Consider the following 84919-nt stretch of genomic DNA (forward strand, 5'->3'; position numbering starts at 1 on the left):
ATCGGGCGCACCAAAGGCGGCATGAACACGAAGCTGCATGCCGTCACCGACGCTTCGGGACGCCCGATCCGGTTCTTCATCACCGCTGGTCAAGTCAGCGATTACACAGGCGCCAGGGCGCTGGTGAGTAGCCTGCCATCGGCGGACTGGCTACTGGGAGACCGAGGATATGATGCGGATTGGTTCCGCGAAGCCTTGGTAGAAAAGGGGATCAAGCCTTGCATCCCCGGACGAAAGTCACGGGACAAACCTGTCAAATACGACAAGCGGCGATACAAGCGACGGAACCGGATCGAGATCATGTTCGGGCGACTGAAGGACTGGCGTCGCGTTGCCACCCGCTACGACAGATCGGTATCCGGGTGAAGAGCGGATCGGGCCCGAGCTGAATCACCTTTGCTCCAGCATCGGAACCTCCCCTTCCGGCAAACCGACCCACGGTCGGGAACGGGGGCGGCCTATGTCGGCAAAGACCCGTTACCAAGATCGGCTTCCGATATTTTCCGGCCATGACGGGGTGATTTCATTCCAGTACGCGGACCTGTCGGGACAGCGAAGAGCGACCGCCGAAGAAGCGTTCCGTGGGTCGTTTTACGATATCGCGGCGTCGCCGCCGTGACTGCCGTGCGGTCAGGTCAATTCACATGACGATGGCGAGGATGGACTTCACAACTTGCTCTCGCAATTCCGCTTGGGCTTGTTCCGAAAACAGGCCGTCGCCGAAATTCATCGAGAAGGTCGACCGGTTCGCGACATTGAAGAAACTCAGCGCGGATATCTGCCAGTGCAGCGCCAGTGGCGAGATATCGTCGCGAAACAAGCCGGCGGCCTTGCCGGCTTCGCAAATCTCTCTCAGCTGGTCGATCGCGGCATTGCTTGTGCCGCTCAGTGACTCGATCTTGCGCATATGCCGGGCGTCGTGAATGTTCTCGATCATGACTAGGCGGATAAAATCGGCATGGTCGCGGTGATGATCGAAGGTGAATTCGACAAGGCGCCGGAGAGCGTCCACGGGGGACAGGCCCTTCAGGTCCAATTCGGCTTCGCGCTGCCGGACGCTCCGGTAGGCCTGTTCGAGCACTGCCCGGTAAAGCCCATCCTTGTCGCCGAAATAGTAGAAGATCATGCGTTTGGAGGTCTGGATCCGGTCAGCGATGTCCTGAACCCGCGCGCCATCGAGCCCGTTCTGGGCAAATTCGGCCGTGGCTGCGTTCAGAATATCGGCGCGGACGGCTTCCGGATCCTGTTTCCAGGTCCTCACACGTCTGACCGCTTCTTTTTTTCCTCCAGCCATGACAGACTTTTATTCGTCTCAGCCGATCAATGTCCAGCACTCAAGCTATCGGCTGGCAATATATTTAACCGACTGGTACATTTGGCTTGACCAAATTAACCCATCGGTTCAATATCAGGGATAACGAATCGTGTTCTCGGCTTTGGGAGGGGCATCGGATGAACGAAGGAGAGCCTGAGAAGGTCGTTGATTTCGACGTGATTGTTGGCCTGATCGGGCGTGGGATCAAGCTGTCCCGTACGCCCTCAATGCACATAGCCGAGGCCCGCGCACAGGGTGGGCGCTGCGATTATCGCATTCTGGATATGGATGATCCCGAGCGGAGCGGCGTTTCCCTCGAAGCGATGCTGCACGAGGTGGAAGCGGCCGGTTATGCTGGCGTCAACGTCACCTATCCCTACAAGATCGAAGTCATGCCGTTTCTCGACGAGTTGTCGGCCAATGCCACGGCTGTGGGCGCGGTCAACACTGTCATCTTTCGAGATGGCCGCCGCACGGGCCACAACACTGACCTTTGGGGCTTTGCCGAAAGCTTTCGGCGCGGGTTGAGCGATGTGAATCGGGACCACGCGCTGCTGATTGGCGCTGGCGGGGCCGGCGTGGCGGTGGCGCATGGGCTGGCGGATTGCTGCAAGGTGGGGCGGCTGTCGATTCACGACATGGACCCCGCTCGTGCAAGAGCCCTGGCGGAACATGTGTCGGAACGCTGGGGCACCGAAGTGAACGCCGTGTCCGACCTGGCTGCGCTGGTGGCGACGGACCGGCCCGACGGCGTCGTCAACGCCACACCGATGGGCATGGAAAAACTGCCCGGCTCCGCTTTCCCGACGAACCTGCTCCATCCGGAAATGTGGATCGCCGATGTTGTCTATTTTCCGTTGGAAACCGAGCTTCTAAAGGCGGCGCGTGCCGTCGGTTGCCGAACCCTGTCAGGCGCCGGAATGGCCGTTTTCCAGGCTGTGCGCGCCTTCGAGCTGTTTGCGGGTCGGCCCGCAGACTCGGACCGGATGAGGGCGACTTTCGACGCCTTCGACCAGTAACAAAACAAATTTGCGGGCCTTGGTTCAAGATTGGTAGGAAAGATCGTGACGTTTGAAGATACCAAGCTGATCATCCCCTCCTTCGTGCCCCAGACCGTCATCTGGCTGCCGCGAGCGATGAGGTTCTGATGGTTTCCGTGTCGTTGCCTTGTCCGCTTTTCCCTTGGAGAAACCCATGTACGACATGACCGGAGATGTCCTGATCGAAGACGAGTTTCTTCGTGACGGACTTCAGAACGAGAAACGGCTGTTCTCCATCGAGGAGAAACTGGGCTTTCTCGCCACTTTGGAGGCCGCCGGTGTCCGGCGTATCCAGGTTGGCTCCTTCGTACATCCGAAATGGGTGCCGCAAATGGCCGATACCGATGCGCTATTCGAGCGGATCGCGCCGAAACCCGGCGTGACCTACACCGCGCTTGTTCTCAACAAAGCCGGGCTGGAGCGAGCGCTGGCAGTAGGGGTGAAGCACCTCTCGATCTCTGTCTCCGCCTCCGAGACCCATTCGAAGAAGAACACCAATCGCTCCGTCGACGAGGCCCGCGCCGCCATCGTGCCCACCATCGAGAAGGCGCTCGGTGAAGGGGTCGCGGTGCGTGCGGGAATCCAGTCTGCGCTTGGCTGCGGCTTCGAAGGGCGGATCGACCCCGATCGCGTGGTCGAGATCGCGCGCGAGTTCTCTGCCCTTGGTGTCGGTGAGATCAATATCGCGGATACCGCCGGCCTCTCGAACCCGCGCGATGTCTACGCGCTCTGCACCCGCCTGCGGGACGAGATCGCGCCGGACGTCCGCTTGTCGCTGCATCTGCACGACACGCGCGGCCTCGGCCTGGCCAACATGGTGGCGGGGCTGCAGGCAGGGGTTCGGATCTTCGACGCCGCGCTTGGCGGTTTGGGCGGATGCCCCTTCGTGCCGAAGGCCACCGGAAATATCGCGACGGAAGATGCCGCCTTTGCCTGCGAGCAAATGGGGTTGAATACTGGGGTTGACTGGCGGGCGCTCACAGCCCCCGTGGCAACGGCCGAGGCGCTCCTGGAACGTCAACTTCCGGCGCGCGTCAGCCATGTGCCGGCCCCGCCCTGGGATCAACAGAAGGAGACTGCGGAATGAGTCACAAATATTCGCTGTCCTACCTGACCGTGCCCGGCGTCACACCGCCGGAACAGACTTATATCGCCGCCCGGACAGGCTATGAGTGTGTCAGTTATAGGCTTTACCATCTGGGCGTGGCGGGTGAACCGGACATCGATCCGACCTCGCCGCAGGTCATCCGGGAGACGAAACAGGCGCTGGCCGAGACCGGGTTGGAATGTTTCGACATCGAGCTGATGCGGATCGTCCGCGGGCTCGACCCGAAACAGTTCCTGCCGGCCTTTGAGGCCGGGGGCGAGCTCGGGGCCAAGCACGTCATCTGCTCGGCCTGGACCGATGTGCGCAACGACCGGAAATTCATCGTCGAGACCTTCGCCGAGATCTGCGACCTTGCCGCGCCCTTCGGCCTGACGGTCAATCTCGAATTCCCCGCCTTTTCGCGGCTGACGACGCTGGAAGAGGTGATCGACATTCTCGACCGCACCGGCCGGCGCAACCAGGGCGTGCTGGTCGATACGCTCTACATGCACTTCAACAAGGAACCGCTGCTGACGCTGGAACGCGTGCCGGCGGAATGGATCAACTTCCTGCATATCTGCGATTGCGAGAACCTCGCCTTCACCAAGGAAGACATGATCCACATTGCCCGCGATGCCCGCCTCTACCCGGGCGAAGGCGCGATCGACTTCTGGTCGGTCAACTACCTCTTTCCCGATCTTCCGCTCTCCATCGAACTGCCGCACGCAGCCCGGATGGCGGAATTCGGAGCCGAACAACACGCGAAAAACTGCATCGACGCCGCCCGTTCCGTCTTTGACGACCAAGGGTCGGACACGAAACCGGCCTGAGGCCGCGTACAACATCCCGGAGGACGCTTATGGCTAGAGATATTACCCCCGAAGAAATCGCTGTCATCGACGAGATGATTGCCCGCGCCCGCAAGGCGATGGACGAAGTCGCCGATTACGACCAGAAGCAGGTCGACCGTCTTGCCCGTGCGCTCGGATGGCACTGCGGCAACGAGACGACCTTCCTGCGCATCGCGCAGATGGGCGTGGATGAAAGCGGCATTGGCGACCGCGCCGGCCGTGCCGGTAAGCGCTTCAAGGTGCAGGGTGTGCTGCGCGACGCGCTGCGGCAGAAATCCGTCGGCGTGATCGAGGAGGATCCGGAAAAGGGCCTGACCAAGATCGGCAAGCCCGCCGGCGTGATCGCCTCTCTGATCCCGACCACCAACCCGGAGCTGACCCCGCCGGTGACCGGCATTTACGCGGCCAAGTGCCGGGACGCGGTGATCTTCTCGCCGCATCCGCGCGCCAAGGAGACCACCAACGAGATGGTCGAGGTGATGCGCTATGCCTGCCGCCTCGTCGGCGCGCCGGAGGACCTGTTCCAATGCGTCCGCAAGCCGTCGATCCCGGGCACCAATTACCTGATGTCGCAATGCGACCTGACGATGGCCACTGGCGGCAAGCCGATGGTGCAGGCCGCCTACAGCTCCGGCAAGCCGGCCTATGGCGTTGGCGCCGGCAACTCGACGATGGTGATCGACGAGACAGCGGACATCAAGGAAGCGGCGATGAACTCGCGCATCTCCAAGATGTCCGATTTCGGCTCGGGCTGCTCGGCGGATGGCAACCTGATCATCGTCGATGCGGTCTATGAGCAGATGAAGGAAGCTCTGATCGCGGAGGGCGGCTACCTCTGCTCGCCGGAAGAAAAGGAGCTTCTGGCAAAGGCGCTCTGGAAGGAGGACGGCAGCCGCCGGATCGAAACCGTCGCGGTTTCTGCGAAGACCATCGCCGATTTCGCCGGATTCGAACTGCCGGAAGGCGCGAAATTCCTGATGGTCGAACAAGGCGAAATCGGCAAGGAGCACCCCTTCAGCCGCGAAAAGCTGTCGGTCACGATGGCGCTCTATCGGGCAAGGGATTTCGACGACACGCTGCGCTTGGTGCGCGAGATCTACGAGGTGGGCGGCAAGGGCCATTCCTGCGGCATCTACTCCTTCGACGAAGCGCATATCCTGGCCCACGCAGCCAATGCGCCGGTCTCCCGCGTTATGGTGCGCCAACCGCAATCCAAGGCGAATGCGGGCAGCTTCGAGAACGGCATGCCGATGACGTCGAGCCTCGGCTGCGGCATCTGGGGCGGCAACATCACCAACGAGAACGTCTCGCTGAAGCACTACATGAATATCACCTGGGTGGCCCGTCCGATCCCGATCGACCGCCCCTCCGAAGAGGAACTCTTCGGTGAATTCTTCAACACGGAGGTGCTGTGATGCCCCGCGACCATATCGAGCCTGGCAAGGACCTGATTGCCAACCAGCTCGTCCGCTACCTCGAAGGGCGCGGCATCGAGCATATCTTCGGGCTGTGCGGCCACACCAATATCGCCGTTCTCTCGGCGCTGGCCAATTCCAAGATCCGCTTCGTGAATGTCCGGCACGAGCAGATCTCGGCCCATGCTGCCGATGGCTACGCCCGGGTGACGGGCAAGGCCTCGGTGCTCCTGTCGCACCTGTCGCCGGGTCTGACCAACGCTGCGACCGGCGTGGCCAATGCCGCGCTGGACTGTATCCCGATGGTGGTGATCGCGGGTGACATTCCCTCCTACTATTACGGCAAGCACCCGCATCAGGAGGTGAACCTGCATGCCGATGGCAGCCAGTACGAGATCTACCGTCCTTTCGTGAAGCGCGCCTGGCGGGTGGATACCCCGGAGCTGCTGCCGGAGATCCTGGAGAAGGCCTTCCAGCTGGCCGAGAGCGGCCAGCCCGGCCCGGTGCTGGTCAATGTCCCGATGGATATCTTCTCCGCGCCGATTGATCTGGCGCTCTGGGACAGGCTGCGCGCCAATACCAAGACGCTGGCGAAGCCGTCCATGGACGAGGATACCGCGCGCGAGATTGTCTCGAACCTGGCGGGGGCGGAACGACCCGTGCTGTATGTCGGTGGCGGTGTCGCGCTGGCGCGCGCCTATGACGAACTGCGCGATTTCGTCGACCACATGCAAATCCCTGTCTCGCATTCGCTGATGGGCAAGGGCGTGTTGCCGGATGACCACCCGTTGGTGCTCGGCATGACCGGTTTCTGGGGGATGAAATTCACCAATGAGCAGACGCTGGCCGCCGACTGGATCCTCGGCCTCGGCACCCGCTTCAAGGAGGCGGATTGCTCGTCTTGGTATACCGAATACACCTTCAATATCGGTGCAAACGGGTCGAAACTGATCCATATCGATATCGAGCCGCAGGAGATCGGGCGCAATTACCCGACCGAGATCGGCGTGGTGGCCGACCTCAAGGCAGCGCTGAAGGTGCTCAACAAGGTTGCCCGCGAGATGCTTCCCAAGGGCCGCAAGGTGCCCGGCCTCGCCGAGAAGATCGCCGAGGAACGCCGCGCCTTCGCGGCGCAAAACACCGAGATGCAGCAATCCGATGCCTTCCCGATGATGCCCGAACGGATCCTCGCGGATCTGCGCGCAGCAATGCCGAGGAACGCGATCCTGACCTCCGATGTCGGCTGGAACAAGAACGGGGTTGCCCAGCAGTTCGACATCTACGAGCCCGGTTCGATCCTGATCCCGGGCGGCTTTGCCACCATGGGCTTCGGCCCGCCGGCGGCCATAGGCGCCAAGATCGCCGCGCCCGAACGGGTGGTGATCAGCCTCGTTGGCGATGGTGGTTTCGGGCAGAACCCCGCCATGCTGGCCACAGCTGCCGCCGAGAACGCGCCTGTCATTTGGATCATCATGAACAACAATGCCTATGGCACGATCGCCGGGCTGCAAAAGGCCAATTACGGACTCACCCACGGCACGACCTTCCCCAAGGCGGCGAGTCCCGTGGAGCAGATGCCCGATTACGCCGTCATTGCCCGTGCATATGGCTGCGACGGGGTGCGCATCACTTCGGCGGACGGCTTCAAGCCCGCGCTCGAAGCGGCCATTGCCAGCGGGCGGCCGACGGTGATCGACGTTGCCATGATCAACAACCCGACGCCCACCTCCGGGCATTGGAACATCCTCGACATCTATTCCCCCGACGGTAACGTCGGGCACGTGTCGACGGATTGACCGCAACGGGCGGCGCCCCAGGGGCGCCGTCCAATTCCACTTGGAAAGGACGAAACGATGCGGACCTCCATTGCCACCGTGTCCATCGCCGGAGAATTGCGGGACAAGCTGGCGGCCATTGCCGGCGCCGGGTTCGATGGGATCGAGATCTTCGAGCAGGACTTCATCGCCCATAGCGGCACGCCGGCGGAGATCGGCGAGATGGTGCGGGACCACGGATTGCGGATCGACCTGATGCAACCGGTGCGGGATGTCGAAGGCCTGCCGGAGCCCCTGCGCCGCAAGGCTTTCGACCGGGTGGAGCGGCGCTTCGACCTGATGGAGCAACTGGGAACCGACCTGTTGCTGGTCAGTTCCGGCACACATCCCGCAAGCCTTGGCGGTATCGACCGCATGGCTGCGGATTTCGCCGAACTGGGCGCCCGTGCGGCCGCGCGGGGTTTGCGCATCGGCTACGAGGCTCGCGCCTGGGGCCGGCATGTCTCCGATTATCGCGACGCTTGGGAGGTCGTGCGCCGCGCGAACCACCCGAATGTCGGCCTGATCCTCGACAGTTTCCACACCCTGGCCAAGAAGGTCAGCCCGGAAGCCATCCGATCCATTCCCGGCGACCGCATCTTCCATGTTCAGCTCGCCGATGCGCCACTCATCGAAATGGATCTCGAATACATGTCGCGCCATTTCCGGCGGATGCCGGGCGAAGGCGACCTGCCGCTGCTGGATTTCATGCGTTCCGTTGCCGCCACCGGCTATGATGACGCCTTCAGCCTTGAGATCCTCAACGATCAGTTGCGTGGCGGGGCCGCGCGGATCGCCGCGCTGGACGGACGTCGCTCGCTGATTTACCTCGCCGACCAGTTGCGTCGGGCCGAACCGGACCTGTCGCTGGATCTGCCGGAGATGCCGGAGAGAGGCCGGATGGAAGGCATCGAGTTCGTCGAATTCACCGCCAACGAATCCGAGGCGAAGATACTGGGCGGTATGCTGTCCGCGCTCGGTTTCTCGCGGGTTGCTCGGCACATTTCCAAGGCGGTGACTCTTTGGCGGCAGGGCGATATCAACATCGTCGTGAATACCGAACAGGAGGGCTTCGCCCATTCGGCCTATGTGATGCACGGAACCTCGGTCTGCGACATCGGCCTGCTGGTCGAAGATGCCAGCGCCACGGTCGAGCGTGCGCGTGTTCTGGGCGCGAACCTGTTCTCGCAGAAGATTGGCGCGGGTGAGTTGAAGATCCCCGCCGTTCGCGGCGTCGGCGGCACCGTTCTCCATTTCCTCGACCGCCATTCCGAGCTTGGCGAGGTTTGGGAGCGCGAGTTCCAGCCGTTGGAGGGCGAGACCGGTGTCGCTTCGGCGGGCCTGAGCCGTATCGACCATATCGCGCAGGTCATGAAGCACGACGAAATGCTGACCTGGACGCTGTTCTACACCTCTGTGTTCGACATCGCGGCGCAACCGGAAGTGGACGTGGCCGATCCCAGTGGCATCGTGCATTCCCGTGCATTGCAGAGCAGCGACGGCGCTGTTCGCCTGACGCTCAACGGGGTGGATACGCACCACACTTTTGCCGGGCGCTTTGTCTCCGACAGTTACGGCTCCTCGGTCCAGCACCTCGCCTTTGCGACCGACGACATCTTCGCGACAGCCGAAAGCCTCGCTGCCAACGGCTTTGACAGCCTGCCCATCCCCGAGGATTATTTCTTTGAGATCCGCTCCCGCTTCAGCCTGCCCGAGGAGATGATCGCCGCGCTGAAGCGCGCGAACATCTTCTATGACGAAGACGGGGCCGGTGGGAGCTACTTCCAGTTCTACTCGCAGCCCTATGGCGACGGGATGTTCTTCGAGATCGTGGAACGGCGCGGCGGGTACGATGGCTACGGTGCCCGGAACGCACCCTATCGCACAGCGGCCCTGAAACGCGTCCGTCGGAAGGCGAGCATCCAGCCGCGGTAGAATCGTTCGTTTTTCTATCTAAAAACAGTACCGGTTTCGAAACGCGGGCTGGCCGGCCTTGAATGGCCGGCCAGCCGACCGGGTCAGCTTTCGCTGGGTTTGGGGGTGGCCTTCAGCAGAGTCTTCCCCGCGGAGGTCAACGCGTTCGCCGCCAGCGCAATTCCATCCATGATGGAGAGGATCGCGTTGGCTGTTCGCTCGGCCTGAATAATTTCCGCTTTCATGCTCGGCGAAAGCACGACGTTGCGCTCTTGCAGGTCCTTGATCAGATCGAGAGACATATCACTTGGCCTGCGCGGCGGACGGGCTGGCGCCAAGGGATACGAGAGTCCCGATCTTGCGCTTCAGATAGCTAGAGAAATCCCGCGCGGTTTCGCGGATCAATTCGTTCCGCAGCCGATAGGCTTCGTGTTCAATCTCGGTGAGTGTTTTTTCCATGACAATATCTCCTGCGACAAGAAGTAACATGCAAAAGATGGCTGATATCAAATGTGACCGATAGCGTTAACGCCGCAGAGCAGCAACTCGTTGGCTGCGATACACGTCCGGGTGAGCCGGGCCTTCGGCTTGCTCCAGGAGACGCGAAGCGTGCCCGTCGGTGGCCAGAATTCGACCGGTCGGATCAGCCATCGGTGAATTCGAAGCTCAACCATGCAGCAGATGGCGCCGAATGCCGACCAATTCGTCGGCATCCCCGTATTCGTCGGCTCAAAAAGGCTCGGGACGCTTGTTTCGAATCCGTCTCAGAGTGTGACCTTGAGGGGCAGGGTACTTAGGGTTCCGTTCGGTTTTCACCGAGGCCTGGTCCGAGAAGTGCCGCCGCGGGGGCAAATTTTCCCGTGGTACACGGCGGGCCAAAATCCCGGGAGAGTACTGCGTCGGTTCGCCCGCGCCTCACCTCCTTGTTCCGCCAGCGCACCGGCAAACCTTAACATCGGCGGAACGACAGGGAGCTGAAACATGCTGAAGTCGACGATTCTGTCTGCAACGATACTTGCCGCCGCGCTTGGTGCGCCCGCCGCGATGGCCGAGGAAAAAACCGAGTTCAAGGTCGCCTGGTCGATCTATGTGGGCTGGATGCCCTGGGGGTATCTGGAGACCTCCGGCATCATGGACAAATGGGCCGAGAAATACGGCATCGATGTCGAGATCGTGCAGATCAACGACTACATCGAGTCGATCAACCAATACACTGCCGGTGCCTTCGATGGCGTTTCGGCGACCAATATGGACACGCTTTCCATCCCCGCCGGTGGTGGCGTGGACACTACGGCGCTGATCGTGGGCGACTATTCCAACGGCAATGATGCGGTGATCTTGAAGGGCGAAGGTGACCTGATGAGCCTAAAGGGCAAGCCGGTGAACCTCGTCGAACTCTCGGTCTCGCACTACCTTCTGGCGCGCGGGCTCGACAGCGTGGGACTGTCCGAGGCCGATCTCGGCGGGGTGATCAACACCTCCGATGCCGACATGATCGCCGCTTTCGCCACCGATGACGTGGAAGCGGTCGTCACCTGGAACCCGCTGGTCTCGACCATCATGGAAGAGCCCGGCGCCAACAAGCTCTTCGACAGCTCGGACATTCCCGGCGAGATCATCGACATAATGTTCGTGAACACCGAGACGCTGGCCGACAACCCGGCCTTCGGCAAGGCGCTTACGGGGGCGTGGTACGAGCTGATGGCGCTGATGGCGGCGGGCGACGAAGAGGCGCTGACCGCGATGGCCGAGGAGTCCGGCACCGACCTGGCGGGCTACAAGTCGCAGTTGGCCTCCACCGAGATGTTCTATGACCCGGCTGACGCGGTCGCCTTTACCGAGAGCGCCGAGCTGCCCAAGACCATGGTGAACGTGGCCGAATTCCTGTTCGACAAGGGCATCCTCGGTGAAGGCGCGCCCTCGGCGGATTTCGTCGGTGTCGCCTATCCCGACGGATCGACCACGGGCGACGCGAACAACGCCACCTTCCGCTACGACACGACCTACATGAAAATGGCGGCCGACGGCAGCCTGTGACCTCCATCAGGCTCCGCGTTTCCCGCGCGGGGCCAATCCGGGATCTCCCATGCGCTTGATAAACCGAACGCCCGGCCCCGTGCTGGCCACCTTCCTCGCGCTCCTGCCTTTCGTGCTGGTGCTTGTGGCCTATGTGATCGGCTCCGAGATCCGGCTGGCCGAGAACCCGGCCGACAAGCTCCTGCCCGCGCTCTCGAGTATCGCCGATACCGCCGAGCGACTTTTCACCCAGCCGGACAAGCGCACGGGCCGGATCCTGCTCTGGCATGACACCGCGATCAGCCTTCAGCGGTTGGGCATCGGCGTGGCCATCTCGGCCTCCATCGGCCTCGGCGCTGGGCTGCTGATCGGGCTGTTCCCGCATGTGCGCGCGGGGCTGGCGGGCTTCATCGCTGTTGTCTCCATGGTGCCGCCACTGGCGCTGCTGCCGATCCTCTTCATCACCTTCGGGCTCGGAGAATTGTCCAAGGTCGTGTTGATAATCATCGGAATCACGCCCTTCCTGATCCGCGACCTGTCGCAGCGTGTCATCGAGATCCCGCGCGAGCAGATTGTGAAAGCCGAGACGCTGGGTGCTGGCTCCGGCGTGATCGCGTTACGCGTGGCACTTCCTCAGGTCTTGCCACGGTTGATCCAGGCGGTCCGCCTCTCCCTCGGACCGGCCTGGCTCTTCCTGATCGCGGCCGAGGCCATCGCCTCCGATCTCGGCCTCGGCTACCGCATCTTCCTCGTGCGCCGCTACCTGGCGATGGACGTGATCCTGACCTACGTGATCTGGATCACCTTCCTCGCCTTCGTGATCGATTTCCTGCTGAAGAAGCTGTCGAAGCGCGCCTTTCCATGGATGGAGGAAGGGCTGTGAAGATGGAAAACGGAAACATCCGAGCCGTGCATGTAAGACAACGCCGGGCCGGGCTCTGCTTCGAAGCGCCGTTCTCCAATCGGGGGGATACGGAATGAGTTTCGTCTCCGTTCGCGATGTCTTCCAATCCTACGGGCGTCGCCCGATCCTCGAACGTGTCAATGTCGACGTGGAGCAGGGAGAGTTCATCTCCATTGTCGGCGCTTCCGGCTGTGGCAAATCCACCTTCCTGCGCCTGCTGCTTGCGCAGGAGACCCCGACCCGTGGCACGATCTCCATCGACGGCAACCCGCCCGCCGTGGAGCCCAACCCCGAGCGCGGTGTGGTCTTCCAGCGCTACTCGGTCTTCCCGCATATGACGATCCGGCAGAACATCATCGCCGGCGAGAGCCTCGCCCAGCCATTTGGCCGCTTCTTCGGCAAGGCGCAGCGCGCGGCCCGGGAACGCGCCGACACTGTGCTGGAACGCATCGGCCTTGCCCATGTCGCCGACCAATACCCGGCGACCCTTTCGGGCGGCATGCAGCAACGCCTCGCCATCGGACAGGCGCTCACCGCCAAGCCGCGCATCCTGCTGCTCGACGAGCCCTTCGGCGCCCTCGACCCGGGCACGCGTTTGCAGATGCACGACTTCCTGATGGAGCTGCGCGCGGAGACCAATATGACCGTCTTCATGGTCACCCATGACCTGACCGAGGGCTTCAAGCTCGGCGACCGGGTGCTCGTCTTTGACAAGCCACGCTGGGATCCGACCGACCCAGAGGCCTTCGGCGCCACCATCACCTACGATTTCGATGCCCGCGATGGCGGCATCCCCTACCAGAGATTGACGGAGGAAACCCATGTTCCCATCACCGCGTGACCGTTCGCGCCCGCACAACCCGCGGCACATGCGCCGCGAGGAGAAGCGCTTCCACCACCCGGACCTGACCAAGCTCCTCGGCTGGAAGGCGATGCAGAAGGAGGGCGAGCTGCCCGAAGGCCGCTGGGACGAGGAGCGCCGTTGGGCGCTGCGCATGGGCCTGACCGGAGCCGACAGCATCGAGGACAAGTCCATCCCCACCTTTGCCCGTGGAGAGCTGCCGCATTACGCCGGCATCAACACCTTTCTAAAGGCGCCCTATGCCGAAGACGTGCTGGAAGTGGCCAACTACGATGCCACCGTGCTCGGCATCCCATTCGATGGCGGCACCACTTACCGCCCGGGAACCCGTTTCGGCCCGCAGGGCGTGCGCAAGATCTCGGCGCTCTACACGCCCTACAATTACGAGATCGGGGTGGACCTGCGCGAGCAGATGACACTCTGCGACGCGGGCGATGTCTTCACCATCCCGGCCAATATCGAAAAGAGCTTCGACCAGATCAGCCGCGCTGTCTCCCACGTCTTCTCCTCCGGTTCGCTCCCGATCATGATCGGCGGCGACCATTCCATCGGCTTCCCCTGCGTGCGCGGCATCGCCGAATGCACCTCCAAGAAGATCGGCATCGTGCATTTCGACCGCCATGCCGACATCCAGGAAAAGGATCTCGACGAGCGGATGCACACAACGCCGTGGTTCCACTCCACCAACCTTCCCAATGTACCGGCCAAGAACCTCGTGCAGGTCGGCATCGGCGGCTGGCAGGTCCCGCGCGAGGCGGTGAAGGTCGCCCGCGAGCGGCAGACCAACATCATCACCATGTCCGACATGGAGCGCATGGGCGTCGACAAGACCGCCGAGATGGCGCTGGAGATGGCCTGGGAAGGGGTGGACATGGTCTACATGTCCTTCGACATCGACAGCATCGATTGCGGCTTCGTCCCTGGCACCGGCTGGCCGGAACCGGGCGGTTTCCTGCCGCGTGAGGCGCTGGCGCTGGCCTCGAAGGTCGCCGCGCAAGGGATCTGTGGCATGGAGTTGGTCGAGGTCTCTCCGCCTTATGACACCTCGGACATCACCGCCCTCATGGGAACCCGCGTGATTGTGGACGTGTTCGGCGCGATGGTCTCCAACGGCACGCTGGGCAAGCACAAGCGCCATATCGACAGGCCGGTCGCAATCCCGCATGGCGAGTTCGTAGGCAAGAGGTGGTCCAATGCCACATGATCACCCGCACCATCACCACCACCATGACCACACCCCCCACGGGGCGGGGCACAACCACGCCCAGGCCGACCACCTGCATTCGCACATGCATGACGAGGATGCGGCGGCGGATCTTCAGGTGCTTACCACCCAGTTCATCGACGGTTTCGTGAAGGCGGCGGACAAATCCGCCTATCTCCGGCTCGCCGGTGTTCCGTTCGAAAAAACCGGGGTGGGGGGCGCGACCGCACTGAAGCTGGTCGATGTGGAGCTGAAGACCGAATGGCAGGTTGGCACCGCCTCGCCCTCTTTCGGCTCGCGCGAGTTGAGCTATCTGCCCTATCCGGGCAGTATGGTCAGCGAACGGACCAATATGGCGTTGATTTACGTGTCGATAGACGAGAAAACCTCCACCGACATCAAGGATTTCCTCGCAGACAAAAGACAGGAGCTTTCCAAATGAAAAAACTCACCGCACTGCTGCCCTTCATGGCGGCGCTTCCGGCGCATGCGCATGAGACCGGGCCGATTGCGCATCTGCACCCGCATGGTCCCGATATCGCGGCCCTCACAGCTATCGGTGTAGTGGCGCTCGCCTACGTGGTCTGGAAAGTTCGGCAACGCCGCTAACGCGCCTTTTCCCTGCGCGCGCGAGGCTCGGGCCTATTGCGTGCGCAGGAAAACCGGCCGTTCCTCGGTGGATGCGGCGGCGTCGAACATGTAGCCGCCGGTGCGGAACTCCGTGAGGTCCTCGGGCTGTGAAGCGCCGGTCTCCAGCACCCAGCGGGCCATGGCGCCCCGCGCCCGCTTGGCGGCCACCGCGATCACCCGGCGCAAACCGCCGCGTTCTTCCTCGAAGCGCGGGCTGACGAGACGCAAGCTCATCAGCGCGGCACGGTCGACAGCCTTGCCATATTCCTCGGAGGCGAGGTTCAGAACGGTATCGGTGCCGAGCGCCGCAGCGTCCTCCGTGACGGCTTCCGCGATCCGGCTACCCCAGAAGCGATAGAGATTTCCAGCGGAATGGCCGGGAATCCGGCGGCCCATTTCGAGCCGGTAGGGACGAATGGCATCTGTGGGCCGCAGCAGCCCGTAGAGTCCCGAAAGGATGCGTAGCCGACGCGCCGCCTCGGTCCGTGCAGCCTCGTCCAGCGTCGCGAATTCCAGCTCCCGGTAGACATCGCCGTCGAAAAGCTCGCCCGCCGCGAAAGCCGGCCCGGCCTCTCGCGTCCAATCCGCGAAGCGCCCGCCATTCAGCTTTGCAATCGCGGCGGAGACTTTCATGATCTCGGCAATCTCCGCGTCCGACCAGCCGCGCGCGACGGAAACGAGCTGTTCGGCCTCGTCGAGAAAGCGCGGCGTCGTGCTGGCATGGCCGCGTGCCCTGTCTTCGTTCAGGCTCTTGGCGGGCGACAGCAAGATCAGCATACGTTCTTCTCCCGGTGGACTGGTGTGGTTTGGAGCGCGTTCCGCGCGAAACGGTTGGATACACTACGAGAGCTATCTATGCCACCGCCGCCGGCAGGCAAGGGGCAGTCAGGAGGCCTCGCCCAGAACCTTGAGGAAGGCATGGCCGAAACGCTCCACCTTCTGCGCGCCCATGCCGGGAACGCGGGCCATGTCGTCGAGCGAGTCCGGCCGCCGTTCCGCGATTTTCTTCAGCGTCGAATGGGGGCAGGAGAGGTACTTGCCGGAGCCATCCTCGCCGCGAGCCAAGTCGATCTGGATCTCCTGCAACCGGTCGAACACATCGCCGCTTTCGCGCCCGGCGAGTTGCCGTCGGGCGGGGTGCATCTGCTCGACAGCGCCGGTTATCACCGCAAGGAAGCCCGCCCCGTAGCGCTCCAGCTTGATCGCGCCGACGCCGCCGACCCGGGCCATTTCATCCAGCGTCAGGGGCCGGGTCTCGGCCATCTCGATCAGCGTCCGGTCGGTGAAGACGATATAGGGCGGCACGCCCGCCGCCTCCGCCAGCGCGCGCCGCTTCGCCTTGAGTGCCGAGAGCAGCGGTGCGTCTTCCTCGCTCACCAGCTCGCGGACCTTTGGCCGGTCCTTGGCCTTGACGATGGTGTCCTTGCGCAGCGTGATCTCCTGCTCGCCACGCAGGATTGGCCGCGCCGGGTCTGTCATGCGCAGCGCGCCGTGGCGTTCCGGGTCCGGACGGACGAGGTCGTGGCCCATCATCTGGCGAAAGATCGCCTGCCATTCCTTGCGCCCGTATTCGATACCCACACCGAAGGTCGGCAGGCTTTCATGCCCGCGCTGGCGTATCTTGTCCGTCTCTTCGCCGCGCAGGATGTCGATCAGGTGTCCGCTGCCGAAGCTCTCGCCGGTGCGCAGGATTGCCGAGAGCGCCTTGCGCACTGCAGTCGTGCCGTCGAAGGTTTCCGGCGGGCGTTCGCAGAGGTCGCAATGCCCGCAAGGTTCCGCCGTTTCACCGAAGTAGCCCAGCAGGAGCTGCCGCCGGCAGCCAAGGGATTCCGCAAGTCCCAGCAGCGCGTTGAGCCGCGCGTGATCCGCCGATTTGCGTTCGGGCGGCGCCAGCCCCTCGTCGATCTGTGACCGGCGCAGGCGAATGTCTTCCGGGCCATAGAGCGTCAGCGTTTCCGCCGGCGCCCCGTCGCGGCCCGCCCGCCCGATCTCCTGGTAATAGGCCTCGATGGATTTCGGCAAATCTGCATGGGCCACCCAGCGGATATCGGGTTTGTCCACGCCCATGCCGAAGGCGACCGTCGCAACGACGATCAGGCCGTCCTCCGTCTGGAAGCGGTGTTCCACGTCGCGGCGCGCCTCCGCGTCCATGCCGCCGTGGTAATGGCAGGCCGCGTGACGCGCCTCTCGCAGAGCGTGGGACAGGCTCTCGGTCTTGGCCCGGGTGCCGCAATAGACGATGCCGGAGCGGCCCTTGCGCGCGGCGGCGAAGTTCAGGATCTGGCTGCGCGGGGAATTCTTTGCCTCGAAGGCAAGGTGCAGGTTGGGCCGGTCGAACCCGTGCAGGAAGCTGCGCGGCGGCACCCCGTCGAAGAGCCGGGTGACGATTTCTTCGCGGGTTTCCTCGTCCGCCGTTGCGGTGAAGGCGGCCAGCGGCACCTGCAACGCCCGGCGCAATTCGCCTATGCGCAGGTAGTCGGGCCGGAAATCATGCCCCCATTGGCTCACGCAATGGGCTTCGTCCACGGCGATGAGCGACACGCCGGCTTGCCGCAACATGTTCGCCGCCGCTCCCGAGGCCAGCCTCTCGGGGGCCATGTAGAGCAGCTTCAATTCGCCGCGATGGAGCGCGTCGAAGACGGCATCGTTTTCCTCAAGCGTGTTGCCCGAAGTGAGCGCCCCGGCGGCAACGCCGGCCTCGCGCAGCGCCCGCACCTGGTCACGCATCAGCGCTATGAGCGGCGAGATGACCACCGTCACCCCCTCGCGGCAGAGTGCTGGAAGCTGGAAGCAAAGCGACTTGCCCCCGCCCGTCGGCATGATCGCCAGCGTGTTTTCGCCTGCCGTCACGGCTTCCACGATTTCGGCCTGTCCGGGCCGAAAGGCATCGAATCCGAAAACGGAGGACAGAAGGTCTGTCGGGGAGGGCGCGGCCATCGCCGATCCTGCCTGTGTTTGGTTAGCTGCTCTTTGTTGGATGCAGCATCCCACACCAAGAATCGGTTAACAAGGCCGCGAGGCCCGGCTTACCGGAAACCGAACAGCGTCGGCAGCAGGATGTCGCGCAGGATGATGATGCAGATGAAGACAGCCAGCGGCGCAAGGTCGAGCGGCCGTGTGTCCGGCAGGATCCGCCGCACCGGGGTGTAAACCGGCTCCAGCAAGCGGTTCAGCCCGTCCCAGATACCGCGAACCGTCGGTTGGCCGTAATTTAGCACGCCAAAATTTAGCAGCCAGCTCATGATGATATGCACTATCATGATGAAAAAGGCGACGTCGAGGAGCAGTTGCAGAATTTGATAGATCGCCATCATCATCGGTCTCCGTCATAGGCAATTCGGCACAGGATGTAAGCTGCGCGGGGGGCGCGTGCAACCGTTCGTGCCGTGAGGTTGATATTGATGCAAAGGTAAAGATTAGATTGAGGGGAGTTTGAAAGGACCCGCCTATGTACCCATTCTTTCGCCTGATCCGGGAGGTTGCCCGAAACCGCAAGACCGCGCCGCTGCCGCTTCTGGGCATGCATGTCGCGAGCCATATCTGCTGGCCCTGGGATATCGACCCCTGGATGGAGCTGAACAACGGCCGCACGCTGACGCTTTACGATATGGGCCGGGTCGGGCTGTTTCTGCGCGCCGGGATCGTGTCGGTGATGAAGGCGAACCGCTGGGCGGGCACCATCGCCGGGTCCTCCTTCCGTTATCGGAAGCGGGTTCGGGCATTCGATCGCTACGAGTTGCGCACGCGTATGCTCGGATGGGACGAACGTTTTTTCTATGCGGAACAGTCGATGTGGCGAAAGGGCGAGTGCACCTCACACGGGCTTCTTCGCATGGCGATCACCGATGCGAAGGGGCTGGTCGAGACAGCGCGGGTGGCCGAAGCCTTCGGACATGACGGAAAGAGTCCGGAGTTGCCCGACTGGGTTCGCGCCTGGATCGACGCAGAAGCCGCGCGTCCCTGGCCGCCGATGCAGGACGACGCCCCTGACACCAGGATTGCGGCCTGAGGACAAAGCGGCTAGGCCATCGGGGCCTTTCGCCAGGAGTTCACATGACCGATCCCGTCGCGCTCACCGCCGATCTTGTCCGCTGCCCCTCCGTGACGCCCGCGGAGGGCGGTGCCCTCGCGCTGCTGGAGCAGATTTTGTCCGAGGCCGGGTTCGACTGCGCGCGCGTCGATCGCAACGGTACGCCGAACCTTTTTGCCCGCTGGGGCGCGAAGGGGCACGCGAAGAGCTTCGGTTTCAATGGCCATACGGACGTGGTGCCGGTGGGTGATCCGGCAGATTGGAGCGTCGACCCCTTCGGCGCCGAGCAGAAGGACGGCTTTCTCTGGGGCCGCGGCGCGACCGACATGAAATCCGGGGTGGCGGCCTTCGTGGCAGCGGCGGTGGATCTCGTCCGGGACACGCCGCCCGATGGCGCGATCCTCATCACCGTGACCGGCGACGAGGAAGGCCCGGCGACAGATGGAACCACGGCTTTGCTGGATTGGATGGCTGAGAAGGGCGAGGCGATGTCGGTCTGTCTCGTGGGCGAGCCGACCTGCCCGGAGCAGATGGGCGACATGATCAAGATCGGACGCCGTGGCTCGGTATCGGCCTTCTTCACCGCGACGGGGGTGCAAGGCCATGTCGCCTATCCGCATCGCGCGAAGAACCCGGTTGCAGCTATCGCCACTCTTATCGCCCGGCTCTCGGCCAGTCCGCTGGACGAAGGTACGTCGCATTTCGACCCCTCGACGCTGGCGGTGACGACGATCGACACCGGGAACCCCGCGACCAATGTCATCCCGACGACGTGTCGCGCCACGGTCAATATCCGCTTCAACGATTTGCATACAGGTGCAAGCCTGTCAGACTGGATGCGGGGCGAGGCGGCGGCGATTGCGGCACAGACCGGGGTCACCATCTCCACCGAGACGCGCAGCTCGGGAGAGGCGTTCCTGACCCCGCCGGGGGCATTTTCCGAAAGTATCGCGACGGCGGTCGAGGCCGAAACCGGGTTGAAGCCGGCGCTATCGACCTCGGGTGGAACCTCGGACGCCCGTTTCATCCGCGAACATTGCCCGGTCGTGGAGTTCGGCCTTGTCGGCAAGAGCATGCACCAGGTCGACGAGCATGTTTCCGTCGAGCAGATCCATCTGCTCAAGGCGATATATTCGCGGATCCTGAAGAATTACTTCGCCTGAGACATGCACCGGCAACTCTTCATCATGCTCAAGGAGCCGCGCCCGGGCCGGGTCAAGACCCGCCTTGGCCGTGACATCGGCATGGTTCCGGCCGCCTGGTGGTTTCGTCATCAAAGCGCTCGCCTGATCCGGCGACTCGAAGACCCGCGTTGGCAACTGACACTCGCGGTTTCCCCGGATACCGAAGGTTTGTCGTCGCGCGTCTGGCCAGAGCATCTGCATCGTGTTCCACAGGGCGCTGGCGATCTCGGCGACAGAATGGCACGGATCTTCCGCAGCGCGCTGCCCGGGCCGGTCCTGATCATCGGCGCCGATATTCCTGGGATCGGGAAAACTCATATTGCCCGCGGTTTTCGTGCTTTGGGGGCGCATGACGCCGTGTTTGGACCGGCGCCGGATGGCGGCTACTGGGCGGTCGGTCTGAAACGGTCCTCGGCACAGCCGCCCGGATTATTCAAGCAAGTGCGCTGGTCGAGCGAATATGCGCTCGCCGATACCATGTCTGCATTCGGTTCTGCGCGCTTGGCCCGCGTAGATACGCTCGCGGATATCGATACAGAAGCTGATCTGAAGTCGGAAAAGCACGGCTAAGGAAATACGCCGCTTGCGGAAGAGTGTGTCGCCGCACCCTGCCGGTTCATTGGGAGCTTGATGCGGAGATTGGGGGCGCTGCCCCCAAGCCCCCGGGATATTTCCAGTCAGAAGAAGACAGAGCGACCCTGACATTTTCTTCTGACTGAAAATATCCCCGCCGGAGGCACGATCCGTAGGATCGTACATGCGCGGAGGCGAATGACAGCCTCGTCCGCTTCTCGAACCAGAGGGGTTTCGAGCCATGAAGGGCCGTGCAGCGCCACCGCCGCCACTCGGCCACCGGCAGCCCCTCTTTCCACAGGTGACAGCCCACGGCCCCCATGCTACGCCGCGCTTATGGCAGAGCTTCCCACCAAGGCCCAGCTTCTCGACTGGATCGCCGACAACCCGACGCAGAACTCCAAGCGTGACATCGCCAAGGCCTTCGGGGTCAAGGGCGCCGCGCGGATAGATCTCAAGCGTGTGCTCAAGGAACTTGAAGCCGAAGGTCACTTGCAGAAAGCCCGGCGGCATTACCGCGACCCCGACAAGCTGCCACCGGTGAGCGTGCTCAACATCCTTGCGCCCGATGCCAACGGGGACCTCTACGCCAAGCCTCTGGAATGGCATGGCGAGGGCCCCGAACCGCGGGTGCTCTACATTCCGCGCGAGAGCGACCCGGCGCTGGGCGAGGGCGACCGCATTCTCGGACGGCTGACCGAGATCCGCACCGACGATTACCAGTACGAGGCCCGGCTTATCCGCCGGATTGGGCACAACCCGATAAAGATCCTCGGCGTCTATCGCAAACGCACGGAGGGCGGCCGCATCACGCCCATCGACAAGGGCGCTGACCGCGAATGGCAGGTGCCTGCCGGCGCCACACATGGCGCCAAGGATGGCGAACTGGTCGAAGCGGAACAGTCCAGCCCGCGCGGCAAGCTCGGCTTGCCGACAGCACGGATCATCGAGCGGCTGGGAGACCCGTCCGCGCCCAAGGCGGTCTCATTGATTGCCATTCACCAGCATGGTATTCCCGACGATTTCCCGGACAAGGTGATCGAGGAAGCGGACCACATGAAACCCTCTGGCCTTTCGGGCCGCGAGGATCTCCGTGACCTGCCGCTCATCACCATCGACCCGTCGGACGCGCGTGATCACGACGACGCGGTTTATGCACACGCCGATGATGACCCGAAGAACGAGGGCGGTCATGTCGTCTGGGTCGCCATTGCCGACGTGGCCCATTACGTCACCCCCGGCTCCGCGCTCGACGCCGAGGCGCGTACGCGCGGCAATTCCACCTATTTCCCGGACCGTGTCGTGCCGATGCTGCCGGACCGCCTGTCGGGCGATCTGTGCTCGCTGCACGAGGGCGTCCCGCGCGCCTGTATCGCCGTGCGCATGCGGCTCAACGCCAGCGGCCAGAAGATCGACCATTCCTTCCACCGGGGCCTGATGCGCTCGGAAGCCTCGCTGAATTACGAGGAAGTTCAGCAGGCGCTCGACGGCGCGCCGAATGACAAATGCGGCCCGCTGCTGGAGGAGGTTCTCAAGCCGCTCCAGGCCGCCTATCTCGCCGCCGCTCATGCGCGCGACATCCGCCAGCCGCTGGATCTCGATATTCCCGAGCGCCGGATCATGCTCTCCGACAAGGGCGAGGTGAAATCGGTGAATTTCAAGGAGCGGCTGGAGGCGCACCGGCTGATCGAGGAATTCATGGTGCTTGCTAATGTCTGTGCCGGTGAGACGCTGACAGTGAAGCGGACCCCGCTGCTCTTCCGCGTGCACGAGGAACCGACGCCGGAAAAGATGGAGGCGCTGCGCGAGACGGCGCAGGCGAGCGGCTTCACGCTGGCCAAGGGGCAAGTGCTGCATACGAGCCATCTCAACAAGCTCCTGCATGACAGCGCCGGCAGCGAGCTCTCTGAGCTGATCAACATGGCCACGCTGCGTTCGATGACGCAGGCCTATTACTCGCCCGAGAATTTCGGCCATTTCGGTCTGGCGTTGAAAACCTACGCCCATTTCACATCGCCGATCCGCCGCTATTCCGACCTGGTCGTGCATCGCGGCCTCATCTCGGCGCATAAATGGGGCAAGGACGGGCTGTCGCCCGACGATATCGATCGGCTTGCACCCACGGCGGAGCATATCTCGGAGACCGAGCGGCGCTCCATGGCGGCCGAGCGGGACACCACCGATCGCTACCTCGCGGCGTATCTGTCGGAGCGGGTGGGCAACGAGTTCACGGGTCGGATCGCCGGGATCGCGCGGTTCGGGTTGTTCGTGAAGCTGGACGAAACCGGTGCCGACGGGCTGGTGCCGATCCGCTCGCTCGGCAACGAGTTCTTTCATTACGACAAGGACGCGCAGACGCTGATGGGCGCGGATTCGGGCCGTGTGATCGGGCTCGGCCAACGCGTTGTCGCGCGGTTGACGGAGGCGGTTCCGGTCACAGGCGGCTTGATGCTCGAGCTGCTTGAAATCGAGGGCGAAAAGGCGGGCGGCGGTTCTGGCCGTGGCGCTGGCGGCGGACGCGGGGGGAGTAAGCCCGTGCGCCGCAAGCAGGGCAAGGCGCGGGCGAGCGCGGCGGCGAAGTCCAAGTCCGATCGCCGTAAGGTGACCCGCAAGCGGCGTTGAGCGAAGGCAGGGCAACTCCATGACCCGTCCTGCATTCGATGCCTGGATCGCCGAGTTTCGACAGCGGGCTCTTCGGGCCGGGCTCTTGGAAGACGTGCTCGACAGCGCCTTGGCCGGACTGGAACCGAACGCTTCGGCAATCGAGAAGGACAGCAACCAGGCCGAATTCACGCGCCCGGTTTGGGATTATCTCGACATGGCCGTTTCGGCGGATCGGGTTTGTACCGGTCGGGTGGCGATGACAGCTAATGCCGCGCTGTTCGCCGGAATCAAGGCGCGTTTTGCCGTCCCTTCGGAGATCGTCGCCGCGATATGGGGTGTCGAGACGCGTTTCGGAGCGATACGGGGGGCGGAACCGGTCCTTCCGGCGCTGGCGACATTGGCTTGGGAAGGGCGTCGGGCGGCGTTTTTCGAAAGTGAATTGCTGGCTGCGCTGGAGATCCTTCAGGCCGGAGATGTCGGCTCTGAAAGGATGCTGGGAAGCTGGGCCGGGGCCATGGGCCACACGCAATTCATGCCCTCGACCTATCTGCAACATGCCGTGGATTTTGACGAGGACGGGCGCCGGGACATCTGGGGAGACGACCCGAGCGACGCGCTTGCCTCCGCGGCGTCCTACCTGTCGAAATCGGGTTGGGCCGATAGTCTGCGTTGGGGCGCGGAGGTTCGATTGCCGGATGGGTTCGACCTGTCCCTGACCGGCCGGCAGACATGGAAGCCCGTGCGGGAATGGCAGGCACTTGGCGTGGCGATATTCGAAACCGGCGCGCTGGCACAAACCGAACCGGCGGCGCTCTTGCTGCCTGCCGGCCATGCCGGCCCGGCCTTCTGCCTGTCCCGGAATTTCGAGGTTCTGCGCCGTTACAATGCATCGGATGCCTATGCGCTGGCCGTTTCCTTGCTGGCGGACCGTCTTGCGGGCCGTGGCGCCTTGCATCGGGAATGGCCGCGCGGGCTGCGCTTGCCCGACCGGGCGCAGCTTGCCGAGCTGCAGCGCCTTCTGACCGGGATGGGGTTCGATACGCAGGGTGCCGATGGTCTGGCCGGCCCCAATACGGCGGCGGCGATCCGCGCCTATCAGCGTGTCCATGCGCTGCCCGCCGACGGGTTCGCCACGCTGGACCTGCTGGACAGGATGCGAAGGAGCTAACCTATCTTCGGGGCGTTCTTGCTCTCCACGGGCCTCGACTCGTCGTTCCAGGTGATGCGCAGGTCCACACGGTTGGAGCCATCGGCCCGTTCGGCTCGAATGCGCAGGTTCAACAGCCCGTCCGGCTCCAGGGCAATCTCGCCATCCTCGTCGCTCAGAACCAGCTCGCCCTTGCCGATCCCCTTGGTCAGCGCTTCGAGCAGGGCCTTCACGGTCTTGCGTGTCTGCAAGGAGTCGTGGCGAAACTTGCCATCTGTCTTCATGCGATCTCCGCCTCCCAGTCGTGGCGCTCGGGATAGAAGTGCCTGGCCTTCGCATCGTCCGAACGCAGCCCGACCACATCCCCGCCCGGAAAGACAAGCGTCGCGCCACATCCCACCACCGTCAACCCCGCGCGCCGTCGCGAGACGCGGTCGGGCGTCGCATCGGCCTCGATCTGCGTCACCGTCATGTCTCGGCGAAAAGGGCCTGTCCGGCGTCGAAGAGCGCGTCGAAATCGAGCTTGCCCCGGATCTCGAAGATGTCCACGCCTTCCAGCGCATCGAGATAGCCCTGCGGGTCGGGCCGCTCGCCATCGGTCAGAAAGGCGCCCGTTGGTTTCTGATAGAACGGGCCGGGGCTTTTCATGATCGCGGCGAGCAGGTCCGGCCGGTCGGCAAGCATGACCGGTTCGACCGCCATCGGCGTATCGGAGTCGCGATGCCAGTTGAGCACCCAGAAATGGGTGAGAGGCCCTTCGAAACACACCCGTCCGGTGCCGTAGACCTGCCCGACATGCAGGTCGTGCTTCTCTTCCAGTTTCCACAATGCTTCCCCCGGCATGGCCGCCAGTTCGGCCCGCCGGACATTGTCCAGCATGCCGTGCAGTCGTGGATTGCCGTGGATCGTGCCGGGGTTGATCCTCGGCAGCTTGGGAATGCCGAGCGCATCGGGCGGGGTGCCCTTGCGCACCAGCAGCCTGTCGCCGGTGATATAGGCAAGCCCGTCTATATCCATCAGCCGCAGCACCGAGGTCGATTTTCCGCCGCCCGACAGCCCGGCAATGCCCAGCGAGCGGCGGCCATTGCCGAGGGCTGCGGCATGGCAGATCTGCCAGCCCTGCCGCTGGCAAATATTGAGAAACTGCGTGTTGACGAAGTTGATCACCTGGTTGGGGTGCTCGGCGGCCGGGCCGAAGGCGACCAGCCGCTCCGGGGATTGCACGAAGCTCACCCCGGTGCGGACCTTGTGGACCAACCGCCCGTCTTCAAGATCGAAGATCGCGTCCTTGCGCCCGGTCTTGCCCGGTTCGCGCGCCCAGTCGACCCAATCGGGCGCCGGGGTGAGGGTCTGGCCGTCAAGCACCTCGACAGTGGCATCCGGATTCCCCGGCGCGTCGAGTGCGTCGGAGAAATAATCCGCCAGTATACTGCGCAGCGGTTCGGCGCAGATGAGCGCCAGCCGCAGATGTCCCACCGCGAGGTGGATCGGCTCGGAACCGTCCAGCGCGGAAAAGTCCAGCCGGTCCAGAACCTCGTCCGTCCTCATCCGCGGATCTTTCCGATCACGTGATCGGCCACCAGTCCGGGCGCGTCGATGCCGCAGGCATATTTCGCGCCGCCATAGCCTCCGAAGGCGGAGACCTCGAAGACGATTGGCCCCTGCGGGGTAAGGGCGATATCCACCGTGGTAAAGGTTAGGCCAAACGGCTCTTGTGCCTTGCGGGCCATCTCGATCAGCTCCGCATCCGGCTCGAAGGGCTCGTATTTGCCGCCCGAGTCGATGGTCGTGTTCCAGGTGTTGCCCTGAGAAGCCCGCGCATAGGTGCCCAGGTACTCCCCGTCCAGGAAGATCAGGCCCAGATCCTTGCCCGACAAGTCCAGCTTCTTCTGGATATACATCACCGGGTTGTTCGAGGCGAAAGAGGCGATCTGGTTGATGGCGCGGAAGGAGTCTCCCTCGATCAGCGCCATTCCGCGCGCTTTGGTCGAGAAGAGCGGCTTGAACACGGCGGTGCCGAATTCGGCCGCTGTTTCAAGGGCGACCTCCGGGTCCTCGGTGATCACCGTCGGCGGGATCGGCACGCCGGTCGCGGCGAGCGTGACGGTGCAGGCCAACCGGTCGATCAGGCGGATGATGGCCTCCGGATCGCTGAAGACCTGCACGCCCCGGGCCTGCGCGTATCGCAGGATCTCCATCCGGTCGAGCACGTCCGGTTTGTAGATCTCGGAAATCTTCTTGATGATCAGCCCGTCGAGCTTGCACAGGTCGATATTGTCGTAGAGCATCGTGCCCCGCTCGAGGTCCAGCGTGACATGGCCCATGTCGATCACCAGCCGGAAACCGGTGCGTTCCTCGACCGCGTCGGCAAGCGCCTCGGTCGACCATTTTCCGGGGATACCTACGACCCCGATTCTCAAATCAGTCACTGAACAACTCCCTGATCGGCAATTTGAATCTGTTTTCCTTGCCTTCTGGACAGCTCAATACCCGTTCCAGAAGGAAACGCCCACGCAGGAACATCCGTCTTGCATGGGCCTTGTCGTAAATGAAGCGTGTAGAGGTCACGAAACTGCGGGCCAGCCCAAGCGCCAGGCGAAATTCGAAGCTCGTATCTTTCTGGCTGCGCGCGAATCTTGCCGCTATGGCGTGAAAATCCTCTGCCACGCGGGTGATGCGGTCGCGAACCGGCCCGTCCTGGATCTGCAGCCGGTAGTTCGAAACCATGAAGACCGACACGTCCTGAACGTAATCGGTATAGCGGGAGCGGTGCAGGTCGATGAAGCGGATTCTCTGTTCCGCGGGGTCGTAGATCACGTTGTCGATGTTGAAATCGCCATGGATATAGACCGAGAACGGCGCGGGCAGTGCCTTTTCCCGCGCGGCGGCTTGCCGCACCAACGCATCGAAGCCGGGCAGGGAGAGCCCGCCGAGCCGCACGGGGTGGGTTGCGAAATCGGGATGCACGCGGCGCACATCGTGCAAGCGGCCGGCAAGTTGGCGCATGGAGGCCATCTCGGCCGGCTCGTCCGTGCGGGTGCTCTTCCAGATATCGCGCAGGGTTTTCGCCAGCGCTTTCTGCGCCTCGGCAAGCCGCGTTTCGCTTTCGCCCAGCAGGATCTGCTCGAAGGTCTGGCCCGAGAGATGTTCGATCAGAAGCGCCGCCGACTGCCCGCGCTTCTCGTAGGACAGGATCCGCGGCGCGAGGCCAGGATAGATCGAATGCCAGGATTTCACCCCGGCGCGCTCTTCCCGGACCTTGCTCAACGCGCCATCCTTGAAAACGGCGTCGACATCGCCATCGCGCGAGCGCACCGAGGAAATGGCGCTGCCGGAGCGTGTCTCGGCCAGCGGTTCCAGCTCGACTGCTTCCTCCCGCGCATCATTGCCCGACAGGATCGAACGCAGGGTGAAATAGCGTTCGAACTGCACCGACTGTCCGATATTGACCGACAGGATCGCCTCGCTCACCGCTTGCAGCGCATCACCCATGCGGTGGATCTCGTTGGCGGCCAGCAGGCTGTTGGAGAGATCCTCGGTATGTTTGGAGCCGCGCATGTCGCGCGTATAAGTGCGGAACATCTGGTCGTAATGATCGTCCAGGCGGGTCTTGATCTGACCGATGGCGATGGCCTGCCGGCTGTCGCGCGCGTCGATCGCATCGGGTACGTCCGAGACGCCGCCACGCACCCGCTTGATCATCTTGGGATAGGCCTCGGGGCGCAGCAGAGACTTGCGACGCACCTGCTCGGCGTGAAACAGGCTGCGCCGGGCAAGCCGGCTCAACAGCTCCAGGTTGCGCGCGACCATGTCCATGTTCTGCAGCAGCAGCCGCTGCGACGGCCCCAGCTTGCGCGCGCCAAGCCCCTTCTGGGACGCGCTATGCACCCGGGTGCGCAGGTTGTCGGCATAGCCCGCGCGCAGCATGACCTTCTGTGCGCTGGCCGCGTCGGGGCGTTGGAAATAGTCCTGCACCGCCGAGAGCTGCCCATTGAGCTCGGCGCACAGGAAATGCAGGTTCTCGCGGATCGCCCGCGGAAGCTCAGCCATGGAAGCTCCCGAGATAGAAGGGCGCGTCCGGGTCGAGCAGGTAGGAGGCGAAACTCGGCCGGAACAGTTCCGCCTGTTCGATCGGATCGGCCCAGACCGTGTCTATCTGCGAGCGGTCCGGCTTGGGGCCGAGCCGGGGCGTGTAATCGGCCGGCAGTTCACAGGAGAACAGCGCCTCGATCTGGTGGCGCAGCCCGCCTTGCGTGGGTTTGTAGACTTCGGCCATGTGCAGCAGCGGCCCGACAGTCACCTCGGCGCCGATCTCCTCGAAACACTCGCGGGCAATACCCTGCGGCATCGTTTCGCCCATTTCCTGCGCACCGCCCGGCAGGGTCAGGAAATCCGGCTTGCCGGGGTGGCGTTTGACCTGCACCAGCAGTTTGCCCTGGCGGAAGATCACGGCGCGGACGGTTGCCCGGATCGGGGGAAGAAAGACGGTCGATGTCATCATCATTCGTCCATATAAATGTAACCGAACAGCTTCATGACAGAGCTTAACAGCCGCGGGGACCGACAGTGTCAGACCTGACCATTTCTCGCAATGCCGAATTCCCGGACCCGTTGCGCATTGCCCGCGCGAAGGCCTCGCCCAATCTCGGCCCGCGGCTGCTGTTCTTTACCGGGGGCAGCGCGCTCAACGACATCTCCCGCAGCCTCAAGCGCTATACTCATAATTCGGTGCACCTGATCACACCGTTCGACTCCGGCGGTTCCTCGCGGGTTCTGCGCGACGCCTTCGACATGCCGGCGGTCGGCGATCTGCGTTCGCGCCTCATGGCGCTGGCGGATGAGACCGATCTGGGCCAGCCCGATATCTTCGCGCTCTTCTCACACCGCTTGCCGGTCGACGTGCCGCGACAACAGGCGGCCGCAGAATTCGAGGCGATCCTGCGGGCTGAACATCCGCTCATGCAGGCGATCTCGCTGCCGATGCAGACGCTGATCCTGCAGCAGTTGGAGAGCTTCGTCGAACACGCGACCGGCGATTTCGACTTTCGCCGCGCCAGTATCGGCAACCTGATCCTGGCGGGCGGGTATTTCTCCTCCGGGCGCGAGCTGGAACCGGCGCTGTTCTTGATGTCGAAAATGGTCCACGCACTCGGAACCGTGCAGGCGGTGGCGGATGTGAACCTGCATATCGGCGCCGAGTTACAGGACGGAGGCAGGATTATCGGCCAGAAGGAACTCACCGGGAAGGAAGCCGCGCCTCTCAGCCAGCCCATCCGCCGGATGTTCCTCTCCGATGGCAGGAACGAACTTCCCGCCGAGGCCGTGCGCCTGCCCGAGCGGAACCGTCTGCTGATCGAGCGGGCAGATCTGATCTGCTATCCTCCGGGCAGTCTATATTCCAGCGTCATCGCCAACCTGCTGCCGGCCGGTGTCGGGCAGGCCGTGGCCGCGCGTGGCGTGCCCAAGATCTATGTTCCCAGCCTCGGTGTGGACCCGGAATGCAACGGCTCGGGCCTCGGCGATCAGGTGGGGGTGTTGCTGTCCGCATTGCGGGCCGATGCCGGGGCTGATTGCCCATCGGAGCGGTTGATGAGCGCGGTGATCTGCGATCGAGGCCGGCTTGGAGCGCAGGAAGCGCAGGAGATCGAGGCCCGTCACGGGGTGCCCTGCATCGCCGCCGATCTGGCGCAGGAAGAGCGGGCCGATCGCTACGATCCGGTCCGGCTCTGTGATGCACTGATTTCGCTGTGCTGACCCCGGGGGCTGCCGATGACCCGTGAACTCCTGCTGCTGCGAAACGGAAAGGCCGAGGCCACCCCACCCCGTGAGCTAAAGGATGGCGGCAAGCGGCAGGTTCAGCGCGTGGGCGTCTGGCTGCAGTCGCAGGGGTTGTTGCCGGATCATGTCCGTGCGGCCCCGAGTGAGCGCGCGAAGGTTTCGGCACAGAAGGCTCTCAAGGCGGGTGGGGCCAGCGCGGGGATCATCGCAAAGGACGCCCGCCTGAAGAGCCGTGCGCTCACGGATGTGCTTGCCTGCCTCGCCGATATTCCGGTGGAGGCAAGGCGTCCGATGATCGTGGCGCATCGGAAGCTGCTGGAGCGGCTCGCCCGCCACCTGAGCGGCGATGCGCGCCTGTGTCTGCCAACCGGAACGCTGCTGCGGCTGGCCCTGCCCGACGACTGGACGTCGCTTCCGGCCGGATGTGCCGAGATCCTGGAACTGCTGCACCCCGAGAGCCTGCCCGAACGGTTTCCCTTTCCCGGGCCGGGTGGTCCGGAATGGCGCGACAGGCCGGCCTATTACTATCGGCAATCGGCCGTGATCCCGTGGAGGCTGGAAGGGGACGCGCTGCGGATTCTCGTCATCACGTCGAGCAAGCGCAGTCATTGGGTCGTGCCCAAGGGTATCCACGAGCCCGGCCTGAGCGCGCAGGCTTCCGCCGCGCATGAGGCCGAGGAAGAAGCGGGCGTTTTGGGCGAGGTCGGCGAGGCGCCGCTGGGGGAATTCACGGTGGAAAAATGGGGCGGGGTCTGCCGGGTGTCCGTCTACCCGATGCGCGTGACGGAAATATTCGATCAGGAGACGTGGGAGGAAAGCCATCGCAGCCGCCTCTGGGTCTCGCCCGAAGAAGCCTTGCAGCATCTCAAACATGATGGTCTGAAGGAGATCGTCAGGCGTTTCGCGGATGCGTTTTCCGCGCGGTGACGGGCACCCTGCGGCACGGCGGAACCTGTTGGAATCGCGCCATTGGGTCCATGTTCGGACCGGCGGCCAGAGGAGGTGGAAGATGGCAACGATGCGTCATGGCGGACAGATCCTGATCGACCAGCTCAAGCTGCGCGGTGTGCGCCGCGTGTTCTCCGTGCCGGGTGAGAGTTTTCTTGCCGCACTGGACGGGCTGCATGAGAGCGGGATCGAGAACATCGTCTGCCGGCACGAGGGCGGCGCTGCGATGATGGCCGAGGCGCATGGAAAGATGACCGGCACGCCCGGGATCCTCTTTGCGACCCGCGGCCCGGGCGCTACGAACGCCTCCGCCGGTCTGCACGTCGCGCAGCAGGACTCGACACCGATGATTGCTTTCATTGGCCAGATCGCGCGCGGACACAAGGATCGCGAAGCCTTCCAGGAAGTCGATTTCCCGGCCTTCTTCTCGCCGCTGGTCAAATGGGCGGCGGAGATCCGGGATACCGAACGCCTGCCGGAATATATCGCCCGCGCGTGGAACGTTGCCTGTTCGGGGCGTCCCGGCCCGGTGGTGCTGAGCCTGCCCGAGGACATGCTCTCCGCGTCTGCCGAGGTGCCGGACCTTGCGCCGCCGCAACCCGCGCCGCGCGCCGACTACACCGCGTTTGCCGAAACCGTTCTCAAGCGCCTGCGCGGGGCGCTCCGGCCGCTGGTCGTGGTGGGCGGCTCCGGCTGGTCGCGGCAGGCCGCGCAGGATCTTCTGACCTTCGCCGAGACCGCGGACCTGCCCGTCGCCGCCACCTTCCGCCGGCAGGATTACATGGACAACCGGCATGACAATTACGTGGGCGATCTCGGCGTGGGCATGAACCCGGCGCTCGGGCAGCGGTTGAAGAATGCCGATCTGGTCCTGGCCCTGGGAACCCGCCTCAGCGAAACCGCGACGGCGGGCTATACCCTGCTCGACCCGGTATCTCCCAGCCCGCGCCAGCGCCTGATCCATGTCCACCCGGACCCCGACGAGCTAGGCCGGGTACACCGCGCCGATATGGTTCTGGCGGCGCCGGTCGCCGATGTCTTGGAACACCTGGCCGCCAATGCGGTGCCGCTTGCCAATAGCCGTATCTGGACGTCCGAGGCTCGCGCCGACTATGAGATCTGGCAGAAGCCGCAGCCAAGCCCCGGCGCGTTGCAACAGGAACACATCGTCTCCTGGCTGTCCGCGAACCTTCCCCCGAATGCGATCCTGACCAATGGTGCCGGCAACTACGCCGCCTGGCTGCATCGCTATTTCCGCTTCAAGCGGTTCGGAACCCAACTCGCCCCCACTTCCGGTTCCATGGGCTACGGGCTGCCGGCGGCGATCTCGGCCAAGCTGGAACACCCTGACCGCACCGTCATCTGCATGGCGGGCGATGGCTGCCTGCAAATGACGGTCAATGAGCTGTCCACGGCGGCCCAATATGGCGCGGCGGTGATCGTGCTCGCGTTCAACAATGGCCGTTACGGAACGATCCGCGCCCATCAGGAGCGCAAATATCCCGGCCGGGTCAGCGGGACGGAGTTGTTCGTGCCTGAGCTTCCGGCATTGGCGCGGGCCTATGGCGGCTGGGGCGCCACGTTGACCCGCAACGAGGAATTCCCCGAAGCCTTCGCCGAGGCGCAGGCCGCCGGCACGCTCGCCATTCTAGACCTGCGTCTCGACCCGCAGGCCCTCTCGCCCTCGATGACCCTCGACCGGGCCCGCGCACTCGGTCAGGAGCGCAATGCTGGCTGAGCTGGTTCAGCCGCAGGAGATCTGCGTGATCCGGCCATTCCCGTCCGTGTAGAAATTCACCCGCATGGGGTTGTATTCCTGCGTAACGATATCGGTTATCGCGACGACCCGGTGGGGCACCGACAGGCCGGCCGCCGAAACATCGGTCGCGGTCAGCCCGCGATATTGCTGGTAGTTCTCCAGCTTGCAGGTATCGGGCAGCCGCTCGGTCAGCCCATCGGCGCCACCTTCGATAGTCTGATCGTAGGGATCTTCCTCGATCGCCTCGACTCCGGCACCGAAGGTCGGGCTCGTCGCGCTTTCGTTGAGCGGTGTCGCCGTCACGGGATCGGACATGAACATGTCTTCGCTGATCGGATCGTTCGTGCTGCTTTCGCAACCTGCCAGCGCCGCCAGCGAAATTGCCATGACCAGAATTCTCGTCTTCATAACTTCCTCGCAGTTGCAAATCGAAGGCGCATCGCCCACGGTTTGGTCGCAGTCTAACGAGAGGAAACGGCAATGAAAACGCGCGCCGCTGTGGCAATTGAAGCGGGAAAACCCCTCGAAATCATGGAAGTCAACCTGGAAGGGCCAAAAACCGGCGAGGTTTTGGTGGAAATCAAGGCCACGGGCATTTGCCACACGGACGAATTCACCTTGTCAGGGGCCGATCCGGAAGGCCTGTTTCCGGCGATTCTCGGCCATGAAGGCGCGGGCGTGGTTCTCGAATGCGGCCCCGGGGTGACCTCGCTCAAACCCGGCGACCACGTGATCCCGCTTTACACGCCCGAATGCCGGGAATGCGAGTACTGCCTCAACCCCAAGACCAATCTCTGCCAGTCAATCCGCGCGACCCAGGGCCAGGGACTGATGCCCGACGGCACCTCGCGTTTCTCCACCCTCGATGGCGATCCGATCCTGCATTACATGGGTTGCTCGACCTTCTCGAACCACACCGTCCTGCCGGAGATCGCGCTGGCCAAGGTCAACCCGGACGCGCCTTTCGACAAGATCTGCTATATTGGCTGCGGCGTGACCACCGGCATCGGGGCGGTAATCAACACGGCAAAGGCCGAAATCGGTTGCCGGGCTATCGTATTCGGCTTGGGCGGCATCGGCCTGAACGTCATCCAGGGGCTTCGTCTGGCCGGGGCCGACCAGATTGTCGGCGTTGACATCAATCCTTCGAAAGTCGAGATGGCCACGCGCTTCGGCATGACCGATTTCGTCAACCCGGCCGAAGTTGAAGGCGACCTCGTCCCCTATCTCGTCAATCTCACGGGCGGCGGTGCCGATTACACCTTCGATGCCACCGGCAACGTGAATGTCATGCGCGCCGCGCTCGAATCGGCGCATAAGGGCTGGGGCGAATCGATCATCATCGGCGTTGCTCCCGCCGGTGCCGAAATCTCCACGCGTCCCTTCCAACTCGTAACCGGCCGCGTCTGGCGCGGTACGGCCTTCGGAGGTGCGCGTGGTCGGACGGACGTGCCGAAGATCGTCGACTGGTACATGCAGGGCAAGATCGAGATCGACCCGATGATCACCCACATGCTGAGCCTTGACGAAATCAACAAGGGGTTCGATCTGATGCATGCCGGCGAGAGCATCCGCTCCGTCGTCGTCTACTGACTAGAAGTATCCCGGGGGTCCGGGGGCACTCAGCCCTCGGTCCTCCGCTACCAACCGGAGCCCACATGCCCGATCAACGCCCTCTCCTCGCCATCCTCATCGACGCCGACAACACCTCCCCCCAGAACGCGAAAGCAATCTTCGACGAGATCGCCGCCTATGGCGAAGCCTCCGTCCGCCGCGTCTATGGCGATTTTTCCTCGCCTCAGATGAAAGGCTGGTCCAAGGTCCAGGCGGAGTACGGCCTCGTTCCCTTCCACCAGCCTGCCAACACCGTTGGCAAGAACGCCTCCGACATCGCGCTGGTCATCGACGCGATGGACCTGCTGCATACGGGCCGGTTCGATGGCTTCGTCCTCGTTTCCTCCGATAGCGACTTCACCCGGCTGGCCAGCCGCATCCGCGAACAAGGGCTCGATGTCTACGGCATCGGCCGGCAAAAGACGCCACAAGCTTTCCGTCAGGCCTGCAAGCGTTTTATCTTTATCGAAAATATCTCCGGTTCCGAACCGGATACGGCCGAGAAAACGTCCCGGTCAGCGCCCGCAAAGTCGCATCCGCTCACCGAGGCACGTGATCTCATTCTCAAGGCGATGGACGGGATCGATCAGGATGACGACTGGTATACGCTTGGCCAGCTTGGCCAGTTCATGACCGCTGCCAATCCCGATTTCGACACCCGAACCTATGGCAAGAAAAAACTCTCCGAGTTGGTCCAGGCGATCAAGATATTCGAGACCCGCCGCAGCCCCTCCAATCAGCTCCAGGTGCGCCGGCTGGACTAGTTGATGGGACGGGGAGCAGACGGAATTGCCGAGCCAGCGGACATCCGATCAGTTTCTTGGGTGAAGATTGGGGGCGCTGCCCCCAAAACCCCGGGATATTTCCGGTCAGAAGAAGAGAGGTAACAAGACAGACTTCTTCTGACAGAAAATATCCCCGCCGGAGGCGCGATCCATCGGATCGCTTTCGCGCTCTGGGCGCGTGCCTTCGAATGTCGGTTCTTTCAGAGCCTGTCTCGGCAAGTCGCGTCTCTTTATGTATCTGCGAAAAGCGGTCAGCCTCACACCCCGTAGCGCGCCAGGAACATCGCCACCGCGCCATTCGCGACCCGCGCCTTCTCGGCTTCGGTGACGTCCCGGCAAAGCCCCATCAGAAGCTTGGGATGAAGGTCTACCTTGCACAGTTCGGTGAACTGGTCGGCGGCAAGCTCGGGGTCCTCGATACGCAAGGTTCCGCGGGCATTCGCCTCGCGGAAATACTCGATCAGCACCGCGCGCGACTTGGCCGGCCCGCCTTCCCAGAATTCGCGGCCCAGATCGGGAAAGCGTTCGGACTCGGCCACGACGATGCGGAAGACCGCCCGCCCGAATTCCGACAGGTAGAAGCCCATCATCCGTTTGGCCGCGCCGCGCAGGACCTCCTCTGGCGGCAAATCGGGGTTGATGCTCTGGATGCATTCCTCGGCCTGCCGCTGGCACTGGCCGGTCGCCACTTCCATGAAAAGCAGCCGTTTGTCGGAGAAATAGCTATAGAGCGTCGCCTTGGAGACACCTGCCGCACGCGCGATATCATCGACGCTCGCGCCTTCGAACCCGTCGCGCATGAACACCTGTTGCGCCCCTTCGAGCACTTGGTCGAATTTGCGCCCACGCTTGATCAGTCCGGGTTCGGCATTCATTTGGATTCCTCCTTCTGCATATGTAAACCATACAGTTCAGTTCATGCAAGTTTTCCGAATGACGCCGCCGAAAGCTCGTGCTAGGCGCGAAGAATGTTGTCTGTCCTTATCAAGACCCTGCCCTTCTTCGGCCTGATCGCGACCGGTTATCTTGCCGGCCGCACGCGGTTCTTTACCGACGAGGCAACCGCATATCTGACCAAATTCGTGTTCTACTTCGCGCTCTCGGCGATGCTCTTTCGATTCTCGGCAAACCTGTCGCTGTCGGAAGTGATAAGCTGGCCCTATATCTGGGCCTATCTGAGCGGCACTTCGATGCTCTACGCATTCGCCATTCTCATTGCGCGTTTGCGCGGGCTGGCCTGGGACGAATGTGCGGTGGAGGCGCAATGCGCGGTGATCGGCAATGCGGGCTTTCTCGGCGTGCCGATGCTGACGCTGCTGCTGGGCCCGGAAGCCATCGGGCCAGTCATGATGGTGCTGGCGGTGGACCTGTTGGTTTTCAGTTCGATGATCGTCATCGTCATTACCGGATCGCGCGACGGACGGATCGCGCCCGGAGTGCTGATCTCGGTGGGGCGCGGGCTGACGCGCAACCCGATGATCGTTTCCATCGGTGCGGGTTTTGCCTGGTCGGCGCTGCAATTGCCGATCCCGGTGCCGATGAACGAGTTCCTCGACCTGATGGGCGCGGCGGCGACGCCCTGCGCGCTTTTTGCCATTGGCGCTTCGCTCGCATCCAAGAATGCCGAGCGGCTGTCGGTGGCTGTGTGGCTCTCCTCGGCCAAGCTTCTTCTGCACCCGGCGATGATCGCTGTCATGGCGTTGCTGGTCTTCCCGGTCGAACCTTACGCGGCGGGTGTGATGATTGCCTGCGCGTCGCTGCCCGTCGCGGGCAATGTCTATATCCTCGCCCGCCACTATGGCGTGGCGCCTCAACGGGTCTCCACCGCGATCCTGGTCTCCACCGCCGCATCCGTGCTGACGGTTTCGACCGTGATCGCCTGGGTCGGTTGACAGGGTTGTCCGGCGCGCCACCGCAGGCTACGCCTAGCGAAACGCAGGAGGAGCTTGCCATGCAAACGTTGTCCGAGAACCGCTGCTTCGGCGGCATGCAAGGGGTCTACAAGCACGGCTCGAATGCCTGCGAGTGCGACATGACCTTCGGCCTCTATCTGCCGCCGCAAGCCGCGTTGGGTCCGGTTCCGATCCTGTGGTATCTCTCCGGGCTGACCTGCACGCATGAGAACGCCATGGTGAAGGCCGGGGTACAGGCCCATGCCGCCGCTCATGGCATGGCGGTCGTCTTTCCGGACACCTCGCCGCGCGGCGATGGCGTGACAGATGACGAGGCCTATGACCTCGGGCAGGGTGCGGGATTCTACGTGAACGCCACGCAGGAACCCTGGGCGCCGAATTTCTCGATGTGGGATTACGTGGCCAATGAGTTGCCGCTCCTGCTCGAAGCGCATTTCCCGGTCGATGCCGCGCGACAGACGATCACCGGGCATTCCATGGGCGGGCATGGCGCGTTGACACTGGCAATGGGGCTACCGGGGCGGTTCGCTTCCGCCTCTGCCTTCGCCCCCATCGCCAACCCTTCCGCCTCGGATTGGGGGCGCAAGCAATTGGCAGCCTATCTCGGACCGGATGAGAGCGTCTGGGCGGATCACGACTCGACCATACTCATGCGGACGAAGGGCTTTGACGGCCCGGTGCTTGTGGACCAGGGCAGCGAGGACCAGTTCCTCGACCTGCTGAAGCCGCAGGTGCTGGCCGAGGCCATGGCGGCCCGTCGGCAGGAGGGCAGCTTCCGGATGCAGAAAGGGTACGACCACTCCTACTTTTTCGTCTCCTCCTTCATGGGCGATCATGTTGCCTTCCACGCAAGAGCACTGGGGCTTTCGTGACAATCTATATCGATGCCGATGCCTGCCCGGTGAAAGCCGAGGCCGAGCGGGTCGCCACACGCCACAAGGTGGAGATGGTGCTGGTCTGCAATGGCGGAATTCGTGCGCCGGACAACCCGCTGGTGCGCGTGGTCTATGTCGATCAGGGGCTGGACGCGGCCGACCGCTGGATCGCGGAACAGGCGGGGCCAGGGGATGTTGTCGTGACCGCCGACATCCCGCTGGCAGCGGACTGCATCGAAGCGGGGGCGCTGGTGCTAAAGCATGACGGCGAGACGCTGACCCAACGCAACATCGCCAATGTGCTGGCCGCGCGGAACCTGATGACGGAGCTGCGCAGTGCCGATCCTCTGGGCGCGGGCGGCGGTGGCCGACCGTTTTCCAAGGCGGACCGGGCGCGGTTCTCGCAGGCGCTGGACCGGGTTCTGGTGCGCGGGCGTTGACACTGGCGGCCATTCGGCGAGGGTAGGCGCGACCTCAAACCGGAGTGCCTTTCATGTCCGTGGAACTTGTTATTTTCGACATCGGCAATGTGCTGATCGAGTGGAATCCCGAACGATATTACGACGCCGCCATTGGCCGCGACCGCCGCGAGGCGATGTTCGCGGAGGTGGATCTGCATGGGATGAACGATCAGGTGGATCGCGGCGCCGATTTCCGCGCCACGATCTATGAAACCGCCGAACGCTACCCGGAATGGCGCAACGAGATCCGGATGTGGCATGACAACTGGATCGAACTGGCGCAACCGGCCATCGATCATTCCGTCCGCCTTCTGCGGGCGCTTCGGGCAAAGGGTTTTCCGGTGCAGGCGCTGACCAATTTCGGCATCGGCAGCTTCGAGGTCGGCGAGGCGCATTACCCCTTCCTGAAGGAATTCGACAAGCGCCACATCTCCGGGCACATGCAGGTGATCAAGCCGGAACCGCGCATCTATGAAATGGTCGAGGAAAGCTGCGGTTTCGCGCCCGAAACCATTCTTTTCGTGGATGACCGGGTCGATAATATCGCCGTGGCCGAGGCGCGCGGCTGGCAGGGCCACCTGTTCGAGCATCCGCGGGGCTGGGCGGATCGTCTCGTGGCCGAAGGGCTGTTGTCTGTCGAGGAAGCGGAATGAGCACGCCATTTGTTCCCTTCGAAGCAGAGCGCGATCTCGACTGGATCGCGCTGACCGACGCGCTGGCCCGCGCGCATGACCTGCCCAAGGCGGCGGTGACCGACAGCTTTCTCTATCGTGGGAAAGACACGCTTCTGAACCGCGCGGCCTGGATTGACGGGCTGGGCAGCCTGGTGAAAACGGCGACGATCTTTCCGGGCAATGCGGAGCATGGGTTGCCAGCGGTGAATGGCGGGGTGACGCTCTATTCGGACAAGACGGGCGTGGCCGAGGCGCTGCTGGATTTCCACCTGGTGACGAAGTGGAAGACGGCGGGCGACAGCCTGCTGGCGGCGCGACGGCTGGCGCGACCCGACAGCCGCAGGATCCTTGTGCTGGGGGCGGGAACCGTGGCGGCCTCGCTGATCGAGGCCTATGGCGCGGCATTTCCGGCGGCGCGTTTCGAGATCTGGAACCGGACGCCGGAAAAGGCAGTCGCGCTGGCCGAGCGCTATGGGGCGTCAGTTGCGGAGGACCTGCCGGAAGCTGTCGGGCGCGCCGATATCGTAACCTCGGCCACCATGTCGACCACGCCGATCCTGCATGGCGAGTGGCTGCGGCCCGGTCAGCATGTGGACCTGATCGGCGCCTATCGGCCCGATATGCGCGAAGCCGACGATGCGGCGATGGTGCGCGCGCGGATCTTCGTGGATAGCTACGATACAACGATCGAGCATATCGGGGAGCTGATCGAACCGCTGCTGAGCGGGGCGATAGGCAAGGCCGATGTGGTGGCGGATTATTACGAGTTGGCGGCTTTCGAACGCGCGCCGGAGGACATCACGCTGTTCAAGAATGGCGGGGGCGCGCATCTGGACCTGATGACAAGCCGCTACATTCTCGAAGCATGGAAGGGCTGACAGGGCGGCATCCCCTCCGGCTCTGGCGCTGGCGCACCGCCCGCCGATTGGGGCGGCGCGCGCTTCGCGCGCGTTTGCCGCTCACAGGTCAGGCGAGACGGGCGCCCAGCGGCCGTTCGTTGACCGGCAGGTGAACAAGGGCCGAGAAAGCGCCGACGCCAACGCCAACCCACCAGACCATCGTGTAGTCGCCGGTGATGTCGTAGAGGCGCCCGCCGAGCCAGACGCCGACAAACGATCCGAGTTGGTGCGAGAAGAACACGATCCCGTAGAGGGTCCCCATGTAGCGCAACCCGTAGATCTGGGCGACGAGGCCGCTGGTGAGCGGGATGGTCGCCAGCCAGAGCGACCCCATGGCCAGCGAGAACAGCACGACCGTCGCGGGCGTGATCGGGGTCATGATGAAGGCGGCGGCGACGAGTGTTCTCAGGGCATAGATCGTCGCCAGCAGGTATTTCTTGGAATAGTGCTTTCCGAGCCAGCCGGCGAGCAGGGTGCCGCCGATATTGGCAAGTCCGATCAGGCTGATCGCCACGGCGCCGAGCGCAGATGTCGTCCGGATGCCCAGCCCGTCCAGCAGCCCGCCGGTCTGGATCGGACCGCACATCTCGGTGACGAAGGCGGGAAAATGGGCGGTAACAAAGGAAAGCTGGTAGCCGCAGCTGAAAAAGCCAAGGAAGATCAGCGTGTAGGATGGATCGCGCAGCGCCGCGCGTAGGATCTCGCCCATGCTTTCATCGGTCATGGCGCTGGTGCCGTCGGTATCGCTGCGCAGGAACGGCAGGAGCACCATCACCGCCAGAATTGCTGCGGCGAAGGCCACGAAGACGGTCTGCCATGGCATGAAGCCGAGCATCCATTCGGCCAGCGGCGGCCCGAATATCTGCCCGCCCGATCCGGCGGCGGTGGCGATGGCCAGGGCCATGGAGCGGTGCTCATCGCTGGCCGCGCGTCCGACAACGGCAATGATCAGCCCCATTCCGGTGCCGGCAATGCCGAAGCCCACGAGGATCTCAAGCCATTGGTGTTGGGCGGGCGTAACGGCGAGCGAGGACAGCAAGAGGCCGGCCGCATAGACAATGGCGCCCAGGAAGATCGCGCGCCGGTCGCCAAACCGTTCCGCAAGGGCACCGAAGATCGGCTGCCCGAACCCCCAGGCGAGGTTCTGGATGGCGATGGCGAGGGAGAAATCCGCGCGCATCCAGCCGAACTCCTCGGCAATTGGGATCTGGAAGACCCCGAAGGACGCCCGGATGGCGAAACTGATCAGAATGATGAAACAGCCAGCTACGAGGACGGGCGTTACAAGGGGCGTGTGCTTTTCCATTTCGGCATCCATCCACGATCTCGAATCCATCGTCAATCATGCGTGGGATGCGACGGAAGGCGGCTTTCCAATCGGAGCCGAGCCGCCTAAACGGTCTGCGATGACCGAGACATTGATCGAAATCTATAACGCCCGTGCGGCCGAGGGGCTGCTGACACCTGACGCGGCACAGGCCGCCGCCCTACCGGAGCTGGAACGGGTCCGCCATGAACTTGCCCATCGGCCCATTGCGAAGCCGAGAAGCGGGCTCCGGGGGCTGTTCTCGAAACCGGCGGAACCGGATCCGGTGCGGGGTCTGTATCTGTGGGGCGGCGTCGGGCGCGGCAAGTCCATGTTGATGGACATGTTCTTCGAGGCGGCGCGGACGGAGCGGAAGCGGAGGGTGCATTTCCATGCCTTCATGCAAGAGGTTCATGCCGGGCTGCACGAGGCGCGCAAGCGGGGCGTGGAGGACGCGATCCTGCCGGTGGCCGATGAAGTGATTACCCATGTGGACCTGCTCTGCTTCGACGAGATGCAGATCAGCGATATTACAGACGCGATGATCGTGGGACGCCTGTTCGAGCGGCTGTTTGCAGCCGGCGTGGTGGTGGTGACGACATCGAACCGGGTTCCGGACGATCTCTACAAGGACGGGTTGAACCGGCAACTCTTCCTGCCCTTCATCGAGATGATCAAGACACGGATGGTCGTGCATGAATTGATATCGGAAAAGGACTACCGGCAGGACCGGCTGTCCGGCTCGCCGGTCTATTTCACGCCGAACGATCACGCGGCACGGAAGATGATCCAGTCGGTCTGGGACGACTTTTCGGGCGGCGACGCGCCGCCCCTCATCTTGACGGTGAAAGCGCGTCCGGTGGAGATACCGGCCTTTCGCAACGGGGTCGCGCGCGCGGGATTCTTCGATCTGTGTGGCCACCCGCTGGGTCCGGCCGACTACCTCGCGATCGCCGAGGTGGCAAAGGTGCTGGTGCTGACGGATATTCCCTGCCTCGGGCGGTCGAACTTCAACGAGGCGAAGCGGTTCGTGACGTTGATCGACGCCCTGTACGAGGCGAAGGTGAAACTGATCTGTTCAGCAGCGGCCGCACCGGAGATGCTCTATCTCGAAGGCGAGGGGACGTTCGAATTCGAACGCACGGCCAGCCGTTTGCGGGAAATGCAATCGGCGGAGTGGTTGGCGGGCTGACGGTTCGGCAGAGCGATGCATCCGGAATTCCTGCAAATGACAGAAGAAATTGATTGGCGCGAACCGCCCTGTTCGCTGGTCCGGGGTGAGCCGTTGGCGGATCTTGGGGGCGCTGCCCCCAAACCCCCGGGATATTTCTGGTCAGAAGAAGTTCATGCCTCTGCATCGTCTTCTTCTGACCAGAAATATCCCCGCCGGAGGCACGATCCGAAGGATCGTTCGCGCAGTCCAGGGGCGCGCCGACAAACGGTCTTGGTCACCGTCCTTCACTTGTTGTCGCGCAGGATGACACCGGCCTGGTAGAGCGAGCCGCAGATCAGGATGCGGGCATGTGGATCTTCTGCGACGATAGCGGAAATGGCGCTTTGAGCGTTGTCGGCAGTTCGTGCTTCAATGCCAAGAGATCTGGCGGCATCGGCAAGCGTCTCTGGGTCGGATGAATTGGGTTCGTCCGGGATCGGGATTGCGGTGAGGCTCTTTGTATGTCCTGCAATCGGTTTGAGCACGTCGCCCGGGGCGCGGCTGTTCAGAAGCGCGAAGACGATATGGGTCGGGCGTGGCGGAAGCTGGTCGAGTGTGGCGGCGATGGCGCGGGCGGCGTGGGCGTTGTGTCCGCCATCGAGCCAGAGCTCGGCCTCCGGAGCGGTCTGCTTCAATGGCCCCATTGTGAGGCGCTGCATGCGTGCAGGCCAGCGCGCGTTGGTCATGGCAGCTTCACAGACGTCTTCGCCGGAGCCGAGCTGGCGAAGTACGGCCAGTGCGGTGCCGGCATTGTCGATCTGGTGTGGGCCGGCCAGTGCCGGAAGGGGCAGGTCCAGCAAGCCGATCTCGTCCTGGAAGACGAGGCGGCTGCGTTCTTCCCAGCTGTGCCAGTGCTGGCCCTGGGCGATCACGGGAGCGCCGAGGCGCGCGGCGCGGGATTCGATCACCTCCAGCGCGTCGTCCTCCTGGCGGCCGACAATGCAGGGGACGTGGCGTTTCAGGATGCCGGCCTTTTCGCCGGCGATCACGGCGAGCGTGTTGCCGAGAAAGGCCTGGTGGTCCAGCGCGATCGGAGTGATGACAGTCAGCAGCGGATCGTCGATCACGTTGGTCGTGTCCATCCTGCCGCCCATTCCGACTTCCAGCAGGAGGTAGTCGGCGGGCACATCCGCGAAGGCCGCAAACGCGGCGCAGGTCGTGGCTTCGAAGAAGGTGATAGGAGCGCCGTCATTGGCGGCGAGAGTGCGGGCAAGCAGGTCGCTCAGAGCCTGTTCCCTGATCTCGGCGCCAGCCAGAACGATACGTTCGTGAAAATGGACGAGATGCGGGGAGGTGTAGCAGTGCACGCGCTTTCCCGCGGCCTCCAGACCGGCGCGGATCATGGCCAGCGTCGAGCCCTTGCCATTGGTTCCGGCGATGTGAATGACGGGAGGTAGCCTGTGCTGCGGACGTCCGAGCGCGTCGAGAAGACGATATGTGCGGTCGAGCGAGAGGTCGATCTCGCTCGGATGCAGCGCCATCATTTGCGCCAGAAGATCGGCGCTCGGGCGCTGGCTCACGCAGTCTTTTCCGGCTTTTTGGGGGCTTCGGGCGCGGGGGCTTCGAGGGCAGGGGCGGTTGCCTCGTCGGGCGCCGGAAGCTCGCCTTTCACCGCGGGCGGCAGGCTCAGCATCAGCCGGGTGATCGTGATCAGTTCCTCGCGCAGTTCCTTGCGATGGGTCACGCGGTCCAGCATGCCATGATCGAGCAGGTACTCGGCCCGCTGGAAGCCCTCGGGGAGTTTCTCGCGGATCGTCTGTTCGATGACGCGCGGGCCGGCGAAGCAGATCAGAGCGTTCGGCTCGGCGATCTGGATGTCCCCGAGCATGGCGTAGGAGGCCGTCACTCCGCCCGTTGTCGGATGGGTGAGAACGACGATGTATGGCAGGCCCGCCTCGCGCAGCATCTCGACGGCGACGGTCGTGCGCGGCATCTGCATGAGCGAGAGAATGCCCTCCTGCATGCGCGCGCCACCGGCGGCGGAAAACAGGATCAGCGGGCGGCGAAGCTCAACGGCACGCTCGGCGGCGGCGATGATCGCGTTACCGACATACATACCCATGGAGCCGCCCATGAACGTGAAATCCTGGCAGGCGGCGACGATCGGCGTACGGCCCATCTCGCCTTCGGCCACCAGCATGGCCTCTGCCTCGCCGGTCTTCTTCTGGGCCGATTTCATCCGTTCGGGATATTTCTTCTGGTCGCGGAAATGCAGCGGGTCGGCCAGCGGCTCGGGCACCTTGACTTCGGCGAAGATGCCACCGTCAAAGAGGTCCGCAAAACGCTCCCGCGGGGTGATCGCCATGTGGTGATCGCAAGTGGTGCAGACGTTGAGATTGTCCTTCAACTCGCGGTGGAACAGCATGGTGCCGCATTCGGGACACTTGGTCCAAAGGTTCTCGGGAACCTCGCGGCGCGAAAACAGCGAGTTGATCTTCGGGCGAACGTAGTTGGATATCCAGTTCATCGGGGTCCTTCAGCGCCAGTTGCGCCCCTCAGATAGGCCCGTATCGCGTCAAATGCAAACGCTCTGATGCCCCGATCACCGGGTCAGCAGGCGCCGCGTTATCCACCAGACCACGACCAGCATTGCGAGCGAGAAGAGCAACCCCGCGACCAGGGAGGTGGAGACGCCTTCCGGCGTGATCGAAACAAAAAGGGCGAGGCCAGATACGCTTTCGCCGAGGGCGACGCCGAGCATCCCGAAGAGGTTGTTGCCGAAATGGATACCCATGGTGGCGCCGAGATTGCCGGTCTGCTCCGTGATGTCGGCGGCTATCAGGCCGAAAACAAATGCCGAGAGCAGCACGAAAGGCAGCGTATCCCCCGACGCCTGTGACCAGTGAAGCCCGGCAAAGACCAGCGATGGAAGGACCATCCAGATCCAGCGGGAGGAGAAACGGGCGGCGAGTTGCTGTTGCAGGTAGCCGCGGAACACGAGTTCTTCGGCGGCGGTCTGAATGAAGATGAGCGGGATGGCGAAGGGCAGGTAGCCTAGCCATTGTCCGAAGGGCAGGTTCGGCACCGGCGACTCCAGCACGAAACTCAACCCGACCAGGGCGAGATAGATCGGAACGAGCACGGCCAGCGCGGTTCCGAAACCGCGAAACCAGTCCGCCGGCGGGCCGAAAAGCGAGCCGGGGCCGCGGAAATGGAATGCCGCGGCCGAAAGCATCGGGCCGATGAAGAGCGCAATGAAGGTGATCAGCAGCAGGAACACCGCCAGCGGCGTGTCGATCCCGCCATAGCCCTGTGCCGCCGCGCGCAACCGGTTGAGCGCTGCCCCCGTGTGAACAGCGTTCATCGAGTCGATCTGGTTGACGACGGCGACGAAGGCGCCCATCAGCATCGCCGCGCCGGTGGCGAAGATGAAGGTGATCAACAACAGGCCAAGCAGGAGCCGCCAGAGTTGCGGGTAGAGCCGGGCTTCTTCCAGGGAGGCTTCGAATTCTCCGGTGCGCATGAAATCCTCGGTTGGTTCGGGAAATTGGTAGACTGCGCGCCGCATCGGCGCAATCGCGGGTTTCAGACCTTGAGTGCCACCCTGGCAGCAAGCCAGCCGCAGAAGAGCATCACGAACTCGGGCAGCATCTGTGCCGCGAGCCTTGGGTCGTTGGCCTCCATGGGAATGTGGAAAAGCGCCAGCCCGGAACCGGGGCCGAGCAGGGACGTGAAAAGGATAGCAGCGATGTTATTCGCCACGTGAAATCCGAGAGCCGCCCCGATGGAGCCTGTTCGCGCTGTCAGGTCGGCCGCGGCAATCGCAAAGAACGTGGCCCAGAGGGCGTAGTAGGGGGCGTTTGCGCCGGCCGTTTCCGGCGAGAGATGGGCGAGGCCGAAAACCGCCGAAGGCACGATGATCCAAAGCGGCATTTTCGGAAAGCGGGCGGCAAGTTGCTGTTGCAGGTAGCCGCGAAAGATAAGTTCTTCGGTTCCAGCCTGTATCAGGATCGCGGCCAACGAGATGGGAAGAAGCGCGATCCAGTTCCGTGTCGTCAATGCGGTGTTCCGGACCAGTTCGATATCCTTGGGCAGGATGACGGAGAGCACGATAAAGAGCGCTCCGACACTCAGCGTCACCCGGATCGCATCCGAGACCACCGCCGCGGCGGGGCCGAAGAGCGTTGCCGGGCTGCGGCGGTGAATCGAGCTTGTGACCATGGCCAGGCCAATGCCGAAAAAGCCGAAAGTGGTCAGGATATAGAGCGTGGCGAAGGCGCTGTCCTTGTCGAAGGTCGTGTTGTCGACCAGAAGCTGCGTCGTTTCCGGGCCGATCAGGTTCGAGGTCAGCGCGAAGACCAGTTGGTAGAGCGCCAGGCCGGCGAGGAAAGTCAGAAAGGTTCCCACGCCGGTGCGCCAAAGCTCCGCCGTCCCCTTGGCCGGGGCTACGAAATACCGGTGTTGTTCGTAGCGCATTGCGTTCCCTCTCGACCAAATGCCTAGGCTGAAGCGGGCCAGCTTGCAACGCCGGGAGCGACTTTGGCCCGGTCCGCGCGCGATTGGCCGGAAGTCGCTCATTGGCGCGCGATTGGATTGCTCCCGGTCCCAATGGAGATTAGGGTCTGCGCGATTTTGGCGCGGCATATGCACAGGCAGCATGACAACTTGGATTTCCAGTCCGGAGCTTTGGATGGCGACCCTTTTCGGGGCGGCGCTGCTGCTGTCCGTGTCCCTTGCCCAAGCGGCCACGTTCGGGCGTGAAGATAGCCCGTTGACCGGCTGGACGCACCTGCCGGTGCTGGACGAGTCGCTCGTGATCTCGGCGCCGCGCGGCTATTGCATCGATCCGCTCGCATCGCTGAGCGGGCATCGGGCCGCGTTCGTTCTGATGGCGTCCTGCCGTTCCGTGACCGGCGACCTGCGCGCCGCGCGCCCGGAAATCCAGGGCCTGCTGACGACCAGCGTCGACGGGCATGTCGGGCCGTTTCCCTCGCAAGGTGACCTGAGCCGCTTTTTTGGATCGGCCACGGGACGCGCCGCCTTGTCGCGCTCGGGCAACGCGGAGGCGATGGAGCTTGGCGCTATGTTCAGTCGCAGCGGCGTGCTCTTCCTTCGGGCCGATGAACGTGGTGAAGACCCCGCCTTGGGCGGTGCAAGCTGGCGCGCGGTTTTCGAACTCAAGGGCCACATGGTGACGGCCACCTTGCGTGACCTCGTCGGGCAACCGATCAAGGACTCCGAAGGGTTCCGGATCGTCGAAGAGCTTGTCGATGCCATCCTCTCGGCCAACCCGAACTCCACGGAATCCGAACCGGGCGCATTTTCTCGCCACTGATATTTGCAGCTCCGAAAGGTTTTGCCGTAAGGATGTTCCGTGGGTTACACGGGATCTTGCAATGTCTATGGGTGTCTCAAATCTGATTGGACGCGTTGCGGATCGCAGGGTCCTTCAACGCTGGACCCGGCTTGCGGATATTGCCGGCAATCTGGACTTCTCCGAGTTGAAATCCGCACGCGCCCGGGCAAACGACCTGCGCCGGGAAATCGACCGCCTGTGCCGGGCCGCCGATGGCAGGATGGCGGAGGTCGGGCCGGCCGGTTCCGTGGTGGAAGCGCCCGCCAATGCGGACTGGTCCTGGAGGCCGGACTTCTGGCGGATCGCCGCGGACCCGCCGGGCGTGGCCGGCGTTGCATCCGGAACGGTCGTCGGGCCGGGCGTGGCGATGTTCCACGATTGCCCGTTACAGGAAATCACCTTTCGCCAGTTGCGCAATCGTGGCGCGACGGATCTTGCCCCCTTCGGGTTGAACATGGATGTCTTCCGCTTCGAGGGCTCTTTCCTGTCGCTGGCGGTGGATCTGCCCCGGGAAGCGGTGGCCGGCCTGACGCGCCGCCACCTGATCGGGCTGCACGCGGCATTCCGTTTCGAGCGGCCGTTGGAGATATTCGCCCGGCTGAACATCCGCAACGGCCCGAATACCGATCAGCTCGTGCTGGAAATCGCCAAGGGGTCTAAGGAACGGAACGTGGAATTCGACCTGGCCTATTCGGAACTGAACGAGAAACGGATCGAAAGCGCCTGGCTCGATCTCATCTTCGAGGCGCCGCAGATGAGCCAGATCGAGATTCGGGACCTGACGATGTATCGTCGCCACCGCACGGAAATCTAGGAGCCGGGAATGCCGAAGCTGAGCGTGAGCAACGCGCGTTTGCGCGAAGGTGTTTGGAAGGGGCTTCTCGTCGCCTCGCAGGAGCGCACCGCGCCGCCGCAGATCGAGGTCATTCATCTGGCGACACCGCTGGATGGTGTCGAGCTGGAGGCGGACCGGGAAATGGCGAATGTCTGGACCCTGTCTGTCCCCATCCCGTCGAGGCTGATTTCGGATGGCGTGCAAACATTCCTGGTTCGCGAGGCCTCGCAGGGCGAGACGCTTGCGCGCTTCTCCATCGCGGCGGGCGAGCCGCTTCGGGAGGATGTGCTTGCAGAGCTGGACCTGTTGCGGGCCGAACTGGACCTGTTGAAACGGGCCTTTCGCCGTCATTGCGTCGAAGTGGCCGAGGGCTGATGCACGCTTGACGTGAACGTAAATCTATGACGCCGCGTTGCACGTGACTTCCCCGAAACGCCCCGTATTCTTCGGCGCAAACAGGGAGGATTTCATGACCGCGTACCCACATTTTCTGGCGCCGCTGGATCTCGGCTTTACCACGCTGAAAAACCGCGTGCTGATGGGCTCGATGCATACCGGTCTGGAGGAGACCCGGGATTGGGAGCGGGTTGCGACGTTTTACGGCGAGCGCGCGGCGGGTGATGTGGCGCTGATCGTGACGGGGGGCATGGCGCCGAACCGCGAGGGCGGGGTATTTCCCGGCGCGGCGGGGCTGTTCACCGAACAGGACATCGCCAACCACCGTATTGTGACCGACCGGGTGCACGAAAACGGCGGCAAGATCGCGATGCAGATCCTTCATGCGGGCCGCTATGCCTATTCGCCCGAATGTGTTTCGGCCTCGCCAGTCAAGTCGCCAATCTCGCCCTTCCCGCCAAAGGAGCTGGACGAAGAAGGGATCGAGAAACAGATCTCCGACATCGTCACTGCCGCCGCGCGGGCGAAGCAGGCAGGTTACGACGGTGTCGAGGTAATGGGGTCCGAAGGTTACTTCCTCAACCAGTTCCTCGTCACCCACACTAACAAGCGCACGGATCGCTGGGGCGGGCCTTACGAGAACCGGATGCGTCTGCCGGTCGAGGTGGTGCGGCGCTGCCGTGAGGCGGTTGGGCCTGACTTTATCATCATCTACCGCCTTTCGATGATCGACCTGGTGCCGAATGGCTCGACCTGGGAGGAGGTTGTCCAGCTTGCCAAGGCGATCGAGGCGGCGGGCGCCACGATCATCAATACCGGCATCGGCTGGCACGAAGCGCGGATTCCGACCATCGCCACCTCTGTGCCGCGCCGCGCTTTCACCTGGGTGACGAAGAAGCTGATTGGCGAGGTGTCGATACCGGTCATCACCTCGAACCGTATCAACACACCCGAGGTGGCAGAGGATGTTCTGGCCGAGGGTTGCGCCGACATGGTGTCCATGGCGCGTCCTTTTCTGGCCGATGCGGATTTCGTGAGAAAGGCCGCCGAGGGCCGGGGCGACGAGATCGCGCCGTGCATCGCCTGTAACCAGGCCTGTCTCGATCACACTTTCAGCGGCAAGCTCACGAGTTGCCTCGTCAATCCACGCGCCTGTCACGAGACGGAATTGAAGATTGAACCTGCCGTTGAGGTCAAATCGATTGCCGTGGTCGGCGCCGGTCCGGCGGGATTGTCGGCTGCGCTGACGGCGGCGGAGCGCGGCCACAAGGTCGTGCTGTTCGACAAGGCCAAGGCGTTGGGCGGCCAGCTCAACATGGCCAAGCGGGTTCCGGGCAAGGAGGAGTTTCACGGGCTGGTGGATTGGTTCCGCACCATGGTCGAGCGTTCGACAATCGAGCTGCGTCTCGGCGAGGAAGCGACGGCCGAGGACCTCGGCGGGTTCGACGAGGTTATCCTGGCCACGGGCGTCCGTCCGCGCGATCCGGAGATCCCCGGTCAGGACGGCGCGAATGTGCTGAGCTACATCGATGTCCTCCGCGACGGTGCCGACGTTGGCAAATCGGTCGCGATTGTTGGCGCGGGGGGTATCGGCTTCGACGTCGCGCAGTTCCTCGCCCATGCCGGCGAGAGCCCGACCGAGAACCCGGAGGCCTGGCGGGAAATCTGGGGCGTCGGCGATCCGTCCGAGGATCGCGGCGGGCTGGTGCCCGAGGGGCCGCAGCCGGAGCAGGCCGCACGGAAGGTCACGCTTCTGCAGCGAAAATCCGAAAAGTTGGGCAAGCGTCTGGGCAAGACGACAGGCTGGATTCACCGCGCCGAGCTGAAGATGCTGGGCGTCGAGATGCGCGGCGGAGTGAATTACGAGCGCATCGAGGCGGGGGGAATCCTCGTCAGTTCGGGCGAAGGGCACGAAAATCCGACCCTGATCGAAGCCGATACGATCGTGCTGTGCGCAGGGCAGGTTTCCGAACGCAGCCTGGCCAACACGCTCGAAGCGGCGGGGTGCAAGGTGCATGTGATCGGCGGCGCCGATGTCGCCGCGGAACTCGACGCGAAACGGGCGATCAACCAGGGCGTCCGCCTTTCAGCCGCGCTCTAACCTTCGGTCCCTTCCTACGCTCCGGGGCTTTTCCGGCGCTCGGGAGGTTGCTCGTTCCCGCGGGTGCGTCCCGTAAACACGCGACTCCCATTCACAGAGGTGAATGGTCAAATGTTTCCTCAGACACGACGATGCCCGATCAAATCGCGACATTGTCTGTAGTTTGCCCCAATCCCGCCGGATTTCGGGGAGATAAACGCTGGTAATGCAGAGAATGTGCACAGCACTGAGTTCATGAGGACCGCCCTATGGATCGCCTGACCGAAATGGAAGCCTTTGCCACCGTGGTGGATCAGGGTGGTTTTACGGACGCCGCAAAGAAGATGGGTATCTCCAAGTCGGCCGTATCGAAACACGTCTCCTCGCTGGAGGCTCGGCTCGGGGCACGGTTGCTCAACCGCACGACACGCCGCGTTTCGCCCACCGAGATTGGCCTTGCCTATTACGACCGCGCCCGACGGGTACTCAACGATGCCGGGGAAGCCGATGCGCTGGTGACCTCCATGCAATCGGCACCGTCCGGTCTCTTGCGGATTTCGGTCGCGACCGATTTCGGTGTGAATCATCTTTCGCCGATTCTCGGGGATTTCCTGTCGGAGTTTCCCGACATCACCGTGAACATGATCCTCAACAATCGCTATGTAGAATTGATCAGCGAAGGCTTCGACATGGCTATCCGGATCGGCGAGTTGGAAGACTCGACGCTGCGCGCCCGCAAGCTGACCGAAACCAGCAAGCGGATGATCGCCAGCCCGGCCTATTTCGCCCAGTACGGCCGCCCGGAGAAGATCGATGATCTTAACGAACACAAACTGTTGCACTATTCAAACCAGTCCTCGGGCAATGTCTGGAAGCTGACCGCGCCTTCGGGCGAAAAGCGTCAGGTTCGCACCGCAGGCTGGTTAACCGTCAATGACGGGCAATCGCTGCTCAACGCCGCCGTGTCCGGGCTCGGCATCGCCTATCTCCCGAGCTTCCTTTATGCCGATGCAATGAAGGACGGGTTGGTGGAGGAAGCGATCCCGGACCTCCCGCATGAATCGCTTGGGATCTATGCCGTCTATCCGCCGGGGCGCTTCACGCAGCCGAAGGTACGGGCATTTATCGATTTCCTGGTGCGCAGCTTTTCGGAGAAAGGTCCGAAGATCTGGTAATCGAACGACCCTCGATGTGAGAAACCTGGCCGGGGCAATGCTCCGGTCGTTTTTTGTCTGTCGTCCCGACACCCCGCAGATCCGGCCTGTGCTCCTGAGAATGGCCTATTGCGGACCCGACAGGACAACTTCGACCCGGCGATTCTGGGTCCGGCCACTTTCGCCGGCATTCGAGGAAATTGGCGACAGATACCCCACCCCTTCCGCAACCATCCGGGTGCCGGAAATCCCGTATTGCTGTGCGAGGCGATCCCGAACGGCCTTGGCGCGGGCACGGGACAGCTCGATATTGCTCGCCAGCGCGCCCTCGGTGTCCGTGTGGCCCACAAGAACGATCCGTATTTCAGGGTTTTGGTTCATCCAGTCCGCAAGCTGTTGCAGGGATTCGAAGTCATCTTCGGTCAACCGGGAGGAGCCGGTTTCGAAATTCAACCCTTCGAGCACGGCCCGGCCCGTTTGCACGAGTGTTCCGACCAGCGTGGAGCCATTCCCGGACGGAAGCGGGAGAGCGGGGGTGTCGGAATATGTGTCAGCGCGTGGCATGGGGCGAAGGGAATCCTCGGACGATCCGTCAATGTCGCGAGACCGTGTCGCCAGGCGGGGCTCGGCTTGCCCGACGCCCGTGAAATGTATGAAGCCACGATCGGAGGACCGGCTGACGACAAGGGCCACATATTCAAGGCCCTGCTCCGTTTCCCGCTTTGCGAGGAAGTAGCGGAAGTCGCCCAGATCCACATGCATCGCGGGTTCCGGAAGCAGGTCCATCGCGTAACGGAAACCGAAACCGCCGCAGTCGCGATCCTTGCATTCAAGCAGAGGCTCGAATCCGCCTTCAGCCAGACCTTCCTTCAGAGGGGACAGGATCTGGAACGTCGACAGGTCCGTGCCAGGAACTTGCCAGGCCTGGCGGGTCACCGCACCTTGCACGGATTTGGTTTCCAGCGCATTTCCCGCCAGTGGCGCGACCGGCAGGCGCAGGTCTTCCAGCGCTGCGCTCTGCTCCTCTTCCAGTCTTGCCCCCGCCGGGAGACCGGACAGCTGGGCGCTGGCTGCGGAGCAGGCGAGGCAAAGCAGAAGGCAAGGGGCGAGGGCGCGAGGTTTCATCGGTTCCGGCTGTGATATTCCCTGTTGGGGCGCATATCCGTCGCAGAGGCCAATCGATTGGTCATGTTGAAAAATCCAGCGACGGAGGCGATGTCCCAGATGTCCCGATCGGAAAACCCGACCGCCCGCAGCGCTTCCCGGTGGCTTTCGGACACGCTTGCGCTTTCGCGGGTCAGCAGCACGGAGAAATCGAGCATCCTCCGCTGCCGGTCCGACAGATCGGCAGCGCGGTAATTCATGACCATCTGTTCGCCAAGCTCCGGATCGCCCGACAATTCCCGAACCGCCTGGCCATGTGCGGCCTGGCAGTAATAGCAGCGGTTCTCGGAGGAGACGACAACGGCGATCATCTCGCGCTCCAGCTTGCTCAGGCCGCTGTCGGCAAGCATCAACTCGTTGTACATCGCCGAGAACGCATCGAGTTTCGAGATATCGAAGGTGTAGGCGCGCAGAACATTGGGCACCATCCCGATCTTTTCGGCGCAGAGGTCGAAATAGGCCTGCGTGTGCTCCGGCAGCCGATCCACCGGAGGCAGGTCGAGGGCCGTTGGCGCGTCGTCACCCATGCTTTTACCTTCCTTGATCAGCCTCTGTCGGGCGTTTTGATCCTGTAGTGATAGCCGCCCGTTGGGCGCATTCCCAGAGAAGAGTAGAGCGCATTGGCTGGTGTGTTGGCCTTCGTGACCAGAACGCAGAACCATTTCGCACCGAAATCGCGTGCCCAGATGGCGGCGCCCCGCATCATGTGGACGGCTGCGCCTTTCCGGCGAAGCCCCGGCGAGACCTCCAATGCGTGCAGCACGGCGATCTGCCCGTCCAGCGCCACGAAGGCAGTGCCAGCGGGCCTGTCGCTGTTGCGGCCGAGTATGGCGCATTTCTGTGTCTCAACTCTGTCCATCACGGCAAGGCGGTCCGGGCCGATGCCAGCTTCGCGCCAGATCTCCTCCTGAACGCGCATTGGCGGCCAGGAAACGTGGAAGGCCGCGACCGGCGGTGGCTGCACGGCAAGCGTCCCGATCTCCGACAGGTAGAGTGTCACTGGGTCCTTGATCCAATAACCCGCCGCTTCGAGGGCCGCATCCAGCGCCTCCTCTCCGGGGCGGATCATGGCGAGTGGAACTTGATGCAATGCGGCTTGTGCGCCCTCCATCGCCGGGATGGAAGGGGAGCGCGTTGTGGCAGAGGCGCTGGACACGCGCTGGCCGCCCCCGGCCCCTTCGCGTACATGCCAACCGGGAAGCTCGATGACCCGGCGTGCCGGCCATGTCGTCTCAGTCGCAGCGAAGAGCGCCGCCAGATCCGGCGTTGTCACATGTCGTCCTCCGGTAAGGAGCGGGCCAGGCGTGTCATCGCTGCGTCGATCCTTGCCGCATCGGTTCCGCGGATGACGACATGGGTGCCGTAGATCCCGTCTTTCATGAAGGGATAGGAGCCGATGGAAAGATCCTGAAAGTCTTCCGCCAAGATGGTGAGCGAGCCAGCGATCTCGCCCTCGCCATGGTTGATCCGGAGCGATTGCGACAGGATCGGGTCGCCACCCGTGAGCTTCGACAGGACCGAGGCGACCATGGATTCAAAGATGACGGGAACGCCCGCCATGACGTGCACATTTCCCAGAATGAAGCCGGGCGCGGCCGAGATCGGGTTGTCGATCAGCGTCGCGCCGTCGGGGATGCGCGCCATGCGCAGGCGGGCCTCGTTCAATTCCTGATCTGTCGCGTCGTAATGGGCCTGAAGCAGCGCGCGCGCATCGTTACGGATTCCGATCGGCGTGTCGAAGGCGGCGGCGATGCATTCGGCCGTGATATCGTCATGTGTCGGCCCGATGCCGCCGGAGGTGAAGACATGGTCATAGGCCTCTGAGAGCGCCCGCACCGCGGTGATGATCGCCTCGGGTTTGTCGGCCACCATGCGCACCTCGGTGAGGCGGATACCTTGATTGGTAAGCGCGCCCGCAAGGTGATGCATGTTGGAATCGCGGGTCCGGCCCGAAAGGATCTCGTCTCCGATCACCAGCATTGCGGCTGTCGGGTTGGCCATGGCGCCCTCCTGTTTTCTGGTCCTTGGAAAACGGTATAGGCCCGCGCGCAGATGTTTTCCAACCCCGTATGGCTGGCTCGTGACATTGTCTGTCCAGACATGAAAAAGCCCCCGCGGATTGTCTCCGCGGAGGCCGAATTTTCCATGCGATCGCGATCAGACGAAGAACTGACCGCCATTGGCCGAAAGCGTGGAACCGGTGATGAAGCCGGCATCCTCGGAGGCGAGGAAGACCACGCAGCGCGCGATTTCTTCCGGCTCGCCAAGGCGGCCGGCGGGAATCTGCGGGATGATCTTGGTGTTCAGGACCTGCTCGTCGATCGCCTTGACCATCTCGGTGGCGATATAGCCCGGGCAGATGGCGTTGACGGTGACGCCGAAACGCGCGCCTTCCTGCGCCAGAGCCTTGGTGAAGCCCAGGTCGCCGGCCTTGGAGGCCGAGTAGTTGGTCTGGCCGGCCTGGCCCTTCTGGCCGTTGATCGACGAGATGTTGATGATGCGGCCCCATTTGCGCTCGCGCATGCCCGGATAGACCGGATGGGTCATGTTGAACACGCCGTGCAGGTTGGTGTCGATAACGTCATTCCACTGCTGGACGGTCATGCGGTGGAACATGGCATCGCGGGTGATGCCGGCGTTGTTGACGAGGATGTCGACCGGGCCGAGATCGGCCTCGACCTGCTTGATGCCTGCCTCACAGCCTTCGTAATCGGCGACAGACCATTTGTACGTCTTGATCCCGGTGGCCTCGGAGAACTTGGCGGCAGCCTCCTCGTTTCCACCGAAGTTCGCGGCGACCTCGTAACCAGCTTCCTTGAGACCGACCGAAATGGCGGCCCCGATGCCGCGGGTACCTCCGGTGACGACTGCAACTCTTGCCATGGTTTCCCTCCACTGTGGCGTAATTCTTTGGTAACACTGTTAAAACACTTGGGGTATCTTTCGCAACAATATTGCTTCGGCAGGATGACGCAGCAAGTAACAGTGTCGTTTCGTAAAAAAAGAGGCGCCTTGTCCGGCGCCCCTTGGTGATTATTCCGCAGGGCGCGAGCGTCAGGGACGTTCGACGCAGAGTGCAACACCCATGCCGCCACCGATGCAGAGCGTAGCGAGACCTTTCTTGGCGTCGCGGCGCTTCATCTCGAACAGCAGCGTGTTGAGAACGCGGCAGCCCGAGGCGCCGATCGGGTGGCCGATGGCGATGGCGCCGCCGTTCACGTTCACGATCGACGGATCCCAGCCCATGTCCTTGTTCACGGCGCAGGCCTGCGCGGCGAAGGCTTCGTTGGCTTCGACCAGGTCGAGATCGGAAACCGACCAGCCGGCTTTTTCCAACGCTTTGCGCGAGGCGTAGATCGGGCCGACACCCATGATCGACGGGTCGAGGCCGGCCGTGGCGTAGGAGGCGATGCGGGCGAGCGGCTCGATACCACGCTTCTCGGCTTCCTCGGCGGACATGCACAGCACGGCGGCGGCGCCGTCATTGATGCCCGAGGCGTTGGCCGCGGTCACGGTGCCGTCCTTGATGAAGGCCGGGCGCAGCTTCTGCATATTCTCGATCGTGGCGCCGTGACGGATGTATTCGTCCGCGTCCATTACCGTCTCGCCCTTGCGGGTCTTGATTGTGAACGGAACGATCTCGTCAACGAACTTACCGGCCTTCTGTGCCGCTTCGGCCTTGTTCTGCGAGGCCAGCGCGAACTCGTCCTGTTGCTCGCGGGAGATTTGCCACTTGGCGGCCACGTTCTCGGCGGTCTGACCCATGTGGTAGCCGTTGAAGGCATCCCAGAGGCCATCCTTGATCATCGTGTCGATGTATTTCATATCGCCCATCTTCTGACCGGCACGCAGCGCGGCGGCATGGGGGCTGAGCGACATGCTCTCCTGGCCGCCAGCGGCGACAATGGACGCATCGCCGAGTTGGATGTGCTGGGCGGCGAGCGCGACGGTGCGCAAGCCGGATCCACAGACTTGATTTATGCTCCAGGCGGCGGATTCCTGCGGGAAGCCGGCATTGATATGGGCCTGACGCGCGGGGTTCTGGCCCTGGGCGGCGGTCAGCACCTGCCCGAGAATGGTTTCCGAAACTTCCGACGGGTCGATTCCGGCGCGTTCGACAACCGCCTTGAGAACGGCGGCGCCGAGATCATGAGCCGGAGTATTGGCAAATGATCCCAGGAAAGATCCTACGGCGGTCCGGCCGGCCGACGCGATAACGACGTTGGTCATGATGGCTCCTCATCAAATCTCGCAGGAGGGGTTTGCCGCCGTCATGGCGACCACCCTCATTTCCCCCTCCAGTCCGTATCTTGGTTAGGGGGCGGGGGGGACTCTGGCAACGGACAGGGTGTCCCACCCCCGTTAGAGCATGAAATTTTAGCTCAGCCTTCGCAAATTGGCGAAAAACAGCGCTTTTGCAAGCGGTTTGGACGTGGTGACGCAAATCGTTTTTGCAATCGTTTGAATTGCCGTGACGCCCGGATACTGGGATATCGAAAGGAGATTCGGGAGGGTTGGGGTCGTGTTCGAAACAGTGTCCGGCACCGGCTTTTGCAAAGGACGGCTCCGACTGTTACCTATCCGGCCCGCAAAATCTCCCGCGGGAAATCGGGCCAGGAGGGGCGCGTCGTCGGAACGCCGAAATAGTAGCCTTGCATGCAATCGGCGCCCATTTCGATCAGGAGTTTCGCGTCCTCCTCGCATTCGACGGCTTCGGCGACCGTGAACATGTCGAACTGCTTGGAGATGGAAACGAGCGCCTGGGTCAGAACCCGGTTGTCGGGATCGGAATGAATGCCCCGGATGAACTCTCCGGCGATCTTTATGATGTCGAAATCGAAGTCGCGCAGATGGCGGAAAGCGGTGTAGCCGGCTCCGAAATCATCCAGTGCAAAGCTCACGCCGATCAGCTGCATTTCCTCCATGAAGGCCTTGGTGATGTCCGGCATGGCGATGGTCGAGGATTCCGTGATCTCGATAATGAGGCGCTCCGCGACCGTCGGTCGGCCATCCAGCCCGGCGTGCAATGTCTTCGTCCACCGAGAGTAGCCGATCGAGCGCGCGGACATGTTGATTGCAAGCCGTAGCTCCGGCGCCCGGGCAAGCGTCTCCAGCCCAAGCTCCAAAGCCAGGCAGTCGATGATGCGGCCGGTCTCGGTATTCTCGCAAGCATTGATGAACTCGGCAGCGGGAATGATCCTGCCGGTATCGTCGAGTACGCGAATCAACCCCTCGAAAAAGGCAATGTGCTCCGGATTCCTGCAGGCAACGACGGGCTGAAAGGCCAGCAACACATCTTTTCGGTCTAGCGAGCGGCGAACCATCGAAAGGATGTCAGCGTCTCGTTCTGCGATGGCTGCATCCAGTGGGTTTGCTGCGCGTTCGACATTCATCGAAGCATACTCGTCGAATCCGGATTGCATTGCCTTCTCCGCAACTGGCTTGCCTTAGTTGCGCACCAAGGGTTGAAGGAACGGTAAACAGCGGCATTCTCCGAAAGTCGAAACGGATCAGGGGAAAACAATGAGCGACAGATGTGGTTGGGTCGGGCAGGAAGACATTTATGTCGCTTATCATGACGAAGAATGGGGCGTGCCGGAATTCGATGGCCGCACGCTATGGGAAAAGCTCGTGCTTGATGGTTTCCAGGCGGGGCTGTCCTGGATCACGATATTGAAAAAACGGGAAAATTTCCGCTCGGCCTTTCATGGTTTCGACCCCGAATTGATCGCGACATGGGGCGAAGCAGAGGTTGCTCGGCTGTTGCAGGACAGCGGAATAGTGCGCCACCGCGGCAAGATCGAGGCGACCATCGGGAACGCGAAGGCCTGGCTTGAAATCGAGCAACGGGAAGGCTTCTCGGCCTTTCTGTGGGACCGGATTCATGGACAGCCGATACAGAATCACTGGCAGACTCTTGCCGAGGTTCCGGCGCAAACTCCGCTATCCGTCGAGATCTCCCGCGATCTGAAAGCCGAAGGATTTCGTTTTTGTGGACCAACGATCGTCTATGCCTTCATGCAGGCCACCGGCATGGTGAATGACCATCTCGTGACATGTCCTCGCCATGATGAATGTACAAAAATGTCTTTATAATTCCCTAGCGTCATTTACTTAGTGGGAAGACGAGTTTGTCAGGCTGCTTGCCGGTAGGTGGAAAAAGTTGCCGGGGATTCTCGCCGATGTTGCGCAAATGGTTGATTTGCGAACGTTGCTACGACGTTGGGTTAACCATTTGTTAGGAGTATCCGGGCCAGTAGCGTAAACTGGGGCGAAAGGGGACTGGTAATGGCTAGGTCGATTTCTGACATCTTGCGGAACTCGAACCTTATGGGTGCTCTTCTCATCAAGGGTGATGACTGCTGGGCTGGAATGTGGCTGCCACTTTCCGGAAAACAGGAATCAATCCGTGCCCAAAGAGAATCCAACAGCGCGGATGCGCTGGCGAAGGCAGCGGTTGCGAACAGGTAACAACGTGAAGCCTTTTCGGCCTTTTGATCGCTGACGATCAAGATTTTCCACGGCGTTGAGGTCGGGAAGAACCATCACCGCTATGACTTGGCCTCCCGGAGCGAGGGAGTGCCATGCCCGCGGCGCAACAGCCCGTCGCGGGCGAATGTAATTTCATTTCCGCCTTGATCCTTCCTTTCCGCATGTAGTTCCGGACCCTTCAGGGGGGCCTCTGCCGTGGTTGTAGCGCGCGGCCCGTTTCTGCTTCGTTAATCCTTTTCGCGAAAATCGCCTTGAAAAGGAGACCTTCCCATGACCAACGCGATTTCCATTGTTCGGCCGCTTGTCAGCGGAATTGCTCGCCCGATGGCAGGGTTCGAAACGGTAACCCGGGTGTTCATCCTGGCAGGACAAAGCAACATGATCGGGCGCGCGGATTTCGATTGCGGTCAGGGCCTTCCCGATGGCGTGATGCAGTTCGGAATGGATGGTACGCTGACCGCGGCCACCATTCCGCTAGACCACCACGACGCCATTACCGGCGACATGGGCCTGGATGTTCAGTTCGCGATCGACTTCAAGGCGGCGTTCCCCAACGAACAGCTTGTGTTCCTTCCGGCCGCCAAGGGAGCCACCGGGTTCTCGAGCGGAGATTGGATCGTCGGGGGAACGCTTTATGCCGACCTCGTGTCCCGGGCGAATGCCCTGTTCATCGCCAACCCTTCCTTCCGCCTGGGCGGGATCCTCTGGCACCAGGGGGAGGCCGATACCGGTTATGCTGCCTTCAAGGACGATCTCGACGCGATCATCGACGGGTTGCGCGGTGATATTTCGGCCGCAAATGACACGACGCCCTTTGTCCTGGGCGAGTTGGTTCCGGATTTCATCAATGCCAGCACGGGCAACGGCGCGTTGAACGATGCGATTGCCGATACGCCGAACCGGCATTTCCATACCGCCGTGGCGAGTTCGCAAGTGCCGAGCCCGCTGGACGATCTTGGCGATGATCTGCATTTCGATGCAGCTTCGCTGCGGGTGCTTGGCAGCCGGTATTTTGAAGCCCTGTCGGTGGCGGCGGCGCACAAGCCGACGGTTCCGGAGGCCGTCTCTGACCTCGCGGCGCTGGCTGGCAACGAACAGATCGGCCTGAGCTGGACCGCGCCGGCCAATGGGGGGCTGGCCGTCACCGACTATGTCATCGAACGATCGCTGGACTGGGCGGACTGGACCGAGATCGCAGATGGGGTCTCTGCCTCGACCGGTTTCACCGATACCGGGTTGGTCAATGGGACGACCTATTTCTACCGACTGGCCGCCGTGAACGAGGTCGGAGCGAGCCCGTATTCTGATGCTGTGAGCGCGGTGCCGGAGGCAGGCGCAGCCAGCGTGCTGACGACCGCCTTTGCGGCGACCACGGATGACGGGGTGTCGCATCTGTTCGAGGATGTCGACGTCGGTGTGGGCGGTACGGTGATCGTTGCCGGCGCCTCGCGCAACAGCACAACCGATAAGGGCCTGTCCGGGATCATGATCGGTGGACAGGCGGCGACTTTGTTCGAGCGGGGGGAATACCTGGGGAACTATCTGCGCTTCGGCTATGTGACGGGTGTGCCGGCGGGGCTTGTGGATATTGAGCTGCAGCACGAGAGCTGGCAGATGCGGGCAGGCGTGCATGTCTGGGTGCTCAAGAATGCGGATCCCGCAGCGGCGCTCGCGGCTCTGGCCTCCTCCGCCACGGCGAGCGTCGATGCCACGGCCGAGGGCGTTGTGCTCGGGGCCGGGATCTCGATCAACCCGGCCAGCCAGAGCATGGAGTGGAGCGGGATCGACACGCGGCTTGGCTGGACGAATTATGGTGACAATTTCGGCTCCGGCGCGGGGGATCGGGCTTTTGCGGCGGACTCGTCCGGGCATTCGGTGTCGTTCACCTCGGACGGCAATTTCATGCAGATCGCCCTGCTGTCGGTCCCGAAAGCCTAGGTCCTTCAGGACCGGATGCTGATCTTGCCGCTGCCAGCCTCGTGCTGGCGGCGGTTCTGTTTTGCGGCGATGCCTCCGGCGTGAGCTTTCGGCGCAGCAGGGCCAGCGGGTGGGCGCGCAGGGTCAGTCGCAGCGAGACATAATCCTCCACGACTTCCTCCGAGGGCGTCATGGCGGGAAGATTGGCGGCGGGCTCCTCGATGCCCTCGCCTTCCATGTCGCGCGCAAAGAGCGGCAGCGGGCGGGTGGCGCGCAGCGCGCGGGCGTCCCAGAGCGCCTGCCGACGCGAGAGCGACAGCGAGGCGAAGGCATCCGCCTCGGCCAGCGATTCCAGCATGGCCGGGGAGATGCCTGCCCGCCGCCAGACATCCTCGACGCCCGGATAGCCGTTGCCGCGCGCCGCGACGAGCCAATGCGCCTCCTCCTCGCGCATGGAGCGGATCTGCCGGAAGCCGAGCCGCAGGGCCAGCCCGCCCTTCTGGTTCGGCTCCATCACGTTGTCCCAATAGGAGAGGTTGATGTCCACCGGGCGCACTTCCACCCCGTGCTCGCGGGCGTCGCGCACGATCTGTGCGGGGGCGTAGAAGCCCATCGGCTGGGAGTTCAGCAGCGCGCAGGCGAAGATGCCGGGGTGGTGGCGCTTGAGCCAGGCGGAGGCATAGACCAGCAGCGCAAAGCTCGCGGCGTGGCTCTCGGGGAAGCCATAGGAGCCGAAGCCCTCGATCTGGCTGAAGCAGCGGGCGGAAAATTCCTCGTCATAGCCGTTGCGGCGCATCCCGGACATGAAACGGTCGTGGAACTCGCTGACATTGCCGTGTTTCTTGAAGGTCGCTAGCGACCGCCGCAGGCGGTCCGCCTCCTCGGGCGTGAAGCCGGCCCCGACGATGGCGATCTGCATCGCCTGTTCCTGGAAGAGTGGGACGCCGAGAGTTTTCGCCAGCACCGCGCCAAGTTCGTCGGAGGGGAAAACCACCTCCTCCTCGCCATTGCGGCGGCGCAGATAGGGGTGGACCATGTCGCCCTGGATCGGGCCGGGGCGGATGATCGCGACCTCGATGACGAGGTCATAGAAGCTGCGTGGCCGCATCCGGGGCAGGAAGTTCATCTGTGCCCGGCTCTCGACCTGGAAGACGCCGAGGGAATCCGCCTTGCAGAGCATATCATAGACGGCCGGGTCCTCGGGCGGGAGCGTGGCCAGCGTGTAACCGGTGCCATGGTGGCGCGAGATCATCTCGAAGGCCTTGCGGATGACGGTGAGCATGCCGAGGGCGAGGATATCGATCTTGAGGATGCCGAGCGCGTCGATATCGTCCTTGTCCCAGGGGATGACGGTGCGGTCCTCCATGGTGGCGTTTTCGACTGGGCAAAGCTCGTCCAGCCGGCCCTCGGTGACGATGAAGCCGCCGACATGCTGGGAGAGGTGGCGCGGGAAGCCCTGGATCTCCTGGATTAGCTCCATGGTCTGCTTCAGGCGGCGGTCTGTCGGGTCCAGCCCGATCTCGCGCATCCGCTGCGCTTCCGTGCCCTTGAGCGAGCCCCAGCCCCAGATCTGGCTGGACAGCGCGGCGACGGTATCCTCGCTCAACCCCATCGCGCGGCCGACCTCGCGCACGGCGCGCTTGCCGCGATAGTGGATCACGGTGGCGCAGAGCCCGGCGCGGTGGCGTCCGTAGCGCTCGTAGATATGCTGGATCACTTCCTCGCGGCGCTCATGCTCGAAATCGACGTCGATATCGGGCGGCTCGCCGCGGGCCTCGGAGACGAAACGCTCGAAGACCATGGTGCCGATCTCGGGCGAGACGGAGGTGACACCCAAGGCATAGCAGACCACGGAATTGGCCGCCGATCCGCGGCCTTGGCAGAGGATGTCCTGGGCGCGGGCGAAGGCGACGATATCGTGCACGGTGAGGAAGTAGGGCTCGTATTCCAGCTTGCCGATCAGGGCGAGCTCATGCGCGAGTTGCTTGCGGACGTTTTCCGGCGCGCCGGAAGGGTAGCGCCAGCGCAGCCCGGCATGGGCGAGCCGCGCCAGCCGCTCGGCAGCGCTCTCGCCGCCAGTGACCTCGGAGGGGTACTCGTAGCGCAACTCGTCGAGCGAGAAACGACAGCGCGCGGCGATCTCGGCACTGCGCGTCACGGCCTCGGGATGTTCGGCAAAGATGCGGCGCATCTCGGCCTCGCTGCGCAGGCGCTGCTCGCCATTGCTCATGGCGGCGCGGCCAAGATCCTCGATCCGGCAGCCGCTGCGGATGGCGGTCAGCACATCGGCCAGCTTCCGGCGGCGGCCGAGATGCATGCGCGGGGCAGCCGAGGCAACGGGAGCGATGCCAAGTTCGCGCGCAAGCCGCGAGAGGCGTTGGAAGCGCTCGCTATCCTGCCCGTCATAACGCGGGGCCAGGAGCAGGTGTACGGATGCACCAAAGCGGCGCGTCAGCCGTTGTGCCTGTGGCCGCCACCCGCCCGCGCCGCGCTTCGAGTTGGGCGCCTGTGGGAACGGGGAAGGGTGTTCGGGGTGGAGCAGCAATTCCATCCCCTCTCCCCATTCGAGGATATCTTCCAGTTCGAGCAGGCAATCGCCCTTTCCGGCGCGCAATCGCCCCAAGGAAATCAGCCGGCAGAGGCGCCCCCAGCCGGTCCGGTCGCGGGGGAGCGCGGTCACGGTGAAGCCGTCACGAGTGACGATGCGAGCGCCGGGGATCAGGCGCGGGGTGTTGCGGGTGTCGGGGCTGGCAGGGTAGCCCTCTGGTGCGGGCGGACCGATCAGGCCCGTGCGCGCCTCGCTGGCTTCCCGTTCCGCCACGGTCCGGGCGATCTCGCGCGCCTGCACATGTGCCCGCACGATCCCGGCGACCGAGTTCTGGTCGGCGACGACCAGCCCGCGCAGCCCGATCAACGCGGCGCGCTCCATCAGTTCTTCCGGATGCGATGCCCCGGTCAGGAAGGTAAAATTCGATGTCGCCGAGAGCTCCACGAAGCCCATGTGACGGTCTCCGGTTGGGCCTCCACCTTCTGCAGGAAGGCCGTCGAGGCGTTGCGCGTGAGCGGCGATGCGACCGGTCTGGCGGCGCGCCTCTCTCCCAACTGTATATTCATGTTTTATTCCTGTTGGGAGTCGTATTTCGGCAGTGCCAGGTACCCCGGTCCAAAGGCGTGGAATGCTTACGGTCCCGATTGTCTTGCCAACCAATCCGCCCATGCGGCCTGGAGCGCGGCTTCCTGTTCTGGCGCCACATAAGCGGCCAGGTGACCCTGCCCATCGGCAAAGAGAGCGAGACTGGCATCGGGCGTCCCTGGACGGGAAAGCGTTGCCCCAAGGGGCATTTCATTGAAGTCACCCGGCTGGAAAGACATGAAATTTTCCAATGCCTCCACGAGCTCGGCAACCAGCGCTGTATCGCCGGAATCACACCAATTACCGTCAGGCCCGCGTAGCACGAGAGCCAGGCTCAGGGGATGACACGTTGCAGCGAAATCTTCGAGAGAAGGTTCAGGATCCGTGGCGCAATCGGCTTCGAGGGGAGCGCTTCCCTGCCCCGAGAGGCGATAAAGCACAGTGGCTGGGAGGCCCGCTTCATCCAGCGCGGGCTGATACATGGGCGGCCCGCTTTCGACGGAAAGCGTACCCGCCATGCCGAATCGCCGCAGGGTGTCGACCAACGCCGAAATCTCCTCCGATGCCGCCTGGCTTAGAACGAGGCCGGAACCAGCTTGCCGGGTACCCCCGGCAAGCTGCCCGAGCCCCGCCCAGAAAAGGCGACGGCTTCGAATTTCGAGCGTCATCTCTTCGCCCCGGTCATTGTGAAAGACCAGCCGGCGGGCCATGACGGTCTCGTCGATTTCATCAAGGATACCGGAGAGGCCGGGCGGCAATGGTCGCCGGCCATCCCGGATAATGTCACCCCTGGCGGCGCCCAACCGTTCGATCATGCGTGACAGGCTGGCCCGACGAAACATGTCGTCCTCCGGAACCTGGGCTATGCACGTATGTTCAGTCATCCGCCATCACCATGGCGCGTATGGATCGATGCAGATCTGCCAGGGGAGCCTCGGCCACGGCAAGGATGCACAGCACATCGGAAGCCTCCGGAAGCAGGCGGGCAAAAACGCGGATCGACCGTCGCCCCTGAAGCGAGACTTGCATCGGCAGGTTGAGCCCGGCCGGGTGGTCAGACGAGTTTTCCGCAGGTGGGGTCAGCCAGAGAGCCGCCATTTCCAGAAGCCGATCATGATCTTCCTGGCAGAGATTGTCCTTCGCAAAAGACCGAAATACGGTTTTCGTCTGCATATCACCAAAGACAACCGCCAGGCATCCGGGGATCTCCCGGTATAATCTGTTCAGTTGCTCGACAATGCTCATTGGAGGCGGTCTCGCCGGAGTGGATTCGGTCTGAAGTCTCTCCAGATATGCCGCAGAAACCTTTCGGGAACCCTACCGACGATTGACCTGTTCAGGTTCCGGGCGCACGATCCCGTGCATTTTCCGGTCGAGGCCTGGCCTGGGCAATCCGGCGCGAAGGACCCTTCAGGCTCACGCGCCGCGGCACGATCCGGGGGGATTGATCGGTTGCGGGGAGGGGCTCCGAATTTGGGGACGTCTCCGTTTGATGGGACGGCAAAGGTACAGTTTCCGCCATTGCGAAAGGCAAAGCTTCAATCGAAGGCGCATCTGCCGCGATGGCCGCTTTCGGGGAAACGGCTGGCTGCTCCGCACCAGGGGAGAAAGACATGATCAATTCGAGCAGGGCGGTCATGAAACGCTCGGCCCCACTTGCCTCCCAGGCATCGCGATCCTCGCCGGCTGCAAGCGCCCGGGTGAGCGAGATCGGGAAGACATCTGCAAAAAGGCCATCGGTCTCGCGCCGTATGCGCGACAGGACACGCTGCCGATCCCGTTCCTCGACGAGCTTGTCGATCCCTGTAAGCAAGAGCAGGCTACGTTCCTGCAAATGCGCGGGCAACTCCTCCCAGGCCGCCGCCTCGCTCTGGCGCCAGGCTTGAACGGCATGGCTGCACCACAAGACCGCATCCGCCTCGGAAATGACCTGCTGCCAGAGCTCTGCTGGCATGTTCGGGTCCGAGATTCCCGGAAAGTCGATGATGTCGCAAAGTTCCAGAACATTGGAATGGCGCTCGACGCGCAGATATTGCGTCCTTTCCAGCGGGATATCGCCAATGCGTGCGAGATCGACATTGAAACGGTCACCGTTCCGGTCCACCCCGTGTGGCGCACCGCTTCCATGACAGAGCCAGACCGGCGGAAGTTGGGTGGCGGTGACCTTTACCGGCAGCGCGTTCGAGCCGATCAGGAGATTGGTCAGGGTGCTCTTGCCGGCGCTGAACTCGCCCATAACCGCAATGCGCGGGCGACGCTTGACAATTTCCTCCGCACGGCCGGGAATCGCTGCAGGACTTTCCGGCAAACGGGGTGTTCCAACCTTCAGTTGCGGATTGTGAAACATTGCGGTTCCTTTTCTCTCAGACGACGAAAGGGCCGAGCCGCGTAACTGCATCAGCCACCACTTCCGGTGTGGGGCCGACCTGCTCCGAGGCCCCTGTGAACTCGGATCCGTGGGATTCGAGCGTGGCGAGGATAGCCCTCTGTTCGTCAAGTAAGTCTTTAAGAACGCAGCGAACTTCGACAATGCACGGCTGACAATGAGCGTTGAGCAACCCGTCGAGGATCGGGCGGGTTTCGGCGTCGATCATGGCATGAAACTCCGGCGCGAAGGCCTTGTAGCCGCGCCGGCGGCTCCACCAGCGCCGCCACCAGTTTCCCTTGAGGTCGAGCGCGATCGTCTGGCCGATCAGGACCGGCGGTGCGATCCGCGGCATGTCCGGCGGCTGGATTGTGAAATCCGAGGCTGGGCGTTGAAGGGCGGCAGCGTAGATACCGGAGATTTCTTCGGCGGCCAGTTCGGCAGCCTGCGTTCCTGCGTCCTTCACCTGCCGGGAGAAAACCTGGAAACCCGATCTGAGAAGCAGGCGGAGCCCGGTCGGGTCGTATTTCCAGGGTGCGAGTTCGCCGTAGCTTTCCAGGTGCTGCACCAGCGCCATGGTCGCACGGTTCAGGAAGCTGCGATGCGAGCGTTCGAGCCGCTGGGAGGCGCTCTCAAGCGCGGTGGTCAGCGCCCTGTCGAGTTCCGGCAGGAGTCGCGCCTCCAGCGCCGACAGGGCAATCTGCATTCCGTTGACGTCGATCGGTTTGCCATGCTCGGAGGCGAGATGCGCGGGATTGTTTGCGATCGCGGCCGAGAGTCCCACGGCCAGGTTCATCGAGTCACGCGCAACGAAACAGATACGTTCACGGGCCGCGCCTTCCGTCACCCGGTTCCAGATCGTGCTGTACAACTCCGGTACGCCGGAAAGCCACCAGATCAACTCCAGCGGGCCGAGTTCGCGCTCCATGCTGTCGGCGACATGTTCGGCATAGCCGAGCAAGACCGCGCTGGCCACCTCGTCCAGGGCCGAAAGGTCTCCCTTCAATGCCAGCGTCGCCCAGTGGGCAATTCCAAAAACGATCTTGGCGTCCTTTGGGCCGTGATGGGATTCCAGTGTTGCCCGGATACTGTCGCGGATCTCCACGATCTGGCGCACGGGGTCCGCGAGTTCGTCGATCCGGTTCACGAAGATAACCACCTCGCGGGATTGCACGTTCGAGATCAGGCGGATCAACGCCATGTCCACGGTGCTGAGCGCCTGGTGCGCAGACAGGACGACCAAGCAGAGGCGACTGTCGCGGATCGCCCCGATCGTGATCTGCTCGCGCATCATGAACGTGTCATTCACGCCCGGCGTGTCCCGCAGGCACAGGTTCATCGGCCAGCCGGGACGGGCAATCTGCAGATCCGCCGCCTTGGTGATATCGGCGAAACGCCCTTGCGCCTCCGCTCCCGGAAGAGGCGACTGCTCTTCGAAATCGTCGCCAAGGCAAACATAGCGTTCAACAAGCCCGCGCGTCAGGGTCGCGTAATTGTGGCTGGTGCCGAGCAGCAGCTCGAATTTCCGGCCAAGACGGCGGCGCGTCTTGTCGCGCATCGCCTCGATCTGAAGACGAACCTTTTCCGCTTCCTCCTCGGCGCCGGAACGTCCGGCCAGTTCGCCTAAGCGTCCGCCTCTGCGGGTCAACCTGTCCCAATCCTCAGTATCGAAAAAGGCAAAGCGAGCCGCGTAGGGCGCCGCCTCGGCGGAGGGGCCCAAATGGAGGGAGGTCACGACCGAGGTCCAAGGGTTCACATCTGCCGGAAGCAACCCCGGCTCGCCGATCATGGCGTTCACCAGCGATGTCTTCCCAGCCTTCACCTGCCCGATGAAGGTCACAGCAGGTTCAAGCGAAAAAAGGCTGTGCCGGAGGCGCTCCACCGCCTCGGCCGTTTTTCTGTCGGCGGTCGCGCAAAGCGTTTCAAGAACCGACGATACCTCGCCCCTTTGGGCCAGTAAGGGGGACAGCCCTTCGAGGCACATCCGAACGAGCGGGTCGGCTTCCGCCGTTTCGCAGCCATGCGAGGGAAAGGCTTCGATCCGGCCGGTGGCCGGTCCGTCATCGAGAGTGGCGGTCTTACCCAGCATGATCCCTCCTTTCGCGAGGTCTCTTTGCACGCTGCGCGTCCGGACCGCTTCGGGCGTGGCAATAACATGGCGAAAACATGGCATATCCGTGCAATTGGTGCGGGTCCTGCTTCATGCGCATAGCCGGCTTTCGCATTCGTGCCGGAGTTGCAGCATGAGCGCGATTGCATCAGTCATGGCCTCCGTGGTCGACTCGATCTGCATCAACACGACAAGGTCCGTGGCTTCGGCGAATAGCTCCATCACCTCCGGCTCGCCCTGCATTGCCATTTCCGCGCAGGCCTCGATCGACTCCGTGCAAAGCGCCAGTACCTTCGAACTGGCCCGGCGAGGCCCTGCAGGCTCCGCCGTCTCGCACAGACAGGCAAGCTCGTCGGCTTGGGCCGCGAGGAAAGAGATAATCTCGGCGGTAGGCGCGGACGTATCCGCATGATCCCCGTGTTGCGCGATTCCCTGCGGAAGGGGATCCAGAAGCGCGGCGAAATCGGGTTCATCCCGCTCGTTCTGTAGAGGTTCGACTTCGCGCAGCCCATACTTGCGATCCGGGGGGCAATATCGCTCCAGAAGCAGCAGCGCCCATTCCAGGTCTTCGCGCCGCGCGGATGCGACATGGTCCAGAAGTGCGGTGGTCAAGCGGTGGATCTGTGCGGCATCTCCAGCGAGCGTGCCGACGCGGAAGAGCGACCGGAAAGGATGATCGAGTCGATTGGTTCGTGCTGCGGAATCCTCATCCAAAAGGCAAAGAAAGCCGTGGTCCAGAAAGGGCCGTGGAAGACGGTTCCAGAGCGCTCCTGCAGGTTCGTCGGCTGACCGCGCGCAGAAGACAGCCATATCACACCGTTGCCCGGCCCAGTTGATTGCACCCTCCATGTCCCGCTCCCCGCCTTCCAGCGGTACAATGAGGAGGGAAAAGTGATCGAGAAGCGCAAGCGGAGCCGAGAATTCCGCCATCGCGAGGCTCCAAGGATCCAGCTTTCGGAATTCCTCTGGCCGGATCTCGTGGCGCGCGCCGGAAGTCGCAACCGTGGTGATGCTGTCTCCGGTGCCGTGACGCACCAGCATGGGGGGCATTCCCGCGCCGTCAGGCACGATGCCCTCGCCCAGCAGGGCATTGGCCAACGACGGCAAGTTGCGGTCTTCGCGACCCAGGATACCTACCCGCACCGGCGCGGACAGGCGCGCCAGCACGCGTTCTGCCCAGATGCGCGTATTCCTCGGCAGCGCGTCCGAGGCGTTTGCGGTGGACAATTGTACGACCAGGCGTTGCCCGGTTTGATCCAAAGTCATACCGAACCCTCAACGCTGGTGGATGCAGACTGATCCTGGCAGAGCGCGCGCCCCCGCAGGGATGGTTCGCGCGAGAGGAGGCAAACCCGTGGAAACAACCGTCGCGCCCAGCGTTGCCGTGGTTTCGCGATACGCTCTGTGTCTGGAAAGATCCGCAAGATGGAGATCGACAGATTATCCTGTTCGCGCGCCCCGCAGGCCTCGACCTTGCGCAAAAGCCGGTCGACCAGATCGGTCGCGGAGCCTTTGTCGGGTTGGGACAAAGTCGTGGCCATTGTTTCCGGCGACAAGGTAAGAATGCCGTCGCTGGCCGCGACAAGGAGGTCCCCCGGCGCGAGTTCGAACGCGTCTTGCGGGCAATCGATCCGCCGCAACGGATCGAAACCGAGCGCTGAGGTCAGGCAACTGCGATCCGGATGGATCGCAGCGATCCCTGGATCCATCTCGCCGGCGCGGGCCAGAGGGTCGAATTGTGGGGCGAGGGAGTGCACTTCGTTGAGTTGGCGGATCGCTCCACCCCGAAGCAGGAAAAGCGGGCTGTCGCCGACCGACAGCCAGAAAAGGCGTCCGCCGTCGACGATGACGAGCAAGAGCGTTGCGCCCATTCCACGCGTTTCCGGATTGGAGCATGCATGGGCAAGGATTGCGCGATTGGCGGCCCGGGCCGCTTTGACCAGACGGCCGGGTATGTCGGTAGCGAGCCGTCCTTGCGCGTTACGCTGGGCTGCCAACTCGTCCAGCGCGGTCGTCACGGCAATGCGGCTGGCCAGGGCGCCGGCGACATGCCCACCCAACCCGTCGGCGAGCACAATGATCCCGCTTGCCCCACCCTGCGGAACATCGCAGAGGACGGCGTCCTCCTGCGCCTCGCGCGCGCCAAGGCTCAACCCGGTGGCAGCATCCAGACAGAGCTCACCGGTGGACGGCATTTTTGCCCTCCGCGCCTTCTTGCGTCACGGACCAGGAAAAAGATTCTCCACAGAAAGCAACGAATTGCAGGCTGGTCTCCCCGATCTTGATCCGGTCGCCATGCGAAAGGTCTTCGGTTGACAGAACGGGCCGGCCATTCAGCCGCACGATATTGGACTTGCCTCCCTGACCCAGGAAAAAACAATTCGTATCGTCATCATAGGCGATGGCTGCATGGTTGCTGCGCGAGATGGAACCATCGCCGAAATCGAGGCAGACGGACTGGTCTTCGCCGCGACCAATGCTGGAGACGCCGTTTGTCAGCGTGAAGCAGGCGCCACGTCCCGGCCCCTCCACGACCACGAGCCAACCGACCGGAAAACACCGTTCGGCGCGAGGGCCGGGCCGGGCGGCGGCGGAAAACGGGTCCGTCTGTGCAAGATCGGCGGCCTGGAAGCCGAGCAGGCGAGTCTTGGCGCGTTGGCCGCTGGGCGCGGTCCCTGCGGGCGCCAGGCCGGCTTGCGAAAACTGGGCGATTCGTGCCCGGGCGAGGGCGACCTGCCGCTCTGCCTCGATGTCCCAGATTCGACGCCGGGCCGGAGCGTCAACGGTTGATATTTCGGCACGGGGCGCAGGGAGCGTGGTGTCTGTTTCACTGCCCTCGACCCTTGGCCGAGCAATGCTGCCATGGCTATCCATCGACAGGGACCTGAACTGAGCATCGTACTCCCGTTCGGACAGGCCCGGATCCTCATACGATTCGCCAACCAGCATGTCCGGGGGAAGCTCGGACGGCTCCTCGGCCGCAACGGGCCCGTTCGAGGCGCTGGCCGCCGCCGATGCAGAGTGCTTTCTACGAAAGAATTTCATGCCCCGTAGCCCTCCATCTGGCCAACCTGATCCGTTTCGCCCTGACGGCGAAACCCGCGCCATATTCGGTCGAGCAACCGCGGCCGGGCGGTGTTTCCTCTATGCGCGCACAAGGTTTCGGAATGGTTTTCGGGATCATGGGTTTTGTCGTCCTCCGGCTCCTGCTCGGTGGCCATGCGGGCCGTCGTGATGGCGTTCGCGGCCTCCTCGGCTTCACGCATGGCCTGCTGCTTCAGCCTGATACGTTTCTGCTCGCGCGCCTCGCGATCCTGCGCTTCGCGGGCCTCGCGTTCCCGCCGCTCCCTTTCCGCACGCTCCATCTCCACCTTCACCGCGGCATTGGTATCTGCCACCAGCCGCTGGATGCGGGCCGCGACCTCTTTCTCGCCCATGAGCGGTGCGGAGACGGGCCCCGTCGCTGTTCCGTCGATCATGTCCCGCCACTGGCGGGCCGTCTGGACCCGGTCTTTGGCAAAGACATTCAGGGCCCGGTCGATGGCCAGAAGAAACCTGTCGTCATAGCCGGGCATACGGCTTTTCAGCGGCTTGTAGGGGTCCGGCCTTTGTTCGGCCAGCGCGGCCAGCCGCATATGGCTGTTCGCGGGCGCCGCCCCCGTCAGCAGGTGATGCAGCGTGGCGCCGAGGGAATAGAGGTCGCCGGCCGGGCTCTGCGGGCTTCCGGCGAGATAGAATTCCTGTGGCGAGTAACCGTCCTTGACCACCTGCAGAGCCGACAGGACGCGGCTTGCCCGCCGCGCCGTGTCCCGTGCCGCCCCGAAATCGATCAGGATCGGCTCGTTGTTCCGGTCCAGCAGCACGTTGTCCGGCGAGATGTCCCGGTGCAGGATATCCAGATCGTGCACATGGATGACCGCGTCCAGAAGCCTGTGGGTGATCTTGCGGATCTCCGGAGGGCCGAGGCGCGTCGGCTCGGCCTCGATCACGTCGAGCAGATCCCGCCCCTCGACATAATCGAGCGCCATGTAGGCCGTACCGTTATCCTCGAAGACATCATGCACGCCGACGATATTTGGATGGTCCAGCTTTGCGAGCCGGCGTGCCTCCTCGACGAACAGGCGCACGACGGTATCGAACTCCACCTGCTGGCTGCGGGTGCGCGCGCGGACCTCGTGATCGGCGCGACAACACATGGAGCTGGGGTATAGCACTCCTTCAGCACGACCCGCCGTTCGAGGCTGTTGCGGGCCAGGTACGTGATCCCGAAACCGCCGGCATTCAGAAAGGACTCCACCCGGAATTGCCCGCGCAGAAGCTCCGTGCCCGGTGGCAGGCTGTCTGGCGGAGCCGCCAGGACATGCGGGAATTCGGTCATCGCTCTGCTTCCTTCTCCGCCATGGGATTCGCCGCGCTGGGCGCAGCTATACGCGGGGACTACATTCTGGTTCCAATTGTGGCGCGAATGGGGCGCTCGGAGCGCAAAGAGATTTCAATAAAACTATAATTTTAAACGAAACTTTTGGGATTTTCCCGGCTCCCGGCGCGACGGGCTGCAAATCGGCGCATGCTGCCCTCGAGCCATGGCCGCGACCCTCCGAATGGTCTAAACTGTCGGCGCGAAACAGGGGCGCTAGATCCATGCCAAGACTGTCGGTTGTCGTGACATCCTACAATATCGAAGCCTTCATCGGCGAATGCCTGGCGGATATCTGCGGCCAGACCCTCGACGATATCGAGATCATCGTGGTCGATGACGGCTCATCGGATGGAACAGCCGGGAAAATCGCCGAGTTCGCGTCCTGTGACGACCGCATCGTTCCGGTGCTTCTGGAAGAAAACACCATCGGCGGGGTTGCGACAGCGGCGAATGCGGGCATCGAGCAGGCGCGCGGTGCCTATATCGGCTTTGCCGACGGGGACGATCGCTACGAGCCCGAGATGTTCGCGAAACTGCTTGCCGCCGCTGAGGCGCATGACGCGGACCTGGCAATGTGCAGCTATCTCAACTGGGACGCGGTGACAGGCCAGACGGCCATGCCGCCCGACGAGGAGCGCTGGAACGAACTGGCGCCCTTGTCCGTACTGGAGCTCGACGCGACCGGCCGTCATCGGCTCCTGCCGCTCAACGCGGTGCCCTGGCGCAAGATCTATCGCGCTTCGCTGCTGAAGGAGCAGGGGCTGCGCTTCCCGGTGGGGGATTTCTTCTTCGAGGACAACCCGTTCCACTGGTTCAACACGCTCTCGGCGAACCGCGTTGCCTTTGTCGATGAACGGCTGTGCCGCCACCGGGTGAACCGGATCGGGCAGACCACGGCCACCGTCGACAGCAAACTGCTGAAGATGTTCCGCCATCACGGGATCATCAAGCGCTGGCTGGAGGAGAACGGCCAGGATGCCGAGTTCAGCGGCGACCTGCTGTCCTGGGCCTCGCGGCAGCTTTCCTGGATCGGACGAAAATGCCCGCCCGAGTTGCGGCAGGAGCTGTTTGAAGCCATTCAGGCCGTGGTCGCGCTGCATGCGGAAGCGGAGCTGGACTCGCCGCAGACACGGGCGGCCATCGGCAAGCGGACGGCGAACCTGCTGCAAGCCGCACGGAAGGGCGATTTCGATGCGTTCTGCCGCGATCTGGACCGGGCTGCGGCCCGCGCACCACGGCGTCGTTCCGCCGATGCTTCCACCGGGATCATGGGGCGAATGCGCCGGATTCTTGCGCGCTGACCGGGTGTTGGATCCGGATTCAGGGGCGGCGCAGGAGCTGGTCGAACGCGCCTTTCCAATAGGAACTCCTGCGCGCCTTGCGGCGGTGGGACGGGCTGTAACGCTTCCAGCCCGAGAGCGGAGAGACGAGCGGTAACCGCTCGGCATTGCTGCCAAGCGCGTCGGAATGGGTCAGGTCGGCCAGCGCCCCGATCTGTTCCGGTGTCGGGTCGTCCACGAGCTTGAGAAGTGGCAATGCCCAATGCGGCGTCGCCAGGGTCTCCAGCTTGAAATGATCCAGCAGGTAGGCGTGCTCGTCCAGGAAGTACTCCATGCCATCCTGAACCCTCACGGCCTTGCGGGCATAATCGGTCTCCTCGGCGCTGGGTGTTTCCAGCACTGGCGCGATATGGCCCTCCGCGTCGCGTGACAGGTCGATCGTCGTTCCGTGATCAGCGGTCATGGCGAACTCGAGCAGTTCGATTCCACCCTGGTGCAACGCCTTCTGGACCGGTTGCTTGTACGCGCCCTGAGTCAGGAAGCTGTGCATGCGAATGCCGCGCGCCTCGTTGAAGCTGCTGCTGGGAAGTTGGCCGAGGTAAAGCCCGACGAGACGGTCGCGCGCATTGGCGTCGGGCAGCGAGTTGGCAAAGAGCCGCTGAATATTACCGACCCAGCCGATATCGACGAACCCGATCCGGTCCGCGCCTTCCATGGCCTGCAGATAATAGGGCTGGAGCGCGGCGCGGGCTTCGGCGTTGCGGCGCAGTACATCCGCAAAGGCGGTGTCGATTGCCTTCATCACACGCCAAGCTTCCTCCGGGGCGACCGGAATGTCGATATCCTCGACGCCGAAACGGCTCAACTCCTCGCGATACGCCTCCGCATCCAGCCCGACCGCGTCGAAGGACCGCCGTGCGCTCTTGGCCCGGCGGCCAATGGTAATGCGTCGTGTCTGCTCGCTGTCCCATTCCCGCATGCCGGTCAGGTAGCCGACCTTGCGAGACATGTAGAAATACTCGGTCCCGATGTCGGCGAGACCCGCCCGCGCCTTGAGACGGTTGAAGAGCCGCATCGCCAGTTTGCCGTCCCGGGCGATGAACAGGAGTTTCTTCAGGTCCTGCTGCTGGCTTTGATGCAAGAGCCACAGCGTGAAGCCGAACATGAGCGGGCCGAAGACGCGGTAGCCAATCCGCTCGAGCATGCCCTCGGGTTGGAACGTCATCGAGGGGCGCTTGTCGATAAAGCCGGTGATGGCCGTGATGGCGTTCGCCCCGAACTCGGCCTCCTCCGGCAACGGGCGGTTGATCACGTCGGCCCAGTCGGCATAGGTCGTGCGCAGACCGAGCGCTTCGGCCCGATCGATATCCGCCGCTCGGTTGTCGCCCACATGCAGCCAGCGTTCGTTCAGCGGCCAGCCCTGCTCGGTTCCGACCTTGTGGTAGAGCGCACCCGAACGTTTCGTGACGCGGTGTTCGCCTGAGACATAGAGCGGCCATTGCGCGGCGCCCTCGAAGCCCTCGCGTTCGAGTTTCTGCGAAAGCCAGTCACCGGGAAGGTACATGTCGCTGATAAAGCCGATCTGCAGGCCCTTTCCGCGGGCAGCATTGTAGCGGCGCATCCCGTCCGGGCTGGCAAAGAGCACGGTGTCTTCCAGTTCAAGCTCGGTCGCCTTCAGGTAATCGACAAGCGGACCGGGCAGGGCATGGTCGCTGCGAAGCTGTTCGAAAATTTCGTCCAGACAGATTTCGCCCTCCTCGGAATGTTGCAGTTGCGCCTTGCGGGCATCCTGTTCGGCCGCGCGCCGGAAACCGGCATAACCGTGGAGGAAGTCGTGGTGGCGCAAGGCGAAATCCGTTTCGAAAACCTTCAGGCGCACCAGTTCGAACAGATCCACGGGCGCACGGATCTTGCGGTGGAGAAGGGTGTCGAAGATGTCGAATGTGACGACCTGAACATGGTCCGTCAGCTCGCTCCAGACCCTCATATCCAGCGCTTCCTCGCGCGGTTGAGCCTGGACAGCGCCGTGCCGATCTTTCCCTTCTGCTTCTTTGCTGGCGCGTGCGGCTTCGGCGTTTCCTTGTCATCCTTCCGGGGCGGCTTCGGGATCGCGGGAGGGCTGGACAACGCGGAGAGCGCCTGAAGGATCCGGAGCGTTCCGAGCCCGGCCTCGCCTTCCCGGCGCACCCAGCGATTTGTCAGCAGCGCGCCATAAGCTGCCTGGTCGAGCGGGTCCGTCCGGTCGGTGGCGACATGGTGGAAGGCCAGCCGTTCCGTATGCACCCAGACATCGTTGCGCAGGCAGAATCTCTGGTGAAACTCCCATTCTGTCAGAAGGGGGAGCGTCGTGTCGTAGAAGCCGATTTCGCGCGCTTCGTGACGGTCGAACAGGAAAGCGATGGCCGGGAAAGGGTTGCCGACGACGATTCGGCGGATGTCGAGTACACCGTCATGCAGGTCGTCGATGCATCCCGGCGGGTGCCAGTCGGTGACGGAATCGATGGTGATATGCGCGCCGCTCACGGTTTCTTCGACCGCCGCCACGCCCGATACGATGCCCTTCAGCCCGGGTAGAAGCGCCCGTTTCGTGTCATAGGTCCGTGTCATGACGGCAAGGAAATCGGGCGACCAGCTATCGCATTCCGCGTGGATCACCGCGAGTTCGGTATCGAGGCTTTCCAGGGCGCGGTTGATTGCCTCCGCCTCGGTCTCGGTGTCCAGATCGGGCAGGAACGAGACGCGCGGGTCCGGCTCCGCGAGCACGATATCAGCCACCCGGCGCATGTCGTCCGTTGCCTCGGGCGCCTGAGCGATGACGAGTTTCCAGTCACCGACGCTCTGCGCGCGGATGCTTTGGAGCGCCCTGCGGAACAGCGTGGGCGTTGCAGCACGCGGCAGAACGATCCCAATTGTTTCGGTGCTGAAATCAGGCATAGGATCCAAGAACCTCCGAGCTGGACTCACGGCGGGAGGCGCATAATACAGCGCGCCGCTCGGCAGGCCAAATGTGATGGAAGCTGCGGCCGAACTCAACCCGGAACCGTGGAACCCATTGAAGAAACGCGGCTCGTCGCCGCAAAGATGCCGGCGGAAATGCTGGCGTTGACCCCGGTTCAAACCCTGTTTCGCGGGGTGCTTCCATCTTGGGGCGCTTCGTGCGACCCGACAGGTTTCCCGCGTGAATGATCCTTCGGATCATGGCTCCGCCGGGGATATTTCCGGTCAGAAGAAGCGGTGACCGCGCGAGGAGACGTCCGCTGCCCGGTGGGGGCCGCGGTGCGGTGTCAGCCGATTGTGCCGTCGGCGGCCTCGGATCCGTTTTCGGGGCCTTCCTCGGCCTCTAGGTTGAAGAGGCTGCGATAGATGGGGTTTGTCGCCATCAGGTTCTCGTGGCTGTCCATCGCCATCAAGTGGCCACCATCCATGAGCATGACCTTGTCCACCCATTGCAGGATGGCCGGGCGGTGGCTGACAAAGAGCAGGGTCTTGTCCGGGTTGGACTCGACGACGCGGCCGAGGATCTCCCGTTCGCTCTCGCCGTCGAGCGCGCTGGTCGCCTCGTCGAAGATGATGATCTTGGCATCCTTGAGCAGGGCGCGGGCGATGCCGACACGCTGTTTCTGGCCACCTGAAAGCGCATTGCCGTTGGCGCCGACCTGGGTGTCGAGCCCCATCGGCATCTCGGCGATCACCTCGGCGAGCTGTGCCTCGCGGACGACCTCCATGATCTCCTCTTCGGTGGCATCCCGGCGTCCGTCGAGAATGTTTTCCCGAATCGTTCCCTCGAACAGGAAGACTTCCTGCGAGATCAGAGCCGTCGAGTTGCGCAGCGCGTCATGCGACAGCGAGCGCAGATCTTCGCCGCCGATCTTCACCGCGCCATGCGTCGGGTCGTAGAAGCGTTGAACGAGGTCGATCAGCGTGGTCTTGCCAGCGCCCGACCGGCCGACGATGGCCACGTTCTGTCCGGCATCGAGATGGAAGCTGACATTGTTGAGCGCCGGGATCCGGCCCTCGTAGTTGAAGGAGACATTGTCGAAATCGAGCGAAGCGGGGCGGCCTTCAAGCGTCGTGGTACCGGTCGCCTTCAGCTTCACCGGGACCTCCATCATCTTGAACATGATGTCGGAGAGCACGATGGCGTTCTGAATATCGACCAGCCCCTTGGAGACGCGTTCGGCCGGCTGGTAGGCCAGCAGGAAGGCCGAGATGAAGGCGGTGAATTCGCCCGGGGTCTTGCCGTTGGCCACCGTCTGCCAGGAGGCATAGAGCACGTAGAGGCCCAGCACGAGCCCGCCCAGCATTTGCATGAATGGCATGGTGGCGGCGGTGATGCGGGCGATGTTCAGGATCCGGTCCTCCAACGCCTGCACCGCATCAGAGAAGCGGCCCTTGGTGCCGGGTTCGAGTTGGTAGCTCTTGACCGTCTTGATGCCCTGGAAAGCCTCAACACCAACGGAATGGACCTTGCCGAGCAACGTGGCCTCGGATTTGGCGATTGCCTTGATCCGCTTCGAAAGCGTTGTGATCAGGAAGAAGATCAGCGGGAACATCACGACCGCGGTCAGAGACATGACAGGGTCCTGCCACACCATGACAGTTACAAGGCCGATCAGCGTCAGCACGTCCGTCAGCATGTTGTTGCAGAGCTTGACCACGACACTTGCGCCCATGCGACCCGAAATAAAGACCTGCTGCATGGTCGAGGCCGGGTGGCCCGCGGCGAAGAAGGAGAGGTCCTTGTCGATCAGCGCGTTGAACAGCTTGCGCTGGTACATGGACGAGATCGAGCGGTTGAGCACCTTGGCGATCACGTCATTGCCATATTGGCACAGGCTGAGCGCCGCCGAGACGCCGACAACGAGAGCTGCCACCGACCAGGCCTTGGTCAGGCTGCCGGCCACGAAGACTTCGTTCACGATCAACTTGGTCGACCAGGCCAGTGCGGCGGTGAAGGTAGCGACACCGGCCATGAGGATCAACGAAAGGACGTAGATCTTCCAGCGTGGCGGGATCGACTCGCGGATCAGGCGCTTGGCAATCGTGTAGTTGTCGACGTCGCTGGTATTCTGGTTCGGGTTCATCTGTCTGGATTGTCCGAGCTGCTTCAATGACACTGACGCCCCCTCCCAGCCAGTATGGCGTCAGGAAGGAACGCATGCCGTTATTTTGCGCGAATACGCCAGTGACGCGGTCGGATTGTCAAGGCGCGGTCCGGCCGGAGGGGAGTTTTCGGCGTAAAGGTGCAGTTTGAAAGCGCATCTATGGCCTGCCTTCCGCAAGGACTTGCCCAATACCCCTTTGTCGGTTGACAGCTAGGGTGAGGTATTGCCATTTGCAGGCGACCTAAATTCGTGCCCTGAAAAACGGGCCCAAAGCCGGAAGATATTTTATGGGCATAGACGTTACCCCCCTTGCCATTCCCTCGGTCAAGCTGATCGCGCCGCAGCGTTTCGGTGATCACCGGGGCTTTTTCTCCGAGACCTACAATCGGGACGTCTTTGCAGCCGAGGGCATGGATATGACCTTCGTTCAGGACAATCATTCGCTGTCCGAAACCGTCGGCACGATCCGGGGGCTGCATTTCCAGGGCCCGCCAAGGGCGCAGGACAAGCTCGTGCGTTGCGGCAAGGGCCGGCTCTTCGACGTGGCGGTGGATATCCGCAAGGGTTCGCCGACCTTCGGCCATTGGGTGGGCGAGGAACTCAGCTTCGAGAACGGCCTGATGCTGCTGGTGCCCGCGGGCTTCGCGCATGGCTTCGTCACGCTTGAACCGGGCACCGAGATCATTTACAAATGCTCGGATACCTATGCGCCTGAGACCGAGGGCGCGATCCGCTGGGACGACCCGGACATTGGAATAGACTGGCCGCTGGATGCGACTGAGCCGCAGCTTTCGGGCAAGGACGCCGTCGCGCCTCTTTTGCGCGAGTTGGACAGCCCCTTCACATTTGAGGAAAACGCATGAAGATCCTGGTTACCGGCGGCGCCGGTTTCATCGGCTCCGCTGTCATTCGGCGGGCCATCGCTGACGGCCATTCCGTGGTCAATGTCGATGTTCTGACCTATGCCGCCTGCCTGGACAATGTTGCTTGCGTGGCCGGCTCGCCGGGTTATTCCTTTGAACAGGCCGATATCCGCGATGCGGAGGCCATGGCCGCCGTGCTCGACAAGCATGAGCCCGATACGATCATGCACCTGGCCGCCGAAAGCCACGTGGACCGCTCCATCGATGGCCCCGCCGCCTTCATCGACACCAATATCACCGGCACCTATGTCCTGCTGGAAGCCGCCCGTGCCTATTGGATGGCCCGGGGCAAGCCGGAAGGCTTCCGCTTCCACCACATCTCGACCGACGAGGTTTTCGGCTCGCTGGGCGAGACCGGCTTCTTCACCGAGGACAGCCCCTACCAGCCGAACTCGCCCTACTCGGCGTCCAAGGCCAGCTCCGACCACCTCGTGCGCGCCTGGGCCGAGACCTACGGCCTGCCGGTGGTGCTGACCAATTGCTCCAACAATTACGGCCCCTTCCAGTTCCCGGAAAAACTCATCCCCGTGGTGATCCTCAAGGCGCTCTCCGGCCAGCCGATACCGATCTATGGCAAGGGCGAAAATATCCGCGACTGGCTCCACGTCGAGGACCACGCCGAGGCGCTTCTGCTGGTGCTGGAAAAGGGCGAGTTGGGCCGCAGCTACAATATCGGCGGCGAGAACGAGATGACCAATCTCGCCCTGGTCAAGATGCTCTGCTCCGTGCTCGACATGCTGCGCCCGGGCGCGCGGCCCTATGCCGAGCTGATCACCTTCGTCACCGACCGTCCGGGCCATGACCGCCGCTACGCGATCGACCCAAGCCGCATCCGCAAGGAGTTGAACTGGCGCCCGTCGCACACGCCGGAAACCGGCCTTGAACAGACCGTCCAGTGGTATCTCGACAACGAGGACTGGTGGAAGAAGCTTCGAGCCCGCCAGGGTGTCGGCGAGCGTCTGGGGGTGTCGAAATGAAGGCGCTTCTGCTGGGCCGCGACGGACAGGTAGCCACCGAAATCCTGCGCCGCGCTGGCGCGTATGGCATCAAGGTCGAGGCGCTGGAAGTGCCCGAGCTGGATTTCACCGATCCTGAAGGTGCCGCCGCGCTGGTCCGTGCCAAGGAATGCGATATCATCATCAACGCCGCCGCCTATACCGCCGTCGACAAGGCCGAGAGCGAGGAGAAGCTCGCCCAGCTGATCAATGCCGACGGGCCGGGCGCGGTAGCGAAGGTCGCGGCGGAGAAGGGTATTCCCTTCCTGCATATTTCGACCGATTACGTGTTTGACGGCTCCGGCGAGGGGCGCTTCTCCACCGAGGATCCGACCGGGCCGCTGGGCGTCTATGGCGCTACCAAGCTCGATGGAGAGCGGCAGGTGGCCGAAGCCGGCGGCTGGCACGCGATCCTCCGCACCAGTTGGGTTTTTTCCGCCCATGGCGGCAATTTCGTGAAAACGATGCTGCGGCTCGGCGCCGAACGCGACAAGCTCACTATCGTTGCCGATCAGGTCGGCGGGCCGACCGCCGCTGCCGATATCGCCGAGGCGTTGCTGACGATTGCCAAGGCCGGTCCCGAAGCCGAAGGCGGGTTGTTCCACTTTGCAGGCGTGCCGGATGCGAGCTGGGCCGATTTCGCCCGCGAGATCTTTGCGCAGGCAGGGGTGGACTGCGCGGTCGAGGACATTCCGACCTCGGCCTATCCCACGCCCGCCGCACGTCCGCTGAACTCGCGGCTGGACTGTTCGCGGCTGACGCGCACCCACGGAATCGAGCCGCCCGACTGGAATGCGGCGCTGGCCGAGGTTCTGGCCGAGTTGGGCGCGACGAAACCGAATTAAAAGGAAAGTTTTTTATGCAACGCAAGGGCATCATTCTCGCAGGCGGCTCCGGTACGCGGCTTTACCCGATCACGATGGCCGTCTCCAAACAGCTTCTTCCGCTCTATGACAAGCCGATGATCTATTACCCGCTCAGCGTGCTGATGCTGTCGGGTATCCGCGAGATCGCGATCATCACCACCCCGCAGGACCAGGAGCAATTCCAGCGCCTGCTTGGCGATGGCAGCCAATTCGGGCTGGCGCTGACCTGGATCGTGCAGGACTCGCCGGACGGGCTGGCGCAGGCCTATACGCTGGCCGAGGATTTCCTCGCCGGCGCGCCCTCGGCGATGATCCTGGGCGACAACATCTTCTTTGGTCACGGACTGCCGGGCCTGCTGGCCTCGGCCGACAAGAAGCAGAAGGGCGGCACCGTCTTTGCCTATCGCGTCGCCGATCCGGAGCGCTACGGCGTGGTCGCCTTCGAGGGCAAGAAGGTCCGCCACATTATCGAGAAGCCGGAAGTTCCGCCCTCGCGCTACGCCGTCACCGGACTCTACTTCCTTGACGGTGACGCCCCGGCGCGCGCCCGCGAAGTTCAGCCCTCGCCGCGTGGCGAGCTGGAGATCACCTCGCTCCTGGAGATGTATCTCGAAGACGAACTGCTCGACGTGGAGACCATGGGGCGCGGATTCGCATGGCTCGACACCGGCACCCACGGCTCGCTGCTCGATGCCGGCAATTTCGTCCGTACCCTCACCGAACGGCAGGGAATGCAGTCTGGAAGCCCGGACGAGATCTCCTGGTCGCAGGGCTGGATCGACGACGATGCCTTGGCCGCCCGAGCGGAGCTGTTCAAGAAGACCGCCTATGGCCAGTATCTGAAATCACTGCTCGAGGAATGATGCGGGCAGTGTGGGCGTGAATCCGGTTGGGCGGGGCAGGGTCGTCTGTTCGCGTATCGGAATGAGTAAAGACGCACCTTTCAAGTTCTTTCGGTCGAACTGGAGATCATCCGGCTGGCGGTTCTGATGTCCGTGCGATTTCCGCTGTCGCTCCGCAATGCCGAGGACCTGCTGCACGAGCGCGGCATCGACATCGGCCATATTCGTCCGGTTCTGGTGAAGCCGGCTCGGTCCGACGTTCGCCGCCGAGGGTCTGCGTTCCGAGCGGCCACGACGTTGGCATTTGGATGAGGTGTTTGTGAAGATCAATGGCAAACGCGGCTACCTTTGGCGGGCTGTTGATCACAAGGGGGAAGTCCTGGAAAGTTTCGTCTCAAAGGCGAGGGACAAGAGAGCAGCAACGAAATTCTTGAAGGAGATCGGCGCCGAACACTTAAAAGAAACAGGCCAATGGCTGAACAATCGGGCGGAGAAGGATCATCTGCCGTTCCGACGACGAGAACGGGCGATGCGGCGCTGCCGGCGGATGCGAGGTTTGCAGACATTCATCTCCGTCCACGCCTCGGTCTTCAACCATTTCAATCAGGAGCGTCATCTCTGCCCACGGCGGAATTTCAAGCTCGACCGCGCCGCTTCTCTTGCCGAGTGCCGCCAGCTTGGCGCGGCATAAGGAACACCAGCCATTCTGTCCTTGACGTGACTGGCTCTCA

At 63.1% G+C, this 84919-nt stretch carries 79 protein-coding genes, 1 pseudogene and 1 riboswitch; of the genes and pseudogenes, 42 read left to right on the forward strand and 38 right to left on the reverse strand.

The genetic code is table 11. The annotated features are described in order from the left end of the window. A partial coding sequence (locus BLR85_RS11950) for an IS5 family transposase (RefSeq protein WP_139188377.1) occupies window positions 1–366 on the forward strand: 366 nt, incomplete at its 5' end. 274 nt (window positions 367–640) lie between these two features. On the opposite strand, the gene BLR85_RS11955 is transcribed toward BLR85_RS11950, so the two are convergent. Beyond that, window positions 641–1261, reverse strand: a complete 621-nt coding sequence (locus tag BLR85_RS11955) for a TetR/AcrR family transcriptional regulator (protein ID WP_244520708.1) — start codon at window positions 1259–1261, stop codon at window positions 641–643. A gap of 191 nt (window positions 1262–1452) precedes the next feature. Here BLR85_RS11955 and BLR85_RS11960 point away from each other — a divergent pair, with 191 nt between their 5' ends. The 6 genes from BLR85_RS11960 to BLR85_RS11985 all read left to right on the forward strand — a co-directional run bounded on the left by BLR85_RS11960 (window position 1453) and on the right by BLR85_RS11985 (window position 9457). Next, entirely contained in the window at window positions 1453–2334 is an 882-nt protein-coding gene (locus BLR85_RS11960) for a shikimate dehydrogenase (protein WP_093155957.1), read from the forward strand. Window positions 2335–2509: 175 nt separating this feature from the next. Beyond that, a complete protein-coding gene (locus BLR85_RS11965; RefSeq protein ID WP_093155960.1) occupies window positions 2510–3442 on the forward strand; it encodes a hydroxymethylglutaryl-CoA lyase in 933 nt (310 codons plus the stop codon). Beyond that, window positions 3439–4272, forward strand: a complete 834-nt coding sequence (locus BLR85_RS11970; RefSeq protein ID WP_093155962.1) for a sugar phosphate isomerase/epimerase family protein — start codon at window positions 3439–3441, stop codon at window positions 4270–4272. Before BLR85_RS11965 ends, BLR85_RS11970 begins: the two co-directional genes overlap by 4 nt. A 29-nt stretch (window positions 4273–4301) precedes the next feature. Continuing rightward, complete coding sequence (locus BLR85_RS11975) at window positions 4302–5708, forward strand: aldehyde dehydrogenase family protein (protein ID WP_093155964.1); 1407 nt, start codon at window positions 4302–4304, stop codon at window positions 5706–5708. Then, window positions 5708–7504, forward strand: a complete 1797-nt coding sequence (locus tag BLR85_RS11980; protein WP_093155967.1) for a thiamine pyrophosphate-binding protein — start codon at window positions 5708–5710, stop codon at window positions 7502–7504. Before BLR85_RS11975 ends, BLR85_RS11980 begins: the two co-directional genes overlap by 1 nt. 57 nt (window positions 7505–7561) lie before the next feature. Continuing rightward, on the forward strand, window positions 7562–9457 hold the full coding sequence (locus BLR85_RS11985) for a bifunctional sugar phosphate isomerase/epimerase/4-hydroxyphenylpyruvate dioxygenase family protein (RefSeq protein WP_093155970.1): 1896 nt from the start codon (window positions 7562–7564) through the stop codon (window positions 9455–9457). Between the two features lie 83 nt (window positions 9458–9540). On the opposite strand, the gene BLR85_RS11990 is transcribed toward BLR85_RS11985, so the two are convergent. Then, on the reverse strand, window positions 9541–9738 hold the full coding sequence (locus BLR85_RS11990) for a hypothetical protein (RefSeq protein ID WP_093155973.1): 198 nt from the start codon (window positions 9736–9738) through the stop codon (window positions 9541–9543). 1 nt (window position 9739) lies between these two features. Then, window positions 9740–9895, reverse strand: coding sequence for a hypothetical protein (locus BLR85_RS29125; protein WP_170844549.1), 156 nt, complete (start codon window positions 9893–9895; stop codon window positions 9740–9742). A gap of 323 nt (window positions 9896–10218) precedes the next feature. After that, window positions 10219–10328, forward strand: a riboswitch (guanidine-I (ykkC/yxkD leader). An 89-nt stretch (window positions 10329–10417) separates the two neighbouring features. Between BLR85_RS29125 and BLR85_RS11995 the strand changes: the two genes are divergently transcribed. The 6 genes from BLR85_RS11995 to BLR85_RS29130 all read left to right on the forward strand — a co-directional run bounded on the left by BLR85_RS11995 (window position 10418) and on the right by BLR85_RS29130 (window position 15031). Then, entirely contained in the window at window positions 10418–11473 is a 1056-nt protein-coding gene (locus BLR85_RS11995) for a putative urea ABC transporter substrate-binding protein (RefSeq protein ID WP_093155976.1), read from the forward strand. Window positions 11474–11522: 49 nt separating this feature from the next. After that, entirely contained in the window at window positions 11523–12335 is an 813-nt protein-coding gene (locus BLR85_RS12000) for an ABC transporter permease (protein ID WP_093155979.1), read from the forward strand. 94 nt (window positions 12336–12429) lie between these two features. Then, on the forward strand, window positions 12430–13197 hold the full coding sequence (locus BLR85_RS12005) for an ABC transporter ATP-binding protein (protein ID WP_093155981.1): 768 nt from the start codon (window positions 12430–12432) through the stop codon (window positions 13195–13197). Continuing rightward, a complete protein-coding gene (locus tag BLR85_RS12010) occupies window positions 13178–14422 on the forward strand; it encodes an agmatinase family protein (RefSeq protein WP_093155984.1) in 1245 nt (414 codons plus the stop codon). The genes BLR85_RS12005 and BLR85_RS12010 overlap by 20 nt, the downstream gene beginning before the upstream one ends. After that, on the forward strand, window positions 14412–14864 hold the full coding sequence (locus BLR85_RS12015; protein ID WP_093155987.1) for a hypothetical protein: 453 nt from the start codon (window positions 14412–14414) through the stop codon (window positions 14862–14864). Before BLR85_RS12010 ends, BLR85_RS12015 begins: the two co-directional genes overlap by 11 nt. Next, window positions 14861–15031: a hypothetical protein gene (locus BLR85_RS29130; RefSeq protein WP_170844550.1), complete on the forward strand. Its 171-nt coding sequence runs from the start codon at window positions 14861–14863 to the stop codon at window positions 15029–15031. Before BLR85_RS12015 ends, BLR85_RS29130 begins: the two co-directional genes overlap by 4 nt. A gap of 33 nt (window positions 15032–15064) precedes the next feature. On the opposite strand, the gene BLR85_RS12020 is transcribed toward BLR85_RS29130, so the two are convergent. From BLR85_RS12020 to BLR85_RS12030, 3 genes are all read right to left on the reverse strand, one after another. After that, on the reverse strand, window positions 15065–15829 hold the full coding sequence (locus BLR85_RS12020) for a YaaA family protein (protein WP_093155990.1): 765 nt from the start codon (window positions 15827–15829) through the stop codon (window positions 15065–15067). Between the two features lie 108 nt (window positions 15830–15937). Then, window positions 15938–17989 carry a DNA helicase RecQ gene (gene recQ, locus BLR85_RS12025; RefSeq protein ID WP_093155993.1) on the reverse strand — a complete coding sequence of 684 codons (2052 nt, stop codon included), beginning with the start codon at window positions 17987–17989 and terminating at the stop codon, window positions 15938–15940. 89 nt (window positions 17990–18078) lie between these two features. After that, the gene (locus tag BLR85_RS12030) at window positions 18079–18366 is read right to left on the reverse strand and encodes a YggT family protein (RefSeq protein ID WP_093156141.1); all 288 of its coding nucleotides are present in this window, start codon (window positions 18364–18366) and stop codon (window positions 18079–18081) included. 134 nt (window positions 18367–18500) lie between these two features. Between BLR85_RS12030 and BLR85_RS12035 the strand changes: the two genes are divergently transcribed. The 5 genes from BLR85_RS12035 (at window position 18501) to BLR85_RS12055 (ending at window position 24611) form a co-directional block, all read left to right on the forward strand. Next, entirely contained in the window at window positions 18501–19061 is a 561-nt protein-coding gene (locus BLR85_RS12035; RefSeq protein WP_093155995.1) for an acyl-CoA thioesterase, read from the forward strand. Window positions 19062–19105: 44 nt separating this feature from the next. Beyond that, window positions 19106–20245, forward strand: coding sequence for a succinyl-diaminopimelate desuccinylase (dapE, locus tag BLR85_RS12040; RefSeq protein WP_093155998.1), 1140 nt, complete (start codon window positions 19106–19108; stop codon window positions 20243–20245). Window positions 20246–20248: 3 nt separating this feature from the next. Further along, the gene (locus tag BLR85_RS12045; protein ID WP_093156001.1) at window positions 20249–20836 is read left to right on the forward strand and encodes a TIGR04282 family arsenosugar biosynthesis glycosyltransferase; all 588 of its coding nucleotides are present in this window, start codon (window positions 20249–20251) and stop codon (window positions 20834–20836) included. Between the two features lie 339 nt (window positions 20837–21175). After that, window positions 21176–23461 (forward strand): ribonuclease R, encoded by a 2286-nt coding sequence (gene rnr, locus BLR85_RS12050; protein WP_093156004.1) that lies wholly within the window; start codon window positions 21176–21178, stop codon window positions 23459–23461. Window positions 23462–23480: 19 nt separating this feature from the next. Further along, entirely contained in the window at window positions 23481–24611 is a 1131-nt protein-coding gene (locus BLR85_RS12055; protein WP_093156007.1) for a lytic murein transglycosylase, read from the forward strand. Here the strand turns inward: BLR85_RS12055 and BLR85_RS12060 are convergent. The 6 genes from BLR85_RS12060 to BLR85_RS12085 are packed head-to-tail and all read right to left on the reverse strand — an operon-like array spanning window position 24608 to window position 29088. Further along, the gene (locus tag BLR85_RS12060) at window positions 24608–24874 is read right to left on the reverse strand and encodes an amphi-Trp domain-containing protein (protein WP_093156010.1); all 267 of its coding nucleotides are present in this window, start codon (window positions 24872–24874) and stop codon (window positions 24608–24610) included. The two genes, BLR85_RS12055 and BLR85_RS12060, sit on opposite strands and share 4 nt — an antisense overlap. After that, window positions 24871–25062 carry a hypothetical protein gene (locus tag BLR85_RS12065; RefSeq protein WP_093156012.1) on the reverse strand — a complete coding sequence of 64 codons (192 nt, stop codon included), beginning with the start codon at window positions 25060–25062 and terminating at the stop codon, window positions 24871–24873. The genes BLR85_RS12060 and BLR85_RS12065 overlap by 4 nt, the downstream gene beginning before the upstream one ends. After that, window positions 25059–26138 (reverse strand): HprK-related kinase B, encoded by a 1080-nt coding sequence (locus BLR85_RS12070; protein ID WP_093156015.1) that lies wholly within the window; start codon window positions 26136–26138, stop codon window positions 25059–25061. The genes BLR85_RS12065 and BLR85_RS12070 overlap by 4 nt, the downstream gene beginning before the upstream one ends. Continuing rightward, window positions 26135–27019, reverse strand: coding sequence for a GAK system ATP-grasp enzyme (locus tag BLR85_RS12075; RefSeq protein WP_093156017.1), 885 nt, complete (start codon window positions 27017–27019; stop codon window positions 26135–26137). The genes BLR85_RS12070 and BLR85_RS12075 overlap by 4 nt, the downstream gene beginning before the upstream one ends. Further along, window positions 27012–28640 (reverse strand): phosphotransferase, encoded by a 1629-nt coding sequence (locus BLR85_RS12080; RefSeq protein WP_093156020.1) that lies wholly within the window; start codon window positions 28638–28640, stop codon window positions 27012–27014. The genes BLR85_RS12075 and BLR85_RS12080 overlap by 8 nt, the downstream gene beginning before the upstream one ends. Next, window positions 28633–29088: an NUDIX domain-containing protein gene (locus BLR85_RS12085; protein WP_212635084.1), complete on the reverse strand. Its 456-nt coding sequence runs from the start codon at window positions 29086–29088 to the stop codon at window positions 28633–28635. Before BLR85_RS12085 ends, BLR85_RS12080 begins: the two co-directional genes overlap by 8 nt. A 68-nt stretch (window positions 29089–29156) precedes the next feature. Between BLR85_RS12085 and BLR85_RS12090 the strand changes: the two genes are divergently transcribed. The 3 genes from BLR85_RS12090 (at window position 29157) to BLR85_RS12100 (ending at window position 33054) form a co-directional block, all read left to right on the forward strand. Then, on the forward strand, window positions 29157–30344 hold the full coding sequence (locus BLR85_RS12090; protein WP_093156026.1) for a GAK system CofD-like protein: 1188 nt from the start codon (window positions 29157–29159) through the stop codon (window positions 30342–30344). Between the two features lie 15 nt (window positions 30345–30359). Beyond that, window positions 30360–31295, forward strand: a complete 936-nt coding sequence (locus BLR85_RS12095) for an NUDIX domain-containing protein (RefSeq protein ID WP_093156029.1) — start codon at window positions 30360–30362, stop codon at window positions 31293–31295. Between the two features lie 91 nt (window positions 31296–31386). Further along, window positions 31387–33054, forward strand: a complete 1668-nt coding sequence (locus BLR85_RS12100) for a thiamine pyrophosphate-binding protein (RefSeq protein WP_093156144.1) — start codon at window positions 31387–31389, stop codon at window positions 33052–33054. A 6-nt stretch (window positions 33055–33060) separates the two neighbouring features. On the opposite strand, the gene BLR85_RS12105 is transcribed toward BLR85_RS12100, so the two are convergent. Continuing rightward, window positions 33061–33483 (reverse strand): I78 family peptidase inhibitor, encoded by a 423-nt coding sequence (locus BLR85_RS12105; protein ID WP_093156032.1) that lies wholly within the window; start codon window positions 33481–33483, stop codon window positions 33061–33063. Window positions 33484–33555: 72 nt separating this feature from the next. Between BLR85_RS12105 and BLR85_RS12110 the strand changes: the two genes are divergently transcribed. Then, window positions 33556–34668 carry an S-(hydroxymethyl)glutathione dehydrogenase/class III alcohol dehydrogenase gene (locus tag BLR85_RS12110; protein ID WP_093156036.1) on the forward strand — a complete coding sequence of 371 codons (1113 nt, stop codon included), beginning with the start codon at window positions 33556–33558 and terminating at the stop codon, window positions 34666–34668. Window positions 34669–34733: 65 nt separating this feature from the next. Then, window positions 34734–35453, forward strand: a complete 720-nt coding sequence (locus BLR85_RS12115; RefSeq protein WP_093156039.1) for an NYN domain-containing protein — start codon at window positions 34734–34736, stop codon at window positions 35451–35453. Between the two features lie 278 nt (window positions 35454–35731). On the opposite strand, the gene BLR85_RS12120 is transcribed toward BLR85_RS12115, so the two are convergent. Next, a complete protein-coding gene (locus BLR85_RS12120; RefSeq protein WP_093156041.1) occupies window positions 35732–36349 on the reverse strand; it encodes a TetR/AcrR family transcriptional regulator in 618 nt (205 codons plus the stop codon). A gap of 93 nt (window positions 36350–36442) precedes the next feature. Here BLR85_RS12120 and BLR85_RS12125 point away from each other — a divergent pair, with 93 nt between their 5' ends. From BLR85_RS12125 to BLR85_RS12145, 5 genes are read left to right on the forward strand one after another with little or no spacing between them, the layout of a single operon-like run. Further along, window positions 36443–37366, forward strand: coding sequence for an AEC family transporter (locus BLR85_RS12125; protein WP_093156043.1), 924 nt, complete (start codon window positions 36443–36445; stop codon window positions 37364–37366). A 59-nt stretch (window positions 37367–37425) separates the two neighbouring features. Continuing rightward, window positions 37426–38259 carry an S-formylglutathione hydrolase gene (fghA, locus tag BLR85_RS12130; protein WP_093156046.1) on the forward strand — a complete coding sequence of 278 codons (834 nt, stop codon included), beginning with the start codon at window positions 37426–37428 and terminating at the stop codon, window positions 38257–38259. Beyond that, window positions 38256–38702, forward strand: coding sequence for a YaiI/YqxD family protein (locus BLR85_RS12135; protein ID WP_093156048.1), 447 nt, complete (start codon window positions 38256–38258; stop codon window positions 38700–38702). Before fghA ends, BLR85_RS12135 begins: the two co-directional genes overlap by 4 nt. Window positions 38703–38755: 53 nt before the next feature. Further along, window positions 38756–39376, forward strand: coding sequence for an HAD family hydrolase (locus BLR85_RS12140; RefSeq protein WP_093156050.1), 621 nt, complete (start codon window positions 38756–38758; stop codon window positions 39374–39376). Continuing rightward, the gene (locus BLR85_RS12145) at window positions 39373–40275 is read left to right on the forward strand and encodes an ornithine cyclodeaminase family protein (protein ID WP_093156053.1); all 903 of its coding nucleotides are present in this window, start codon (window positions 39373–39375) and stop codon (window positions 40273–40275) included. The genes BLR85_RS12140 and BLR85_RS12145 overlap by 4 nt, the downstream gene beginning before the upstream one ends. Window positions 40276–40363: 88 nt before the next feature. Here the strand turns inward: BLR85_RS12145 and BLR85_RS12150 are convergent, their stop codons facing one another. Next, window positions 40364–41602 carry an MFS transporter gene (locus tag BLR85_RS12150; RefSeq protein WP_093156147.1) on the reverse strand — a complete coding sequence of 413 codons (1239 nt, stop codon included), beginning with the start codon at window positions 41600–41602 and terminating at the stop codon, window positions 40364–40366. Window positions 41603–41702: 100 nt separating this feature from the next. Here BLR85_RS12150 and zapE point away from each other — a divergent pair, with 100 nt between their 5' ends. Then, a complete protein-coding gene (gene zapE, locus BLR85_RS12155; RefSeq protein ID WP_093156054.1) occupies window positions 41703–42794 on the forward strand; it encodes a cell division protein ZapE in 1092 nt (363 codons plus the stop codon). Between the two features lie 266 nt (window positions 42795–43060). Here the strand turns inward: zapE and BLR85_RS12160 are convergent, their stop codons facing one another. The 4 genes from BLR85_RS12160 to BLR85_RS12175 all read right to left on the reverse strand — a co-directional run bounded on the left by BLR85_RS12160 (window position 43061) and on the right by BLR85_RS12175 (window position 47231). Beyond that, entirely contained in the window at window positions 43061–44299 is a 1239-nt protein-coding gene (locus tag BLR85_RS12160; RefSeq protein WP_093156150.1) for a bifunctional folylpolyglutamate synthase/dihydrofolate synthase, read from the reverse strand. A 32-nt stretch (window positions 44300–44331) separates the two neighbouring features. Continuing rightward, the gene (gene accD / locus BLR85_RS12165; protein WP_093156056.1) at window positions 44332–45282 is read right to left on the reverse strand and encodes an acetyl-CoA carboxylase, carboxyltransferase subunit beta; all 951 of its coding nucleotides are present in this window, start codon (window positions 45280–45282) and stop codon (window positions 44332–44334) included. 75 nt (window positions 45283–45357) lie between these two features. Continuing rightward, a complete protein-coding gene (locus tag BLR85_RS12170) occupies window positions 45358–46278 on the reverse strand; it encodes a CPBP family intramembrane glutamic endopeptidase (protein ID WP_170844551.1) in 921 nt (306 codons plus the stop codon). 62 nt (window positions 46279–46340) lie between these two features. After that, window positions 46341–47231 carry a CPBP family intramembrane glutamic endopeptidase gene (locus BLR85_RS12175; RefSeq protein WP_170844552.1) on the reverse strand — a complete coding sequence of 297 codons (891 nt, stop codon included), beginning with the start codon at window positions 47229–47231 and terminating at the stop codon, window positions 46341–46343. A gap of 214 nt (window positions 47232–47445) precedes the next feature. On the opposite strand from BLR85_RS12175, the gene BLR85_RS12180 reads away from it, so the two are divergent. From BLR85_RS12180 to BLR85_RS12200, 5 genes are all read left to right on the forward strand, one after another. Continuing rightward, window positions 47446–48090: a hypothetical protein gene (locus BLR85_RS12180; protein ID WP_093156062.1), complete on the forward strand. Its 645-nt coding sequence runs from the start codon at window positions 47446–47448 to the stop codon at window positions 48088–48090. A 61-nt stretch (window positions 48091–48151) separates the two neighbouring features. Beyond that, complete coding sequence (locus BLR85_RS12185; RefSeq protein ID WP_244520709.1) at window positions 48152–48925, forward strand: DUF6478 family protein; 774 nt, start codon at window positions 48152–48154, stop codon at window positions 48923–48925. Between the two features lie 9 nt (window positions 48926–48934). Continuing rightward, entirely contained in the window at window positions 48935–49321 is a 387-nt protein-coding gene (locus BLR85_RS12190; RefSeq protein WP_093156065.1) for a hypothetical protein, read from the forward strand. A 94-nt stretch (window positions 49322–49415) separates the two neighbouring features. Beyond that, window positions 49416–51443, forward strand: coding sequence for an FAD-dependent oxidoreductase (locus tag BLR85_RS12195; RefSeq protein WP_093156068.1), 2028 nt, complete (start codon window positions 49416–49418; stop codon window positions 51441–51443). Between the two features lie 248 nt (window positions 51444–51691). Beyond that, window positions 51692–52597, forward strand: coding sequence for a LysR family transcriptional regulator (locus BLR85_RS12200; RefSeq protein WP_068312910.1), 906 nt, complete (start codon window positions 51692–51694; stop codon window positions 52595–52597). Window positions 52598–52702: 105 nt separating this feature from the next. On the opposite strand, the gene BLR85_RS12205 is transcribed toward BLR85_RS12200, so the two are convergent. From BLR85_RS12205 to BLR85_RS12235, 7 genes are all read right to left on the reverse strand, one after another. Continuing rightward, window positions 52703–53701 carry an OmpA family protein gene (locus BLR85_RS12205; protein WP_093156071.1) on the reverse strand — a complete coding sequence of 333 codons (999 nt, stop codon included), beginning with the start codon at window positions 53699–53701 and terminating at the stop codon, window positions 52703–52705. Continuing rightward, entirely contained in the window at window positions 53698–54267 is a 570-nt protein-coding gene (locus tag BLR85_RS12210; RefSeq protein WP_093156074.1) for a peroxidase-related enzyme, read from the reverse strand. The genes BLR85_RS12205 and BLR85_RS12210 overlap by 4 nt, the downstream gene beginning before the upstream one ends. 17 nt (window positions 54268–54284) lie before the next feature. Beyond that, window positions 54285–55013: a GNAT family N-acetyltransferase gene (locus BLR85_RS12215; protein WP_093156077.1), complete on the reverse strand. Its 729-nt coding sequence runs from the start codon at window positions 55011–55013 to the stop codon at window positions 54285–54287. After that, window positions 55010–55741, reverse strand: a complete 732-nt coding sequence (locus tag BLR85_RS12220; protein ID WP_093156080.1) for a competence/damage-inducible protein A — start codon at window positions 55739–55741, stop codon at window positions 55010–55012. Before BLR85_RS12220 ends, BLR85_RS12215 begins: the two co-directional genes overlap by 4 nt. 156 nt (window positions 55742–55897) lie before the next feature. Next, complete coding sequence (phbB, locus tag BLR85_RS12225; protein ID WP_093156083.1) at window positions 55898–56623, reverse strand: acetoacetyl-CoA reductase; 726 nt, start codon at window positions 56621–56623, stop codon at window positions 55898–55900. 171 nt (window positions 56624–56794) lie between these two features. Continuing rightward, entirely contained in the window at window positions 56795–57970 is a 1176-nt protein-coding gene (locus tag BLR85_RS12230; protein WP_093156086.1) for an acetyl-CoA C-acetyltransferase, read from the reverse strand. 347 nt (window positions 57971–58317) lie between these two features. Continuing rightward, window positions 58318–59163 (reverse strand): EAL domain-containing protein, encoded by an 846-nt coding sequence (locus BLR85_RS12235; protein WP_244520710.1) that lies wholly within the window; start codon window positions 59161–59163, stop codon window positions 58318–58320. Between the two features lie 100 nt (window positions 59164–59263). Here BLR85_RS12235 and BLR85_RS12240 point away from each other — a divergent pair, with 100 nt between their 5' ends. Beyond that, a complete protein-coding gene (locus tag BLR85_RS12240; RefSeq protein WP_093156090.1) occupies window positions 59264–59836 on the forward strand; it encodes a DNA-3-methyladenine glycosylase I in 573 nt (190 codons plus the stop codon). Window positions 59837–60502: 666 nt separating this feature from the next. Next, complete coding sequence (locus BLR85_RS12250; protein ID WP_093156096.1) at window positions 60503–62170, forward strand: sialate O-acetylesterase; 1668 nt, start codon at window positions 60503–60505, stop codon at window positions 62168–62170. Here the strand turns inward: BLR85_RS12250 and BLR85_RS12255 are convergent. The 9 genes from BLR85_RS12255 to BLR85_RS12295 all read right to left on the reverse strand — a co-directional run bounded on the left by BLR85_RS12255 (window position 62133) and on the right by BLR85_RS12295 (window position 73971). Then, window positions 62133–65150, reverse strand: a complete 3018-nt coding sequence (locus BLR85_RS12255; protein WP_093156099.1) for an error-prone DNA polymerase — start codon at window positions 65148–65150, stop codon at window positions 62133–62135. The genes BLR85_RS12250 and BLR85_RS12255 overlap by 38 nt on opposite strands. A gap of 179 nt (window positions 65151–65329) precedes the next feature. Further along, on the reverse strand, window positions 65330–66166 hold the full coding sequence (locus tag BLR85_RS12260) for a hypothetical protein (protein ID WP_139188378.1): 837 nt from the start codon (window positions 66164–66166) through the stop codon (window positions 65330–65332). Then, the gene (locus BLR85_RS12265; RefSeq protein ID WP_093156105.1) at window positions 66159–66527 is read right to left on the reverse strand and encodes a hypothetical protein; all 369 of its coding nucleotides are present in this window, start codon (window positions 66525–66527) and stop codon (window positions 66159–66161) included. Before BLR85_RS12265 ends, BLR85_RS12260 begins: the two co-directional genes overlap by 8 nt. Before the next feature lie 91 nt (window positions 66528–66618). Next, window positions 66619–67518, reverse strand: a complete 900-nt coding sequence (locus tag BLR85_RS12270; protein ID WP_244520711.1) for a dynamin family protein — start codon at window positions 67516–67518, stop codon at window positions 66619–66621. Between the two features lie 127 nt (window positions 67519–67645). After that, window positions 67646–69736: a dynamin family protein gene (locus BLR85_RS12275; RefSeq protein WP_170844553.1), complete on the reverse strand. Its 2091-nt coding sequence runs from the start codon at window positions 69734–69736 to the stop codon at window positions 67646–67648. Between the two features lie 111 nt (window positions 69737–69847). After that, entirely contained in the window at window positions 69848–71023 is a 1176-nt protein-coding gene (locus BLR85_RS12280; protein ID WP_093156113.1) for a hypothetical protein, read from the reverse strand. After that, window positions 71020–71952 carry a PP2C family protein-serine/threonine phosphatase gene (locus BLR85_RS12285; protein ID WP_093156116.1) on the reverse strand — a complete coding sequence of 311 codons (933 nt, stop codon included), beginning with the start codon at window positions 71950–71952 and terminating at the stop codon, window positions 71020–71022. The genes BLR85_RS12280 and BLR85_RS12285 overlap by 4 nt, the downstream gene beginning before the upstream one ends. After that, a complete protein-coding gene (locus tag BLR85_RS12290) occupies window positions 71936–72802 on the reverse strand; it encodes an FHA domain-containing protein (protein ID WP_244520712.1) in 867 nt (288 codons plus the stop codon). Before BLR85_RS12290 ends, BLR85_RS12285 begins: the two co-directional genes overlap by 17 nt. Then, on the reverse strand, window positions 72799–73971 hold the full coding sequence (locus BLR85_RS12295; protein WP_244520713.1) for a serine/threonine-protein kinase: 1173 nt from the start codon (window positions 73969–73971) through the stop codon (window positions 72799–72801). The genes BLR85_RS12290 and BLR85_RS12295 overlap by 4 nt, the downstream gene beginning before the upstream one ends. A 427-nt stretch (window positions 73972–74398) precedes the next feature. Between BLR85_RS12295 and BLR85_RS12300 the strand changes: the two genes are divergently transcribed. After that, on the forward strand, window positions 74399–75478 hold the full coding sequence (locus tag BLR85_RS12300; RefSeq protein WP_093156119.1) for a glycosyltransferase family 2 protein: 1080 nt from the start codon (window positions 74399–74401) through the stop codon (window positions 75476–75478). A gap of 19 nt (window positions 75479–75497) precedes the next feature. Here BLR85_RS12300 and BLR85_RS12305 read toward each other — a convergent pair whose 3' ends face one another. The 3 genes from BLR85_RS12305 to BLR85_RS12315 form a co-directional block, all read right to left on the reverse strand. Continuing rightward, entirely contained in the window at window positions 75498–77444 is a 1947-nt protein-coding gene (locus BLR85_RS12305) for an HAD family hydrolase (RefSeq protein ID WP_093156122.1), read from the reverse strand. Continuing rightward, window positions 77441–78391 (reverse strand): glycosyltransferase family protein, encoded by a 951-nt coding sequence (locus BLR85_RS12310; protein ID WP_093156125.1) that lies wholly within the window; start codon window positions 78389–78391, stop codon window positions 77441–77443. The genes BLR85_RS12305 and BLR85_RS12310 overlap by 4 nt, the downstream gene beginning before the upstream one ends. 350 nt (window positions 78392–78741) lie before the next feature. Continuing rightward, window positions 78742–80574: an ABC transporter ATP-binding protein gene (locus tag BLR85_RS12315; RefSeq protein ID WP_139188379.1), complete on the reverse strand. Its 1833-nt coding sequence runs from the start codon at window positions 80572–80574 to the stop codon at window positions 78742–78744. Window positions 80575–80849: 275 nt separating this feature from the next. Here BLR85_RS12315 and rfbC point away from each other — a divergent pair, with 275 nt between their 5' ends. The 5 genes and pseudogenes from rfbC (at window position 80850) to BLR85_RS12340 (ending at window position 84879) form a co-directional block, all read left to right on the forward strand. Then, window positions 80850–81425, forward strand: a complete 576-nt coding sequence (rfbC, locus tag BLR85_RS12320) for a dTDP-4-dehydrorhamnose 3,5-epimerase (RefSeq protein WP_093156130.1) — start codon at window positions 80850–80852, stop codon at window positions 81423–81425. Beyond that, the gene (rfbB, locus tag BLR85_RS12325; protein WP_093156132.1) at window positions 81422–82462 is read left to right on the forward strand and encodes a dTDP-glucose 4,6-dehydratase; all 1041 of its coding nucleotides are present in this window, start codon (window positions 81422–81424) and stop codon (window positions 82460–82462) included. Before rfbC ends, rfbB begins: the two co-directional genes overlap by 4 nt. Next, window positions 82459–83325, forward strand: a complete 867-nt coding sequence (rfbD, locus tag BLR85_RS12330; RefSeq protein ID WP_093156135.1) for a dTDP-4-dehydrorhamnose reductase — start codon at window positions 82459–82461, stop codon at window positions 83323–83325. Before rfbB ends, rfbD begins: the two co-directional genes overlap by 4 nt. A 14-nt stretch (window positions 83326–83339) precedes the next feature. Further along, window positions 83340–84209 carry a glucose-1-phosphate thymidylyltransferase RfbA gene (gene rfbA, locus BLR85_RS12335; protein WP_093156138.1) on the forward strand — a complete coding sequence of 290 codons (870 nt, stop codon included), beginning with the start codon at window positions 83340–83342 and terminating at the stop codon, window positions 84207–84209. Window positions 84210–84270: 61 nt separating this feature from the next. Next, window positions 84271–84879, forward strand: a pseudogene (locus tag BLR85_RS12340) (IS6 family transposase). Window positions 84880–84919: the final 40 nt, after the last annotated feature.

It is taken from the genome of Aliiruegeria lutimaris, assembly GCF_900099935.1.
Taxonomy (GTDB): Bacteria; Pseudomonadota; Alphaproteobacteria; order Rhodobacterales; family Rhodobacteraceae; genus Tropicimonas; species Tropicimonas lutimaris.

What these genes read in the sequence shown, in the direction of transcription:
- BLR85_RS11960 (WP_093155957.1), top strand. Translation starts at nt 1,453, where the DNA reads ATGAACGAAGGAGAGCCTGAGAAGGTCGTTGATTTCGACGTGATTGTT.
- BLR85_RS11965 (WP_093155960.1), top strand. Translation starts at nt 2,510, where the DNA reads ATGTACGACATGACCGGAGATGTCCTGATCGAAGACGAGTTTCTTCGT.
- BLR85_RS11970 (WP_093155962.1), top strand. Translation starts at nt 3,439, where the DNA reads ATGAGTCACAAATATTCGCTGTCCTACCTGACCGTGCCCGGCGTCACA.
- BLR85_RS11975 (WP_093155964.1), top strand. Translation starts at nt 4,302, where the DNA reads ATGGCTAGAGATATTACCCCCGAAGAAATCGCTGTCATCGACGAGATG.
- BLR85_RS11980 (WP_093155967.1), top strand. Translation starts at nt 5,708, where the DNA reads ATGCCCCGCGACCATATCGAGCCTGGCAAGGACCTGATTGCCAACCAG.
- BLR85_RS11985 (WP_093155970.1), top strand. Translation starts at nt 7,562, where the DNA reads ATGCGGACCTCCATTGCCACCGTGTCCATCGCCGGAGAATTGCGGGAC.
- BLR85_RS11990 (WP_093155973.1), bottom strand. Translation starts at nt 9,738, where the DNA reads ATGTCTCTCGATCTGATCAAGGACCTGCAAGAGCGCAACGTCGTGCTT.
- BLR85_RS29125 (WP_170844549.1), bottom strand. Translation starts at nt 9,895, where the DNA reads ATGGAAAAAACACTCACCGAGATTGAACACGAAGCCTATCGGCTGCGG.
- BLR85_RS11995 (WP_093155976.1), top strand. Translation starts at nt 10,418, where the DNA reads ATGCTGAAGTCGACGATTCTGTCTGCAACGATACTTGCCGCCGCGCTT.
- BLR85_RS12000 (WP_093155979.1), top strand. Translation starts at nt 11,523, where the DNA reads ATGCGCTTGATAAACCGAACGCCCGGCCCCGTGCTGGCCACCTTCCTC.
- BLR85_RS12005 (WP_093155981.1), top strand. Translation starts at nt 12,430, where the DNA reads ATGAGTTTCGTCTCCGTTCGCGATGTCTTCCAATCCTACGGGCGTCGC.
- BLR85_RS12010 (WP_093155984.1), top strand. Translation starts at nt 13,178, where the DNA reads ATGTTCCCATCACCGCGTGACCGTTCGCGCCCGCACAACCCGCGGCAC.
- BLR85_RS12015 (WP_093155987.1), top strand. Translation starts at nt 14,412, where the DNA reads ATGCCACATGATCACCCGCACCATCACCACCACCATGACCACACCCCC.
- BLR85_RS29130 (WP_170844550.1), top strand. Translation starts at nt 14,861, where the DNA reads ATGAAAAAACTCACCGCACTGCTGCCCTTCATGGCGGCGCTTCCGGCG.
- BLR85_RS12020 (WP_093155990.1), bottom strand. Translation starts at nt 15,829, where the DNA reads ATGCTGATCTTGCTGTCGCCCGCCAAGAGCCTGAACGAAGACAGGGCA.
- recQ (WP_093155993.1), bottom strand. Translation starts at nt 17,989, where the DNA reads ATGGCCGCGCCCTCCCCGACAGACCTTCTGTCCTCCGTTTTCGGATTC.
- BLR85_RS12030 (WP_093156141.1), bottom strand. Translation starts at nt 18,366, where the DNA reads ATGATGGCGATCTATCAAATTCTGCAACTGCTCCTCGACGTCGCCTTT.
- BLR85_RS12035 (WP_093155995.1), top strand. Translation starts at nt 18,501, where the DNA reads ATGTACCCATTCTTTCGCCTGATCCGGGAGGTTGCCCGAAACCGCAAG.
- dapE (WP_093155998.1), top strand. Translation starts at nt 19,106, where the DNA reads ATGACCGATCCCGTCGCGCTCACCGCCGATCTTGTCCGCTGCCCCTCC.
- BLR85_RS12045 (WP_093156001.1), top strand. Translation starts at nt 20,249, where the DNA reads ATGCACCGGCAACTCTTCATCATGCTCAAGGAGCCGCGCCCGGGCCGG.
- rnr (WP_093156004.1), top strand. Translation starts at nt 21,176, where the DNA reads ATGGCAGAGCTTCCCACCAAGGCCCAGCTTCTCGACTGGATCGCCGAC.
- BLR85_RS12055 (WP_093156007.1), top strand. Translation starts at nt 23,481, where the DNA reads ATGACCCGTCCTGCATTCGATGCCTGGATCGCCGAGTTTCGACAGCGG.
- BLR85_RS12060 (WP_093156010.1), bottom strand. Translation starts at nt 24,874, where the DNA reads ATGAAGACAGATGGCAAGTTTCGCCACGACTCCTTGCAGACACGCAAG.
- BLR85_RS12065 (WP_093156012.1), bottom strand. Translation starts at nt 25,062, where the DNA reads ATGACGGTGACGCAGATCGAGGCCGATGCGACGCCCGACCGCGTCTCG.
- BLR85_RS12070 (WP_093156015.1), bottom strand. Translation starts at nt 26,138, where the DNA reads ATGAGGACGGACGAGGTTCTGGACCGGCTGGACTTTTCCGCGCTGGAC.
- BLR85_RS12080 (WP_093156020.1), bottom strand. Translation starts at nt 28,640, where the DNA reads ATGGCTGAGCTTCCGCGGGCGATCCGCGAGAACCTGCATTTCCTGTGC.
- BLR85_RS12085 (WP_212635084.1), bottom strand. Translation starts at nt 29,088, where the DNA reads ATGACATCGACCGTCTTTCTTCCCCCGATCCGGGCAACCGTCCGCGCC.
- BLR85_RS12095 (WP_093156029.1), top strand. Translation starts at nt 30,360, where the DNA reads ATGACCCGTGAACTCCTGCTGCTGCGAAACGGAAAGGCCGAGGCCACC.
- BLR85_RS12100 (WP_093156144.1), top strand. Translation starts at nt 31,387, where the DNA reads ATGCGTCATGGCGGACAGATCCTGATCGACCAGCTCAAGCTGCGCGGT.
- BLR85_RS12105 (WP_093156032.1), bottom strand. Translation starts at nt 33,483, where the DNA reads ATGAAGACGAGAATTCTGGTCATGGCAATTTCGCTGGCGGCGCTGGCA.
- BLR85_RS12110 (WP_093156036.1), top strand. Translation starts at nt 33,556, where the DNA reads ATGAAAACGCGCGCCGCTGTGGCAATTGAAGCGGGAAAACCCCTCGAA.
- BLR85_RS12115 (WP_093156039.1), top strand. Translation starts at nt 34,734, where the DNA reads ATGCCCGATCAACGCCCTCTCCTCGCCATCCTCATCGACGCCGACAAC.
- BLR85_RS12120 (WP_093156041.1), bottom strand. Translation starts at nt 36,349, where the DNA reads ATGAATGCCGAACCCGGACTGATCAAGCGTGGGCGCAAATTCGACCAA.
- BLR85_RS12125 (WP_093156043.1), top strand. Translation starts at nt 36,443, where the DNA reads ATGTTGTCTGTCCTTATCAAGACCCTGCCCTTCTTCGGCCTGATCGCG.
- fghA (WP_093156046.1), top strand. Translation starts at nt 37,426, where the DNA reads ATGCAAACGTTGTCCGAGAACCGCTGCTTCGGCGGCATGCAAGGGGTC.
- BLR85_RS12140 (WP_093156050.1), top strand. Translation starts at nt 38,756, where the DNA reads ATGTCCGTGGAACTTGTTATTTTCGACATCGGCAATGTGCTGATCGAG.
- BLR85_RS12145 (WP_093156053.1), top strand. Translation starts at nt 39,373, where the DNA reads ATGAGCACGCCATTTGTTCCCTTCGAAGCAGAGCGCGATCTCGACTGG.
- BLR85_RS12150 (WP_093156147.1), bottom strand. Translation starts at nt 41,602, where the DNA reads ATGGAAAAGCACACGCCCCTTGTAACGCCCGTCCTCGTAGCTGGCTGT.
- zapE (WP_093156054.1), top strand. Translation starts at nt 41,703, where the DNA reads ATGACCGAGACATTGATCGAAATCTATAACGCCCGTGCGGCCGAGGGG.
- BLR85_RS12160 (WP_093156150.1), bottom strand. Translation starts at nt 44,299, where the DNA reads ATGATGGCGCTGCATCCGAGCGAGATCGACCTCTCGCTCGACCGCACA.
- accD (WP_093156056.1), bottom strand. Translation starts at nt 45,282, where the DNA reads ATGAACTGGATATCCAACTACGTTCGCCCGAAGATCAACTCGCTGTTT.
- BLR85_RS12170 (WP_170844551.1), bottom strand. Translation starts at nt 46,278, where the DNA reads ATGCGCACCGGAGAATTCGAAGCCTCCCTGGAAGAAGCCCGGCTCTAC.
- BLR85_RS12175 (WP_170844552.1), bottom strand. Translation starts at nt 47,231, where the DNA reads ATGCGCTACGAACAACACCGGTATTTCGTAGCCCCGGCCAAGGGGACG.
- BLR85_RS12180 (WP_093156062.1), top strand. Translation starts at nt 47,446, where the DNA reads ATGGCGACCCTTTTCGGGGCGGCGCTGCTGCTGTCCGTGTCCCTTGCC.
- BLR85_RS12185 (WP_244520709.1), top strand. Translation starts at nt 48,152, where the DNA reads ATGTCTATGGGTGTCTCAAATCTGATTGGACGCGTTGCGGATCGCAGG.
- BLR85_RS12190 (WP_093156065.1), top strand. Translation starts at nt 48,935, where the DNA reads ATGCCGAAGCTGAGCGTGAGCAACGCGCGTTTGCGCGAAGGTGTTTGG.
- BLR85_RS12195 (WP_093156068.1), top strand. Translation starts at nt 49,416, where the DNA reads ATGACCGCGTACCCACATTTTCTGGCGCCGCTGGATCTCGGCTTTACC.
- BLR85_RS12200 (WP_068312910.1), top strand. Translation starts at nt 51,692, where the DNA reads ATGGATCGCCTGACCGAAATGGAAGCCTTTGCCACCGTGGTGGATCAG.
- BLR85_RS12205 (WP_093156071.1), bottom strand. Translation starts at nt 53,701, where the DNA reads ATGAAACCTCGCGCCCTCGCCCCTTGCCTTCTGCTTTGCCTCGCCTGC.
- BLR85_RS12210 (WP_093156074.1), bottom strand. Translation starts at nt 54,267, where the DNA reads ATGGGTGACGACGCGCCAACGGCCCTCGACCTGCCTCCGGTGGATCGG.
- BLR85_RS12220 (WP_093156080.1), bottom strand. Translation starts at nt 55,741, where the DNA reads ATGGCCAACCCGACAGCCGCAATGCTGGTGATCGGAGACGAGATCCTT.
- phbB (WP_093156083.1), bottom strand. Translation starts at nt 56,623, where the DNA reads ATGGCAAGAGTTGCAGTCGTCACCGGAGGTACCCGCGGCATCGGGGCC.
- BLR85_RS12230 (WP_093156086.1), bottom strand. Translation starts at nt 57,970, where the DNA reads ATGACCAACGTCGTTATCGCGTCGGCCGGCCGGACCGCCGTAGGATCT.
- BLR85_RS12235 (WP_244520710.1), bottom strand. Translation starts at nt 59,163, where the DNA reads ATGCAATCCGGATTCGACGAGTATGCTTCGATGAATGTCGAACGCGCA.
- BLR85_RS12240 (WP_093156090.1), top strand. Translation starts at nt 59,264, where the DNA reads ATGAGCGACAGATGTGGTTGGGTCGGGCAGGAAGACATTTATGTCGCT.
- BLR85_RS12250 (WP_093156096.1), top strand. Translation starts at nt 60,503, where the DNA reads ATGACCAACGCGATTTCCATTGTTCGGCCGCTTGTCAGCGGAATTGCT.
- BLR85_RS12255 (WP_093156099.1), bottom strand. Translation starts at nt 65,150, where the DNA reads ATGGGCTTCGTGGAGCTCTCGGCGACATCGAATTTTACCTTCCTGACC.
- BLR85_RS12260 (WP_139188378.1), bottom strand. Translation starts at nt 66,166, where the DNA reads ATGACTGAACATACGTGCATAGCCCAGGTTCCGGAGGACGACATGTTT.
- BLR85_RS12265 (WP_093156105.1), bottom strand. Translation starts at nt 66,527, where the DNA reads ATGAGCATTGTCGAGCAACTGAACAGATTATACCGGGAGATCCCCGGA.
- BLR85_RS12270 (WP_244520711.1), bottom strand. Translation starts at nt 67,518, where the DNA reads ATGGGCGAGTTCAGCGCCGGCAAGAGCACCCTGACCAATCTCCTGATC.
- BLR85_RS12275 (WP_170844553.1), bottom strand. Translation starts at nt 69,736, where the DNA reads ATGCTGGGTAAGACCGCCACTCTCGATGACGGACCGGCCACCGGCCGG.
- BLR85_RS12280 (WP_093156113.1), bottom strand. Translation starts at nt 71,023, where the DNA reads ATGACTTTGGATCAAACCGGGCAACGCCTGGTCGTACAATTGTCCACC.
- BLR85_RS12285 (WP_093156116.1), bottom strand. Translation starts at nt 71,952, where the DNA reads ATGCCGTCCACCGGTGAGCTCTGTCTGGATGCTGCCACCGGGTTGAGC.
- BLR85_RS12290 (WP_244520712.1), bottom strand. Translation starts at nt 72,802, where the DNA reads ATGAAATTCTTTCGTAGAAAGCACTCTGCATCGGCGGCGGCCAGCGCC.
- BLR85_RS12300 (WP_093156119.1), top strand. Translation starts at nt 74,399, where the DNA reads ATGCCAAGACTGTCGGTTGTCGTGACATCCTACAATATCGAAGCCTTC.
- BLR85_RS12305 (WP_093156122.1), bottom strand. Translation starts at nt 77,444, where the DNA reads ATGAGGGTCTGGAGCGAGCTGACGGACCATGTTCAGGTCGTCACATTC.
- BLR85_RS12310 (WP_093156125.1), bottom strand. Translation starts at nt 78,391, where the DNA reads ATGCCTGATTTCAGCACCGAAACAATTGGGATCGTTCTGCCGCGTGCT.
- rfbC (WP_093156130.1), top strand. Translation starts at nt 80,850, where the DNA reads ATGGGCATAGACGTTACCCCCCTTGCCATTCCCTCGGTCAAGCTGATC.
- rfbB (WP_093156132.1), top strand. Translation starts at nt 81,422, where the DNA reads ATGAAGATCCTGGTTACCGGCGGCGCCGGTTTCATCGGCTCCGCTGTC.
- rfbD (WP_093156135.1), top strand. Translation starts at nt 82,459, where the DNA reads ATGAAGGCGCTTCTGCTGGGCCGCGACGGACAGGTAGCCACCGAAATC.
- rfbA (WP_093156138.1), top strand. Translation starts at nt 83,340, where the DNA reads ATGCAACGCAAGGGCATCATTCTCGCAGGCGGCTCCGGTACGCGGCTT.